The following is a 115,343-nucleotide window of genomic DNA, read 5'->3' as shown; positions in this document are numbered from 1 at the left end:
ACGAATCGGTTGTTCAAGTTGATCAACGATTGCTGAACATGATTGACGTGCACGACCATTGATAACCATTGAACAAGCACCACATACTTCTTCTAGACAGTTCATGTCCCAAGTTACTGGTGTTGTTTTTTCCCCTTTGTCATTGTATGGATTACGTTGAATTTCCATCAAACAAGCAATAACGTTCATGTTGTCACGGTACGGAATAACAAATGTTTCTTCGTACGGTTGTGACGTTTCATCTTTTTGACGTTTGATGATCAATTTCACCGTTCTATTTGCATTTTTGTTGGGTTGTTGTTCTGACACTTGCTCTTTAGTGCTAGGCATTATTTTTTACCCCCTTTTGACTTACTTGTGTAGTCACGTTTACGAGGTGGGATTAAGCTCACATCTACTGGTTTATACGTAAAGGCTGGAGCTTCATGTCGGCCTTTGTATTCTGCCAATGTGTGTTTTAACCACTCTTCATCGTTACGATTTGGGAATTCTGGTTTGTAGTGTGCACCACGTGATTCGTTACGGTTATATGCTCCAATCGTAATAACGCGTGCTAACACAAGCATATTCCACAATTGACGTGTGAAGAATACCGCTTGGTTACTCCATTTAGAAGTATCTTCCATATCGATATCTTCATAGCGTTGCATTAACTCAACGATCTTCTTATCAGTTTCTAATAAACGCTTGTTATCACGTACAACAGTTACGTTAGCTGTCATGATTTCACCGAGTTCACGGTGTAACTTATAAGCATTTTCAGTCCCTTTCATGTTCAGTAACTTATCGAAACGTTCTTGTTCTTCGTCAACACGTTGTTGATATAAGCTATCATCCATATCAACATATGATTTTCCAATGTTTTGAACGTACTTCACAGCATTAGGACCAGCTACTGTCCCACCGTAGATTGCTGATAACAATGAGTTCGCACCGAGACGGTTACCACCGTGTTGTGAGAAGTCACATTCACCCGCTGCAAATAAGCCATCGATGTTTGTCATTTGATCGTAGTCTACATACAAGCCACCCATTGAATAGTGAACTGCTGGGAAGATTTTCATTGGAACTTTACGTGGGTCATCCCCAGTAAACTTCTCATAAATTTCAATGATACCGCCGAGCTTAACATCTAGCTCATGTGGATCTTTGTGTGATAAGTCAAGGTATACCATGTTTTCACCATTGATACCTAACTTTTGGTTCACGCAGACATCAAAGATTTCACGTGTTGCGATATCACGTGGTACTAAGTTACCGTAATCCGGATATTTCTCTTCTAAGAAGTACCATGGTTTACCATCTTTATACGTCCAAATACGTCCACCTTCACCACGTGCTGATTCAGACATGAGACGTAACTTGTCGTCACCTGGAATCGCTGTTGGATGGATTTGGATAAATTCACCATTCGCATATTGTACACCTTGTTGGTATACGATAGATGCTGCTGAACCTGTGTTGATCATAGAGTTAGTTGTTTTACCGAAGATAATACCAGGACCACCCGTCGCCATGATAACGGCATCTGATCCGAATGATTTGATTTCAGATGTTGTGATGTTCTGAGCTACGATACCACGTGCTGCATTGTCGTCGTCTTTAACAACACCTAAAAATTCCCATCCTTCATATTTTGTCACAAGTCCATCGACTTCAAAACTACGCACTTGTTCATCAAGCGCATATAATAATTGTTGTCCAGTTGTCGCACCTGCGAATGCAGTTCTATGATGTAATGTACCGCCGAAACGACGGAAATCTAATAACCCTTCACTCGTTCTGTTGAACATAACACCCATACGATCTAGTAAATGAATGATCTTAGGTGCTGCTTCAGTCATTTTTTGTACAGGCGGTTGGTCTGCTAAGAAGTCCCCACCGTATACTGTGTCATCAAAGTGAATCCATGGTGAGTCACCTTCACCTTTTGTATTAACTGCCCCGTTGATACCGCCTTGCGCACATACTGAGTGAGAGCGTTTAACTGGAACAATTGAGAACAAGTCTACATGTGCACCTTGTTCTGCTGCTTTAATTGTTGACATGAGACCCGCTAGGCCACCACCGACAACAATAATTTTCTTCTCTGCCATAAAATAGTCACTCCCCTGAAATGATTAAACCGCTTATAAGAACGCTAAGATCGCACTTACACCGATGTATGATACTACTAAGAAAATTGCTAATGAAACCCATGTAAAAATACGTTGTGACTTAGGTGATTGCAAAATACCCCATGTCACTAAGAATGACCATAAGCCATTCGCAAAATGAAAGACTACTGCGATGATACAAACGATATAGAAAATCAACCATAATGGGTTCGTTACGATATCGTGGATCATATCGAAGTTTACTTCATGTCCAAATAATTTTTGGATACGTGTTTGCCACATATGCACCATTACGAAGATAAATGTTAATAAACCTGATAAGCGTTGGAATAAGAATAACCAGTTACGCGTATATGAGTAATGACCGATATTGTGACTTGCAGTAAATGCAATATGAATACCGTACACCGCATGGTATAAAATTGGAATGTAGATCATAATGATCTCTAAGGCGTACAAAAATGGTAATGAGTCCATAAAGCCTGCCGCTTTGTTAAATGCCTCTACCCCTTTAGTCGCTTGATGGTTCACCATTAAATGTACTAATAAGAAAGCACCTAATGGCACAACACCTAATAACGAGTGTAGACGTCTAAGGTAGAATTGGTTCTTTGATTGTGTCAAAGGAAGTCCCCCCTGCGATACTTTTTAGTTTTTGATTTCTTTAATATTTGCCCTATTTTAGAAAACGTTTGCATCAACGTTTAAAAAAAAGAAATCAATTCACTATTATTGTAACACTAATTGTGACAAATTTGGGTATGAGAATGATTCTCACACCAAATTTATCATGAAGACTCGTGAAGTGCTTGATATACGTTGTTTGCTGCCTGTTTTGGTAGACCTGCCGCTTGTATTTCTTCCACAGTTGCTTCTCGCATTTTTTTAATCGAACCGAATTTTTGTAGAAGATTGGCTTTGCGTTTCGGTCCAATACCTTCAACTTCATCGAGTACAGATTGTAAGCCAGTTTTACGTCTCGTTTGACGGTGGAATGTTATCGCAAATCGATGCACCTCATCTTGAATTCGATGCAGTAAATAGAAAGCTTGGCTGTTTTTTTTGAGTGGGATGACATTCGCTTCTTTACCATATAAAAGTTCTGCTGTTTGGTGCTTATCGTTTTTGGCAAGGCCTGCTACCGGGATATCCAATCCAAGTTCATTCTCTAACACATCGATAACCCCTGACATATGACCTTTGCCACCATCAACGATAATTAAATCAGGTAGTGGAAGTCCTTCACTCAACACACGTGTATATCGTCTACGCACAACTTCACGCATCGTTTTGTAATCATCAGGACCTTCTACCGTTTTCACCTTATATTTGCGATAACCTTTTTTATCAGGTTTACCGTCAACAAAGGTTATCATCGCTGAGACAGGGTCGACACCTTGAATGTTCGAGTTGTCAAAAGCTTCAATGCGAATGGGTGTTTGAATGCCCATTGCTTCACCGAGTTCATCAATTGCATGGATTGTTCTTGACTCATCTCGTGCAATCAGTTCAAACTTATTTTCTAATGAGATACGAGCGTTTTTATTCGCCAAATCGACCAATTGTTTCTTTTGACCACGCTGTGGCGTCAAAATCGTCGTATCGACAACCGACTGAATCATATCAATATCCAGACCTTTCGGCACATGTACTTCTTTTGGTAAAAAGTGCTGGTTCACTTGATAGAATTGACCGATGAACGTATAAAATTCTTCTTCCGGTGTTTGTTGTAGTGGGAACATCGTTGCTTCACGTTCAATAAGATTTCCTTGTCGAACGAAGAACACTTGGATACACATCCAACCTTTATCTACACTATAACCAAACACATCTCGAATTGTTTGATCTGTCGAAATGACCTTCTGTTTGTTCGTCAAGTTTTGAACGTGCTGAATCAAGTCACGATATTCTTTCGCTTGTTCAAATGCCATCTGTTCACTTGCTTCTAACATACGTGTTTCCAAATGTTTCAAGATTGTTTTATCTTCACCATTTAGAAAGTCTGAGATTTCACGAGACATGCGTTCATATTCCTCGTTCGCAACAGGATAGACACACGGCCCTAGACATTGACCGATATGATAATACAAACAGAGACGATTCGGCATTTTATCACATTTACGAAATGGATAAATGCGATCAAGTAACTTTTTCGTTTCATGTGCGGAATATGCATTGGGATATGGTCCGAAATATTTACCGCTTCCTTTGCGTACGGTACGTGTGACAATCAATTTCGGATGACGTTCTTTCGTTATTTTGATAAACGGATACGTTTTGCCATCTTTTAATAAAATATTGTATCTCGGTTGATATTTTTTTATTAAATTTAGTTCTAACAATAAAGACTCCGTCTCACTTGATGTAACGATATATTCAAAGTCTACAATCTCGCTGACGAGTCGAGTCGTCTTCGTATCATGTGAGCCGGTAAAATAAGATCTCACACGATTTCGTAGTCGCTTTGCCTTACCGACATAGATAACTTGATCTTGACGGTCTTTCATCAAATAACAACCTGGTTCGGTCGGTAAAACACTTAATTTCTGTTTAATCCTTGATCTAACATCTTTCAACTGAATTCACCTCGCTTGCCCCCACTTCACTATACCCAAGTCAAAACATTTCTTAATATTGTTATAGAAAATAATGCGTTGAAAAGCCTACTCGCAGAAATATACGAATAGGCTTTGTATGATTCATCTATATCACACAGATGATCGGATTTCTTATAAATGTTTATCTAAAACTTGTGCTAAGTTTTCTTTTGGTTGGAATCCAACAACTTTGTCAACAGGTTGACCGTCTTTGAAGACGATTAATGTTGGGATACTCATTACTTCAAATTTTGCAGCTGTTGCTTGGTTTTGGTCTACATCTAACTTTAAGATGTCTGCTTTACCTTCGTAGTCTGCTGCTAAGTCTTCTAATACTGGTGCAATCATTTTACAAGGTCCACACCAAGTTGCCCAGAAATCTACTAATTTAACGCCTTCTTCTATTTGTTGATCGAATTTTGCATCTGTTGCTTCAATAATAGCCATAAGTTATAGCCTCCTCGTTTTTAATGATGAACAAATTATAACAAATCCATTGTGGCCTTTCATTATTAATGCTCATTAGCGTAATGTTGCTACCGTCACACCGAATCCGCCTTCACTAGGCATGCCCATGCGGAAGTCAGCGACACTCTTATGACGTTTGAGATGTTGTTGTACACCTTTTTGCAATGCGCCTGTTCCTTTACCGTGAATAATATAGACATCTTCATAATTACTCAGTACAGCTTGATCCAAATATTGATCGAGTGCGACCATCGCTTCATCATATCGATAGCCACGTAGATCTAATTCCATTTTTACCGTTGAGCGATTCGTACGTGTCACCATCTTGCTCGGTTGTTGTTTCGTCTTTTCTTTCTTCTCCAAGTCTTTCAATGGTAACTTCATCTTGATAATACCCATTTGGACAACTGCTTCATCGTCATCAAGTAGTTCTAATACTTCACCTTTCTGGCCATATGATAAGACCTTCACTTCATCTCCCGCTTTAATCTCATCCCAACGCTGCTTCTTCACGTCCTGTTTGATTGACTTCGCTTCATATTGACTTTCGAGTTGTTTCTTCTTATCAATTAACTCATGCTCTTTAACTTCGGCACCTTTTTGATCACGCATGTCCCGTAACGACTTCACAATATCATCCGCTTCTTGTGTTGCTGCTTTCACATGCTGATTTGCCTTTTCCTTCGCTTCTTCCATTAAACGAGACTCAAAGTTTTGATACTTCTCGTATTGTTGTGTTAAATCACGATGAATTGTTTCTGCTTCACGCACGAGGCGTTCCCATTCAATACGCTGATCATCTACTCGTTTTGCATTGTGTTCTAACGAAGCAATCATTTCATTAATTTCTTGTTCATCTTGCCCAATCATCGTCTTCGCATGATTAATGATTTTCAAACCAAGTCCTAAGCGTTTTGAAATCTCAAAAGCATTTGAACGTCCTGGCACACCCATTAACAACTTATAGGTAGGGCTCAAAGTGTCTACGTTAAATTCAACACTTGCATTCATCACACCTTCACGATTGTAACTATATGCTTTTAACTCTGGATAGTGTGTTGTTGCCATCACTAATGAACCAAGCGATTGGACATGGTCTAAAATACTCATTGCTAATGCAGCACCCTCACTAGGGTCTGTGCCCGCACCTAACTCATCAAATAATATCAGACTATTCGCATTGGCTTCTTCCAAAATACCCACAATTGTCTTCATATGAGAAGAGAACGTCGATAATGATTGCTCAATCGATTGTTCATCACCAATATCGCAGAAGACATTATCAAATACACTCAGTTGACTGCCATCCAATGTTGGAATTAACAAACCTGACTGTGCCATTACAATAATCAAGCCAAGTGTTTTTAAGGTCACCGTTTTACCACCCGTGTTCGGTCCCGTAATAATGACTGTTTGAATATTATCTTCAAATTCAATCGTATTGGCGACAACCGTTTCTCTATCTAATAACGGGTGGAATGCTTTCGGTAAATACACTTTGCGTGTTTCTGAGAAAGTTGGTTTCGTTCCTTTAATTTTCGCAGCGTAACGCGCTTTCGCAATTAAGAAATCTAGATGTCCCATAATCTCTTCTGCAACGAAACATCCTTCTGCTTCCACTGCTACTTCAGCAGTCAACGCCATCAAAATACGATTGATTTCCGTTGCTTCTTCACTGCGCAAGCGAGACACTTGGTTGTTTAATTCTACTACCGACGACGGTTCAATATACAGTGTTTGACCAGATGCAGATTGATCATGGACAATCCCATTAAAATCCTGTCGATATTCTGCTTTTACTGGAATGACATGTCGTTCATTTCTCACCGTTACTATCGCATCAGACAGTTTCTTCTGGTTCCCTGTCGACTTAACAATGCGGTCCAACTGTGCTTTCACACGTTGATTCGTCTTCGAAATACGACTGCGAATTGATTGAAGTTCTGTACTCGCTGAATCAAAGAGATCATGTGTATCACACGTCTGATGAATCGACTGATAAAGCGGTGTCAAAATCGGAAGTCTCTGCATTTGCCCATCTAAAATCTCGTAATGAACACCTTCTTCATCTTCTACAAGTTGATTATAAAACGTCTTAAATTGATTTTGCACTTGAATCAATCGCTTAATTGCATTCAGTTCAAGCACATTTAACGTACCACCAATTTGTGCACGCTTCACATAGGCCGAAACACTAGATAAGCCACTCAAACTCGGTATGCGATATTGATTGTATATTTGTCCTACTTCATCCATTTCATCCATTTGAAACGTGACTGTATCAAAATCAGTCGCCGGCACAAGTGCCTGAACTTTTGCTCGTCCAAGATCACTGACCGCTTCTTGTTCGATTGTTTCTTTCACTTTATTAAACTCTAATATCTCTAAAGTTTTTGTTTTCATTAAAAACCCCTCAATCTCTAGTTACCCTGCTTAGGTTGTGTGACAAATGCCTTAAATGATTCACGTGTCATCGCATTCAATACATGTTCACGTTTGACCCATCCTTTTTGTGCCGTTGCAACACCATATTTCATAAAGTTTAAATGATTGATATGGTGGGCATCGGTATTGATTGTTACCATCAAGTCTGGGTGTTGACGTAGCACATCCGCACTCAAATCTAGACGTTTCGGGTTAGCATTGATTTCTAACACTGTCCCCGTTTCACGGCAGAGCGCAATGAGTTCGTCGATATTCGGTTCATAACCTTTACGCTTACCGATAATTCTACCTGTTGGATGTGCAATATGTCGAACATATGGATTTCGGCAAGCTGTCTCCATACGTTTCATAATCTCTGCTTCACTTTGATTAAAACTTTGATGAATCGCCGCAATCACATAGTCTAGTTGTGACAACACATCATCTTCATAATCCAATGAGCCATCTGGTAAAATGTCCATTTCTATACCTGAATAAATATCAATCTCATCATACTCTGCATTCAACGCACGAATTTCTTCATTTTGTTTTAATAAACGTTCAACAGACAAACCATTGGCCACACGTAAACTTTGAGAATGATCAGTAATGCACATGTAGTCATAACCTTTCGCAATATTCGCTTCAATCATTTCTCGCAAACCAAATGCGCCATCACTTGCAGTTGTATGCATATGAATATCTCCACGTATATCTTCCATCTGAATGATCCCTGTCAAATCTTTATCAAACTCAGAACCGTCTTCTCGTATACTTGGCATAATCCACGGTGTATTGAAATGTTCATAGATTGCTTCTTCACTGTCTAATTGCAATAAAGAACCATCTGCTTGTTCGATACCATACTCACTGACTTTTTCATCACGTGCTTTGGCAAGTTGACGAATGCGAATATTATGGTCTTTAGAACCTGTAAAATGCTGAAGTGTATGGTAAAAAGCGGCAGGTTCAATCATACGGAAGTCTACACCGATTGTTTCATCATCATAAGATAGTGTTACTGATACTTTCGTTTCACCTACCGCTACTTTTTCAACCAATTGTGGTATCGCCAATAGTTGTTCTTGTACTTTTAAAGGATTTTCCGTACTAATTATATAATCTAAGTCTTTACTCATTTCTTTCATTCGACGGAAGCTTCCTGCTACTTCAAAGCGCTCAATTTCTGGAATCTGACTCAAATAATCTGTAATCAACTGGTTCAAACCAATCATCTGATCGATTGGATAGCGGTCTTTCTTAGCACCTAATTCCTTCACTGCTGCTAAATACTTTTCTTCAGTCTTTTTACCGAAACCACTTAAAGCTGACACGTTACCTTCTTCACAAGCAGCTTGGAATGATTCCTTATCTGTAATATTCAATTCTTTATATAGACGAGCAATTCGCTTACTACCAAGTCCAGGGATTTTCAACAAAGGAATAAGACCATTCGGGACTTCTTCTTTCAACGCATCCAATACAGGCGTTTCCTGTGTTGTAATGTACGTATTAATCACTTCACCGACACCTTTGCCGATATTCTTTAACGTCGTCACATCATCAATTTGATCAAGTGGACGCTCATCCGTTTCTAAACTTTGTGCTGCTTTTCTATATGCCGAAATTTTGAATGCATTTTCCCCTTTTAATTCCATATATATCGCAATTTCTTCTAATAACCGTATAACATCTTTTTTCGTCAACACTTTTCCACCTCATTAAAAAGGAATGGGACAGACATCACCTTCATTAAAAGATGTCATCTCGTCCCACCCGAGCAATTATGACACGATGTATCTGTCATTGATCACTATTTCCATTATTAAAATCATTCAGCAACGAATGATTTATTTTTCAATATTTGCTGTTTATAAATGCAATGTCATTTGTGATAAAAATGGTACTTTCATTACAAACCAATAACCCATTTGTGTTTCTGCAACATGTGTTTGTAATTGTGTATCTGGAATTAACACGGCAATATATGTAACAAAGTGTAATAGGATAATCGCAGCGATTATGCTGATTCCAACACCTATCCCACGTGATACGATATTCGGTCGTTTTCCAGTGAGTAACACACCAAAACTGCTTATAACCATATATATCATCGTTTTGACGATGAGTAGTATAAAAATGAATCCACATACACGATCAAATCGCAATTCTGGTTGATGCAGCGTAAAGACGTAATGTGCATCATATGCCAATGTTTTTGGAAAGGGTAAAAACAAGCGCAAATAGTCACTGAATGGTTGATAATACTGCTTGGCAACCCATATTCCAAATAATGTACTACTAAGATGTAGCACACTTCCGATGAAACCACGATAAAAGCCGACCATCATAAAAATCAGACTCACAATACAAACAAAGAGAAGAAACATATTATTTACCTCGATGTTTTAATCGTTGAATTTCTTCTCTAAGACGTGCATTCTCCTCTTCTAACAACACTAACTCATGCATAACATTCACTGCTGTTAAAACTGACTTTCTCACTGAGTCTAGTCCCGCATTGCGACTACCCAGCTCTCGGATTTTACCATCTACCAGATCCGCAACATAGCGGATGTGTTCTGGATCATCTTCACCAACAATTGTATAGTGCTGGTCATTTATCGTTACATTGATTCGGTTTTTGAACTCACCCATCTACATTCACCTAGCCTATTGTCAATAAATTTAGTTATCACGGTACATTATACACGAGTTCATTTATTTTGTGTATGATTCCTTGTTAGTTCATTTAATTTCCTAATATATGTTACTATTTGTAAGGATACAACTAGAAAGCGGTGAAATCTATGTCAAATCTTGTAATGGAGCTATCCACAGAAGAAGTCATTTTTTTACGTGGGAAATTAAAAGCAGCTCGTGGCAACTATCCACCTGGTATGATTTTTCGTTCTAAATATCAAGGTGTAACCATTAGTATATATAATTCAAAAAAAGCGATGTTTCAAGGGGCCAATAATGAGAAAGTGGCTATGGAACTTCTAGGCAGAGTGACGCCATCACCATCTAAAAAGTCAAAAAATACATCTAGTCACAGTGCAAATATTAATTATAATACACATAGCTGTATTGGTAGTGATGAAGCAGGGAGTGGCGATTACTTTGGCCCACTCACAGTCTGCGCATGTTACGTTTCTAAAGAGCATGTCGAAGTTTTAAAAGCTTTAGGTGTAGATGATTCTAAAAAGCTTACAGACACTAAAATTGTGGAACTGGCTGAACAACTTGTGACGTTTCTCCCCCACTCATTGCTCGTATTAGATAATCCAAAATACAATGAACGCAAAGCGATGAATTGGTCGCAAGTAAAAATGAAAGCTGTTTTACATAATGAATGTATTAAAAATGTATTACAAAAAATTGATGCAAAAGCGTTAGACTATATCGTCATTGATCAATTTACACCGAGACCAACATATGAACGTTACGCAATAGGTGATGTTCCCTTGAAAAATAAAACATGTTATGAAACAAAAGGTGAATCTAAGTCCCTTGCTATTGCTGCTGCAAGTATTATTTCTCGATATGCATTTGTCAAACATATGGATGCCCTTTCCAAGCAGTATCGTACAACTATTCTAAAAGGTGCTGGCCCCAAAGTAGATGTCGCTGCCGCAAAACTCATGGCTAAACATGGTATTGATGAAGTGGACAGTATTACCAAAAAAGACTTTAAAAATCGGGAGAAGGCTTTAAAGATATTGGAAAAACGATATAAAGATAGATAGGAAAATATAATTACAATCAAAATTTAATTATGATAGAATGTTAAAGGAGCAAGTTGGATAGATGGTGGCTAATCTCTTGAAAAAGGGGTGATGCCTATGGTTATAGTTGTTACTCCCAGAAAGGAATAACATTGACTGATTATGAAATGCTGATGGTTGTATTAACAATCATTGGACTAGTAATATTGACTCAAAACAGCCATAAAAAATAATCATCTAACATATACTTTAGCGAGTAATTAGATGGTTTAATATAATCTAAAGAAAGCTACCGTCTTTTTAACGGGCTCTGAGAGACATGCTACAACATGTCTCTCTTTTTTTATAATATAACATACTCATGCAGCCTATTCAATATTGTAAGCATAAAGAGCCGTTTGATAAACACTTGGGTATGTGTCTGCTGAACAGGGCTTTCATATATTTTAGTACCCTATCGTCTTAATGAGTTTGACCCGATGAATTAAATCAACTTAGTCATCTCACCTAACAAAACTGCGTAAAATATAATTAAAATCAAAACTTAATTGTGGTAGAATACTAACTGAGCAAGTTGGATAGATGGTGGCTAACTCTTTTAAAAGGGGTGATGCCTATGATTATAGTTGTAACACCCAGAAAGGAACAACATGACTGATTACGAAATGCTAATGGTTGTATTAACAATCATTGGCATTGTAGTCGTTTCAATTAATAGTCAAAAAAAATAACCATTCCCAACTTTTGACAAAGTAGGTGAAATGGTTATTACCATCAAATTGAAAAGTCACCGTCTTTTTAACGGGCTCTGAGAGACATGTTGCAGCATGTCTCTCTTTTTTTATAATATAACATACTCATTAAGTCTATTCAATGTTGTAAGCATAAAAAGCCCATTCAATAAACACTTGAGTCAGTGTCTAATGAACGGGCTTTTCTAATTTATCCTCTTAATGTTGCACCTTTTGCTTCAAGTGCAGATAAGATTTTACTGTGAACTTCTGTAACTTGTTCTTCAGTTAACGTTTGTTCTTTATCTAAATATGCTAAACGGATGGCTACTGATTTTTTGCCTGCTTCCATATGCTCACCTTCATACACATCGAATACTTTGGCATCTTGTAGTAATTTACCACCATTTTCACGAATTGTGGAAACTAATTCAGCTGCTTGTACTTCTGAATTTACTACGAGAGCGATATCACGTGTCACACCAGGGAAACGTGGAATTGGCTGATAGTTAATATAACCAACTGCTTGTTTCATGATATGGTCATAGTTTAATTCAAATACATAAGTACGTCCAAGGTCATATTCTTTCGCAACGCTTGGGTGTAGTTCACCGATAAAGCCAATACGTTCACTATTTAATGAAACAAAAGCTGTACGTCCAGGGTGTAATCCATCTACTTGCCCTACTTCATAATCAAATGAAAGTGCTAATTTATCGGCAACACGATCTACAATTCCTTTTGCAAGATAGAAATCAACATCCTCTTTTTTACCTTGCCACGCATTCGCCGTATATTCACCTGTCATAATACCACTTAAATATTCTACTTCATCAGGCATAGCGCTATCTTCTTTTCCGAAGAACACATTACCAATTTCATAAAGCGCAATATCATTATTTTTACGAGCAACGTTGTATTGTGTCGCGTCAATTAAATGTGGAATCAAGCTTTGACGTAATGTTCCATAGCTTTCACTCATTGGCATTAATAATGAAATCGTATCACGTTGTTCAGTTGTGAATGCTGTTGCACGCGCTTGATCAACGAGTGAGTATGTGATTGCTTGCGAAAGTCCTGCACCTTCTAGTGTATGACGAACGACACGTGTTTTACGTTGACGATCTGTAAGCGCACCACTTGTCACTTCTTCAAATACTGGTAACGAAGAAGGAATAATGTCATAGCCGTAAATACGTGCCACTTCTTCCACTAAGTCCGCTTCAATCGTAATATCTCGACGGCGTGATGGTACACGTACTGTTAATGTGTCACCATTTTCTTTTGTTTCAAAGCCTAATTGTTCAAAGATGGCAACAATCTCTGCTTTTGGTAAGTCAAAGCCAATTGTTTGGTTAATACGGTCTACTGTAATATTGATTTCTGTTACAAATTCACCTAAGTCGCCACTTGCAACACGACCTGCTAGTGTTTTACCTTCTGCAAGTGTTTCTAATAAATAGCATGCACGATCCACAGCTTCATCTACAAACTCTGTCGCAATCCCTTTTTCAAAGCGACTTGATGCTTCACTGCGTAGGTTCAAACGACGTGATGTATGACGAATTGAGGCTGAATCAAAAATGGCACCTTCTACAACGACATTTTGTGTCTTGTCAGTGACCTCAGAGAAGTCTCCGCCCATCACACCACCTAATGCAATTGGTGCTTGTCCATTTGTAATGACGATATCTGAAGCAAGCAATATACGTTCTTGATCGTCAAGTGTCGTCATCTTCTCATCCGCTTGTGCTTGACGTACTAAAATTTCTTTTGAACCGATTTGCTCTTGGTCAAACATATGCAATGGTTGACCATATTCTAATAAGATATAATTTGAAATATCCACGACATTGTTAATTGGACGAATGCCAGCTTTCATTAAACGTGCTTGCATCCATTCAGGAGATGGTGCAATTTTTACATTTTTAACAATACGCGCACTGTAATATGGTACTTTATCTTCATTTTCAACTGTAACTGCTAACTCATCACTTGCTTGAGTTGATTGTTCTGTTGGTGTTGCTGTTGGACGTTGAACTGGTAAGTTATACAATGCCCCTACCTCATAGGCTGTACCAATCATACTTAATGCATCTGCACGGTTCGGCGTCAGATCAAATGACATTAACTGATCTTCTAAATGCAATGCTTCAAGTGCGTTTGTACCTGGCTCAACAGCCGTTGCAAAGTTATAAATGCCTGCTTCATATTCTTTTGGTGCCACATTACCTGATAAACCAATTTCTTGTAATGAACAAATCATACCTTCTGATACTTGGCCACGTAGTTTGGCACGTTTAATCTTAATACCACCTGGTAAACGTCCGCCGACTTTTGCAACGATAACTGTTTGACCTTGATCAACATTTGGTGCACCACATACGATTTGTACAGGCGCTTCTTCTCCAATATTCACTTGGCAAATATTTAATTTATCTGCATCTGGATGTTTCTCGATACTTTCAACATAACCGACAACAAGGTTTTTAATACCTTCTGTTAGATCGATCACTTCATCGACTTCAATCCCTGTGCGTGTAATTCTCTCTGCCAATGCATCGATTGGTGCATCAATTGTCACATAATCTTGTAACCATTCTTTAGAAATTAACATGTTGTTTCACCTCGATCTTCTACACCTTTAAATTGATTTAAGAATCTCACATCATTTGTATAGAAATGACGAATATCTTCAATACCGTATTTCAACATCGCAATACGATCAGGTCCCATACCAAATGCGAATCCTGAGTATTTCTTAGAGTCGAATCCTGCCATTTCTAAGACGTTTGGATGTACCATACCAGCGCCTAAAATCTCAATCCAACCCGTTTGTTTGCAGACGTTACAGCCTTTACCTTTACATTTGAAGCAAGAGACATCGACTTCAACAGATGGTTCTGTAAATGGAAAGTAGCTTGGACGTAGACGGATTTCACGGTCTGCACCGAAAAGTGACTTCGCAAGCAATTCAAGTGTCCCTTTTAAGTCACTCATTTTAATGTTTTCATCGACAACAAGTCCTTCAATTTGCGTGAATTGGTGACTGTGTGTCGCATCATCTGAGTCACGGCGATATACTTTACCTGGACAGATGATTTTGACTGGTCCTTTACCATTACGTTGTTCCAAAGTGCGTGCTTGAACTGGAGAGGTATGTGTACGCATTAAAATATCTTCAGTGATATAGAAGCTATCTTGCATATCACGTGCTGGATGTGATTTTGGTAGGTTTAATGCTTCAAAGTTATAATAATCTTGTTCCACTTCATAACCTGTCACAATCTCATAACCCAAACCTAAGAATAAGTCTTCAATTTCCTCAATTGTTCTTGTAAGTGGATGTGCTGCACCATTCGCAACTGCTCGTCCTGGTAATGTGACATCAATTGATTCTTGTGCCAATTGTTCATTTAAAGCTGCTTCGTTTAAAGTCACCTGACGTGTTTCAATCGCCGCTTCAATCGCTTGTCTCACTTCATTCACTTTTTGACCGTACGCTGGTTTTTCTTCTTTCGGTAAATCTTTCATATGTTTCATTAATCCAGTAACAAGTCCTTTTTTCCCTAAGTACTGTACTTTCACTGCTTGTAACGCTTGTGCATCTTGTGCTTTTTCAACTGCTTCCAATGCATCCTGTTTGATCGTTGTCATTTCATCTGTTTGCACCATTACAATGCCTCCTTATATCCATTCATTCCATGTTGCTTTAGACCCATTACATATCTTTTACGAAAAAAAGACTCCGCCCCTCAAATATGGGACGAAGCCTTGCCGTGGTACCACCCAGTTTTATGCATAAAAACATGCATACACTCTGAAGATATGTTGATAACGGATCATAACACCCGACTTAAATCTCTTTAAGTAACCAAAAAGGTGAACAAAACTATGTAAGTTGAGGACAACTCTCAGTCATAATCATCCTTCCCTGAACAAACTCCAATAATAGTTTTCGTCTTTTTATTAGCACATGTTTAATTATTAACAAATCTATTATATACATCTCAAATGTATGGGTCAACCTTTTAAATGGAACATGAGTATCCCTGCTGCAATCGCTACATTTAAACTTTCTGCCTGTCCATAGATTGGAATTGTCACATTTTGAGATGTTGCAGCAAGTAGCTGTTCAGACATACCTTGTCCTTCATTGCCTAACACAAGCGCAAATGATTCTTGTTTTGATGGCACATTGTGATAAGAAACTGCGTCTTCTAATGCAGTGCCATAGACTGGACCTGAAAAGTTTTGAACATACTCAACAACATCTTCCACTTCTATCGTTGGAATGTGAAAGACGCTTCCTTGACTCGCACGTAATACTTTTTCTTGATAGACATCTGCTGTTCCTTTAGCTAACACAACTAAATCTAATCCTGCTGCATCAGCAGTACGCATGAGCGTCCCCAGATTCCCAGGATCTTGGATACGATCCAAAATAAGTACTTGTTTCGCTTGTTCAGCCGTTGCGGTCCCTTTCTGAATCACAGCAAAAATCCCTTGTGGTGTCACCGTTCCAGATAACGCTTCTGCGACTTTTTGATTGATGACGTAACATTCTTTCGCAGCACTTTGTAAATCTTCAGAAACACGTGAAGGATCCATCATAAATAACTGTTCTACGACGATACCACTCGCAACTGCTTCTTCAATTAGATGAAATCCCTCTATAATGGCAAGGCCTTGTTTATCACGTTCTTTTTTCTTTTTTAACTTATTATAATTTTTAATTTTTGCATTCTGTATCGATGTAATTTCTTCCATAATCGACCTCTCCCAATAACAGTATAAAGATGTTTTTAGATAAGCATATAACTTAACTGTACTATACTGTCATTTTTATCCATATAATAAAAGACCCAAAGTCACCATGTAAACATGTATGATTTGAGTCTTAAACACAAAACAGCTATTCAAATATCGAAAAGTGTTTTCTATTATTTAGAAACGACTTCTTCGCCTTTGTAAGAACCGCAGCTTGGGCATACGCGGTGAGCTAATTTTAATTCACCACAGCTTGGGCATTCTTGCATACCTGGTACTGCTAATTTGAAGTGTGTACGACGTTTGTTTTTTCTTGTTTTAGAAGTTCTTCTTTTTGGTACTGCCATGATTAATCCTCCCTTTTATTCGATTCCTTATGACGCATTACTGCAAAAGCTAGTGTGCGTTATCATTTTTCATCGTATAATTGTTGTAATTTTTGAAGCCTCGGATCGACTTGCACCTTTGAGTCATCTTGAGATAGGTCATTATCCAAATCATCTTCGTCAATAACTTCCCAACCTCGACCACCAGTCAGCATCTCATCGCTATTCTCAGCGACAACACGCATTGGTTTTTCAAGCATAACGATCTCTTCCGCAATACTGCGTAAGTCAATCATGCCATCTGTGACAAGATGATAATGTTCATCGTCCTCATCTTCGTACAAACCATCTAAATCAAACACTTCTGTCGTTGTTGTGTCGAAAGGAACTTCAACCGGAACGAGCGTACGTGCACAAGGCATTGTGTACGTTCCGCGCAAGCGCATATCCGCTACAACTTCAGTTGATTTAACATTTAGTACACCATCAACTTGTACTTCTGACAAGTTAATAATATCTAGCTGACGTGCTAAATCATTAAATTCAATTGTTTGATCAAATTTAAAAGGTTGTCCTTGGTATTTTCTCAATTGTGTTATTGACCATTTCATATGGCTTCACCTCTAACAAGCACAAAATTTATTTTAACTTTTGCTGGGCAAGTTGTCAAGATTTTTTCTTAACATGCTCAAGTTTTGGTACAATACTCATAATGATATATGAGAGGACAGAATGCAAATGAAAAGTGTTGCTTTAATCACAGAATATAATCCATTTCACAACGGTCACTTATACCATGCTCAAACTGCAAAAAAAATGACACAAGCTGATATTACAATTGCAATAATGAGCGGTCATTTTGTCATGCGTGGCATGCCTGCAATGTTTAATAAGTTTCAACGTGCACGCATGGCACTTGCTGGGGTTGATCTCGTCATTGAACTTCCACTAATTGGCGCGCTTTCGTCCAGTGACTATTTTGCCAAAATGGGTGTTCTGATGGCTGAATATTTGTCGGCTGACGCATTATGTTTCGGTAGTGAAGATGGCAATATTGATCATTTGCAGCAAGCAGCAACGCAATTATTATCGTTTGAAAACACAGCTACTTATCATCAAGCGATTAAAGAAGGTAAAACATATGCTCGAATTGTAGCAGAATCATTAGAAAACAACATCATGCGTGAACCAAACAATATTTTAGGAATTGCTTATCTAAAACAACTACAAATATTAAACAGCTCGATTACTCCTTATACCATTCAACGTCAGCATACGCAACATCATCAACAAAATATTAATCATGAGACATTTGCAAGTGGGTCTGCAATTCGTGAATCCCTTATCAAGGGGAGCACGACATGGCACGATATGGTACCCGAAGTAAACCATCATCTTTTCAATATGCCCTTCTATGATCAACAACGGTTGTTCGACTTTTTGAAATTAACAATATCTCAACATGATGCTCGTTCTCTCAGCCGTATTTATACAATGAGTGAAGGTTTTGAACACCGTCTCATCAAATGTATACAAAGTGCAACGTCTTATGATAATTTGATGCAGCAATTAAAGACGAAGCGCTATACTTACACGCATATTCAACGTGTACTGATGAACGTTCTTTTAAATATTGTTAAAGATGATGTCACACATACGATCGATGCTGCACGGGTGCTTGCAATGTCGGCACAAGGTCAAGCATATCTCAAATGGCTGAAGCAGAATGCACCTGATCGCCAAATAATTACAAATATCAATCAAAGTAATGTCTCATTTTTTACAAATGAAATCAAAGCAACAAACATATACAATGTGTTAACCGGACAAACACAAACTGACTTTAATACACCTGTATTTATTGATAACTATAATAAAGTGTGATGTGATGATTGTATTTTCATCACATCACACTTTTAATCATTTTAAGATTGTTGGAACTTGGCAAGCAATGCCTTTTCTACATTTTTCGGTACAAATTCAGAAATATTAGCATCGTATTGCGCAACTTCTTTTACGACACTCGAGCTAATAAATGAATACTCTGTTGAACTCATCATATATAAGGTTTCAACACGACTATTTAACTTCTTGTTCATTGAAGTCAGTCGCAGTTCATATTCAAAGTCACTGACTGCTCTCAGTCCACGAATAATTGTAGTTGCGCCTATTTTGTCGCAAAAATCAACGAGTAGACCACTGAAGGAATGGACGTGAACGTTGGGTAAATGTGACACAGAATCTTGAATCATCTGAATGCGTTCTTCCACGCTGAATGTCCCGCTCTTCTTCATATTTCGCAAGACACAGACGTGAAGTTCATCGAATCGATCTGAACTTCTCTCAATAATATCAATATGACCGTACGTAATCGGGTCAAAACTTCCTGGGATGACCGCTTTTGTGTTAACCATGACTTTCCTCTTTTCGTAAGATACATGTATCAGTCAAACCATAGTGATAACGTTTCAGTTCTTTAAAAGGAGCTGTTTTAATATCTTCACGATGGCTAAACTCACACACGATGATACCATTGTTTTTCAATAAATCAAATGCATGAATTTGTTCAAGTGCTTTATCAATTAATCCTTTTTCATAGGGTGGATCAAGAAAGATGATATCGAATTGAATTTCACGTTTACTTAATGCTTTGAGCGCACGGTCTGCATTATTGCGATATACTTCGGCTTGTGATTCTAATCCGAGTCGTTGCAAATTATTATGGATGACCTTGACTGCACGACTATTTTGGTCGACAAAAATGACCTTTTCCATACCACGTGATAACGCTTCTATTCCAAGACTACCGCTTCCTCCAAACAAATCTAAGCCAAGTCCGTCAATATTTTGTAAGCTGTTAAAGATACCTTCTTTTACTTTATCCATCGTAGGACGTGTATTACGACCTTCGAGTGTTTCTAAAGATTTACTCTTATGCTTGCCTGCGATGACACGCATTCTCTGACACTTCCAATCTCATTTTATTTTTACTATACTCTAAAGTAAGGAGGCTGAACCATGCAACAATCTTTTATCGTATTAGGCAATGGTCTAACTGATTTGTATGAATTCCAAGCATTGATTGATTACAATCATGAACGCATTGCAAAACTTGTGTTTTTTCACACACCAAAATCTAAACAACAGCGCTCGTCGGTCGCCATCATTATGCAACCAACACCAAATCGAAAGTTTCAAGCGATTTATATCATGTTGGATGCAATGAACTATCCGTACCCTGATGGCAATAAAAAATATACAATGATTCAATCTTTCGCAACGCCGTATGATATTGAAATGGTTGGCATCGATGTGCACGCACCCAATGACTATCCAGAGTTGGATTTATATTTCAATTATCTAAAAAGCGTTTTACGATTGCAGCGCTGGATCCCCCCATTAGAATAGTTAATTAAGTTCTTCATGCTTTTCTTTATCATAAACTTTTTTCAAAGTTTTATATGGGGAGCCCACAATATTTGTCACATATTTTAATTTATTGAGCTTGTCTACAATTTCATCAACACGTTCAGTATCAACGTACATGTAGACATATTTTAGTTGTTTATTGCTGTATACAATATGGCCATATTTTCGAATATGACGTTCATGTTTCATGTTTTTTAAATAGACAATGAGTTTTTCTCGTTGTACGATTTCCAACTTTTTCACCTCGCACTCTATCTCTTATCGTACCATGAGTTCAAGTGTAGAGAAAAGCAGTAATATTTGTTTTATGACAGATTTTAGGGAGAGATTTTATGACGAAAACACAACGTATCTTAACAGGATCAATGATTGGTATCGCAAGTTTATTGAGTGGCGCCCTGTATATAACAAAAAAGAATAAAAGTAACGAAACACGTGATATAAAACCATTTTTCCAACGTAAAGCACCTTATATTTTTAGCCATCGAGGTGGAATGCAAGAACGCCCAGAATCAACTGAGCTTGCCTTTGATCACTCTGTCGCAATGGGATTAACAGGTTTTGAAACAGATATTCGACTGACAAAAGACGAACAAGTTGTTGTGTTTCATGATGCAACAGTTGATCGTACAACGAATGGTTCGGGACTCGTTGCGAATCATTCATTATCTGAACTACAACAATTGGATGCTGGCTACCATTTCATAGACATTAATGGATACAAGTCATACCAGAAGCACCCACAGGCAAAAATTATGACGATGGACGCCCTATTACAGCGCTATCCTGATCAACTCGTCAATATCGATATTAAAGACCATCCTGATAGCTATGAAGGTCAGATTGCAGCACAACGTTTATATGAAGTTATCAAGCGCAATCATGCAGAATCACGTGTACTTGTGACAAGTTTTTACAAAGAACAAATCGAACGTTTTCATGTGTTAGATGTTAAAGGTGAGATTGCGATTGGTGCAAGTCAACCAGAAGTCACTGAAGGAATATTGAAATGTTATAGTGGTTTAGGTCATCTCTATCAAGGCACAGCTGATACATTCCAAATGCCAACGTCCTATAAAGGAATACCTTTGACACAACGAAAACTCGTCTCATGGCTAAATCAACAAAATATTGCGCCTGGCTTTTATGGCGTCAATAATGTAGATCATATGGTGGACTTAGCTCATATGGGCGTCCATACATTAGTAACAGATCGTCCGACAATCGGTAGACAATTTTTAAGTTTTTATACGCAATAACCATCTATTGTATGATTTGGTAAAAAGAGAGGGCACTGAACACTATGTCTCAGTTCCCTCTCTTTGTAAGTGTATTAAATGTTTTTTTGTTACTTATATGATTAAGCATGACATTGGCAACCACCGCCTGAACCACATCCACAACTTGCCTGATTGAAGAGTGGCGTACCCGCATCTACTTTAACATGCTCAGAAACACTAGAGGCTAAAATAGTCACCACTTCATCCAACAACAACTGCAAATCGTGTTCGCATTGCTTAAATGTCACGACTGTCTCATGCGTATCATAAGCTCGTTTTTGACGTCTCGTTTTGAGCATCACTTCCTGATAGTCAGGATGATAACGACCGAAGCGTTGTACTTCTTCATAGCTTTCTTTCGTCTTCATGAATGCACGATAATAAGCGCTTGCAACTTCGTCTTGATCAAGTTGTCGTTTCGCTTCCAGATAGTTTTGAAAAACATCTGACTGACGAATCATGTCTGCTAATGCGTCTGTTTCATCTAAGACATTGACAACCGCTTCGTCAAACATCATTTTGATCGTCTCCTCGCTCTAAAAAGATTAGTAAAAAGTAATTGTCGTCTATTTTACCACCCATCTCATCGTATTTTCCACTAAGTAATCTTGATCGATGTGTATCCGAGTTCATCCAACTATTTACAAGTGTTGGGACATCGTTGAAGTTATAACCGACATTTTGTGAAATAGACTGATATGTGATCGGCGTTTCATTAATAAGACTGATCAAATTATTCTCCGTAAATTCTGCTGAACTATCATCAACAGATTGGAAGAGATTGACCGTCGCCACATTTTCAAGCGTTGTATTGACTTCCAATGCATCACGTTGATGCAATGCTCGCATTTCGTTTGTCACTTCATACAGTGTTAATAGTTGATTCGCATTTTGATCTGGACTTCTCTTTGCTGGCATTTCTTGTAGTGAGCTACTTCCTTCGTCCGATTCGTTATGGGAATATGGATTAATATCTACCAATGCTTCTTTGTCTAAATATCGAACACCCATGATTTTATTACTTTGTTGATCAATAAATACTTGTGCAAAAACCTGATCAAATTGGATAAGTGCCTGTGTCTTAACATCTATATCAGAGAGTTCAAAATGATAATGTCTATTGTTGAAATCAAATTGTGGTTCTGTTGTTAACGAATATGCATTGTACAAATTAGTCGCATTGTCACCAATCTTAATTGGACCACTTTGCGATTCTGTTTTCGCTCCTGTCATATAGGCTGATTTTACCGCATTGTCTTTAATTGTAATAAGCATATATGCATGATCTCTTTTAAATACATATGTACGGTAGCCATTGAGATAGTGATAGACACGGTCAGCTTGTCCATATTTCTTTGTAACATCTGACATCGGCTTACCGATAAGCAACCCCAACCCCTTCTCTAATTTTGGATTTTCCGAAACATTAGATTGTGTTGGTTGCTTAGCTTTTTCATATTGATGCTCAGCTTTTTTGTTCGGGTTTTCTAAGACGTCAAATTCCAAACGAGGCGCATAAAACAAATAAACTAAAAAGCCGATTAATATGAGTACACCTATTATTTTAATTAATAAACGTTTCATCGCACACTCCTTTGCAGAAACTGACTAGTTGAATCCTATTGTATCGCATTTTAGCTCAAATAGTAACGAGACAACTTTTATATTGTTCAGATAGCCATTTCGTAATATTTTTAAACGAAAAAAGCTGACTAATCACAATCAATGTGTTAGCCAGCTGCTGTGTTCGAACGATTATAAACCAAATGTCGCTTTGATTAATGATGTTGTTTCTCCACCTGGATATAGAACATACAACAGAACATACACTGCTACGCCTGTAATGGCTGTGAAGAACCAAATAACAGAGGCAATAGGGCCTGTTTTACGGTGAACTTCATATTTGTCTTTGATACCTGTAAAAATTTGGATCAAGCCAAATACTGCACCGATTGTTGCAAGTATAATGTGGAAAATCAAGAAAAATGTATAATAGATGCGTACGGAATCTGGACCACCGAATGCGGTATTACCGATGAAAATCGTACGGCTGGCATAAATTGCAAAAAATAGTACAGCGAAACCTGCTGCCCACAACATCACTTTTTTATGCTGTTCAAATTGACGTTTCCAAATAAGGCGCCAACCGATTGCTACAAGAATGGCACTTATCACGATGCAAGTTGTACTAATAGTAGGTAAAATAGGTAAGCTCATCTTCTCATCCTCGCTTATATGTCTTTTAAATCCATTTTATTAATGATATCACTACGACAAGTGCAAAAAATACAACAAGGTAGTTCAAGGAATAGACAAACATTTTCGTTGCCCACTTTGATTCATCCGTTGAAGTTTTAAAACTTGTCAACCCTAATCCAATCCATCCAAGGTTGAGTAAAGTCGCTAAAACAACAAACGTCGTACCGAGTTCTTGCATCACAAATGGTAGTGGTAAAAGTACGATCAACCATAAAAACATGCCGATTCGCGTTCTATTAAATCCTTTTACTGATGGTAGCATTGGGATGTTGGCAATACGATATTCGTCACTGCGCTTAATAGCAAGCGCATAGAAGTGAATGGGTTGCCATGCAAATACAACTGCAAATAATGCTAAAGCCATCACACTTAATTGGCCATCTATTGCAACCCAACCAATGAGTGGTGGCACGGCACCCGGAAAGCTACCTACAACGGTATTCCAAGTTGTATGTCTCTTAGACCATATCGAATAGAATGAAACGTATCCAACAATACCAGCTAAACCAATGACGCCAGCTGGGACATTAATCATAAATAAGAGCAATTCACCGAAAATCATCATGCCCATACTTAACATAATGAGATTGCGGTCTGATATGCGATCGTTCACCGTCGGTCGATTCTGTTTACTTGGCATTAACTGATCGATATCTTGATCATAATAGTTGTTAATGGCACAAGCACCACCCATCACAAGCGTAGATCCTATCATCATCACAATCAATTCTGGAATTGATGATAAAAACGATCGATTCGTCATCACAATTGCAAGCCAACCACCTGCAAATGCTGGAATTAAGTTACCTTGAACGAGTCCTAGCTTGACGATTGCTTTAAGCTCTTTATATGAAATTCGTCCAGTAGTTTCGGGAACTACTTCTGATTTCGACATTGATTTACCCCCCTTTTTTTGTCATATATACCAATGATATATGAAAGTCCTATAATTGACTAGCTTTATTCCGAATTTTTTGTGACACTTTATCGACATTCAAAAATTCATCATGAATTGTTTCGCAATAACAGAGTGCTTTTTGCTATAATATAGAAGAATTCTTAACAGGACGGTAAACTATTTTCATACAGCAATGCGTCCGGCCGCCGTCCTGTAAAATAAAAATATATCGAGGTGTTTAGCATTGTTTAAAAAGCGCAACCTAAAGTGGTTATCAGTATTAGCGACACTCATGATGATGTGGGTGCAGCTGGGTGGCGCACTCGTTACAAAAACAGGTTCAGAAGATGGTTGTGGATCAGACTGGCCGTTATGTCACGGTGCATTACTGCCTGAGAATCTTCCTATTGAAACAATCATCGAATTGAGTCATAGAGCTGTCTCTGGTTTGTCTCTCTTAATTGTAACTTGGCTCGTCATTACGGCGTGGAAGAATATCGGCCACATTCGTGAAGTCAAACCACTTTGTAAAATAAGTGTTGGTTTCTTATTAGTTCAAGCATTAGTAGGTGCTGCAGCTGTTATGTGGCAACAAAATGACTATGTTTTAGCATTACATTTTGGTATCTCACTCATCAGTTTCGCATCTGTATTTGTTTTAACACTCATTATTTTCGATCTTGATCAAAAATATGAAGCGAATGTCGTGCATATTAAGAAACCTTTACAAATTTATACATTCATTATGACTGGTATCGTATATGTCACAATTTATACTGGTGCACTCGTACGTCATACTGAGTCAAGTCTTGCTTACGGCGCTTGGCCATTGCCATTTGGTGACCTTGTCCCACACGGTGTTCATGACTGGGTACAACTCGCACACCGTATTATGGCGATACTTGCCTTCACAATTATTTTATTAACATATATTCACGCTGTAAAAAATTATCAAGATAATCGTACAATCCATTATGGTTATACAGCGAGCTTTATCTTGATTATTTTACAAGTTACGACTGGTGCTTTATCAATCATCACTGAAGTAAACCTTATCATTGCATTGTTACACGCATTGTTCATTACGTTACTCTTCGGATTGATCAGCTACTTCATCTTACTCATTTTAAGATCTAATCGTGGCGAACAATAATTTTAAAACCCGCTTGTCATGCACAACACCATGACAAGCGGGTTTCTTCTATCCTTCAAGCTTTTCTATTTCAATTAATAAATCTCCTGTTTCAATACTTTCATTATTTTGTACGTGTATTGCTTTAATCGTCCCTTTAAATGGCGCTTGGACAGTTGTCTCCATCTTCATGGCTTCAGTAATAATTAAAGATTGTCCTGCTTCCACTACATCTTGTTCTGTCACTTTTACATCAATAACCGTACCTGGCATTTGTGCACCGATATGGTTCGGATTATTTTTGTCTGCTTTCGGTTTAGCAAGGTGTACCGATTGAATATTCTCATCTTTCACTTGAATGCGTCGTGCCTGACCGTTCATTTCAAAAAAGACTGTACGCATACCATTATCATCTGGTTGTGTGATTGTTTGTAACGTAATGACTAATACTTTGCCTTTGTCTATTTCAATCTTAATTGTCTCATTTTCACGCATACCAAAGAAGAAGGTTGGCGTATCTAATAATGATACATCTCCGAATCGTTCAAACGTCTGCATATATTGCTCATAGACTTTCGGATAAAGTGCATAACTCACCACATCTTGTTCTGTCACTTCACGCTGTTGTTTTTCTTGAAGTTCTAATTTCAATTGGTCAAAATCAACAGGCACCAGATGTTCACCTGGACGTTCAGTGAGTGCCTTTTGGCCTTTCAAGATAACTTCTTGTAATTGTTTATTGAAACCATTCACCGGTTGACCGATTTCACCTTTGAAAAATGAAACAACTGAGTCAGGAAAGTCCAGCTTGTGTCCGTCAGTTAATACTTGTGTTTCATCCAAATCATTTTGCACCATATACAGTGCCATGTCTCCTACTACCTTTGATGATGGGGTTACTTTAACGATGTCACCAAATAATAAGTTGACACGTCTATACATATCTTTGACTTCACCGAATCGTTCGCCTAAGCCTAAGCTTTTTGCTTGTTGGCGTAAGTTAGAGTACTGCCCACCCGGCATCTCATGTTGATAGATTTCTGTATGCGGAGACTTCATATCACTTTCAAAGTCTTGATAGTATGGACGGATGGCATCCCAATAGTGTGATAAGCGTTCGTGCCCTTCAATATCCATACGAATATCACGTGAGAAACCACTCATCGCATAGTAAAGCGAGTTACTGCTTGGTTGACTTGTTAAACCTGACATTGCTGCCACAGCCGTATCAATCACATCTACACCAGCATTAATCGCTTGGTTATATGTCAAAATGCCGTTCCCACTCGTATCATGCGTATGCAAGTGGATTGGTAAGTCGACTGCTGCCTTTAACTCACCGATTAATTCGTATGCAGCTCGTGGTTTCAAGAGACCTGCCATATCTTTAATAGCTAGCATATGGAACCCTTCTCGTTCCAATGTTTTTGCCAAATCTACATAATATTCTAACGTATAGACATTCGAGCGTGTCGTATCTAAAATATCACCTGTATAACAAATTGTTCCTTCTGATATTTTGCCTGCTTCCTGTACCGCTTCGTTGGCTACTTTCATCTGCTCTACCCAGTTCAACGAATCAAAAATTCTGAATACATCTACGCCTGCTTTAGCACTTTCTGAGACAAACTTTTGAATCACATTATCTGGATAGTTTTTATAACCAACCGCATTCGATGCACGCAATAACATTTGGAATAATACATTCGGAATCGCTTTTCTTAATAATTTGAGGCGATCCCAAGGGTTTTCTTTTAAGAAATTGTATGCCACATCAAACGTAGCACCCCCCCATAACTCAAGAGAAAAGTTATTTTGCATGACATTTGCTGTTTCAGGCGCAATCTGTAACAAATCATGTGTCCGGACACGTGTTGCTAATAATGATTGATGCGCATCACGAAACGTCGTATCGGTAATCAACACTTCATCTTGGGCTTTCACCCATTGTGCCACAGCAGCAGGCCCTTGTTCATCTAACAACTGCTTCGTACCACGTAATTGTGCAATATCTTGCGCTTTCACCTTTGGTACATCTGCGGCTTCAAAATGTGGCTTCGGACGTTTCTCTACACTTGGAAAACCATTGATTGTCACATTGCCGATATATTCCAACGTCTTTGTTCCACGGTCTCTTGACGGCTGAATGACAAATAATTCAGGTGCTTCTTCTAAAAACTTCGTTGAATAGTCACCCGAAGCAAACTGTGCATGTTGAATCACATTATATAAAAATGGAATATTCGTTTTCACACCACGAATGCGCATTTCCTGAAGTGATCGTGCCATTTTTTCACGTGCTTCTTTATAACTGATAGCATGTGTTGAAATTTTCACTAATAACGAATCATAATATGGTGAAATTTCAGCACCTTGGAAAGCATCTCCTGCATCGAGACGTACACCGAAACCTCCGCTTGAACGGTAGGCAACAATGCGTCCTGTATCCGGCATGAAGTCCTGAGTTGGATCTTCTGTTGTAATACGACATTGAATCGCGTATCCCATTGACTGTATTTCGGCTTGGTGTGGTAATCCCACACGATCACCATGTAACAGTTCGCCATCAGCAATGAGTAATTGTGTTTTAACGATATCTACACCTGTAATCATCTCTGTAATCGTATGTTCAACTTGAATACGTGGGTTCACTTCGATGAAATAGTAATCATCACCAGACACTAAAAATTCAACTGTTCCTGCATTTACGTATTCTATTTGTTGCATCAAATCAACAGCTGCACGACAAATCTCTTCACGCATTGTTTTGGATAAACTAACAGATGGTGCCACTTCAACAACTTTTTGATGGCGTCGTTGAACAGAACAATCACGTTCATATAGGTGGATGATATTGCCTTCTTTGTCTCCTAACACTTGAACTTCGATATGTTTTGGCTCATCGATAAACTTCTCTATGTAAACCTCACTGCTACCAAAAGATTTCTCTGCTTCTGATTTTGCACGAGTAAAAGCTTCAGACAGCTCAGAAGCATCTCGAACGATACGCATCCCTTTACCGCCACCGCCACTCGTCGCTTTGATCATTAAAGGATAGCCTGCTGTCTCAGCAAAAGCTGTTGCTGCTTCGATATTGGCTACGGGTCCATCCGTCCCTGGTATAACTGGTAAGTTCGCACGTATCGCCGTTGTACGTGCTTTGACCTTATCACCAAACATATCAAGATGTTCAAGTTCTGGTCCAACAAAAATAATGCCCTCTTCTGCACAACGTTTCGCAAACTGCATATTTTCACTTAAAAAGCCGTAACCTGGATGAATGGCATCCACATTTGCTTCTTTCGCAATTTGAATAATACGTTCGATATTTAAATATGATTCAGCAGGTCCAAGATCTTCCCCTACTAAATAAGCTTCATCTGCTTTATAACGATGTAAAGCACGCATATCTTCTTTAGAATATATTGCGACAGTTTGAATCCCTAATTCTGTTGCTGCTCTGAAAATACGAATTGCAATTTCACCACGGTTAGCAACTAAGATTTTTTTAATATGTTGCATGCTATCAGCCCCCTATTTAAAGCGTTTTAAACACATCTTATCCAGTGTTGATTAAATATGATTATCTATTTGATAAGTTTTTGTTATCTTTATCAATAACATCAGGTAATCAATATCTATATTTTAAAACGCAACTGTGCTATTGTCAAAAAAATTTGACTATCATTCAATTGCTTGATCACTCAGCTTCTTATAAATTATCGTACACTAAAAAAGTAAGAAAAAACACGACATTACGAAAGTTTAACCTTTGTAATATCGTGTTAATCATTTATCTTAACGTCGCTTTTCATAGTAACGTTGTCGTGCTTCTTCATATTTAATTTGTTTACCGACAAGGAGTAGTAGCCCCATCGCCATACTTAAACTCATCATAGAAGATCCACCAAAACTAATGAATGGTAATGGCACACCTGTCAGTGGGATAAGTCCAGAAATACCACCTAAGTTGACGAAAGCTTGTATACCAATATAACTTGCAATCCCAACACAGACTAACTTATAGAAATAAGAATCTGTACGAGATGCCATCACAAGCGCACGATAAACAATCGAATATATAAGTATCAGTACGATTAATGCACCGATAAAGCCAAGCTCTTCACAAATAATCGCAAAAATAAAATCGGTATGGGGCTCTGGTAAGTAGCCAAGCTTCATCACACTATTGCCTAGTCCACGGCCAAACAATCCACCATTCCCAATTGCTAATAACGAATTGGCTAGGTGATAACCGATACCTGATTCATAATTGAACGGATTCTCTAACGCACTAAAGCGTGCCGTTAAATATGCGGGTAATATATTGATTCGAAAAACAACAATAATGATGATCCCTACGATCAAACCTAAAAAAGGTGCCGATAGTAATCTCAAAATATTTTTCATACCGATTCCAGTATAAATAAAAATACAAATTAATATGGCAGTGAGTAGCATCGTTTGTCCAACGTCTTTTTGGAATAACACGAGTACAATGATGAAGCCTACAAAGAACAGTGGCCCATAGACAACTTTAGGATTCTGTTGTATTTGTACCCACTTTCTATCAATGATATAGGGAACATATAGTATGATACCTACCTTGAGTAACTCAGATGCCTGTAAATTCATAAATCCTAAGTTCAACCAACTCTTAGAACCATTGATCTCACTACCGAAAACAAGCGTCGCAAATAATAAGAGTAGCAAGACGGCCATCATACCTTGTTGGACATTTCGGTTCTTTAAAATACGAATATCCATGATATACGCCATAAAAAATACAATACCAAACCCGACGATGACATAGATCAGCTGTCGCATATAAAAGTATGTACCCGATACGGCAATACCCCCAGTTAATGTCCCACGTGTAGCAGGCACCATACTCGCACTATATACCATCGTAAGTCCAATTAAACAGAGTGCGATATAAGTGAGTAATAACGGAAAATCGATATATTTAGAAGTACCCAAAATATATCGAAAAAAATTTTTTATTCGGTTCATAGATTTAAAACATCCAATTCATAGCATTTATACGACTCACATGATAATGGGACAATCGTCATTGAAATGAACCGCATTGTCCCAGTTACTTTATATACGTAAAAATGCTTCGTGTAATTTTGATAATTCTTTCTCAAGACGTAACATTAATGCCTTGCCGTCTTCTTGATCCACTAACCCTAGATTTACAGCAAAATTGACTTCCTTCTGTAAACCATACATCTGTGTATCCAATACTTCTTCGTATAATGGACACTGCGGTAACGTTAAATTATCTATTTGAACTTTGATAAGTTGTAAAATGCGCTCTGCATCTTGGTTCAATTGGTCATATGCAGCAGTTCTATAATCATGTTGCTTGCTCATGACAGACTCCCCCTATTGATTTATCTTCATGTAAAAAGTTTATCTTATCCCATAGTAAAAAGCAAGTAAATTCCAAAGCTCCCCACTTTCATATATGTTAAAATAGAACTAGTCAAAACAAGGGAGTGCATAAGCTATGATTCAAATTAAAGGTGCTGTTAAATTTCCAATTACACTTGATAGTACAACTTGGATATTTGATGACCGTAAAGTGACAATTGAAGATTTGGAGAAAGGTGTTTTTGAAGGTGAAAAGCCAATCAAGTTTGAAGACAATCGTGAGTGGAACAGAGCGATTCTTGAAGGGCAAACAAACCCACCGACACTTAACTCTGAAATTGAATACAAAAAACGTGCTGTCTTAAAAGAATCATTTGTAATTAACATGACGCCGTTTTTCAAAAATGCAGAACCACATGCGTCAGCGACTACAATTCGTTTATCAAATGCGTCAGAACATATCGATGTGCCGTTCACACTTTTACCGTATCTCTTCTTCCAATTCGCAAAAGATGGTAAACGCCTCTATGATGACGACGGTGTGGATAGCTTCATCTACACACAAGATGAAGGCTATCAATACGAATTCAAACACGTCACACATATCGAGGTGCTATAATTCATGCGAAAAGTGACATGTGTCATCTGCGACACTGAGGTATTACTAGACGAAAATACCTTGTTATCGAAACGCTTAAAAAATAACCCCATTCGTACTTTTATGTGTGATGAATGTAAGAGCCGCTTGGATACACCACGGCAACGACCTTCTCAATCATTGACTACTGAAAAAAGTCATGATGCGTAATATCGCATCATGACTTTTTTAGATTTAACGCTCGTTTTTCTTCGGTGATGCATAATGTTCTGTCACAAATGATTCCCATAATTCATCCGGAAGTGAGTGTTTATCTTCTCTTTCAGCGTCAAAGTAGTCAATAATTTCATCTTCTCGACCCGCTTCAATCTTTTGAACAAGCTGAGGATCAAATAATAAGCCACGTCCTATCGCAATCAATGGTACACCTGTTTCTTGAGCAGCTAGAACATCTTCTCCATTAAATATAGAGCCAACACCAATTAACGGCATACGCCCATCAATCCAATCAAGCAAGAGTGAAATACGTTTTTCCCCTGCATATTCACCTTCTCTTGTGCGTGATTGAATATCACCTAAAGATACATGTAAATAATCTAGTGGTTTTTCGATTAACGTATCCACTAAACATTTTGTACGTTCCATAGTGATACCTGGTGTTTCCGCTTCTTCTGGTGAGAAACGATATCCAACGATAAAGTTTTCAGGCCCTTCTTCTTCTGCAACACGTAACACTTCATCCACAACAGCTACTGGGAAACGTAATGGTTCACCCCACATATCATGTCGACGATTGTAATACGGTGAGAAGAATTGATGAATTAAATAATGATTGGCACCGTGAATTTCAACACCATCAAAACCTGCTTTAATCGCAAGAGATGTCGCACGTCCAAAGTCTTCAATTGCTTGATAGATTTCTTCCCCAGTCATCTCACGTGCACTGTGTGCAGTTTTTTCACCCCAACCGCTCGTTTCAATTTCACTTGGCCCTTTCACATCACCATTCGGCACCAATTGTGGCAACGACTTCACGCCACCGTGGTGGATTTGAACAATCGCTGTTGCGCCATTCTCTTTAATCGTCTCCGCAACACGACGCAAGCCTTCAATATCCGCTTCCTTCGAAATAGAAGGCTGACCTGGGAATGCTTTACCTTCTTCATTCGTATAACTCGCAGCCGTAATCGCAAGGCCCACACCTTTCGTACGAGACGACATATACGCCACTTCTCTTTCCGATACTGTGCCATCTTCATTTGATATCGTATGCGTTAATGGCGCAAGTACAAAACGATTTCCAATCTTTTTCCCATTAGGAAACGTCAATGATTGGAACAGTGGTGCAAATTTCTCATTCATACTAAACATCCTCCTATTTCTCTATCATACAATATGCAATATAGTAAATGAGACTTATCTCTAAATCAAGCTTTTAACTCAACTTGATTAAAATAAGTCTCATTCACTCTATCAATTATTTGTTAGATACGCTTATGCGTTCTCTTCCATCATTTGTTTGATGCGTTTTGCTTCTTTTTCACGTTGACCTTTATTCAAGATTTTCTTTCTTAAACGAACGTTTTCAGGTGTTACTTCTACAAGTTCGTCATCATTAATAAACTCAAGTGCTTCTTCAAGAGACAAAATACGTGGTTTTTTCATTGTTTCTGTTTGATCTTTAGTCGCAGAACGGACATTTGTTTGGTGTTTCACTTTCGTAATGTTAACTGTTAAGTCATTTTCACGATTGTTTTGTCCAACGATCATACCTTCGTACACTTCTGTACCCGGTTCCATAAAGTTGATACCACGATCTTCTAATCCTAAGATTGCATATTCACTTGCGCTGCCTTGGTCCATTGATACGAGTACACCGTTGCGACGGCCACCAAGACGTCCTTTGATACGTGGACGGAACTCATCAAATGTGTGGTTGATAATACCATAACCACGTGTCATTGACATAAATTCTGTTGTATAACCGATCAAGCCACGTGCTGGTACATTAAAGATTAAACGTGTTAATCCGTTATCAGTTGTTACCATGTCGACCATTTCACCTTTACGTTGTCCAAGTGATTCAATGATCGCACCTGCATATTCTTCAGGTACTTCAGCTTGAACACGTTCAAATGGTTCATGCAACTCTCCATCGATATCCTTCAAGATAACTTGTGGTTTTGATACTTGCAATTCAAAACCTTCACGACGCATATTCTCGATTAAGATCGATAGATGTAACTCACCACGACCTGCCACTGTCCATGCATCAGGGGAATCAGTTGGTGTAACTTTAAGTGAAACATCTGTTTCAAGTTGCATGTCTAAACGCTCTTGAATTTGACGTGCTGTCACGAACTGACCTTCACGACCTGCGAATGGAGAGTTATTGACACGGAATGTCATCTCTAAAGTTGGTTCATCGATACGCAATACAGGTAATGCTTCTTGGTTATCTTGCGGTGTAATTGTTTCACCCACGTTGATATCTTCCATACCTGATACAGCAATCAGGTCGCCCGCATATGCTTCTTGAATTTCTTCACGTTTTAAACCGAAGAAACCAAAAATTTTCGTTACACGGAAGTTTTTCACTGAACCGTCCAATTTCAATAATGATACGCTATCGCCAACCTTAATCGTTCCACGAAATACACGGCCAATACCGATACGGCCTACATAATCATTATAGTCTAACAATGCAGGTTGAAATTGTAATGGCTCGTCACGGTTATCGATTGGTGCCGGTACATACTCCATAATTGTTTCATACAAGCATTGCATATTTTCATCTTGTTTATCTGAATCAAGACTTGCTGTTCCATTAACCGCTGAAGCATACACAACAGGGAATTCTAACTGTTCATCATTTGCATCAAGTTCGATAAATAAGTCTAACACTTCATCAACAACGCCTTCTGGACGTGCAGATGGCTTGTCAATTTTATTCACAACAACAACTGGTTTTAAGTTTTGTTCCAATGCCTTTTTCAATACGAAACGTGTTTGTGGCATTGTGCCTTCATACGCATCAACAACAAGGACAACCCCGTCTACCATTTTCATAATACGTTCTACTTCTCCACCAAAGTCAGCGTGACCTGGTGTATCTAGAATGTTAATGCGTGTTCCTTTATAATCGATCGCAGTATTTTTCGCTAAAATTGTAATACCACGTTCTCTTTCAATATCATTCGAGTCCATTGCACGTTCTTCAACATGCTCGTTCTCACGGAAAATACCTGATTGTTTTAATAATTCATCGACCAATGTTGTTTTCCCATGGTCTACGTGAGCAATAATCGCAATGTTGCGCACATCTTCTCTTCTACTTGTCATACTGTAATTCCTTTCATGAGTAAATTGCCACTTTCTTTTGTAACTTGTTTATTATATCATAGAAATGCACAGATGAAACTATGAGGTGGGGTTAAGAATGCAAAAATCTAAAACTATTTTTCTTGTTTTGGCGATTATTGCCGTTTTCTTTCTAACAATGTTTAGTTTTGCCATTGCTGCTGGCAGCTTATTATGGATGGTTATTACATTTGCATTGATGATGGCAACATTCGGCTATGGCTTTACATTAAAAAAGAAATATCGTGAGAACGACTGGTTATAACATCTTCAACGCACCACATCAAATACTAAGAGGGATATGATACGTCATATCCCTCTTCTCTATCTTTTCTAACTACGATAATTTGTATGCCATGGCGCTAAAAAGTCATGATGCGGTTGCATATACTGCTTCATAATTGTTTTATGAACGGCTTGATTCCCCACAACGACAGAGTCAGGGTGTGTGATTGTGAGCGGATCTCCCATAAAGTTCGTCGCTACACCCCCCACTTCATGTAAGATAATCATACCACCAGCAAAGTCCCATGGCTGTAATCTCGGCGTGATGTAAGCAGCAAGTTGACCTGTTGCTACATAAACAATTTCTAGTGCCGCCGAGCCATATGCACGTGCCGTTCTTGATTCACTAACAATCGGTGCTAATACAGGTGTGATTTTTTTCGCAGCTAACCAATTGGGATTCATCCCTATGACACTTTGTGCTAATTGTGTATCTTTAATCGGTTCTAATAAACGTTCATTTTTATATGCCCCAAAGCCTGCTTTAGCATGATATAACGTATCTGCCATGACGTCATAGACGAATCCCGCATATGGTTTTCCATCTTTAAAAATACCAATTGAGATCGCAAAGTTTTCACTTTGATGCACAAAATTCAGCGTCCCATCAATTGGGTCAATCACCCATACGGTCCCTTTCAAATCATGCACATCGTGTCCGTGTCCTTCTTCTCCAATGATTTGATGATTAGGATACGTTGTTTTTATCTCATCAAACAGGAATTGTTCTACCGCTTTATCAACATTTGTTACGAGATCGTTAGGATTTGATTTCGTCTCTATATCTATCGCTTCACTCATCATCTTGCGCAAATGATTGCCTGCTTCTAACACAAGCTGCTTTGCATAATCATATAAATGCATATATCTCACTCCTAATGGTTCTATTATACATGAAATTGGTTTAATTTAAATGTGACACGATTTGAGATGTGCTACAATAAAGTCATTATAATGCGATTTAGGAGGTATCTTATGGTACGTTATACATTCAAACAAGAAGATTTTAAAGTTTTTGAAGTTGAAGGATTAGCTGAACGCATGTCAGCACTTGATGCCCACATTCGACCACAACTTCGTGCATTGGGTGATTATTTTGCTGAATACCTTGAAAGTGTGACAGGAGAAACTTTTTACCCACACGTTGCCAAACATGCACGCCGTACGGTCAACCCTCCTAAAGATACATGGGTTGCCATTGCGACGAATCCACGTGGATACAAGATGTTACCCCATTTTCAAATTGGTTTATTTGAAGACCACCTTTTCGTGATGTATGGCATGATGCACGAGAATCCAAACAAAGCGAATGATGTTCAAGTATTTGAAAAAAATTGGGAAACATTAATCACTTTACCGCCTGACTTCCAAATATCACTTGATCATACAAAACCGGATAAGTCTAAAATCAGCCATTTATCTGAAACAGAAGTTGAAAAAGGCATTCAACGTGCTAAAAATGTTAAGAAAGGCGAATTTTTTGTCGCTCGTTCATTGACACCTAATGCACCTGAACTTGCAGATGATGATAAATTTATCGCTTTTCTTGAAGAAACTTTTGACTACCTACTTAAATTTTACCGTTAAAAAAAGACGATACACATTTCGACGTGTATCGTCTTTTTTTCATCTTTTAAATTGTATGACGTTCATCATTAGACACGACATATTTCGGGTCTTTTGGCTTGCGAACAAATAACATGATTGCTGCCACAAACCATAATAATGCAGCGATAAAGCTACCGCTCATCACGACACCTAATACAGCTGCCAAAATGAGTAAAATACCTGCTAATACAGACTTTTTGAATAAAAAGACTGCGATTAAAGCTAAAATAAACGGAATGACCGTCATCACAATCGCAAAAATAATCATTGATGTGGGGTCAACGTTATTAAATAACTCTGGATCATAACCTTCTTCAATCATTGCTTTACGTAACTCAGGGCTTCCTGATTGGATTTTTGGTATCATTGATACACCAAATGCAATTAACAAGCCCCAAATAAGATGTAATACTAATCCAACCCATGTTAATACTTTCTCAACTGTTCTTTTGAACGGTTTGTTCGGTGGAATGGGTTGCGTCTCTTGTGTTCGTTGTTGTTCAGGTGTTTCATATGACTGATATGTATAGTTATCTGACATACTGATTCCTCCTTCAAAGTATCTTTAGTTATGTTTACCCGAAAAAACAAGCTGAAAACCTCGTGAAATAAATTCTTGAGATTTTCAGCTTATTGGTTTAACACTATTCTTTATTCGCTCCATCTTGTTCCGTACGTTCTTGTTGCTTCTTCATACGGTCTTCATAATTTTGACGTCGCTGTGATGAAGCACTCGGTCTATTTTGACGTTGCTCTTTCGCATAAGCTTTTTTCGCCTTACGCGCTGCTTTACGTTCTGCTTTCAACTGAGCTTTTTCTTCCTTCTTCTGTTGCTTCAATTCCTCTTTCGTCAACGGCACTGTATCTTCAAATGATTGATACGTATACGGCGCACCATTACTTTGTGATGATTCGTTAATCTCTTTATCCGAAGCATCAACTGTTTGCATGTCTTCAACAATCGTATCGTCTAAATGGGCATCGTCTTCAGGTGACGATGTTGCGTCCGATTGTTTATGATGATATTTTGCTGTTCGTGACATAATAGAAACATCTTCGGGCTGTTCTGTCACATCATCATGCATATTATGATATTCTCTTTCTCGTTGTGGCGGTACAGGATCTCTTTGTGGTTCAGCGTAAACAGGTCTCTGCGGCTCAAATTCATATGCATCGTACATTGGTACAGATTCAATGCGTTCTTTACGACCAAACATCATTAACGCAACGATGAAAAAGAAGATTGGAACGAGCATCACAATCAATGGCAACGTAATGAAAGAGACAAGTAAAAATAGAATACCTGATAGAATACGATGGTTCATCGAAATCAATGCTAAAAATGAAATCAATAAACAGACTATCAAATAAACAATAAATGCCCATACCCCATTTTGTAATTGAATAACTAATTCTGTTGTTGTTAAATTATAGTTTGCTAAAATCTCCTGTACTGTTGGATTATTTGCAAGTTCATATTCTAAACTCTGAATGGAGTTCTCATTACTGAATAAGACAAGTCCAAAGAACATGGCTATGACAGTTGCTCCTAATATTAATAACCAACTTAACCAGCCTAATATTTTTTCGGCCAGCCGATTCACAGGTCGTCTAATTTGTGTATATACTTCACCTGTCATAATGTCACTCCTCATTTTTTCCTTATATCATTATATCCTATTATATTAAATTATAAAGCCATCTTAAAATTCAAGAAACGCTCATTATATTCACTCAATACATCTGTACCGAGATCTTTATACACCTCTAAACGCTGTTGCGTCTCTTCAGTTGGATAGACACGTTCATCATTCTTTATCTCTTCAGGCAACATATTTCTCGCTGTTTTATTTGGTGTCGCATACGCAACCCATTCTGCATTTTGACGATTCACCTCTGGATCATGCAAAAAGTTAATAAACTTGTGTGCACCATCAACATTTTGTGCTGTTTTCGGAATGACCATATTATCAAACCATAAGTTCGAACCTTCTTTCGGCACGACATAATTGAATCGGTCATCTTCTTGGAATAATGGTGCAGCAGAGCCACTCCACATAACAGCCACGCTTGCTTCATGTTGTTCAAGCATCATCGTTACTTCGTCTCCCACAACACCACGAATATTGGGTGCATACGTTTTAAGATGCGCTTCTGCTTCATCTAGATGTTTGGCATCCGCATCATTCAAACTATACCCGAGACTGTTCAAACCTAACCCTATCACTTCACGTGCACCATCGACAAAAATCACATCATTGGCTAAACGCGGGTCCTTCAAGTCAGACCAATGCTCAAACTTCATATCCGGATATTTCTCTTGATCATAAAGAATGCCAACTGTTCCAAAAAAGTATGGGATTGAATACACATTCTTTCTATCAAAAGGCTGATCCATATAATGCGCATCTAAATGTTTCATATTCGGAATTTGTTCGTGATTGAGCGGTATCAACAAGTTTGACTGCTTCATCTTCTCTATCGTATAGTCACTTGGAAATGCGACATCATAATGCGTCCCGCCATTTCTAATTTTGGCTTCCATTGCTTCATTGGAATCAAATGTTTCATATATGACTTTAATCCCTGTCTGTTTTTCAAACTTTTGAAGCAATGCAGGATCGATATATTCACCCCAGTTATAGACGTATAACTCTTCTTGCTCTTCCTTAACATTATCGTGACTGATCCAATAACCAATCGCAAGACTTAAAATACCAAATAGGAGTGCGCCACCTATCAATTGTACAAATTGTTTCATTGCGCCACACCTCGTCTCTTTAATTGTTGTTTACGCTGTTGTCTTTGTATGAGTTGATAACCGATTAGACCAATCATAATCACCACGAACAATAAGGTTGATATCGCATTGATTTCCATGCTCACCCCACGTCGAGCCATTGAATACACTTCAACAGATAGCACACTAAAGCCATTCCCTGTGACAAAGAAACTAACAGTAAAGTCATCAAGTGAATAGGTGAGTGCCATAAAAAATCCACCGATAATGCCAGGCATCAATTGCGGAATTAATATTTTCGTAAATAATTGCCATTCCGTTGCACCTAAATCTCTCCCTGCGTTAATAATCGAGTGATTCATTTCATAAAGCTTTGGCAAGATGACAATGACGACAATGGGTATACAAAATGCGATATGTGAGATTAAGACAGATGTGAAACCTAAGCTAAACCCTGTATAGTGACCGATTGCTGTAAACATAATTAAAAATGAAGCACCAATCACAACATCAGATGACACCATGAGTACATTGTTCAATGTCAACAATGATACTTTAAGCATCTGTTGACGTATGTGATACAAAGCGAGTGCACCAAACAAGCCAATGATTGTAGATATCGCTGCAGCAATCAATGCCACTGCAATCGTATTAAACACAACTTGGAGTAGTCGTTTGTTCGCAAATAACGTTTCATAGTGTTCTAACGTAAACTTTTCAAAATGAATCATATTTCCCGCACTGTTAAAGGAGTACAACATCAAGAAAAAGATTGGCAAATACAATATAACGAGTAGGACATATAAATATGTTTTACCATACCATTTCATCGTGACATCCCTCCTTGACCTTTTGATCGCGTGAAAATTAACGTGATCATCATGAATAATACAAGGAATAAAGCAATCGTTGCACCCATTCCATAGTTTTGAATCACTAAGAACTGCTCTTCAATGGCTGTGCCGATATTAATGACCTTGTTTCCAGCAATTAATCGTGTAATCATAAATAATGATAACGCTGGAATAAAGGTTACTTGGATACCCGTTTTCACTCCTTCAATTGATAACGGAAAGAGCACTTTTCGTACGATAGTGATTGGACTGGCTCCTAAATCTTGCGCAGCATAAAACAACTGATCAGGGATATCTTTCATACTGTTATAAATAGGAAGTAGCATAAATGGTAAATAAATATATGCTGCCACTAAAACGAATGCTGGCGCCGTAAATAAAATCGTCTGCGTCGGTATATGCAAAAACCTCAACAATTGGTTGATAACTCCATCATGACTGAAAATGCCAATAAATGCATATGTCTTTAGTAGTAGATTCATCCAAGTAGGAATAATCATGACTAATAACCAACTCGCCGCATGCTTTGATTGACGAATAAAGTAAGCTGCTGGATAACTAAACAGTAAACATATCAAAGTAATCATTGCAGCGTATATAATCGATTCTAGCAACATACGCATATAACGCCATGATAAAAATTGTGCATAATTCGTTAAAGAAAAATGTCCTTGAATATCAATAAAAGAAAAATATATCAACATTGCGACCGGCACAATAATAAACCCAATCATCCACAGCCAATAAGGAATGGCTAACCATCGATTAAGATGTTTCATCGTTACCATCTCCATATCCTTCTATACGCGCATCAAACTCTTCTTCTGTTTCACCCGGAACCATGATATGAATCGCTTCCGGTTCAAAGTCGAGGCCGACACGTGAACCAATCTCTGCATTTTTCGTAGATTGAATCGTCCATTCGTAACCTTTATGGTCTTCACATATTATTTCATAATGTACACCCCGAAACAGTGTTGATGTAACCGTTGCTTGAAATAAACCTTGTGCTTCTGGTACGAGCGAAATATCCTCTGGTCTGATTACGACATCCACCGCTGTATTTGATGGAATATCTTGGTCTACACAATCAAAATCTTGTCCATAAATATTAACGACGAAGTCCTCGATCATCGTTCCTTCAATAATATTTGACTCCCCGATGAAGTCTGCAACATAACGATTCACTGGCTCATCATAAATATCTGTTGGTGTTCCAAATTGCTCGACTTTACCTTTGCGCATAACAAAAATATAATCACTCAGTGCTAATGCTTCTTCCTGATCATGTGTAACAAACACAAATGTGATCCCAAGACGGGATTGAATTTCTCTGAGTTCATATTGCATCTCAGTGCGTAATTTGAGATCCAATGCAGACAATGATTCATCTAACAATAGAATTTCTGGTTCATTCACAATCGCACGTGCAATCGCAATACGTTGTTTTTGTCCACCACTCAAAGCTTGTATCGAACTATTAATATAAGATTCTAGTTTCACAAGTTTTAAAGCATCTTTCACTTTAATATCAATTGTCTTTTTATTTAATTTTTTAAGCTTGAGTCCAAATGCGACATTATCATACACGTTCAAGTGTGGAAATAATGCGTAGTCTTGGAAAACTGTATTGACTTGACGTTTGTTGGCAGGAAGTTCATTGATTGTTTTACCGAGATAAACAATCTTTCCAGCATCCGGTGACTCAAATCCTGCAATGAGTTTGAGCATTGTCGTTTTACCACATCCAGAAGGACCTAGTATTGTATAAAAATAGCCCGATTCTATTTCAATATCGATACCGTCTAAAATGGTTGAACCATCATACACTTTGGTAACCTGTTCAAATGTTAATAAAGGTGCCACGTGCGTTTCCTCCTATAAGTAAGATGATGTTGCAACAAGTAGTAGACGTGCTTCAACATCTCCATGATTCGATAATTTATGTGCATGAGTTGCTTTAAAATAAAGTGCATCACCTTGTTGTGCATCAAAGAATTCATCCCCCAATGTCAAAGTCACTGTGCCTTCTAAGCAATAAATAAACGTATCTGACATTGAAGCTTCAAATGTCTTATATGATGCTTGTGGTTGTAACTTTAAAATGAGCGGTTCCATTTCGAATTCGTTGGATGTTTTTACTGGCCATTGCAGAAAATATCCTTTGTCACTCTCATCATAAGTGAGTTGTTCATGCTTTGGGTAATGCACCTTTGTTATTTCTTGTTGCTCAAAAAAGTCACGTGGTGTGGTACCTAGCACCTCAAGGATATTGAGAAATGTCTCCATGCTTGGAGATGTTTTATTGCTCTCTATTTGTGAAATATATCCTTTAGACAAATCAGTCCGTTCACCTAATTCTTCCTGCGTCAAATTTTTAAGATGTCGCAAATTCCTTATCTTTTGACCAATTTCCACGACTTCACCTACTCGTCTTTATAAATACATATACAAAAAAAGCTGTATTAAGTTTACTTTTACTAAACATTTTGTTTAACGCTTAATAAAAATAACAAAATACAGCTTGAATTACAACCATTTTTTAGCGATTATGCAAAGTTTTCTGTTCAGTTTCATTCTTCGCTTTTTTCATTACGAGATAGCTGTCATAACCACTGCTCGCTTTGAATTCTGAGAAAATATTTTTCTCATCTGCTTTACCTGGAACTACCTTCTTAAAAGCACGATAACGTTCTATCAACGTCTCACGCTCGACTGAAGATTCATAGTATGATTCTATCGCATTGAAAAATGAAATCACATCGACCATTTCTTCTTGCGTCCAATCAACATCAATTGGATATTGGTATTCCATGTCACAGACCCTCCTTCAAACAGAAAAAGAGACTGAGCATGAGAGCTCAGCCTCCTTTTGATATATCAACACAAAATGATTACATTGTGTGGATTGGTAAACCGATTGCTTTTTCAGCAGCTTCCATGCTCATTTCACCTAAAGTTGGGTGAGCGTGAACTGTTAATGCGATATCTTCTGCATTCATACCTGCTTCAATAGCAAGACCTAATTCAGAGATAACGTCAGAAGCACTTGTACCAACTACTTGAGCACCGATTAATGTGTCGTCTTCTTTAAGTGTAATCAACTTAACGAAACCGTCTGTATCATTTAATGATAACGCACGACCATTTGCTTGGTAAGGGAATTTAGAAGCTTTGTAAGCAATACCTTCTTCTTTTGCTTGTGCTTCTGTGTAACCTACTTGTGCAAGTTCAGGCTCAGTGAAGCATACAGCAGGCATACCAATGTAGTCTACTTCTGCATTTTGTCCTGCAATTGCTTCTGCAGCTACTTTTGCTTCGTAGCTTGCTTTATGTGCTAATGGAAGACCCGGAACAATGTCACCAATTGCAAAGATACTGTTTACTGAAGAACGGCCTTGTTTGTCAACTTCAACTAAACCACGGTCTGTAAGTTTAACACCCGCTTCTTCTAAGCCTAGTTCATCAGTGTTTGGACGACGACCAACAGTAACTAATACGTAGTCAGCTTCGATTGTTTTCTCTTCGCCTTTTACTTCATAAGTTACTTTTACGCCGTTGTCAGTTTCTTCAGCTGATTTTGCTAAAGCTTCTGTTTCAATTGTCATACCTTTAGCTTTCATTTTCTTCTTAACTGGTGCAACCATTTGTTTCTCGAATCCACCAAGGATTTCTTTCGCACCTTCAAGAATTGTTACTTCAGTACCGAAGTTAGCATATGCTGTACCTAACTCAGAACCGATGTAACCGCCACCGACTACAACTAATTTTTTAGGTACTTCTTGTAAGTTTAATGCACCTGTTGAATCTAATACACGGCCACCAAATTTGAAGTTAGGAATTTCAATTGGGCGTGAACCAGTTGCAATAATCGCGTTTTTGAAGTTGTAAGTTTGTGCACTTGACTCGTCCATAACACGTAAGCTGTTACCGTCAACGAAGTAAGCTTCACCTTTAACGATTTCAACTTTGTTACCTTTAAGTAACCCTTCAACACCGCCTGTTAATTTGTTTACAACAGAACCTTTGAACTCTTGAACTTTACCAAAGTCTAAAGTTACGTTTTCAGCTGTAATACCTAACTCTTCACCGTGTTGTGCGTGATCATAACGGTGAGAAGCATTTAAAAGTGCTTTTGATGGGATACACCCAACGTTAAGACAAACACCACCAAGGTTGCCTTTCTCAACGATTGTTACTTTTTGTCCTAATTGCGCTGCACGAATTGCTGCAACGTATCCACCAGGACCTGCTCCGATGACAATAGTATCTGTTTCAATTGGAAAATCTCCGACTACCATGTTTTACCCCTCCATTAATAATAGTTCTGGATTGTTTAATAAACGCTTGATGTGGTTCATTGCGTTTTGACCTGTTGCACCATCAATTTGTCTGTGGTCAAAGCTTAATGACAATGATAATACTGGTGCTGCAACAATTTCACCATCTTTAACGATAGGTTTTTGTGCGATACGACCAATACCTAAGATTGCAACTTCTGGGTGATTGATAACTGGTGTGAACCATTGTCCACCAGCAGAACCAATGTTACTGATTGTGCATGTAGCACCTTTCATTTCGTCAGAAGTTAATTTACCATCACGTGCTTTAACAGCAAGTTCGTTGATTTCATCAGAAATTTGGAACATTGATTTACGATCAGCATGCTTAACAACTGGTACTAATAAACCTCTTTCAGTGTCAGCTGCGATACCGATATTCCAGTAATGTTTATGAACAACTACGCCTTCTTCTTCATTGAATGAAGTATTAAGCGCTGGATATTTTTTCAATGCTGAAACTAATGCTTTTACAACGTATGGTAAGAATGTAAGCTTCGTACCTTGCTCAGCAGCAACTTCTTTGAATTTTTTACGGTGATCCCATAATGCTTGAACATCGATTTCATCCATTAATGTTACGTGAGGCGCAGTGTGTTTAGAGTTAACCATTGCTTTTGCAATCGCCTTACGCATTGCAGGGATTTTTTCTGTTGTTTCTGGGAATTCACCTTCAGCTGATGCTGCTGGTGCTGCAGACGCTGCTGGTGCGCTTGCTTCTGTTGATTCAGCTGATGCTGTTTCAGTTGCAGCCGCTTGGCCACCGCCGTTTAAGTATGCATCAACATCCTCTTTTGTAATTCTACCATTTTTACCGCTACCATTAACAGCCTTAATGTTCACATTGTTGTCACGTGCATATTTACGCACTGAAGGCATTGCTTTGATCATGCGGTTTTCGTCAACTTCTACATCTGCTTGAGGGGCTGCAGCAGGTGCTTCTTTTGTTTCTTCTTTTACTTCTTCTTTTGGCGCTTCTTCTTGAGGTTCTTCATCATGTCCACCTTTGAACTGGATGTCACCTGCATCTGGAGCGTCGATTTTTACAATTGTGTCACCAACGACTGCAACTGTACCTTCTTCTACAACTACTTCTTCAATTGTTCCTGTTACAGGAGATGGAATTTCAACAACTGATTTGTCGTTTTGTACTTCACATAGAATATCATCTTCTTCAATTGTATCTCCAGCTTTAATAAACCATTTTACAATTTCACCTTCGTGGATACCTTCACCAATATCTGGTAATTTAAATTCAAATGCCACGTTGTTTCCTCCTATTTTTACATCAATTTTTTGTCTGTTTAAAGACGTTGATTTTATATCTCAAAAGCAGCTCGCCAAATGCAAATCACTCAACATCAGTGAATGTTTTTACAAAGCGAGCTTACTTTTATGCATCATTGCTCAAAAGAGACAACTCACCTAACAATTTAACTGTTATTAGAATTCTAATGTTTCTTTTACTTTTTCAATGATATCATTTTTATTTGGTAACCATACATTCTCAGCTTGTGTGAATGGATAGATTGTGTCTGGTGCTGCTACACGTCCGATAGGTGCTTCTAATGAAAGAATTGCACGCTCTGATAATTCAGAAACGACGTTAGCGCCTACACCAGCTTGTTTTTGTGCTTCTTGAACAACTACAACACGTCCAGTTTTTTCTGTTGAAGCAACTAATGTATCAACATCTAATGGTTGAACTGTACGTAAGTCAATCACTTCGATTGAATGTCCTTCTTTTTCAAGTTCTTCAGCAGCTTTCATTGACTCTTGAACCATTGCACCATAAGTGATGATTGTTAAATCTGTACCTTCACGTTTAACGTTGGCTTTACCAAGTTCGATTGTGTACTCTTCTTCAGGTACTTCTTCACGGAATGAACGGTATAACTTCATGTGCTCAAGGTATGCAACAGGGTCGTTGCTACGGATACTTTCGATAAGTAAACCTTTCGCATCATAAGGGCCTGAAGGGATAACTACTTTAAGACCTGGTGATTGAGCAAGAATACCTTCTAGGTTATCTGCGTGAAGTTCAGGTGTGTGCACCCCACCACCAAATGGTGTACGGATTGTTACTGGTGCAACCTTTGAGTTACCGCTACGGAAACGGTGACGTGCAATTTGTCCAGCTACTGAGTCGAATACTTCGAATATGAAACCTAAGAACTGGACTTCCATGATTGGACGGTAACCTTGAGTCGATAGACCTAAGGCTAAACCACCAATACCTGATTCAGCTAAAGGTGTGTCGAATACACGGTCTTCACCGAATTCTTTTTGTAAACCTTCAGTTACACGGAATACACCACCGTTAACACCAACGTCTTCACCAAAGATCAAAGTGTTTTCGTCGTTTTTAAGTTCAGTTGCTAGCGCGTTGTTAATCGCTTGAACCATTGTCATTTGTGCCATGGCTTACTTCGACTCCTTCTCTTTGTAAATTTCATATTGTTCAGCAAGGTTTTGAGGCATATCTTCATACATGATTTCCATCAATGAAGTCACTGATTGTTTAGCAGTGTTATCTGCTTCTTTAATTGCTTTTTTGATTTCGTCTTTAGCTTGTTCGATTACTTCGTTTTCTTTTTCTTCAGACCATAAGCCTTTGTTTTCTAAGAATTTTCTGAAGCGAACAAGTGGGTCTTTTTTCTCCCATTCAGCATCTTCATCTGAAGTTCTGTAACGTGTTGGGTCGTCACCAGCCATTGTATGTGGACCATAACGATAAGTCATTGTTTCGATTAACGTTGGACCTTCACCAGCAACCGCACGATCACGTGCTTCTTTTGTTGCTTGATATACAGCTAATGCATCCATACCATCAACTTGGATACCAGGGATACCTACTGCAACTGCTTTTTGAGCTAATGTTTCAGCAGCAGTTTGTTTTGAACGTGGTGTTGAAATCGCGTAGTTGTTGTTTTGAATTACAAAGATAGCTGGTACTTTGTAAGCTGACGCGAAGTTAATACCTTCATAGAAGTCACCTTGTGAAGAACCACCGTCACCAGTGTAAGTAATTGCAACAGCTTGTTTACCACGTTTTTTAAGACCGAATGCGACACCCGCAGTTTGGATATATTGTGCACCGATAATGATTTGTGGGCTTAATGCATTTACATCTTCCATTTGGTTACCTACGAAGTGTCCACGTGAGAATAAGAACGCTTTCGTTAATGGTAAACCGTGCCAGATTAATTGTGGTACGTCACGGTATCCTGGAAGAATGAAGTCTTCTTTCTCTAATGCAAATTGTGAAGCAAGTTGTGATGCTTCTTGACCAGCAGTAGGTGCGTAGAAACCTAAACGTCCTTGTCTGTTTAATGAAATAGAACGTTGGTCTAAAATACGTGTCCATACCATTCTTCTCATTAATTCAACTAATTCTTCATCTGATAAATCTGGAAGCAAATCTTCGTTAGTTACATTACCATCTGCATCTAGGATTTGAACCATTTCAAACTTCGATTCAGTATCTTTCAATACTTGTTCTGCATCGAATTGGGCTTTTAACTTAGCAGCCATGCAATTCACCATACCTTTCCCGTTTATATATATTTCATCTTCATACATAGTAACATAAAACTGTGTAACTTTTAAGTAGTTTGATGCAAGTTCTGTAATAGTTGATAACATTACAGTTTCAGAAACTGTTATAGTCATTACAATAAACTGTTATAGTCTAATTATTGATTACTTCTTCTACGTCGCGTCTCTCTGATTGCATCTTACGAATTGATTTTGAATACGCTTTAACTGTATCATTCATTTCTTTTTGTGCAGATTGTATTGCCTTCGAGCGTTCATCGACACCTTCTTGTGTACCAGATTCATCTTGGAAATATCCGAATAAATCTTTCTCTTTATTGATTAAGTTTTTGTACCCGTTGATAAATGCTTCATGCTTTTTGTACTTATCTGCTACCGCATCATTAAATTCACTAAGTTCTTTCTTATCTGCTTCGTCTTCAATTTTATTTGTTGTTTTCTTCATCTTTTCGAAAACTTTTTTAGACTCGTTCATTGCCGCTTCTTCTTTTTTTAGCTGCTCTTGACGTTTATCTGCATTATCTAAAAATGTTGACACTTTGTCCTGAACTTGTGAAATATCTTTTCCAGTGATTTCTTTAGAGATTTTTTCTTTTTCTTTCTCTAACTTGTTCATTTCATTATTAACCTTCTGAATAGGTGCTTCTACTCTTTGAAGATTACTCAAATGTTCATTATAATTATCTATCTGTTCTCCATCTTTGTTACATCCTACTAATAATACTGTCGCTGCTAATGCGATTCCGGCTGTTTTTTTCATTTTCATTAGCCATTAAACCTCCTTCACTGTCACTCGTCATTTTAGATAAAACATAGAGATAAAGCAAACAATAATAAGGAAGTTCAATGAATCGAAATCATAATAGCAAAATTAAATAATGCAAACACACACAGATTTTTGATATATTGTTACATAAGGAAGGTGTCAATATGTTAACAATGAAAGATATTATACGTGATGGACATCCAACGCTTCGTCAAAAAGCAGAAGCACTTACATTTCCACTCACAGAAGAAGAAAGACAAACACTTTTAGATATGCAAGAATTCTTGCATAACAGTCAAGACCCTGAAATGATTGAAAAATATCAATTGCGCAGTGGCGTCGGTCTTGCTGCACCGCAAATCAATGTGCCAAAACGCATGTTTGCCGTTTATCTCCCAGATGATGGCAATGGCAAATCTTATGATCTTGGCATCGTAAATCCAAAAATTGTCAGCCATAGTGTTCAAGATGCCTACTTACCAACAGGTGAAGGTTGTTTAAGCGTAGATGAAGATGTTCCAGGTCTCGTACATCGTCATCATCGCATTACATTAAAAGGCTTTGATATTGACGGCAATGAAGTCAGTTACCGTCTAAGTGGTTATGCAGCTATTGTTTTCCAACATGAGCTCGACCACTTGAACGGCGTGATGTTTTATGATCATATCGATAAAGAAAACCCACTCACACCTCGTGAAGGTGCCATTGAAGTATAAGCGTTGTCCCGATTACTAGGATAACAACGCTCTGGATTTGAGCAGAACTGAATGATAAGCAAAATGATTTCTCACATTTTGTTGAAATCGTATTGGTTCTGCCAAAATCCATCTTTTGATGATATCTCATCCTACTTCTTATATACCCTATTTTTGTATAAATACAACGTAATATTTCATATAATCATATACGCTCCCTTTCCTATCTATTCCCTTTTCTCACATTCTGCTTTATTTATTAGCTAAGTTCATGTAAAATAAAACTAACTGGGTCGAGGTTTAGTACTAAAGTATTAGTCATCTAACTCTCGCACATCAAGTACGGAATTGAATGATCGACAGCATACGACAACGGTATGATCGTAAACCATGAATTGAATTCTGTTAAACAGAGGTTTGACATTCATTCGATTCATATTTTTTATTTATACTTACATTCTTCACAGAACGTATCTGATACGAGTTATCGTATGGTTGTCACAAATATAAACAAAGTAGTATCTAGGAGGCATTTATTAATGGCAATTTTTAAAGTATTTTATCAACATAACCGCGATGAAGTCATTGTTCGTGAAAACACACAATCAACTTATGTTGAAGCACAAACTGAAGAACAAGTACGTCGCTTCTTGAAAGAGCGTAATTATAACATTGAATTCATAACTAAATTAGAGGGCGCACATTTAGAATATGAACAGCAATCAGAACACTTTAATGTGGAGCGCGCAGAATAATGAAACAACTTCAAAAAAATGAGGTTGGCGTATATGCCCTTGGCGGTTTAGGTGAGGTTGGTAAGAACACTTATGCCGTAGAATATAAGGATGAAATCTTAATCATTGATGCAGGTATTAAGTTCCCTGACGATAATCTACTAGGGATTGACTATGTCATTCCTGATTACACGTATCTTGAACAAAATCAAGATAAAATTGTGGGACTCGTTATCACGCATGGTCACGAAGACCATATCGGTGGTGTGCCCTACCTGTTAAAAAAAATCAATGTACCTATTTATAGTGGTCCACTTGCATTAGGTTTGATTCGCAACAAGTTGGAAGAACATAAATTATTGCGCACTGCTTCTTTAAATGAAATTACAGAAGATAGTGTTATAGAATCTAAGCACTTTAAAGTCAGCTTTTATCTAACGACACATAGTATCCCAGAAGCATACGGTGTTATTGTTGACACTCCTGAAGGTAAAATCGTGCACACAGGTGACTTTAAGTTCGACTTTACACCCGTTGGCGCACCTGCCAATATGGCTAAGATGGCGCAACTTGGTGATGAAGGTGTCCTTTGTCTACTATCTGACTCTACTAACTCTCTCGTTCCAGACTTTACACTCAGTGAACGTGAAGTGGGTCAAAATGTAGATAAGATATTCCGAAACTGTACAGGACGTATTATCTTCGCAACGTTTGCATCGAATATTTATCGTGTGCAACAAGCAGTTGAAGCTGCGGTGAAGTACAACCGGAAAATTGTGACGTTTGGTCGTTCGATGGAAAACAACATTAAGATTGGGACTGAACTCGGTTATATTAAAGCACCCCCTGAGACGTTTGTAGAACCAAGCAAAATCAACAGTATTCCAAAACATGAATTATTGATTTTATGTACGGGTTCTCAAGGTGAACCGATGGCAGCACTGTCACGTATTGCGAATGGTACACATAAACAAATCAAAATCATCCCTGAAGATACAGTTGTGTTTAGTTCATCACCTATTCCAGGTAATACGAAGAGCATCAACCGCACAATCAATGCACTATACCAAGCGGGTGCTGAAGTCATTCACAGTAAGATTTCTAACATCCATACATCAGGTCACGGCTCTCAAGGCGACCAACAATTGATGTTACGCCTTATTCGTCCGAAATACTTCTTACCGATTCACGGTGAGTATCGTATGCTCGTGGCACATGGTCAAACAGGTGTGGATTGTGGCGTGAAAGAAGAAAATGTATTTATTCATGACATTGGTGATGTGCTTGCACTCACGCGTGATTCTGCACGTACAGCAGGCCGCATTCCTTCTGGTAACGTTCTCGTTGATGGTAGTGGCATCGGGGATATCGGCAATGTCGTTATTCGCGACCGTAAACTACTCTCTGAAGAAGGACTTGTCATCGTAGTTGTCAGCATTGACTTCAATACGAACAAGTTATTATCAGGTCCAGACATTATTTCACGTGGCTTCGTCTACATGCGTGAATCTGGACAGTTGATTTATGATGCTCAGAAGAAAATCAAACAAGAAGTGATTCAAAAGTTAAATCAACAACCTGATATTCAATGGCATCAAGTGAAGTCTTCAATTATTGAAACTTTACAACCATATCTCTATGAACAAACAGCACGTAAACCAATGATTTTACCAGTCATTATGAAGGTTAATGAAACAAAATAGATAAACGTAAAGAGGTCATCCCCTATCAATATGGGAATGACCTTTTTTATATATCTTAATGTGCAATTTTCTTTTCGTAACGTGTCAAATCATTATCATGTCCAATCATAATCAAGATATCATCAAATTCCAATGCCATATCTGGATCTGGTGACACAATAATTTCTTTACGTCGTTTAATCGCAATGATGTTAATCCCATATTGTGCACGAATGTCTAAGTCAATCAAAGTCTTGCCAGCCATTGATTCTGTCGCCTTCATCTCAACGATTGAATGTTCATCTGATAGTTCGAGGTAATCCAATACGGTTGCACTTGCTACATTATGCGCTATACGGCGCCCCATATCACGCTCTGGGTGTACGACTGTATCTGCACCGATCTTATTGAGAATCTTCGCATGATAGTCATTTTGTGCTTTTGCTGTCACTTTTTTAACACCAAGTTCTTTCAATATAAGTGTTGTCAACGTACTCGCTTGTATGTTTTCACCGATAGACACAATGACATGATCGAAGTTACGAATACCTAAGCTTCTCATCACTGCCTCATCTGTTGTATCTGCAACGACTGCATGTGTTGCAATATCACTATATTCATCAACGCGGTGCTCGTCTTTGTCAATTGCCATAACATCCATATCTAATGCATTCAATTCACGAACGATACTTCCACCGAAACGACCTAAACCAATTACTACATATTCTTTATCCATGATAGAACCTCCATCATTTTATGCAATTTCTAAACAGTTTTGTTTAAGATTATTTAATTTCTGATTTCATCTATGAACATATTTATTTTCCACCCTTCGTTTCATCTTGTCAAATGTAACTGACACCTTTAATCTAAAAGTCTACACCAATATCTCACTATTTTAAAAAATGCTATGTATCATTAGTCCAAAAAAACAGCTAAGTAACATCTATTGACCGCTGCAGATCAACTATGTTAAGTTAACGTTGATTTATCATTATCTTTTATATTTTGAGGTGTCGAATGACGAACGTAATTATTTATACACAAAATGATTGTCCACCTTGTACATTTGTAAAAAATTACTTAACAGAACATCAAGTGACATTTGAAGAACGTAATATTGCAGATTCAACATATCGCAATGAAATGATTGAGCATGATGCATTTGCCACACCGTTTATCTTACTTGATGATGAACCCATGTACCAAGTGGATATGGACAAGCTTAATCAAAAATTAGGCCTTTAAAATAAACATAAAAAACCTGAGATGATTATTCATCTCAGGTTTTTACTTTATTTTGAAGTCGCATCGTTTACAAGTGTGATAACTTCATCAACTGTCGCACAGTTCATTGCACGATCAGCTAATTGTGTCATCTCAGTTGTGCTTAAACCTTTAATTTGACGACGTGCTTTTAAGATTGACGTTGCACTCATTGAGAACTCATCTAATCCTAAACCAAGCAATAATGGAATTGCTGTTTCATCGCCAGCCATTTCCCCACACATTCCTGTCCATTTACCTTCTTTGTGAGACGCGTCGATAACTTGTTTCACTAAACGTAAAATTGATGGGTTGTATGGTTGATATAGATATGATACACGTTCAGACATACGATCAGCTGCCATTGTGTATTGGATTAAGTCATTTGTACCGATGCTGAAGAAATCAACTTCTTTTGCGAAAATATCAGCTAAAGCAGCTGTTGATGGAATCTCTACCATGATACCTAATTCGATATCATCGCTTACTTCCACACCTTCACGCTTCAAGTTTTCTTTTTCTTCCAGTAACAATGCTTTTGCATCACGGAACTCTTGAACTGTCGCAACCATTGGGAACATGATGTTCAATTTACCGTAAACAGATGCACGTAATAACGCACGCAATTGTGGACGGAAAATTTCAGGTTGATCTAAACATAAACGAATCGCACGGTATCCTAAGAATGGGTTCATTTCTTCAGGAAGATTTAAGTATGGTAACTCTTTATCTCCACCGATATCAAGCGTACGAACAACGACACGCTTACCATCCATTTCTTCTAATACCTTTTTGTATGCTTCGAATTGTTCATCTTCTGATGGCATGTTGTCACGACCCATGTACAAGAATTCTGTACGGTATAGGCCAATACCTTCTGCACCATTGTTTTTAACACCTTCTAAGTCGTTTGGTGTACCAATGTTTGCAGCTAACTCAACATGTTTACCATCGATTGTCGTTGATGGTTCGTCACGAAGTTGTTTCAATGCTTCACGATCTTCAAAGTACATATCACGTTTTTGTTGGTATGCACGCACTTCATCTTGTGAAGGGTTCACGATGACGTCACCTGTTAAACCATCGACAATCACCATGTCGCCTTGTTTTACAGATTCAGTAATTGATTTTGTACCAACAACTGCTGGAATTTCTAATGAACGGCTCATAATCGCTGAATGCGATGTACGACCACCGATATTCGTCACAAACCCTTGCACATATTGTTTGTTCAATTGTGCGGTATCAGAAGGTGTCAAATCATGAGCAACGATAACAACACTCTCGTCAATGATACTTGGGTTTGGTAACTCAACACCTAAAATATGTGCAAGTACACGTTTTGATACGTCACGGATATCCGCAGCACGTTCTTTCATGTACTCGTTATCCATTGATTCAAAGATTGTGATGAAATTTTGTGTCACTGTTGTTAAAGCATGTGGTGCACTTGCTTTATCATCTTTAATCATTGTCTCAATAGGATTGATTAATTCGGGATCGTCTAATACTAATAAATGCGCATCGAAAATAGCAGCCTTATCTGGCCCTAATTGTTCTTCGGCATTATTTCTAATCTTTGTTAATTCAATTTTGGCATTGTTCAATGCGTTATTGAATTTTTGAACCTCACCAGATGGATCTTCTGTTGTCTCTTGACTATAACTTAAATCGGGTTCTACGAGCATATACGCTTTGGCAATAGCAACACCCTCAGAAGCTGCAATTCCCTTATTTAATGTTGACATTATTTTGTTAAACCTTCTTTTGATAAAACTTCAGTAATTGCTGCGATTGCTTCTTTTTCGTCGCTACCATCTGCGTAGATTGTAATTTCAGCGTCTTTACCAACACCTAAGCTCATAACACCCATAATTGATTTCAAGTTTACTTTTTTTGCATTGTATTCTAATTGTACATCTGATTCGAATTTTGAAGCAGTTTGTACTAGCATAGTCGCTGGACGTGCGTGAATTCCTGTTTCGTCAATAATTACATATGATTGTTGTTCCATCTTACATCTTACTCCTTCTATTTCTTTTATTTTTAGCATAAGCTATTTAACTTCGCTACATGCCTTAACATTACCAAAATTAACAATTAAATTCAATTGTGAAACCACTATCATGTCGCGACTCCACCGTTTTTTTACAAATTATCGAACAATTTATAAAAGTGACTTGACAACATTCTCACATTTCTGAATATGTTCTTTTCCTACCTTATTCATAAAGTAATAACTGAGTGATGCAGAGAAAGCTTGTCCAACAACTGGGAACCATCTTGTTTGTTTTGCAGCTGTTCGCTTTGCCACATCTCGAATTAAAATTTTCATCAAGCCATCCGAAATTTTTTTCCCAATCAGTTGACTTCCTTGTATACCGGCTGCCATGACAATACGATCTTTCATATCATCGCTCATTCTGTTCACTTGTTTATGATCTAAACCATACAATTTGTTGATATCTTCAATGACATCTTTCATCAACTTCATATCCACACCAAAGTCAAATCCTGGAATTGGTACAATCGTTGCTCCTGACGATAACATCGCTTTCTTTTTAACGATATTTTCTGCTTGCTTACGGCGTGCTGCCACTTCTTCTTGACTTTGTGGTAAAACATCTTTATTCTCTATCTTTTCAATTTTTAACACTTTATTTCCAACTATTTCTGTAATTTTATTTGTAATTCTCATCATTCATCCACCTTTCTTGTATAAGACGTTATCTTATACCCTTTTATTCGGCGTTTAATCCATTAATGTGACAAAAACTACTTTTAAATACTTAGATGGCTTATAGTGTGGATGTGTCTTAAAGTCTTTCGGTAATCCCATCACTTCATCAATTTGATAGTTGATTCCCTTATTAGACAATGTTTTTTTGATCATGTTTTTGAAGGCTTTTAATGTGTACATACTGTGATTCGTACTTAAAACAAGCGTACCACGTTCTTTTAATATCGGTAATGCGCCTTCAATCAATTTGTCATAATCTTTCACGACTGAGAATGTTTTCTTTTTATTTCTTGCAAAGCTTGGTGGATCAATCACAATGGTGTCATATGACAAGTTGTGGCGCTCTGCATACTTAAAGTAATCAAACGTGTCCATCACATATAAAGATTGTGATTTCGGATCGATACCATTCAAGCCAAAATTCTCTTCAGTCATTGGACGTGAACGATTCGCCAAGTCCACACTGGTCGTTTGTGTCGCTTGTGCAGCTGCAATGACTGAAAACGCACCAGTATAACTGAATAAGTTCAACACATGTCGTTCTGCACTGTAATAGTCACGAATCTTTTTACGTACTTCTTTTTGGTCCAAGAAAATTCCCGTCATCGGCCCATCATCTAAATGGACGTTATAAAAAGTGAAGTTTTCTTCAATGACGATAGGAAATTCAGGTGCCTCCCCCATCACAAAGCCACCTTGAATATCTGCATCTTTAAAGCGTGTTTTTTCATAAATAGATGTGTATTCAAACACTTGTGTCATAGCAGCAATAATATCCTCACGAAACGCATAGATACCTTGTGAATACCATTGGATTAACAGATGACCGTTATAGTGATCAATTGTTAAACCACCGACACCGTCTCCTTCTCCGTTAAATAAACGAAATGCATTCGTTCCATCAATGTGATAATAATAGTCACGTTCTTGTTTTGCCGCTTCAAATAATCGTTCAAAAAAGGATTGATTAATCTCTTCATCTGCATCATATGATAGCACCCAACCTAGTCCTTTATGCTGACGACCGACATAACCTGTCGCAATATACATACCTTTGTCCGTTGTCAAATGGAACAAGTCGCCACTATTCAGTGCACTCTGTTGATAGATATCTTCTTCTTCAATCAATGGATAACCATTGAAATATTTCGTTTCTTTCCCACTATTTAAAATTGCTGTTTTCATTTTATCTGCCTTTCCTTGATTAGTTCTTTTCCATCTTAACACGAGAGTTTGACAGAAATCGATTTTGGGATCATTTCATCATATTTCCTATAACTAAAAAGAGTGAGAGACAATGCTCTCACTCTGAGTATTCCTATTCTTTTATAGCTGGTTGACGTAATTGTAGTACAAATGCAACGATAGCTGGGATGAGCATCAATACTAAGATTGGTGTAATAAATATCGACAATAACAAACCATGAAATAGAATAACAACATACTCTGTCATCAACTTAAAGAACAGAATGCTAATCATAAACAGTTGAATATAGTAGTGCTTCCCTCTTAACATGAATGTAATTGTTGTTACGATATACGCAATTGCAATAAACAGCAATAGTAATAAGCTAATCCATTCATAGACGTACTGCGTTTGTGATAATTGCCAATCTCCAGAAGCAAACAATGCATTACGATTGTTAAATTCTAGTAGTATGAAGAACAACAGAATCACGCCACATGCTATATTCACATGTGCACGTTTAAACCATTTTGGACGTTTGCGTAAAAACGATGGAATATCATCTTCTTCTAACTTCGCCCAACCAAACCATTTTTCTTTGATATAATCACGTTTCTTACGTATCTTTTCAATATTAATGCTGCGTCGTGTACGATGTGTAATATCATGTGTCAGTTCAGATGTACGGCTCTGAATATCTTTAAACTGCACTTTCGATTGATCGCTGTATTGATACTTTTTACTTCTTAAATACTGACTGGCAGCTTCGTCTAATTCCTCATGAAAAACAGGTAATGAACGACGTAAAAATAAGAAGTTCCAGATTGCCATCTGACCGAGTAACCACAGCACTACAAAAAATGTATTGATACTCAATACATCGATTGGCGCTACCTCACGTGCTTCAAGTCTTGAATAGAGTGCTAATTGTGTAAATAAATAACTCACCCCATACCCAAAAATCAACCATAGATAGTGCTGCTTGCGATGTAACGGATTCAGTTCATCTTTAAACGTAATATAACCAATATGCATTAAGAATGGAATAACGAAAATAAACGCCAAAATTCCATATACTTGTGACATAAAAATCAATGTTAGCACAAAGAAAATGATACCGATTAATAAAAAGAACATAGAGATATCATAGTCAAAGCGAGTTGTATTGGTTAGTACACGTGCAATGACAATCAGCAGAACACCGAATGCCAAAATGATGAGTCCGCTAATGAGCGGGAAATCTCCGATGTACTTACTCATCACACGAATAATCTCATTAAAAAACGCCATGATAAAATCCCATACATTGTGGATTTGTGGCACATGGTGTTTGCCTGATTTGAGTTGTTCAATGAGCGGAATATTGATAAAAATAACGATACTCAACAATATCGCAACCGCACCTATAATATAGGAATAAATAACTTCGGTGTACTTATTAAAAAAGGACATCCTCTCACCTCACAATTATTATATATGAACAATTGTCCTATGTCTTGATAATTGATTAATTTCAGTCTCTAGTATGAAATATTTAAAGCTGTTAGACAATACGCTCTATCATATGTCATATGTTTACCCCTTTCCAAGATTTTATATCATCTTTATAAATCTTTTTTTAAAATGATGTTTAACAAAATATAGAACGGATATAGAAGAGTAACAACATAAATGAAGGAGTGTTTTATGATGTCAGAAAAAGATTTAAAACAAGCTGCAGAGCAAGCAAAAGAAAAAGAAGAAGCGTTAAAAGATAAAGCGCAAGAAGCTAAAGACGGTATCGACAAAACAAAAGATGATATCCAAAGCACTTTAGATTAATCAACACAAATCAAGTCAAGGGGCGATTCGTCCCTTGACTTTTTACTGTAAGACATGTACATTGTGTATATCAATTGAATACGCACGCACTAGGGGTGTGAGAACTGAGATGAGGAATATCCTCAAACCCTTTGTACCTGATCTAGGTGATACTAGCGGAGGAAAGTGTACGACGTTTATACGTGATATTTGCGGCAATGAATCGCACGCTTATTTTGAGTTGCTTACATAATAAACATGAGCGCTTCGTTCATATATCGACGCACATCCCTATTTCAAGGATGTGCGTCTTTTATTATTAGGAGGTCCTTTATTATGAAAAAAGGCTTAACATTGTCAGACATACTCGTGACAGTCTTAGTTTCTGTCATCTTCGGTGTAGTTTATAACATATGGTGGGTTGTTACGAAGACAATCCAACCACTCGGTTTACAAATCGATCAACTTTTATATGGTATGTGGTTTGCAGCAGCAGTTGTTGCATATCTCATCATTCCTAAAATGGGCATTGCTTTACTTGCAGAATTTGCGGCAGGTGCAGGTGAAACGATTATGATGGGACGCTTTGATATTCCAACGATTATCTATGCACTCTTACAAGGCCTTGCTTGTGAACTTGTATTTGCATTATTCCGCTATCGTTCTCGTGCATTTATGGTTGCGCTGTTAGCAGGTCTCGCAGCTGCGCTCATCAGCTTACCTATCGACTGGTACTATGGTTACTTAGGTGAAGTTGCAGAATGGAATCTTATATTATATGTCGTATTTCGCATCATTAGTGGTGTCGTATTAGCTGGTGCTTTCCCATATTATCTGGTCAAAGCATTGGATCAAACAGGTGTGACGAAGCTATTTAGACCTGCATCAAAAGACGACTATGATTCACTATAAGGAGAGAACTTACATTGCTTAAAGCAAAAAACCTACGCTTAAAGTATCCAAGTACAGACCATAAAATATTTGATGGTCTTGATATTGAAATTAAAGATAAAGAAAAGGTACTTTTACTCGGCCCATCAGGGTCTGGTAAAAGCACCCTATTGAACGTCTTGAGTGGTATCGTTCCTGATCTCATTGATCTGCCGATGAAATATGACGAATTAGAAGTTGCACGTCATGCTGGCGTCATCTTCCAAGATCCCGATTCACAATTCTGTATGCCACAAGTCAATGAAGAACTTGCATTTATACTTGAGAATCAACAAGTGCCACAAGATGAGATGGATCATCGTATTCAAGCTGCACTTAACAAAGTACAGCTCGATGTAAATCCAAAACAAGCAATTAACAAATTGAGCGGTGGGATGAAACAAAAACTGGCGATTGCAGGTACCTTACTCATGGAAGCTGATACATTATTTTTAGATGAACCGACTGCAATGCTCGACATCGAAGCAACACAAAACTTGTGGGACTTGCTCAAAGATTTATGGGCAGATCAAACGGTACTCATTGTCGAGCATAAGGTGGCTCATGTTTGGGATTATGTCGACCGAGTTATTCTTATGAATCATGAAGGTCAAATCATACAACAAGGGTCTCCGGATAAGATATTAGCCAATTATGAAGAGACATTGACTGAATATGGCGTTTGGCATCCGAATGCTTGGACAGCCGCTCCCCTTCCAAATCAAACACCTAATATTTCATCTCAAAGTTTTCGTTTTAATTATCAAGATGGCGCTATCCAAAGAGGACGTCGTACACTGTATCAAGTACCTGATTTAACAATATCACCAGGTCAATGGCTAACAATTACTGGAAAAAATGGGTCTGGCAAAACGACTTTGTTTGAGTCGATGATGCAACTCATCCCCTATCAAGGCACGATGCAATGGAATGAACAAAAACTAAAAAAAGTACGTGATGCAGCCAGTCATATGTACCTAGTCTATCAAAATCCGGAACTGCAATTTATTCAAAATAGTGTTTATGATGAAATTTTTGTGAACTATGAATATATGAATCCACAACATGCTGATGAACAGACGACAGCTATGTTGGCGTTGCTCGACTTAGCACATGTGTCTAAACAACACCCTTTCGAACTTTCGATGGGTCAGAAAAGACGTTTAAGTGTTGCAACGGCATTAAGTACAAATGCTAATATCATCTTACTCGATGAACCAACATTCGGGTTAGACAGCCATAATACATTTAAACTTATTACGTTATTCCAAGAACGCATCGCAAAAGGACAAACGATTGTCATGATTACACATGACCCACATATTATCGAACGCTATCCATCCCGCCATTTTGAAGTCTTAAATGGCATTTTACATGAAGTGGAGGTGCCAGCAAATGATTGAATCATGGAAAACGCATCGAACATTCATGGATCAAGTTAATATTGTAACGAAGCTGTTCCTTGCAGTTGCACTATTCTTTTTCATTATCTTCATCCATAACTTCGATATCATGTTATATTTGGCATTTTTCATGTTCGCATTTTTACTGTGTGTAGCAGGTACCAAATGGAAAGTTGTTGCTTCATTCGTTGTAATGGCTACTTTTTTCGCACTCACCTCTTCACTATTTATGATTTTTTATGGGAATGGAACACATATTTTATTAGAATTTGGCTTTGTAAAAATCAGTGTTGAAAGTCTTGTGAGAGGTTTACACCTATCTTTAAGAACAATTGTCATTAGTTACTTTGGACTATCAATTGCGTTTACTTCACAGGTCATTATGATTTTTTATAGCTTGATGCAGCATTTGAAGGTACCACCCAAAGTAGCTTATGCCTTTATGGCTGCATTTCGAATGATTCCATTGATGATTGAATCTGTCTTTCAATTGCGTAATTCACTTAAAATGCGCTACCAAATGATTAGCAATAAAAATTACAGTGGTTTCAAACGATTCAAACATCTTTTAATCCCACTGCTCAGTCAAAATATCCGAAAAGCACATCGCCTATCTGTTGCGATGGAGAAAAAAGGCTTCCACGATGGTAAACGCACATATTATTACCATGTTCCTTTCAGTTACCGTGATATTTTGTTAGTCGTCATCATCATCGTGCTCATTGCTCTTGCATTTACGTGTGCCAATTACTTACCAATCACAGGTATTTCAGACGCACGTTAAACGATGTATGTATTGCGTTTTCATGATCTCGATGATATGAAAAGGCATGCATACTTTCCCGTTTATGTATGCTATGGACGTAAAAAGATGATTCGGAAACTTACCACTTCCGAATCATCTTTTCTATTATAATGCTTTATTCGCAATGTCTTTACGATAAAATAGACCATCACTCTCTATTTGATCAACACGTCGATATGCTTCACGCTGTGCTTCTGCAATCGAAGTACCTTCTCCAATGGCTAATATAACACGTCCACCCGCATTGATATATCGAGTACCATCATACTTTAAGCCACTAACGAAATAATGATCTAAGTCTCGTTCAAAACCTGTCACGGATACTCCTTTTTCATATGCATTTGGGTATCCTTTGGAAGCTAACATGACACCAACCACCGCTTCATCTTTCCATCGCATATCAATCGGCTCTCGTGCTTCCAATTGTAAAATGTGCGCCATCAAATCGCTCTCCATACGTGTTAATAAAACTTGTGCTTCAGGATCACCAAAGCGTGCATTAAACTCAATCACTTTCGGTCCTTCATCAGTTAAAATTGCACCGATATACAACAAACCGAAGAAATCATAGCCTTCTTTTTTCATCGCACGTGCAATCGGCTGTGCAATACGTTCATTCGTTACATCCAGTACATCTTGACCGATATGTGGTACAGGACAATACGCACCCATACCTCCTGTATTCGGTCCTTCATCATGATCATAGGCACGTTTGTGATCTTGTGCAATCGTATCAAAAGGTACAGCATAATCTCCATTTACGAAGGTCATTAAAGAAAACTCTTCACCTTGTAAAAATTGCTCAAATACTACTTTGCTCTCTTCTTCAGGATAAAGTGTCTCAACTGCTGCTTGTGCTGCTTCTCGTGTATCGGCAATAATGACACCTTTACCTGCTGCTAAGCCATCTTTTTTCAACACAACTGGCAAATCACATTGTTCAATATATGCAAGTGCTTCTGTTTTTGTATCAATTTCTTGATAATCAGCAGTTGGAATGTCATATTTTGCCATCAATTGTTTGGCAAATGACTTCGACCCTTCAATTTGTGCCGCTGCTTTATTTGGGCCAAAAACTTTGATTCCCGCTTCACGTAATTGATTTGCAAGTCCTTCTGTTAAAGGTTGTTCTGGACCGATCACAACCCACTCGACGTGATGGTCTTTTGCAAACAGAACAATTTTATCATGTTCATTTTCGGCAATTTCTGCATGAACTTCAGCAACATGAGCCATCGCATCATTACCAGGAATAGCATATACACATTCAACAAGTGGTGATTGGTTTAACTTTTTTGCAAGGACATGTTCTCGTCCACCGCCACCGATAACTAAAATATTCATATGCACGGCCTCCTTAATGTTTGAAGTGACGCATGCCTGTCGTCACCATTGCGATACCATATTTATTCGCCATATCGATTGAATCTTGGTCTTTAATAGAGCCACCCGGTTGAATAATCGCTTTAACCCCTGCTTTTGCCGCTGTCTCTACCGTATCATCCATTGGGAAGAATCCATCTGATGCAAGCACAACGTTGTCATTCATCTCAATTGCTCGTTCAATCGCAATTTCAGCTGACCCGACACGATTCATTTGTCCTGCACCAACGCCCACTGTTTGCTTACGGTTTGCTAACACAATTGCGTTACTCTTCACTGCTTTTACGACTTTCCAACCAAGAAGAAGTGCTTCCCATTGTTCATCTGTCGGTGCGACATCAGTAACAACCTTCATTTCAGATTTTGGTACATCAAATGTATCTTTATCTTGTACAAGATAGCCACCTGATACAGAGACAAATTCTTGTTCAGATGGGTCACTTGTCATTTCTACTTCTAACAAACGGATATTTTTCTTTTGTTGTAAGACAGCTAAAGCCGCTTCATCAAAGCTTGGCGCAATGACTACTTCTAAGAAAATACTGTGTAGTGACTCAGCTAATTCTTTAGTCACTGGACGGTTCAGCGCCACAATACCACCAAAAATAGATTGACTATCCGCCTCATAGGCATTTAAATAAGCCTCATGAATCGTTTCTCCAATACCTACACCACATGGATTCATATGTTTCACCGCAACAGCTGCAGGACTTTCAAACTGTTTCACTAATGTTAACGCCGCATCTGCATCTTTAATATTGTTATAACTCAACTGCTTGCCGTGATGTTGTATCGCGCCTGCAAGCGTATTAGGTGCCGTAGATGTACGAACAAATGTCGCTGCTTGTTGTGGGTTTTCACCGTAACGCAATACTTCTTCATTGTTACTAAAATAATTCGTAATTGCCTGATCATACTCAAAAGTATGTTTAAAAACTTTAATCATCAATGATTTGCGATACGCTTCATACAAAGTATCCGCTTGTAATCTTGAAATAACTTCATCATAATCATCAGGATTTACAATTGTTACAACATGTTTGAAATTCTTAGCAGCTGCACGCAACATCGTTGGTCCACCAATATCAATATTTTCAATCGCATCCATCTCAGTCACATTCGGATTTTTAATTGTTTCTTGAAATGGATATAAGTTCACAACGACCATATCAATTAAATCAATGTTTTGTGCTGCTAACTGTTCAAGATGCTCAGGTTTATCACGATCTGCCAAAATACCACCGTGTACTGCTGGATGTAATGTTTTTACACGCCCATCCATAATTTCATCAAATTGTGTCAGTTCTGATACTGATGCTACTGGCACACCTGCCTCTTCAATCGCACGGTATGTACCACCTGTTGAATACAACTCAAAACCTTCTGCTACAAGTTTTTTCGCAAATGTTGCAATACCAGTTTTATTAGAAACGCTCAATATCGCTTTTTTCATCCTATTTCAAGCTCCTTATCGAATAATCTGTTGTATGACTTCTGGATATAATTCATATTCCAAACTTTTAATGCGGTCTTCTAATGCTGCTTTCGTATCGTCCTGATATATCGGACATTTTCGTTGTGCAATAATTTGTCCTGTATCCATACCTGCATCGACATAATGAACGGTTGTTCCCGTTTCAAGTTCCCCATTATTTAGCGCCTTACCAATTGCGTCGATACCTTTGTATTTCGGTAAAAGTGAAGGATGAATATTTAAAATTTTCCCTTCATATGCATCGAGTAATGTATTACCGATTAAACGCATATAACCTGCCAACACAATCCATTCTACTTGTTCTGCTTCTAACTGTTTCAACACGTCTTGCTCGTACGCTAGTTTATCAACATATGATTTAGGTCTATAAGTATGAACCGGTAACCCATGTTGTTGTCCTAGTTGTACGCATGCCGCTGTCGGCTGATCTGTATACAATGCCGTCACTTCAATATTGCGTAATACCCCTTTTTTTACACGTTGCATAATGTTATCAAAGTTCGTTCCAGATCCTGATGCAAAAATTGCAATTTTAACCACTGTTACGCCTCCACTAAACGAATGGCTTCTGCTTCTTCAGTAACTGTTCCAATTGAATAAGCTGCAACATTCATCGTTTTTAAAATTTCATGAACACGATCTTCATCTTCTGCATCGACTACTAATGTATATCCAATACCCATATTAAAAATATGATACATTTCATCTAAATCGATACGTCCTACTTCTTGAAGCCAGTCGAACACTTTAGGTGTTGGGAATGCTGACGTATTAATTACCGCTGTTTTTCCTTCTGGTAAGGCACGTGGAATATTTTCGTAAAAACCACCGCCGGTAATATGCGTCATCGCTTTAATACGCACTTGCTCTTTAACAGCTAACACCGGTTTTACATAAAGTGCTGTCGGCGTGAGAAATGTTTCAAGATATGAACGTTCACCGTCGAATTTTTCATGGACATCAATGCCTGACTGTTCGATTAATCGTCGTACTAAGCTGAAGCCATTTGAGTGAATACCGTGAGAAGCCAATCCAATGATCACATCGCCAGCTTTAACTTCTGATCCATCAATATAGTCTTCTTTTTCGACAGCTCCAACGGCAAACCCTGCTACATCGTATTCACCTTCGTGATACATTTCGCCCATTTCAGCTGTTTCTCCACCGATGAGTGCCGTATTTGTTTCGACACAACCATCACTGATTCCTTTAACAATTTGTGCAATCACTTCTGGTACAACTTTGTTTGTTGCAATATAATCTAAGAAATAAAGCGGCTCTGCACCTGTTGTCAAAATATCGTTGACGCACATTGCCACAGCATCTATTCCAATCGTGTCATGTTTATTGTGATCAATGGCTAGTTTTAATTTCGTTCCAACACCATCTGTTCCTGATACGAGCACTGGTGCTTTCATGTTCAATTGTGAAAGATCAAAAGTAGCACCAAATCCTCCGAGCCCTCCTAAAACTTCTCGACGCATCGTACGTTCGACATGACTTGACATTTGCTTCACTGCTTCATATCCTGCTTCAATATCAACACCGGCTTGTTTGTATGACTCAGCCATTGACTACACTCCTCTTCTTTTCAATTCTTTAACTTCTGGTAATAGATTATCAACAATTTCAATCGGGTAATTCCCTGTAAAGCAAGCATTGCACTCCCCTTTAGAGCCATACTGTTTGAAGACTTCATGCATTCCTTCAACAGAGAGATACGTTAATGAATCTGCACCAATCATCTCTTTAATTGTTTCTACTGAATATTGCGCAGCCATTAGCTCTGCATGTGTTGACACATCAATACCGTAATAACAAGGATTTTTTAAAGGTGGTGATGAAATACCCATATGCACTTCACGTGCACCTGCAGATTTTAATGCTTTAACAATGTATTTACTTGTGGTCCCACGTACAATAGAATCATCAATGACGACGATGCTTTTGCCTTCTACAACATCACGAATCGGTGAATGTTTCATACGTACTTGTCTTTCACGTACACTTTGATCAGGTGTGATGAACGTTCTACCGATATATCTATTTTTTAATAGCCCTTGCTCATTCGGGATACCTGTCTCTTCTGAAAATCCTTTTGCAGCTTGTAAAGATGAGTCAGGAACTCCAATCACGATATCTGCTTCGATACCCATTTCTTTTGCTAATTGACGTCCTAATGCTTTGCGCACTTGGTAGATAGAATGCTTTTGAAATTCAGAGTCAGGTCGTGCAAAGTAGATGTACTCCATCGAACACATATGTTGATGAGTGTCAGGCGTGTAAGAGTCATAATCTACGTCATTGTCGCCAGAGAACGTAATTAACTCTCCCGGTTCAATATCGCGAATATATTCTGCACCAATCGCCGTAAAGGCACATGTTTCACTGGCAACACAGTATGCGCCATCTACTTTTCCTAGCATTAACGGACGGACACCACAGTTATCACGTGTAGCTGTTAATTGCTTTTCGTTTAATATGACACAGCTAAATGCACCTTTCACTTGGTTTAACGCCGCTTTTTGATTTGTTTTAATATGTTTTGACTTTCCTTTGATTAATAAATGAGCTAGTACTTCTGAGTCACTTGTCGTTTGAAAAATACCGCCCTCTGATTCAATTGCACGACGTATTTGATGTGCATTCGTCAGGTTACCATTATGTGCCAATCCTAAATCACCTTTCGAATGCTTGAATAAGAATGGCTGTACATTCGAAATTTCACTAGCACCTGTCGTTGCATAGCGGACATGACCGATGGCACTCTGATATCCTTCCAATGACTTGAGTTGCTCATCTGAAATCGCTTCAGTAAGCAATCCCATGCCACGTGCACCGAATAATTGTTCACCGTTGGAGCATACGATACCAGCACCTTCTTGCCCGCGATGTTGAAGACTGTGTAGTGCCAGATACGTTAAATGGGCAGCGTAAGGATGATTCCATATGCCGAATACACCACATTCTTCATTTAATCCACGGATGTCATACATGCTTCGATTGCCCCTTCCCATGCTTCTTTCAATTCAGATGTACGACGGTGTAATGTTTTGTGTTGTGCTGCTACTTTAAAGTCATCATTGTCAGTGAGTGTACCAATTTCAACAGCATTGTCATGCGCAAATGTTTGCCCTGCTTTCACAACAACGACGTAACGACCTTGTGTCTCACTAAATAGCTGTGCATTGCTCAAATCAACAGTTGCATCTAACCCTAAATTGTAGAATGCACTCATACGTGCCAATATGATGAGTAATCCACCTTTTCCGACTGTTTGAACATGTGAAAGCACACCTTCTCGAACCGCTTTTCGAATTGCTTCACCTTTTGTTGCTTCTTCTGTTAAGTCAACTGTTTCTGTTTCATGATTCACATCACCGTATAATAACTTTTCAACTTGACTACCACCATAATTATCTGTTGTTTCGCCAACCACGTACACTTTATCACCAGCAGAAGGTGTAAAATCACGAAGGTAATCGATATCTTCAATGAGACCTACCATCCCTACAACAGGCGTTGGGAAAATAGACGACGTACGTGTTTCGTTATAAAGTGACACGTTACCTGAAACAACTGGTGTCTCTAACACATCACATGCCTCTGCCATACCACGAGTTGAGTCAATCAGTTGTTGATAAATATGTTTCTTTTCAGGTGAGCCATAATTCAAGCAGTCCGTCATCGCTAAAGGTTTTGCTCCAACTGCGATTAGATTACGATACGCTTCTGCTACAACCATTTTGCCGCCTTCATATGGATCGTTAAACACATAGCGTGCCTCACCATCAATTGTCGACGCAACCGCTTTATTCGTACCTTCTACACGTACAACAGACGCTTGTAAACCTGGTTTAACAATTGTATTCGCCCCAACTTGTTGATCATATTGACGATACAAATATTGTTTTGAAGCAATTGTTGGATGTGTTAACAATCGATCAAACACATCTTCAACATCAATTCCACTATAATCATTCGCTGGCTTATCATGCTTTAATGGTTCTCCCTCTAACACATAAACAGGCGCTTCATGATCCAAAGGTTTAACAGGAATGTCTGCAAATACTTCGCCTTCATAAGTTAAGACAAAGCGATCTGTGTCTGTAACTTCACCGATAACAGCACTGTCCAGTTCATGTTTCTCAAATAAATCTAAAAACTTTTGTTCTGTTCCTTTTTTAACAACTAATAACATACGCTCTTGTGTTTCAGACAACATCATTTCATAAGGTGAGATACCCATTTCACGTACAGGTACTTTTTCAAGTTGTAAGTGAATGCCACTGCCACCTTTAGCTGCCATTTCAGATGATGATGACGTTAAACCAGCTGCCCCCATATCTTGAATACCAACAAGTTCTGGGTATGTGATCGCTTCAAGAGTTGCTTCCATCAACTTTTTACCAACAAACGGATCGCCGATTTGAACAGATGGGCGTTTGCTTTCACTTTCTTCAGTCAACTCTTCTGATGCAAACGTTGCACCGTGAATACCGTCACGTCCAGTTTTTAATCCAACATAAATCACTGAATTACCAACGCCTTGTGCTAACCCTTTTTGAATCATATCGTGATCAATCACACCAACACACATCGCATTAACAAGTGGATTACCGTCATATCGATCATCAAACTCAATTTCACCAGCAGTGGTTGGAATACCGATACAGTTACCATAACCACCGATACCAGCAACAACACCACGTAATAAGCGACGATTCGTTTTCTCAGTCAGTTCACCGAAACGCAAACTATTCAATAAATTAATCGGACGTGCACCGATTGATACGATGTCGCGGATAATACCACCTACACCTGTTGCCGCACCTTGATACGGCTCAATCGCTGAAGGGTGGTTGTGCGACTCAACTTTAAATACAACTGCTTGATTATCACCAATATCAACGACACCTGCACCTTCACCAGGTCCCATTAAGACATGTTCACCTGTTGTTGGGAATTGCTTTAAAAATGGTTTGGAATGCTTGTAAGAACAATGTTCACTCCACATCACGGAAAAAATACCTGTTTCTGTATAGTTTGGCTTTCTTCCCAAAATCGTTTCGACTTTATCAAATTCTGCATCACTGAGACCCATTTCACGGTATATTTTTTGTGTTTTGATCTCTTCGGCAGTTGGTTCTAAAAATTTAGGCATGTTGTTCCCTCCAGCTTTTCACCATAGATTCAAATAATTTTACACCACTGTCTGTTCCTAAAATTTGTTCTAGTGCACGTTCTGGGTGTGGCATCATACCACATACATTACCTCGTTCATTGATAATTCCTGCAATATCATCATGTGACCCATTCGGATTATCTTGATATTTCAAAACAATTTGATTGTTATGAACCAATTGTTCATAAATCTCGTCTGTACAGTAGTAATGCCCTTCTCCATGCGCAACTGGGTAAACGACTGTTTCACCTTTATCATAAAGCGATGTGAATGGCGTTTGATTATTTACAATTGTAAGTGGTTCGTTACGACTCACGAATAGATGCGAATCGTTGTGTAATAATGCACCTGGTAATAAACCAATTTCTGTTAAAATTTGAAATCCATTACAAACACCAAGTACGGGTTTTCCTTCATCTGCCAAACGTTTCACTTCTTCAATGACAGGTGCAACAGCTGCAACGGCACCTGATCTTAAATAGTCGCCGAATGAAAAACCACCCGGAATTAAAACACCATCAAATCCATCTAATGACTTTTCTCGATAATCAACATATTCTGCATCTACTCCCGCTTTGATCGCTGCATTATACATATCTCTATCACAGTTAGATCCCGGGAATCTTAGGACGGCGAATTTCATATTATGCATTCTCCTTTTCATCCAAAACATGATAACTATATTCTTCAATCACTGTATTCGCAAATAACTTCTCACTAAGTGTTGTTACAATATTGTGTACTGCTTCGTCGGATGCTTCATCAACTGTAAGATACAATACTTTTCCGACACGAATGTCATTCACTTGCTCATAACCTAAGTCATGTACAGCACGTGTTAATGCTTGTCCTTGCGTGTCTAAAACTTGTGGTTGTAATGTGATGTGTAACTCGATCGTTTTCATAATTTATAATGCCTCCAATTTTGTTAAAAATGCTTGATACGTATCAATAAGTGATCCTGTGTCTTCACGATAAACATCTTTATCGAAATTTTCTTTTGTTTCCTTATCCCATATGCGACATGTATCTGGTGAAATTTCATCAGCTAAAAGAATCGTCCCCGTTGAATCTTTGCCAAACTCAATTTTGAAATCAACGAGTGATAATCCCATTTGATCCATGAGTTGAACTAAAGCTTTATTCACTTGTAATGCTTGTTGTTTCAATTGTTGAATTTCATCTATCGTTGCAATCTGCAGAAGTTGGATTTGGTCATCTGTAATTAGTGGGTCATTCAAGTCGTCATTTTTATAGAAGAACTCAACAAGCGGTTGATCAAACAAATGCCCTTTCTCGAATCCGAGTCTCTTTGTAATAGATCCTGCCGCAATGTTACGCACAACGACTTCTAGAGGGATAATATCAACTGTTTTAACCAGTTGTTCTGTTTCTGAAAATTGGCGTATAAAGTGACTCTCAATGCCTTGTGCACTTAAATGTTCAAAGATACGTGCAGTAATTTGGTTGTTCAAACGCCCTTTACCTGTCATTTTATCTTTTTTTGCACCGTTACCTGCCGTCACTTCATCCTTATACTCAACTCTCACAACATTCGTCTCGTCTGTATCATATATACGTTTCGCTTTACCTTCGTATAAAAGACTCATCTTAGTCGTTTCTCCCTTCAAATAATGTCAACATCGCTTGCTCTGTTTCTGTCGTATCATCTGTTAATATCGTCATATGTCCCATCTTACGTGCAGGTTTACGTGTTTCCTTGCCATAGATATGAACATGCCACTCTGGATGTGCATCAAACTGTGACTCTAATGCGTCGAGATCCCTTCCAAGTAAGTTCATCATCACAGCTGGTTTTAATAACTCAATTCTTTTTGGCAAATCATGTCCTGCCACCGCCAAGATATGTGTATCGAACTGTGAATAGTCACACGCTTCAATTGAATAATGTCCTGAATTATGTGGTCTTGGTGCAATTTCATTCACGTACAATTCACCCATCTTATCAATAAAAAATTCGACTGTGAATGTGCCAACAAAATGAATGGTTTGTGTTATCTTTTCCACTTCTTTTCGTGCTGCCATCGCTTGATCTACTCGAGACGGCACAATTGTTTTGAACAGAATTTGATCTCGGTGTTCATTTTCTTGAAGTGGAAAATACACGATTTGGTCGTTATTTCCAGCTGTTGCTGTCAATGAAACTTCACGTTCTAAAGTTAAAAATTGTTCTGCTACACATTCCTGTTTTTTGACTAATGAGTAGGCTTCGTCTAAATCTGCGTTTGAACGTAATAGCAGTTGCCCTTTTCCGTCATATCCTCCAAAACGCGTTTTCAAAATAAATGGATATCCAAGTGATGCAACAACATCATTCAGTGCTTCAACATTTGGAACATGTTTGAACGGAACAACTTTCACACCTGCATCTCTTAAAGATGTCTTCTCTGTTAAACGATCTTGCAATAGCGTAATAGCTTGATCACCTTGTGGTACATGATACGAATGTGTCAAAATCTTTAATTGTTGTGCATCAATATTTTCAAATTCATACGTTATGACATCTGACATCTGACCTAGTCGTTCCAACGCTTCCATGTCATCATATGCAGCATGTATAAATTGATGTGCCACATATTGGCAAGGACATGTTTCATCAGGATCTAATACAACGACACGAAATCCCATTTTTTGTGCTGATTGTGCCATCATCTTCCCAAGCTGTCCACCACCGATAATGCCAATCGTTTGACCTATTTTTAACTTATTGAAGGTCATCTTGCATCGCCTCGACTTTCTCAATCAATGATACTTCATAAACTTCAAGCTTCTTCATTACTCGTTGCTCTGTCATTCCTATCATACGTGCCGCTAATATTCCGGCATTTTTTGCACCAGCTTTGCCAATTGCTGTTGTTGCCACTGGAATACCGCCTGGCATTTGAACAATCGATAATAAAGAGTCAAGACCTTTCAAACTTTTAGATTCAATCGGAACGCCAATCACTGGCAATGTTGTCATTGAGGCAACCATGCCTGGTAAGTGTGCTGCACCTCCTGCACCAGCAATAATTACTGAGTAGCCATTTTCACGTGCTTTCGTCGCAAATTCGACCATCATGTGTGGCGTACGATGTGCAGAAACAACCTTCTTATCGTACGGAATGTCAAATACGGTTAACATATCACATGCTTCACGCATGATGTCCCAATCCGAAGAACTTCCCATTATGACAGCAACTTTCAATATGAACACCCTTTCAAAAATTTGAAATCAGAATCGTTTTAGTTGTATATTACAGGTATAGCATAACAATAGTACATGCAGATTTCAACGCAAAAATCGAACTTTATCGTTAAAATTACAAATAATTTACGTGTTTTGTTCGTTTTTCGCTGGAATATAGACTTTTATTTAGTTTTAAAGTTCGAATTAATCGAAGGAGGATTTTTGTTATGAGTGCAAAAATTTTAGATGGGAAACAAATTGCGAAATATTATCGACAAGGATTACAAGATGAAGTTGAGTCATTAAAACAACAAGGCTTCACACCGAAGTTATCTGTAATTTTAGTTGGTAATGATGGAGCGAGTCAGAGTTATGTTCGATCCAAAAAGAAAGCAGCTGAAAAAATTGGCATGATTTCAGAAGTTATTCATTTAGCTGAAGAAACATCAGAAGAAGATGTATTAAAAGAACTCGATCGTCTTAACAATGATGAATCGGTGAGTGGTATTTTAGTTCAAGTCCCCCTACCGAAACAAGTCGATGAACAAAAGGTATTAGATGCAATCGACCCGGCCAAAGATGTCGATGGTTTTCACCCAATCAATATTGGACGTTTATACCTTGATGATGCAAAGTTAATTCCTTGTACCCCACTTGGCGTAATGGAATTACTAAAACATGCTGATATTGATTTAGAAGGCAAAAATGCAGTAGTTATTGGTCGCAGTCACATTGTCGGTCAGCCTGTTGCTAAACTTCTCACACAACAAAATGCGACAGTAACCGTTTTGCATTCGCGCAGTAAAAATATCCATGATCATCTCATCAATGCAGATGTTATTGTCAGTGCAGTTGGACGTCCATGTATGGTAACAAAAGCCGACGTGAAAGAAGGGGCTGTTGTGATTGATGTCGGAAACACACCTGATGAAAACGGTAAGCTAAAAGGTGACGTAGACTATGATGCCGTTAAAGATGTCGCAGGTGCGATTACGCCTGTACCTGGAGGCGTTGGTCCTATGACGATCACAATGGTATTAAATAATACACTTATTGCTGAAAAAATACGTCGTGGTTTAGAATAGAATTGCTATAACAAAAGCGTGCAATCTTATTGGTTGCACGCTTTTGTTGGATAACAGTATAAGTGTTAGAAACCTTTCTTAACTATACGTATCTTCATATGTTCTATTTTACATTGCCATGACTAAAAAGGTGGCCAGACCCATAAGATTCAGCCACACTTAATTGAAAATAAGAAAAGCACATACGCCGCGCGTATGTGCTTTCTCTTTGGCACCACCTTATAAGTGATGACCGTGAGCACCTTGCATAACCCAGTATGAACCGATAACTGTAACAAGTGTGATAATAATGGCGAAAATAACTTTTGCAAGTTGTAGTCGACCATCTTTACCTTCAGTTAAGTGCATGAACATAAGGAGTTGTAAGAATGCTTGAACAAATGCAAAACCGAAAATAATTGTGATTTTAGCATTTAAAGCTAATGATGTGTAAAGTGTTACAAAAACTGCTAATAACGTTAAGATAATTGAGGCGATAAAGCCTATTGTATGTTTTACTAAAGTACTCATCCGCTAAACACCATCCCTATCATATACACGGCAGTGAAGATGAAGATCCAAACAACATCTAGGAAATGCCAGTATAAACTTGAAATAAATAACTTCGGCGCATTGTACTTATTCAATCCACGTTTTACAACTTGGATCAGTAATCCTGTAATCCACACGATACCTAAAGATACGTGAAGACCATGTGTACCAAGTAAGATAAAGAAACTTGACCAGTAAGAACCAACTTGTGGCGTAGCACCTTCATGTGCATAGTGTGCGAACTCGTAGATCTCGAATCCAACGAATCCAACACCTAACAATACAGTGATTGCCATCCAAATTAGAAGTAAATTTTTCTTTTCTTGGCGCATGTAGTAGATTGCAATACCACAAGTATAAGAACTTGCTAAAAGTAAGAATGTCATGATTAATACGAGCGGAAGTTCAAACAATTCTGTTGTCATCATACCGCCGTAACTACCACCATGTTGCAAGATTAACAATGTCGCGAAAAGCGTACCAAAAAGTGCAAACTCAGCAGTAAGGAAGATCCAGAAGCCTAGCTTGTTTAAATTTCCCTCATGCGTACGTGAATCAATTGTAGTGACATTATTATTACTCATGACTCATAGCCTCCCTTTCTTCCTGACGTGCTTTTCTTAAACGTGCTTCTGTTTCAGCAACTTCGCTGGCAGGAATATGGTAACCATGATCTTCTTGGAAACTTCTCCAAATCATTAATCCACAGATTCCAACTAATGATAGGATTGCTGGAAGTAATGTTTCGAATATTAAGAAGAAACCTCCGATTGTGAAGAATACACCCATCCAGAAACCAATATGTGTGTTGTTTGGCATATGAATGTCAGTGTAATTATGGTCATCTAAATAATGTTTACCATGTTGTTTCATTTCAACGAATGTATCGATGTCATCCCATTCAGGAGTGATAGCGAAGTTATATTTTGGTGGGATTGCAGATGCCGTAGACCATTCTAAGCCACGACCTAAGCCGCCCCAGTTGTCGCCAGTTGCTTCACGTGGTGCTTTAAGATGACTGTAAACAATGTTTCCTACGAAGATAAGGAATGCTACTGACATCATACCTGCACCAATTGTAGAAATAAGGTTCAATAAGAACCAACCTTCTTCTGGACCATAAGTGTATAGACGACGTGGCATACCATCAAGACCTAAGATGAATTGTGGTAAGAATGTCACGTTGAAACCAATCATGAAAATCCAGAAGAACCATACGTTTGGTTTTTCAAATAACTTGTATCCCATTGCTTTCGGATACCAGAAAATCATGGCAGCGAAACAAGCGAATACAACACCCGCTACGATTGTGTAGTGGAAGTGTGCTACTAAGAAATATGAGTTATGGTATTGGAAGTCCGCAGACGCCATTGATAACATAACCCCTGTTACCCCACCGATTACGAAGTTCGGAATGAACGCAAGTGAGAATAACATTGGTGATTCGAATGTAATTCGACCTTTGTGAAGTGTGAATAACCAGTTAAACATCTTCACACCTGTTGGTACAGAGATTAACGCTGTACTGATTGAGAAGAATGAGTTAACTAATGCACCATTACCCATTGTGAAGAAATGGTGAACCCATACTAAGAAACTTAAGAATGCGATACCGCCTGTCGCCCATACCATGCTTTGGTGACCGAATAGACGTTTACGTGCAAATGTTGGAATAATTTCTGAGTAGATACCGAATGCTGGAAGAACAAGAATGTATACCTCAGGGTGCCCCCATACCCAGAAGAAGTTTGCCCATAGCATTGGCATACCACCATTGGCTACTGTAAAGAATGCTGTATCGAAAATTCTATCAGTTGTCATTAATGCAAGTGCTACTGTAAGTGGTGGGAATGCTAATAAGATAATTAACATTGTGATAAATGTTGTCACAACAAACATTGGCATTTGCATAAATTTCATACTTGGAGATTTACATCTCATAATTGTAACAAAGAAGTTAATACCTGTAATAAGTGTACCTAAACCAGAGATTTGGATTGCGATTAGGTAATAGTTTACACCAGGTCCTGGACTAAACTCACCAGCTAATGGTGCATAGTTTGTCCAACCTGCAGCAGGTGATCCACCAACAATAAATGAAAGGTTGAATAATAGCATACCTGCTACAAATAACCAGAAACTAATGTTGTTAAGTACTGGGAATGCAACGTCACGTGCACCAATTTGTAATGGAATGATGATGTTCATTAAACCAATTACAAGTGGCATCGCCATGAAAATAATCATGATTACACCGTGCGTTGAAAAGATTTCGTTATAGTGATTTGAATCTAAGAATGGGTTGTCCGGAATTGTTAATTGGATACGTAGTAGGATCGCATCAATACCACCACGAACAAACATTAACACGGCACAGATTAGGTACATTAAACCAATCTTCTTGTGGTCGACTGACATGAACCATTCCTTGTATAAATATCCCCAAAGCTTAAAGTACGTAATTGCGGCAATGACACCAATCACTAAGAATGGTGCACTAATTTGAGCCATGGTAATCATCCAGTTACCACGTACGAGAAGCTCATCCCATGGAAAGTTCATCATTAATGTCCACCTCCACTTTTATGATCTTTGTGTGCCTTAGCATCTTTGGCACCTTTTTGAATTGATTCCATTTCATCCATTGTATGTTCTTCATCCTTCTTGAACTCATTGTCATATTTTTCATCGTTCTTAAGGATAGCAGGTTCCATACCATGGCGTGGGTAGTTTTCATTCGTAACCGTCACTTCACGTGCTGGTTTGTTTGGTTCGCTTAAAACACCTGTTGTTTGATCATGTGTGAAGTTTAAGTCCTTCTGAACAAAGTTAAAGCGTTTATATGCATGGAAGATGTATTCCGGATCTGCAGCCGGATCAACGAATGCCATGTGCGTACCGCTGAATGTTAACTGTTCATTTTTTGTGATAGGTAAAAGTTGTTTGTCGAAAGTATCTTGATCGATGACTTTCTGTGATTGCGCTTTTTTCACCCATTCATCATATTTTTCTTGACTTACTGCATTAACTTGGAAAGTATGACGTGAGAAACCTTCACCATTGAAGTTTGAGTTACGTCCACGATAAGTACCTTCCTCATCTGCTTGCATTGTCCATTCCATTGTCATTCCAGTCATCGCATATTTTTGACCGTGAAGTTGTGGAATCCAGAAACTTGTCATTGTGTCCATCGCTTGAAGCTTGAACGTAATTGGACGATTTGTTGGAATTGTTAAATGGTTCACTGTTTCAATTTTTTCATCAGGATATGCGAAGAACCATTTGTAACCGCCACTGACTGCGTAGACAACGATTGGGTCGTCTTCAGCTTTAGGCGGCTCCTCAAAATCGTAAAGTGATTTAACAGTAGGAATCATTAATGCAATTAAAATAAACACAGGAATGATAAACCAAACTGTTTCAAGAATTGCGTTGTGGTGTACTTTACCTGATTCTGTTGTTTTCGTATAACGGTATTTCCAAGTGAAAACAGCAAAAAGGATACATACAACCGCAACAATGCCAACCATGAAGATAATTGAGTAGATAATCAAAAATCTCAATTCACTTGCTTGTGGCCCTTTTGGGTTTAAGACTTCCATATTAGAACAACCTGTTAATAAAAACAGTGTTCCAAACGTTAGAAGCAAAGACTTTAATTTTGACACTTTTTTAACCTCCTAATTGTACTATTGTAGGGCTTATACCAATTTTAAAATAATATGTAATATTTACAAGAGGCTTTTTGTTATTTTGGCAAATAAAAAAACGTGATAACCTTGCCAATCTAGGCGTGGCACGGGATGAGAGCACCTCAAAAAATATGTGTACATTTTGTGAAATGGCTTAAAACGTAGAAAATCAATTGAAATGTGAGTAGATATAAGCGGGGCAAGGTTTGGAAACGCTTTCTAAATGTTTGTAATTGAAAATGTTTATCATTAAAAGAAGGGTATTTGTCATATAGATATAGGGAATTTGCTAATAGCTTACATTTTCTCTCATTTGTAAAATGAACATGTGCTATCAAGTGAGATATTATAAAAAGAAAAAGACTTGTCGATGTAAGCGCTTATATTACGCTGACGACGACTAGCCTTTTCATCTCACCTATTGCGGTGCATCAACAACTTGTATGACACGAGAAGATGTTTCAATGGCACCATCAGAGTCAATGACTTGGTACTCCAGTTGGTACGTCCCTGCTTTTGACGTATCAAAATGACCATTGACCTTGATTTTATCAGTCAAATCACCGTCTTCTTTATCGTATGCAGTTACACCAGCTAATGGGTTGTATGTTTTACCCACTTCAACAATAGCATCTTCTGTTCCTTTAATAGAAGGGATGGTGTTAGAAGTTGCTTCTACGCTGAGATTAGGTGTGACTAGTGTTGCTGAAACACCAATAGCTGATAACGATTGAAGTAATTTGTTCATATTTGGTGTGGTCCTCCATTCTGTATGTACTGTCACAGACTATTATACATTTTTTTGGACAAGATGGAATCCTACTATGGACTTACATGTTTTATTTTTGTGAACACTTGTTATCTCACTCGCTATTGCATGCGTTTTTATTTACGCATACAGATAGTTAGTGAATAATATAAAGAGTAAATACCTTTAAGGAGTGATTGTTGTGTTAACACAAGAAGAAAAAGGGATTATTTTAGAAACAGTTCCCGTATTAAAAGAAAAAGGTACGGAAATCACATCACGATTCTACAATAGAATGTTCAGTCAACATCCTGAACTACGCAATATGTTTAACCAAACAAACCAGAAAAAAGGTTTTCAATCAACAGCTTTAGCGCAATCTGTACTTGCTGCTGCAATGAATATTGAAGACTTTACACCAATTGTGCCAATCGTCAAAGAAATTGGATACAAACACTGCGCATTAGATGTACGCGAAGAACACTACCCTATCGTTGGTGAAAACCTATTAGCTGCAATCCAAGACGTAGTTGGTGTGGATGAAAACCACCCAATCATCAAAACTTGGGCAAAAGCATACGGTGTGATCGCAGACGCATTTATTTCAATTGAAAAAGACATCTATGCAGGAATGGCTTGGGAAGGTTTCAAACCTTTCAAAATCGAAAAAATTGAAGAAGTCACACACAACATCAAAGCTTTCACTGTTGTATCAAGTGATCAAGACTTAAGCCAATTTGTCCCTGGTCAATATATTACAGTTGATGTTGAAAGCGAAAAGTTACCTTACCGTGCAAAACGTCACTACTCAATCGTTGACGGTGGTAAAGACTTCATTACATTCGGTGTACGCCGTGAAGTGAGTGAAGGTCATGAAGGTGAAGTTTCTACAATTTTACATGACGAGTTCAAAGAAGGCGACATGATTAACTTATCTGCACCTGTGGGTGGTTTCCAAGTACACAACGCAGAAAAACCACAATTATTCTTAGGTTCTGGCGTTGGGGTAACACCATTAGTATCTATGTACCGTCATGCTGCACAACAAGGTGCAAATGCAAAATTCATCAATGTTGCTGGTTCAGAACAAGACGTTGCGTTCAAAGCTGAGCTTGATAAGATTACTGAAGAAGCAAAAGATGCGAAGTTACACACACACTTACGTGATCAAGAAGGTTACTTAAAAGCTGCAGAGCTTAAAGATTATTTAACAGATGATACAGAAGTATACATCTGTGGTGGTACGCCATTCTTACAATCTATGATTCAAGAGTTACAAGAATTAGGTGTAGATGAAAACAGAATCCACTTCGAAACATTTGTACCACGTTTAAGTGTTGCTATTTAATATTTGTACAAAAATGGTTGCGATCATATCGCAACCATTTTTTTGATTTGATATAAAAAAGGATGTCCATCTTTTGTGGTGGGCAGATAATTAAAAGTAACTAATTTTATATTTAACTTAATCATAACACGTAGTAATCACTACATTCATTTAAGCGTACAGTTATTCATTAATTGTACGCTTTTTGAGTACTATCATTTCTTTAATACTCACTTGCCAAGGCGCCTCACTTCAACTAATTTTGGCTTTATTGAATAAGTGAAGCCAAAATGGATTTTCAGTTCGGCTTGTTGCCTTAGGCGTCTCGTATTAGAAATGATTTTACACCATACAGTTATATGAGCGTTTGTGACATGTTAAGTTACGAGGTAATCTTTATGCAACACAGCTTAATAGCTCTTGCTTTTTAGAACGTTGATACAGCTTAAAAATGATGAGTATTCTCGCTTTAAAGTTATTAAAGTTGCGATAGCCATATGATACACGTTTAATAAGCTTAATTTTATTATTGATACCTTCAATCGCTCCATTGTTAAACTTCGGGTACTTGATTGTTGAGTAAAGGACATACTCGTATTTCTTATAGAATCGAATGATACGCCAAACACCACGTGATACATGCTTCTTTTCGACACCCATTAAAGTTTCTTTGAAACGTAACCAGTCACATTGTTTCAATGCTTCACGAAGTTGATGAACTAACATATAAGTGTCATAGAGCTGCTGATCAAGACTTAGTAGATATGTTAAAACATCTCTTGATGTTGTGTACGTTTTGAAAGACTTCGACCAAAAGTATTCATAACTATTAATATCCTGCCTGTCAGAAAGAAAGAGTTTCCAGTGCTTTTTCATTTTCGTGTAATCTGTTGATGATCGATAGCGATAAGCATTCATTACAGAAATACGTTGCTTATTTAATTCACGATTAAGGTGCTGAACAATGTGAAAGCGATCAAAGATCAAAATCGCATTTGGAAATACTTCATGAATGAAGTTGATGTATGGTTCATACATATCAGCAGTTACAGTTTTAACAGCTAATCGTTCACGTCGATCAAAGCGATAGAAGTACTCTTTGAGTTTATGAATACGTCTATCTTCTAAGATATCAATAATCTGATTCGTTTCATTATCTATAAACAAAAAACTCATCGCTGTTGTCACGTTCTTAACGCTTTTAAACTCATCTATGGAGATATGTTTTGGCAATCCAGATGAAGGTTTGACTATTAATGATTGTGAGAGTTGATGAATACATCTTTTAACTGTACTCGGTGAAACACTACAATCATGAGCGATATCTATCTCACACTGTACACGTGTGAGTTTATCCTGAATCGCTAATTTCACACGGTTGGTAATAAAGCAGTTACTATCAACAATGTTTGTTTGAGCCGTAAAAGTCTTTAAACAATGTAGACACTTAAAGCGTTCTTTCGCTAAATTAAGATAAACATTGGATTCTTGAGATTTTAATAGTGTTAAACGCGAAACGCGTTTACCATGCTTATGGATTTGCCCATCATTGACACAACCACACTTCATACAAGCTTTGGGTGTATAAGAAAGTGTTCCATAAACAACCGTAGAAAGCCGACCACGCACTTCTACATCTTCTTCCACCTTAAGAACTTGAATATTTTCATCTTTTATTTTTAGTAGTTTTAATATATCATTACACATAGGCGCATCATGTCTCCTCTTTATTTTTTTGTTTAGTCACTTAAAATTATAGAGGCGTGAGCGCTTTTTTGTATCCAAATGATTTAAAACATAAAAAAGGCGGGATAGCATTTCATGCCATCCCACCACAAAAGATTAAGACCCATAAAAAACGCGAGACAACATCTGTTGCCCCGCTTCGGTGATTATTATTTATCTTCACCGATTAATTTACCTGATTTTGCATCAATTAAATACTCTCTATCATTATTTTGATCTGCAATTTTAACTTCATACACCAATTGACCGTCATCTTCATTTAACTTCCATTGTTTCAAGTCACCTTTTGTTTCTTTTTGTGCTGTTTTTACAGCTTGATCATAAGAAACCATCTCTTTGTAATCGATTGTTTTGTTATCTTGGTTGTCATTTTCTGTTTCTTCTTCAGTTTTAATGGCTTTATTGTCTTTATCAGATACTTTGACTTCAGCTTCCTTATTTCCATTCACTAAGTCAATTTTATAAATCCATTCACCATTATCTTGCTTATATTCAATTTTTTTCATTTTACCATCGAATGCTTTTTGTGCTGTTTTAATTGCTTCTTCTGGTTCGGTTTGAATATCTTTTAATTGGACTGTTTGATCATTCATTTTATCAGACTGTTGATCATTACTCTCATTTTGGTCGTCCATATCATCTTGATCGTCCATATCATTCTGATCTTTATCCATCTTATCATTTGATGATTGTGTCGTTTGTTGATTGTCTTCTTTTTTATCCATGTTGTCGTCATTATCATTGCCACAAGCAGCTAAAACAATACCTGCCGATAATAGTAATGTTAAAATTTTAAATTTCATTTGTTTCCCTCCACAATTTATATGTTTGTTACATTATATGTAGTACCCTTTTATTAGAATCAATATGCACCTTTTTTTATATTTCAGCCTAAAGTATGAGAAAATCGTTATAACTATGAATATATTTGCTTCATTTATCATATATTTTGTGTCACATGAATAAATTTCAATATATCACGCATAAGTTTAGTCACAAATCATTGAAACTAGCCAGTAAAATACATTACAATAAAGTATGATTTGTAATTCAACACTTTTTTAGGAGCAATAACCTATGAATAAAGGACTAAAAATATTATTAACCGTATTAGCATTAATGCTCATCGTTGTTCCTACTATATTTGGTTTCATGTTATTACATTCATCAAAAGGGGCGTTTAATGATTCCTTTTCAAAATCAAATGAACGACAATCCAATCTAAGAGATACACCTGTAAAGGCAGCTTCAGATCCAGTTACAATTCTATTTCTGGGGATTGATGACAGTAGTTCTAGACGTGAAAATGGCCAAAGTACTGAACAATCAAGAACAGATGCAATGATACTTACAACACTTAATCCAGAAACTAAAGATATTCGTTTATTAAGTATTCCGCGTGACACACTAAGCTATATTCCAGAAGTCGGCTATTTCGACAAAATAACACACGCACATGCTTATGGCGGTCCTCAAGCTTCGATGGATGCACTTGAATCGACACTTAATGTACCTGTCGATTATTATATCCGTATTAATATGGAAGCTTTTGTCAAAACGGTAGACGAACTTGGCGGCATTGAATATGATGTTCCTTATGATATCGATGAACCGAATACGACGGACCAAGGACGTATCAAAATTAAAAAAGGAAAACAATTGCTGAACGGTGATCAAGCGTTAGCGATTACACGTACACGAAAACAGGATTCTGACTTGAAACGTGGTGAGCGTCAGATGGAAGTATTAAAACTGCTTTTTAAGAAGGCGCAAGATACACAGTCATTACGAAAGTTAGATGATATTATTGAAATTGTCGGGAAAAATGCAAACCATAACTTATCTTATGAAGAGGTGCGCTCGCTCGCTTCTACTTATTTAACAGGTAATACAAAGATCAAATCTCAACAATTAAAAGGTGAGAATGAGATATTGAATGGTTTATATTACATTCTTCCCGATGAAGATGACCTTGTTAAAACGAGTAATATATTAAGAAAAGACTTAGGTTTAGCACCGAATAAAGATGATGACTTCTTAATGAATCGTGTCATCTCGTTTTACGGTGGTATTCCACCTTTGACTGAAATTGATCAAAGTTTAGTTGATGAAGCTTTTCAATCTTCCGAGAATGAAGGAACATCATCCGATGAACAAAACCAAGAATATGAACAGAGTGAAGTCCCTTCATATGATCAAGGAGAACCCGATCCATATGCGACTCAAGATCCATATGCCGAGTCATCCACAGCAGACGGTACACAATTTGATCCTAACACATACTACTAATGGCAATAGGAGGTCATTACATGACACGCCATACACATGAAAAAATAAATCAAATTAACGGTATGTTCAACATGCTTGAGCAACAGATTATTCATAGTAAAGACCTTGCACATTTTCGCAATCAATTATTTTATGTCAATCATGCACATAGAGAGAATTACGAAGCGCTGTTACTTTATTACAGTGAAAGTGAGAGCAACCCAATTATCGATGGTGCGTGTTATATCGTTGCACTTCCAGAAATATTTGATGCAATCGATGTCTTCAATGCCCCACTTCCGTTCTCTTGGGTCTATAACGAAGAAGGCTTAACGCCTGAAATGACAAACTTAAGTGTACCTATTCAATATCTTGTTGCTGCAGCATTAGAAGTAACGGACGTACACATCTTCAAGCCTTCTGGGTACACGATGGGATTGAATAACTGGAATCTCGTACAGATGCGTATTTTTTGGCAGTATACAGCACTTGTTAGAAGAAATGCCGCGTAACCGAATAAAACTACAAAGTGAGATTGTACATTTACAGATGTGCATCTCACTTTTTTGATTCAACACTAACTTCTATTTGCACTGCGCTCCCATCTTCTATACGATAGAATTATTCCATCAATCAAGGAGTGACGATATGTTTAAACAAGTAAATAATGATTTAGATTATCAACATGTACGTGCAATACGTGAAACTGTATTCGTGAAAGAACAAGGTGTTTCTCCCTCTGAAGAATATGATGAACATGAATTAACTGCGCAATACGTTATCGGATATGATGCATCCGGAGATCCTATCGCTACTGCACGTTATCGTGGTATTGGAGACACTGCAAAAATTGAACGTGTTGCAGTTTTGAAAAACAATAGAGGACAAGGCATCGGAAAGAAATTGATTCAATATATCGAAAAAATCGCTTCCGAACAAGGGTATCAACACTTTAAACTCGGTGCACAAACCCATGCTATCCCCTTTTATGAGGCGTTAGGATACGTCGCATATGGTGATGTTTTTATGGATGCGAATATCCCCCACCGATATATGAAAAAAACTATTAATTAGCTATCTTTCTACTTATTATTCAAATTCAATCCCTGTATGAACTTTCATCACAATTTTTATAATTCAAAGATATGTTTGAAAACAGCACCTTTTTAATATATATGACTAACAATATTAAAGTTAAATTACAATCTAATTAAAAAACACCATTTGCGTTTTTAAAGGCATATAATAATAGTAATCAACTTATATTTAAAGTTTTACAAGGTCAAAGGAGAAATGAAATGGTTAAAAAATTTGGGTATAAAACACCATCAATGATTGCATTAACACTCGCTGGAACTGCACTCACTGCACAACATGTTGATGCAGCAGAAACATCACAAAAATCCGAAGTCGTCAATGTATTAAACGACGAAACTGCTAAGCAACAAGGGGAAGTTGCTAAACAGCAAACAACTGAAAGCCAACACGAGATTGCTGGCACACAAACATACCAAGATCCAGCACAAGTAACACTTGATTCAGAAGCAAATAAAACTGCTGAACAATCAGTAACTTCAACAACTCTACAAGAAAACCAAACTGATCAAACAGTTGAAGCAACAAAGAACGCAGAGACAGAAACAACACAACCTAATGAAGAAAACGCAACACTTACTAAAGAAGAAGCACCAATTCCTGAAAGTGATATTGACTTGCATAGTGAAGCAGAAAATACGCAACCTGCCGCTCAAACAGCATCCATTGCAAACACAACAGAAGACACAACGTCTAGAGTGGCTAACAATGAGATTGCTCCTGCACCTGCCAACCAAACAGCTAGCAACGAGAAGACACCTGCACCTGTCAATCAAACAGCTAGCAACGAGAAGACACCTGCACCTGTCAATCAAACAGCAATCAAGGCACCAACAGTGGACGCAAATGCACCTACTCCACCACGTATCGGTGGTAAAGGCGGGCCTGCAACACCTGCTGAAACAACAACATTTTTCCGCTCTGCAACTGCAGCACCAAAAATGTCAGCACCTGCTTACAAACCAAAAGTCAACTCATCAATTAATACGTATATTCGCAATAAAAACTTTAAAGTCCCAAAATATGAAGAAGACTACTCTCGCCACATTCCTAGATACGGCTATCGTGGTGGTGTCGGTAAACCTGAAGGAATTGTTATCCACGATACAGCAAATGATTCATCAACAATAGATGGCGAAATTGCTTACATGAAACGCAATGCCCACAATGCATTCGTACATGGCTTTATCGATGGAAGACGCATCGTTGAAACACAACCGACAGATTACCTTGCATATGGTGCAGGATATGCAGCAAACCAACGTTTCATTCATATGGAACTCGTACACGTTCATGATTACGATTCATTCGCACGTCAAATGAATAATATGGCAGACTATGTTGCAACAAACCTGCAATATTACGGTTTGCAACCAGATAGCGCTGAATATGACGGTAGAGGAACAGTATGGACACATCTTGCTGTAACAAGACACTTGGGCGGAACAGATCACGTTGACCCACATGGTTATTTACGTGCGCACAATTACAGCTACAATGAGTTGTACGATCTCATCCAAGAGAAATATCAAACGAAGATGGGTATTACAACACCAGCTGTAAGCAAAACTACGACAAAACCTGTTGCGAAAAAGCCAACTGTCACTAAAAAACCTGCGGCCAAACCAACAACAACTGCTACAAATAGTCCATTAAAAGTTTCAAATGATATGGGATATGGACGTATTAATACAACAAACAAAGGTCTATATACAACTGTTTATGACCAAAAAGGTATTAAGACAAATAAAACAAATCAAACATTGAAAGTAACGAAAAATGCAAGTTTGAATGGTAAAAATTTCTACTTAGTTACTGATTCAAAAACAAATGCATTGATCGGTTGGGTCAATAAAAGTGATGTTCAGTATCAAAAAGCACAAGCTGTACAATCAGTGCGTAAAAATGTCACGTTGAAACCCGGAACAACTGTGTATGATGTACCTTGGGGCACAAAAACACAAGTTAAAGGCCACTCTTCAAAAACTGCAAAGCAAACATTTGCAGCACAAAAACAACAAAAAATTGGTTCTACACAATGGCTCTATGGAACAGTCAATAAGTTAACTGGTTGGGTCAACTCAAACAGTATTGTTACAACACCAGTTGCGAAACCAGCTGTTAAAAAGCCTGCTGCTAAACCTGTTGTGAAGAAACCAGCTGTTAAAAAGCCTGTGGCTAAACCTGTTGTGAAGAAACCGGCCGTTAAAAAGCCTGTGGCTAAACCTGCTGTTAAGAAACCAGCTGTTAAAAAGCCTGTGGCTAAGCCTGCTGTTAAGAAACCGGCTATTAAAAAGCCTGCTGTTAAAAAACCAACATCTAAAGTTGTTGTTAAAAAACCAGTGGCTAAGAAGTTAACTAAAACACCTGTAAAAGCTACAGCAGTTTCACCATTAAAAGTAGCAAATGATACAGGCATGGGACGTATCAATACAAAGAATAATGGCTTACGTGCAACTGTTTATGATAAAAAAGGTGTAAAAACAGCTGCGACAGAACGTTCAATGCGCGTATCGAAAAAAGCTTCTTTAAATGGTCAAGATTACTATTTAGTCACTGACTATTTATCTGGTACACATATTGGTTGGGTGAAAAAACAAGATGTAAACTACCGTAAAAGTGAATATGCACAAGTTATCAACAAAAACTTTACGATTAATGCCGGTACAAAGTTATACGCTGCTCCATGGGGTTCAAGCCACCAAGTAGTCGGAACGGTAACAGGCAAAAATGCACAACCATTCAAAGCAATCAGACAGCAAAAGGTTGCTAACACTGTGTATGTATACGGTACAACAAACAACTTAGCTGGTTGGGTGAGCCAAAGTGCCTTATCACTTCCTAAGGCTGTTGCAAATGTAACAACAAATGTTTCACGTATCGGTCGCCTAAGTGCAAATAACTCAGGCTTAAAAGCATCTGTTTATGATAAAACGAGCAAAAATGCAACACAGTTTGCTGATAGAACTTATAAAATCACTAAAACTGCGACAGCTAACAATCAAAACTATGTATTGTTACAAAATACAAACGGCAAAACACCACTTGGTTGGGTAAATGCAAAAGATGTTTTCAGTCAGTCACTCGGTGCAACAAAAGCGACTAAAGCAACATATACTGTTAATAAAAATACGTCTGGTTTATATGCGATGCCTTGGGGTACTGCAAAACAACGTATCGATACATTAAAACATTTGGCAAACCGCACATTTAATGCAACCAAATCAGTAGCAGTCGGTAAAGACACTTTCCTATATGGTAATGTCAACCGCAAAACAGGATGGATTAACAAAAATGATTTAACAGCATTGAAAGTGGCACCTAAAACAAGCTCAACAAAAGCAGTGGCGCCTAAGAAAGCAGCGGTATCAAGACCTGTAACATCACAAACGCTAAATCATTCAAATCATTACTTTGTTTATAACAACAACGGTTACTACTATAACCATGCAGGTGACAAAACTGCTGCTGGACAATTGAAACGCTATTACGAAAAAGTGTTTAAAGTTAATAAATCAACAATTGTAAATGGCATTACTTGGCACTACGGTTCATTCAAAGATGGTAAAAAAGGATGGGTGAAAGCTTCAGACCTTCGTTCACAATTAACGAAACAATACCAATCAGCTTATACACTCGATCAAGCAGCACGTAAGCAATATGCTTTGACGCATAAACCACAAGTGCAACATATCCCTGGTAAATGGCAAAACGCCACGTTTGCTGAAGTACGTAGAGCAATGGATACAGAACGTATTGCTAAAGATCCACGTCAAAAATATCAATTCTTAAAACTAAACCAATATCAAGGTTTAGAAGCGAGTGACTTAGATAAGTTATTGAAAAATAAAGGTATTTTGAGCGGTCAAGGACAAGCTTTTAAAGAAGCGGCTATTACACATAACATCAATGAAATTTATTTAATCTCACATGCCCTATTAGAAACAGGTCATGGTACATCTCAACTTTCAAACGGTGGTTATGTCAATCGTCAAAATCAAATTGTGAAAAATCCAAGCAAGAAATATTACAATATGTTTGGTATTGGGGCATATGATCACGATGCCGTACGTAGCGGCTTTAAAACAGCGCAAAACTACGGTTGGGATTCAGTTAGAAAATCAATCGTTGGTGGTGCAAAATTTATTAAAGAGCGATACATTGGCTCTGGTCAAAATACACTCTACCGTATGCGTTGGAACCCACATAATCCAGCTGTTCATCAATATGCAACAGACATTACTTGGGCAAGTCACAATGCAAATCGCATGAAAAACTTCTATGATCAAATTGGTGAATCTGGTAAATACTTCGACGTAGATAAATACAAAACTAAATAAGACACATTCAAAAAACAGTTGCAGCTTAGTTTGCAACTGTTTTTTATATTCCTAATAAAAAGACATGGTAATGATACGCAATTTACGTATGACTACCATGTCTTATATGCTTATGATTTTGATTGATTTTCTTTAATATGCTTGTCCAATTCTTCTACAAGCCTTTGAATACCTGGATGTTCCAAATGAATACCGTCATAAGCAAAGTATTCTGTATGACCGACACCAACAGAATACCAATCCACCAATGTGACGTGTTTGTATTTCTTTGCTGTCTCTTCGAGTAAATTATTTACATGGCTACGATAATCTCTCGGGACTGTCGTATTCACGAGATAGACATCTGCCTTATCGTAAGCTTTCACCAGTGCTTCAATTTGTTCCTTATTAAAGTCACCGTTTGTTCCAATTTGTATAACTACTACTTGGCCTTCCCTATTATATGACGCATAGTTTGGTGCTACATTCAACGCATCACTAATCGAACGTCCGACTTGCGCATCAATCGTTGGTGTTTCATAATGTTCATCTAAATAATATCCCATACCGACTGTTAGTGAATCACCAATAAATAATGGCGATAATTTTGATGGATCGAAAGCCTCTTCCTTCTCTTGTGGTTTCTCCACAGGGGGTTTTTCTTCTTTTTGAGTCTCTTTCTTTTCAGTTTTATATTCAGTCATTTTTTGTTCTTGTTTTGCAAAATAATCTAACTTACCAGCCAAAACCAATCCAACTATCACAACCGCTACCAAAATAAGTACCGTTCTAACAAGCGATAGCAAGCGTGCTTCTTTCATATAAAATGCGCGCATACCATATCTTCTAAATGGCGTTTCGATATAGCGATATGATATTTCTGCCATTATCATTGTCAGTACGACATCTATGATATAGACATAATATGGATACTGACCAGCTACGAAGTTTTTATGAACAAATGTAATAATTACAAAGTGCCATAAATACAAGCTATATGACCGCTTCCCAATATATAAAAAGAACGGATTCCCCATCGCTTTTGCAACAAGACCTTTTGGTTGAACAACACTTGCAATAATGATTAAAGTGAGCAACGAAATCGCATAAAAGCCACCTTGATACAGCCAAAACTGCTGCTCATTCACAGTGACAAACAACGTAAGTAGCGCTACTAATGCAATCATTCCCAATGTATCAATAAACATTCTACTTGTTTTAGCTGGATTTGCTTTCAACTTAAAAGCAGGCCAAATAAATGCAAAGATGACACCTAGCAATAGTGTTTGCAAACGAGTATCTGTACCAAAATAAGTTCTTGAATTATTTGCATCTGGCATAGACAGATAAAACATCCAAAGTGCTGAAAAGATAGAAATCACAAAAAATGTAATAAGGACCCATTTCTTGTTCTTGAAAATTTTTAAAAATGCCCACAGAACGAGTGGATAAAAAATATAAAATTGTTCTTCTACTGCTAATGACCATAGATGCTTAAGTGGCATGGGTTTAAATTGATCAAAATAGTCAATATCTTGAAAAATGTACCACCAGTTCGAAATATATATTAGCGCTGCAACGGCATCGCCTTTAATTTCTTTTAATATTTCTGTTTCAAACATTACGACATAAATCACTGAAAATAAAACAACAAACAACATAGCCGGAATTAAACGTTTAAAACGCTTAAGCCAAAAACTGATTAAGTCAATGCGTCCATAGTTTTCATATTCAAATAGCAATAGCGATGTGATCAAATATCCTGAGATAACAAAAAATGTATCAACACCTAAAAAACCACCCGATAACCATTGGACATTAAGATGATAAATAATAATACCCATCACTGAAATGGCACGTAAACCATCTAATCCTGGCAAATATCTAGGTGGATGTTTTAAGCGTTCTAGCTCTGAGAAATTCGTATTAGTCATAGCTATGTATCCTCTACTCTTCTTTTAATTTGATATTTTAAAAAAGGGTCTGTGTATTTTTCCAATTTATCATATCTACCGTTAAAAGAAAACAATTTATATGTTACGACTTTTCCAATAAAATCAAGAATGATGCACAATCCAAGTATGATAAATATCACTTTTTAATTGCATTCATCACATTATTTATACTACATTAAATATGATATTTAATAAAGGAGCACATAATAATGGCTAACTTTCAAGGAAGAGATGCATTTTTTGATAATGCACGTGCAGCATTGATTTTTTTAGTGGTATTTGGTCACTTGATACACCCTTATACTTCTGAGCAACCATTTTTAACAGCAATCTATCTATTAATTTATAGTTTTCATATGCCTGCTTTTTTATTTATTTCCGGTTATTTCGCAAAAAATGTTGGTAGAGAAGGCTATATTGAGAAAGTTGGTAAAAAACTATTAGGACCTTATCTCATTTTTTATGCATTCTTCTCTGTTTACTATTTTTTAACTGGTAAAAATAGTTCCGTAGATTTAGATGTGTTTTCACCGGTGTTCGCCTTATGGTTTTTGTTAACATTATTTTCTTTCAATGTCATTTTATTGGTCGTTCGTCAATTTAAACCTAAATATGTTTTACCGATTGCAATATTAGTAGCCATTTTATCTGGATTTTCAACTAATATTGACGGCTATTTAAGCTGGTCACGTACACTTGTCTTTTTCCCGGTATTTTATATTGGCTACTTACTGAACAATAACTTTATCTACACCATCCGCCAAAAGAAATACATGCCATTATCCCTTATCGTCATGGTGAGTTTTCTCATCTTCTATTATTTCCATCCAATTGATTCAAGTTGGTTACTTGCAAGCTCTCCATACGTAGAAATGGCAGGATTTGATATCGTTTTAAGTCCGTTAAAGCGCTTATTATTTTACGGTATCATTTTTACAGCAATGATGGCTTTTCTTAATTTAACACCTGAAAAACATTACTGGTTTACATATATTGGATCACGTACAATGTATGTCTATCTCCTACATGGAATTTTTATCGGTTTAATTCGTGGCCAAAATATCTATCCATTTATCGATGCACATCCAGCACTCGGATTCATCTATAACTTTTTACTATCGTGCTTTATCGTGTGGATATGGTCAACTGACATTGTTGCCAAGTGGACAAGTCCGTTCGTACAATTGAAATCCCCTGCTTCGTTCACTTCCTATAAAAAATAAGATATATAGCGTAAGTAATGAATTTTTATTAAAATCAATACATACTTACGCTATTTTTTTATGACTTTCTGTACAATATGGTATCATTAAAGACAATTCTTTCTTTATATAGGACGTGATTTTATGAAACTTGAACTTAACGAAAATAGTAAATATTTAAAAGCGCCTAGCATTCGACAATTTTCTAGTAAAATCAATCAAATGACTGACGTTATTAATCTCACGGTGGGGCAACCAGATTTTCCAATGCCTGAAATTGTTAAGGAAGCGTATCAAATGGCAATTACGAATAACCAAACGACATATTCGCATAACAAAGGCTTACTCGAAACACGCCAAGGTGTTTCAGATTACTATAAAACACGCTTTGACATTTCATATGATCCAGAGTCTATTATCATCACAAATGGTGCTTCAGAAGCATTAGATACCGCACTCCGTTGTATTATCAACCAGGGTGATGAAATTCTATTGCCAGGACCGGTCTATGCGGGATATATACCACTGATTCAATCTCTCGGTGGCATTCCAATTTTTATTGATACACGTGATACCGATTTGAAGGTAACGCCAGAATTAATTAAACAACATGTGACCGACCGAACACGCGCTATTATTTTAAACTATCCATCCAATCCAACAGGCATGACACTTGTTGAAGGTGAAGTTGCAGCACTTGTTGATTTATTAAAAACTTTACCCATTTTTGTTATCAGTGATGAAATTTATGCAGAGAATACGTTCAATACAGCACATACGTCATTCGCACGTTTCCCAGCTATTCACGACCAGTTGTTGCTGATCAATGGTCTGAGTAAGTCTCATTCAGCGACGGGTATTCGAATTGGTTTCCTATCTGGGCCACAATATTTAATCGAGAAGTTGACGTTTATGCACGCTTACAACTGTATTTGTGCCAATGTACCATCACAAGTAGCAACAATTACTGCATTGAATGAAGCAATAGATGCACCGAAAGAAATGAACAGAGCTTACATTGAACGGCGTGATTATTTAGTATCAGAGTTAACAGATATGGGCTTTTCACTAGCTGCCGTACCACAAGGGGCATTTTATATATTTCCTAACATTCAACAATATACAGATGATGATATGCAATTTTGTGTCGATGTCTTAGAGAAAGCACATGTTGCCATGGTTCCTGGCTCTGCTTTTACTGATTGTGGACACGGGCATATTCGTATCTCTTACGCATATGATATGGCACAGCTTCAAGAAGGCATGGCTCGACTGCGCAAATATTTATCAGAAACATATCCTGACAAAATATAAAATGAAACGGACGCTTATGTGTACATTTTGCACACGTAAGCGTCCGTTTTTCTTATCTGAACTTATGGGAATTTAGGGAATTGATCGAAGTCTGGATCACGTTTTTCTTTAAACGCATCACGTCCTTCTTTCGCTTCATCTGTTGTATAGTAAAGCAATGTCGCATCTCCAGCAAACTGTTGTAAACCAGCTAAACCGTCTGTGTCAGCGTTCATTGCTGCTTTTAAGAAACGTAAAGCAGTTGGTGAGTGACGTAAAATCTCTTTACACCATTGCACTGTTTCATCTTCTACTTTATCGAGTGGTACTACTGTGTTCGCCATGCCCATCTCTAATGCTTGTTGTGCATCATATTGACGGCATAAGTACCAAATTTCACGCGCTTTTTTATGGCCAACAATACGCGCTAAATAACCTGAACCGTAACCCGCATCAAATGATCCTACTTTCGGACCTGTTTGACCGAATTTCGCATTATCTGCTGCAATTGTAAGGTCACATACGACCTGTAATACGTTACCGCCACCAATTGCATAGCCTTTAACCATTGCAATAACTGGTTTTGGAATGACACGAATTAAACGTTGTAAGTCTAATACATTTAGACGTGGGATTTGATCGTCACCAACATAACCGCCATGACCACGTACTTTTTGGTCTCCACCTGAACAGAATGCTTGGTCGCCTTCACCTGTTAAGATGATCACGCCAACTCGTTCATCATCTCTTGCACGTGAAAACGCATCAATCATTTCTTGCACTGTGTTCGGTGTGAATGCATTGTGAACGTGCGGGCGATTGATTGTTACTTTCGCAATTCCTTCAAAAAATTCATATTTAATCTCTTTATATTCTTTTAGTGTTTCCCATTGTCTCAACTGGGTCAACCTCCTCTAGTTAGCTAATATAAACGCTAGTATTATTGTATCAAATTTTTCATATTCTTCCACATGAACTGTATGTCCAACTTCTGGAACAATCTGAATATCTGCATATTTAAATTGTTGTGCCATCTTATGTGCAATTCCTACAAACTTTTCATCCCACTCTCCAACTATGAGTTGTACAGGACATTGGATATCTGCTAATCGCGGCCATAGATTCGGCATATTGCCTGTACCATAATCCACCAACGCTTTCGCCAGTCGTTCAGGTCGTTGTGATAAACGCATTTGTCTAATACGCTGTTGTTCTTCTGCTGATAAAAATTGTTGTGACTGAAATAACGGTAATCGCTCCCAATCATTGACAAACACTTCTATGTTTGCCACTTGCAATACACGAGCACGCGCTTGATCGACCTGTTGGCGTTCAATACGGGCCATCTCATCTTGAATACCAGGTGAACCACTCTCTAACACCAATCCTGAAAGCATCTCACTATGTTTTGTTGCATAGCCAAGCGCAACTCGTGCTCCCATAGAATAGCCGTGCAAGTATAAGTCATATTCACTATATCGTGACAATAATTCATGGAGTTGCGTGATAATCCATTCAAAATCCCATAACACTGTCATTGGTGATGTATCATCTCCATGACCTGGCAAGTCCACGAGCAATAAATTGACAGTTTTAGTTAATGATTCAATATGCCCTTGAAACGTAGAATGATCACTAATAAAACCATGCAACATCACGACTGTTTTCTTTGTCTCTTGTTGTGATGTATACCAATTATAATGTAACATTAGCTACCTCTCCCAAACATTGATACAGTCGTTGATGCATTTCATGATTTTTCTCTCGATCTGTCTTTATTTCCATCAAATGTGATGCCATTTTAGGCAACTTCGTATAAGACATCGTATCCAAGTCCATTATCTGTTGATATCCAAAACCATATAGCACAGCAACATGTTCGAAATCCAAATGCATCGGCGTTCCAAACAATCGTTCAAAATGTTCAGGTGCCTGCTGTTTTTGTGGTAAATATGAGAAAATACCCCCACCATTATTATTTAATAAAATAATGTTCATTTGAATATCATTCAGCTTTGACATGAGTAAACCATTCATATCATGGTAAAGTGCCAAGTCACCAATCAATAATGTCACAGAACGATGAACTGCCATACCTAGCGCCGTCGATACAATACCATCAATACCATTGGCCCCACGGTTAGCATAAATACGTGCCTCATTGTCAAAATACAGGTTGTCTACATCACGAATCGGCATACTGTTGCTGACAAATAAACAATCATCTTTGCCAAACTTTTCCAAAAGACGGCTGACATAGGCCGCTTCACCTGTCGCATTGTTTTGTAATGCAGTCACTTCAGCACGGGCTTGTTGTTCTAATGTTTGCCAATCGTTCAACCACTTTTTACGATACGCAATAGGTACAGTTTCTAACGATCTAAAAAAGTCATTCGCTGACATCTCAAAAAAGTAGTCGGGCTTTTTCGGGAAAGCATCTCTGTCCGCACTGTTTTGTACAAGAATTTGTTCTGCTGACGTTTGTTTGAGCCACTGATTCAGCTTCTTAGAAATAACAGGTTTACCGACACGAATAACAAAATCAGCCTCTAATGACATACCTGATCGTAACAATAAATCATACGTCGCAATTACGTTAGGATGCTTTGTGCTACGTATACTATTCAAAGGATCTGCTAAAATCGGCAAGTCATATACTGTTGAAAACGTCAAAATCTGGGAAATATCTTGATGTTGCATATCTCCCACAACAATTAACCCTTTAGGTTGCCGTAACGTCTTCTCTAAAACGGTTGGATCCATCGTTTTTTGATAATGCGTGGGTGTATATGTGTGTGTCGTCAACAAATCTTTACGTGACAAGTCAGGTGTCAATGGCTCTGCGAATGGCAAGTTAAAATGAACTGGGCCTTGCTGTGGGCCATCAAAATATTGACTCGCACGTTCTAACTGATATTGGTTCGTTTCAATACAACCGATTGTGCCGTCGGCGAGTGGCATATCAAATTGATATCGGACATAATTTTCAAACATATTAACTTGATTAATCGCTTGTGGCGCACCGATACCACGTAACTCATGCGGACGATCACTTGTTAAGACAACGAGTGGCAAGCGACTGATGTCACTTTCTGCAACTGCTGGAACATAGTTAGCACTTGCTGTTCCTGATGTGCAGAGTAACGCAACTGGTCTTTCACTCCCCTTAATCAAACCAAGCGCAAAGAATGCAGCGCTACGTTCATCTGGATGTACCCAAGTTTTGATTTCTGGGTGACATTCAAAAGCGATTGCTAATGGTGTAGAGCGTGATCCCGGACTAATGACGACTTCACGAATGCCATATGCATACAATTCAGAAGCAAAATGAAAGACTTGTTCTGTGAGGTTTTGTTGGTGCTTATCCAATATCTGTCACTCCTAACGCGTCCATCATCGGACTGAATTTCAAAGCTGTTTCCGCAACTTCAGCAGCTGGATCTGACGCTTTAACAATACCCGCACCAGCATAAAGTATTGCTTCGTCTACCTTCAATAACATAGAACGAATTGCAACGATAAATTCACAATCATCATACGCATCAATCATCCCAACTGGTGCACCGTACAAACCACGTGCGGCATATTCATATTTATCGATATAAGCCATTGCCATTGACTTTGGATACCCTCCTAATGCAGGTGTTGGGTGTAATCCGTCAACTAACAACATATGTGAATGCCCTTCGAGTGGCCCTCCTATCTCAGTGTATAGATGATAAAGATGATCATTTTTTAAAATTTTAGGTGCTGCATCGTATGTTGCTTTTTTAACAAAAGGCTGGAGGTCTTCAAGGATACTATTGACAACAATTTGATGTTCTCCTAAATTTTTCTCATCTTGCAAAAATGCTTGCAGACGTTTGTCATCTTCTACACTGTCTTGCGTGCGATGAAGCGTTCCTGCAACTGCCTTTGTTGATAACATTCCGTCTTGCACACGAAAGAGTTGTTCTGGCGTTTGTGAAATAAATGTATCCGTTCCAGACTCAATCACAAATAAATAACTATTTTTCTCATTGCGCAGTGCATTTTGTAAAATCGTATCGATATGTATTTGTGACGAAAACTTTATTTTTCTTTGGCGTGATAACACAATCTTCTCATCATTTGCTAACTGTTCAACTGTGCGTTCAACTAAATTTTGCCATTCTTGTTGCTGAACATTTTCAATATGCAATACTTCCGGCATGTCATTCGTTTCTGCTAGTGGCGTTATCTCTTCGAATTGCTTGATTAAGTGCAGAAACATATCCATCGAAAATGCATTACGCTCTACTGTATAGGTTAAAAATGTTTCACCATCTACTTGTGAAATGAGCACTTCCGGCAAAATAAAATGATGCTGGTCAAATGCTTGCCACACATCGTCTGTTCGGTGATCTGAAAATTGAAAACCACCGCAAAGTCTCAAATGATGTCTATCACTTTCGGAGTTTACAAATAATATATTTTGTCTAAGTATTTGCCATTGCTTAAAAATCGCCTGCTTATTCTCTTGTTTATTTTTAATTTGGGTTGCAATACGATACCCAAAAAATGCAGTTTTATTATCATTTAAACGAAAATAAAATCGACTTCCTGCTGCTTCTTTCGTCGCATCAAACAATGTTATCGGATCAATGACATGTGATAATTTAACTTCCACAGAAACCCATTGTTCTGTCGCTTGCTTGATAGCTTCTTTGATTGCCTGTTCACGTGCGTCAACAGTCATCTCTTTCTCACTTCTTTCGTTATAATCATCTAATTTTTTTCATCATTTTATTTTAACATTTTTATGACGTGTTGTGTGCTTAAGAACTTGAAACATTAAAGTTTGCATTGATTTAAAATGTAATCTTTTCTATACTAATCCTATATCATAAATATTAATAATCGAGGTTTTAATCTATATGGGTACGCAATTTAAGCAACATTCATCTTTACACAAATATTGGTTATTAATGCGTCCACACACACTAACAGCCTCTGTTGTTCCTGTATTAGTCGGAACAGCTACTGCTAAGCTGTTTATGTTGGGAAGTGAGGATCATCTCTCACTCTTGCGCTTAATCGCTATGTTATTGGCTTGTCTACTCATTCAAGCCGCAACAAATATGTTCAATGAGTATTATGATTATCAAAAAGGATTGGATGATCATGAATCAGTCGGTATTGGAGGCGCTATCGTACGTCACGGTATGACACCGCAGTCTGTCTTCAACTTGGCAATCGCCTTTTACGTTATCGCAGCTTTACTCGGGTTGCTACTGGCAGCTCAAACATCATTCTGGCTCATTCCAGTAGGTTTACTTTGTATGGCTGTTGGTTACCTTTATACAGGTGGTCCTTTCCCGATTTCATGGACACCTTTTGGCGAGTTGTTCTCAGGTATTTTTATGGGAATGTTCATCATTTTAATCGCCTTCTTCATTCAAACAGGTAACATCCAAGGTTATGCCGTATGGATTAGTATTCCAATTGTCATTACCATTGGACTGATCAACATGGCAAACAATATTCGTGATAGAGTCAAAGACCAACAAAGTGGTAGACGTACTTTGCCTATACTTTTAGGAAAGCAAGGTTCACTTTACTTTTTAGCGGCTTGTTACGTATTTGCTTATTTGTTTGTTATTTTTACAGTATTCTTCAAAGATGGCGGCTCACTTTTCTATTTATTAGTCCTTTTGAGCTTCCCAATGCCGGTCAAAGTATATCGTCGTTTCAGCAAAAATGATACACCACAAACGATGATGCCAGCAATGGCGGCTGCAGGTAAGACCAATACATTTTTCGGTCTGTTATATGCGCTTGGTATTTATATTAGTGCGTTACTTGGTGGTATTTAAGCACTCCAATTTAAAAGAGACACACCCTATTCTCATCATAATAGGATGTGTCTCTTTTTATAATTCTTTGTTTATTTGTATCAATTGATGACGATGATTGAAAAACTGACGATAACTCAAATATGTACTCACAAATGCCGAAATAATCGTCGCTGTTGTATGAATAAATACAACCATCAGTTGGAATTTGATTGCTTCTAACGGTGGCACACCTGCAATAATCAATCCGGTCATCATTCCTGGAATGGACACGAGACCATAAGTTTTGACTGAATCTATCGTTGGCACAATTGCTACTTTAATACTTTCACGAATGGCATCTTTCGCTGCAAGAATTGGTTCTGCACCTAATGATAACTTTGCTTCAATGGCCGGAGTCTCTTTCGTAAAAATGCGATCTAAGTTTTGATAACTTAAATTGATTGCAATCATTCCATTACTTCCAACCATACCTGCAATCGGAATGAGTTCATTGGGTTTCATACTGATAGCACCCGTTAACAGAACACCACCTAACGAAATCATTGCCCCTGACATAATCGCAGCAAATGAAATCCAGAAAACATGCTTCATAATAGATGACGCACGTTTAATCGTATTCGCCGCTGCATTAATCATAATGACAAGAATTAATCCCAACACTATCCAAGTTGTTTCCAGTTTAAATACAAACTCTAACATATAACCGATAATGACAAGTTGGATGACTGCACGAACAGCCGCAACGATCAAGTCTTTCGCAATGTACAATCGTTCTTTATAAGAAATCATAATCGGCACTAACAATAACAGCGCTGTTAATACAAGCGAAGTCGTACTCATCATGTGAGCGCCACCTCCTTATGCAATATCCCATCTTTTATGACGACTTGACGATCAAAATGGCGATGACTCTGTTCATCATCATGTGTGATCCACAGAACAGTAGTCCCTTTTGCAACGAAATCAAAGATAAGTTGTTCAACACGCATACTATTTTGATGATCCAATGCACTTGTTGCTTCATCTAATAATAAAACATCAGGTTGATACATGAGCTGTCGTGCAATAGTGACACGCTGCTTTTCACCACCTGACATGCGCTGTACATGATCTGACAATTGATAATGACCTAAGCCTACCGCTTCCAAAAGCTCTTGTGCACGTTGCTTATCAAAATGATCTTTTCGCACAGTAGATGGAAAACTCAAATTATCAGCAATCGTCTCACCAAATAATGCAATACTTTGCGATAAATAACTCACTCGAGTTCTTAATTCTTCTGGTGTATATACATCATAAGGCTGACGATCAAAATACAATGCCCCTTTCGTCGGACTAATCAGGTCAGCTATGAGTCGTAATAAAGTGCTTTTTCCACTACCAGACGGTCCAGTGACAGCAATAGCTTCTCCCTTTTGTACTGTCATCGATAAGTCTCGAATAATTGGATGTTTATCAATTTCATAACTTATATTTTTAAGTTCTAACATTCCACTATGCCTCACTTACATATGTCATATAATAATAATGATGATTATAAAGCTTCTTTTCAGACTTTACTTCAAAGCCTAACTTTTTATATAGAGAGAATGCGCCTTTATTATCATAATCACAATTTAAACTCCATATCGTTCCTGGCTCACTTTGCATCAAATGATTAAGAAGCTTACTGGCGACACCACGTCCACGAAATTGCGGGAATGTTGCTACTGATTCTATATAAGTATCTGTCATATCCGCTTCCATAATCGGTAATGGTGTTGTCGTTGATAACGGGATTTTTTGCGCAGCTTCTAGTGTTTCCCAAGCGGCTTCATAAGTTTGTTCATCACGACCAGGATATGCAATAATCATGCCTGCTACTTCACCTTCTATTTCATAAACAGACACATGACTGAAATGATTGCGATAATGCGCGTTAACTGTACTATCTTCAATTGCCGCAATCACTTGTTCTTCTGAGTAACGTGTCACAATTTCTAACTCCATATCTTTCCAAATCATATATGTCAACTTTGCAATGGCATGTCGGTCTTTTTCTTCTGCCAATCGAATCATTTATCTACACTCCTTTTCTAATTAACAATACGTCTTTATTGTAGCCTAATTCCTTCAATTTTTTAAAATAATTGTTTCAATACGAAACGAATGTACGTTCTTACTCTTCACAAAATAAGAACACATGTTCTATAATAACAATTGAGGTGCAGCTATGAAAGATAAATCTTTACCCCAACATTATCAATATGAGACAGACTATCGTAAAATACCAAGAGAATATTTGAAAACGAATATCCCTAAAGGACGTGGTATCGTCAAATGGGCGCCTTTTGCTACCTTACCCGAACAATTCGAACACTTGAAAAAGGTGGAACAATCACAGCACAAACAATCCCAACCTATTCTAAGTGAAGACCAGTTGTATGAATTGAATTACATGTTACATCTCAAGTTATCTACCCATACATCTGGTGTTTTTCAGTACTGGTCAGATGGTGCTATACATGCGATTGAAGGGTCTATTCTATATATTCATTCACAAAATCAAACTTTGACAATCACGGACACACATACACATCAGCCCGTGACACTTTCCTTTCAACAACTCTGTCATATTGATTGAAAAAAAACATAAAAATACGGATTTTGAACACCTTCATTGGGTTCAAAAATCCGTATTTATAAATTAAGATAAAGTAAATGGTTGGCATACGCCCGATTAACCATGAAATATTAATAAAATAACGACCGCTACAATTTGCGCAACCGTTGTTGTTGCAATACGTCTTGTGTAAGTATAACTCACACCCAATACGAGTTGACATACAAAAATAAAGGCAACAATCCACCAACGGTCTAAGTAGATAAAGAATGTACTAGATACAATTGCACAAATTAAAATGCTAATCCATGCATGATGGAATCTTCGGTCTAACTCTTTATGAAGGATTGAGCGAAGATACAGTTCGTGACATGGCATGACAAATAGCAAAGTCACTAACATTTGCCATTTAAAGTACACGCCCGTACGCGACAACTGTTTGATTAACGATAAATACGTTAAATCTTTCGTCATGAGAGAGAATACGACTTGGATGAGTACGAGTATCACACCTGTCACTAAGCCTATTGCAATCGACGTAAGAAGTCTTTTTGAAGTAATATCACGCTGATAGAACACATAACTTATACCTGCAATGAGCATGATGCCTGTGTACAATTGCCAGTAGACGTTATGTTGTCCCCACATAACCATTAATATGATGTGAAAAGCAATAAAACTTGAAATAAACCATAGTAGCGGCTTGTTAATTGTTTTCATAATACCTTATCCTTTTTGTTCTACAATTTTATATCGTTTGTGATTGATGACTGTTTTTTCAGGTAAGTCAAGTGTCGCAAAGTTATCCATAATTGTTAAATCAACAATGACAGAGTTATCATTAATCTTTTCGACTTTCCCTTTCAGACCATCATGAAATTCTACAATGTCGCCTACTTCTGCTATTGTCATCACATTCGCCCCCTTAGAAATTAACTAGACTATATTGTACTAAAGTTTACATCTTAAATAAACTATTTCTGTCATTTTTTATGATTTAGCCATAATATCACACCATCAAAGTTCAATTATTGGAAAAAAATTGGAAAATGGTGCATAACTATATTTAAGGGCATATTGGGAATAAAGGAGAGGTAAAATAATGAAATTTATCAGCAACAATAACAATACAGATCCCACGCTAAATCTTGCTATGGAAGAATACGTACTGAAAAATGTACCTATGGATAATGATGAAAGTTATTTTTTATTTTATATTAACAGACCATCCATCATTGTCGGAAAAAACCAAAATACAATTGAAGAAGTACACCAATCTTATATTGATGAAAATAATATCGATGTTGTACGCCGTATATCTGGAGGCGGTGCCGTATACCATGATTTCGGCAACTTAAACTTCAGCTTTATTACAAAAGATGACGGTCAAAGCTTCCATAACTTCAAAAAATTCACGCAACCAATTGTTGATGCATTAAATAAAATGGGTGTTCAAGCGGAAATGACAGGGCGCAATGACATCCAAGTCGGACAAGCAAAAATTTCCGGTAATGCAATGGTAAAAGTAAAAGATCGTATGTTTAGTCATGGAACGTTGATGTTAAACAGCGAGCTAGACGAAGTACAAAACGCCTTAAAAGTAAATCCTGCCAAAATACAATCAAAAGGTGTTAAATCTGTACGTAAACGTGTCGCAAATATCGTTGAATTTTTAGATGAACCGATCGATATTGATACATTTAAAGAAATTATTTTAAAACAACTATTTGGTGACTCAGACGTTGAAACATATCCTTTAAGTGACGAAGATTGGAAAAATATCGAGCAATTGGCTAACGAAAAATATCGTACGTGGGATTGGAATTACGGCAAAAATCCAAAATATAACTTTGAACGTGAACATAAATTCGAAAAAGGATTTGTTCAAATTAAATTAGATGTTAAAAAAGGACAAATCGAACACGCTAAAATTTTCGGAGATTTCTTTGGAGAAGGAAATATTGAAGAATTAGAACGTGCACTTGAAGGTGTTACACATCAAAAACAAGCGATTCATGAAGCTTTAAAAGATTATGATATCCATCATTATTTTGGTGCGATTCCAAAAGATGAACTCATTGATTTAATGGTATAAAAATAACAGGACAATTCATCAATAATACGGTGAATGGTCCTGTTTATTCTTTCATGGAATGACTCGAGGAATTAGACAATGTTTTGCGCCTCCAACTCATTAAATTCGTTTGTATACATCATAAAATCTGCTTCGTTCTTGTTTAATAAAGCCTGATCAATCAACTGCTCTAATTCTGCCTTTCTGTGCTGTCTAAGTGCTGCCTCAATTACAAGTTCTGCACCTAATCTGTTAACTGCTTGCATCGGGTTGACGGGTACTTGTTGCTTCACATCAATCTTATGTTTCATGATGTTTCCTCCTCATAGTGTTGTTTTGTTTTTGATAATAAACAGTATACCGAAAGCAAATTCAAAATGCAATAAGTTTTCTGAATTTTTTCAAGTTTAGAAACAATAAAAATAAAATATTCTTATTTAAAATTTTCTGACTCCTTCGTTGACAAACTTCCTTTACGTTTTATAATTAATTTTATAAAGAGAGACTAAAAATATGAAAGGATGATACCTTATGAGTCAACAAAATCAAATAAGCCATGTCATTGATCCAAACGTTATGGTTATCAAACCGATTAGTGGGTCGGAAGGAATGTTCACACGAACCGAACTCCTATATAGCAATGGCAAGCGAAAAACTAAAAATATGCGCCCACTACGTTTAATAGAATTGGCATGTCGCTACCGTTACAACACTTATCCACATATCAAAGCCGAAGTTAAGACACTGACTGGCATTTCAAGCAAACCCCCTTTCTTTCTCCCAGAAGCCAAAACCGCTACTTTTTTCTCCACACACTCTGACCGTGTTCAGCAAAGCTGTTGGTTTAACGTCGAGTATGTTCGTCGAATTGAACACTATAAAACAGGTAAATCAAAAGTTTATCTACATGGTGGTCATACACTTATTGTGAATGTCTCTCAATACACCCTTCTCCATCAATATCAAAATGGTATACATCTTGCATATACTTTATTACGCCAAGAGATTGAAGCAGGCGAACTTGTTAAAAAATACACTGAAACACAGCATGAAGAATTGATAAATATTGTGAGAGAATTTGTTAAAACACTTAAAGACATACGACTTGCACTCAATGCTGAACAACGTTATTATCACCAAAAGATTGCAGAAGCCCCCCCTTTTAAAAGCTATTAGCCATCTTATGCTCTTTTTTCATCTTCACTCAAACTTCCTACAAAACTTCTTATTTCTATTTTTCTAAACATTATTTTTCATAAGCGCATTATGTCTCCAGTTTGTTTTGATTTAGTATTTCAAACGATAGAGACAGATGCGCTTTTTGCAATTGAAAAAGGTGAGACAACATATTATGCTATCCCACCTTAAAAATGGTTTTCCAAAATACAACAAAACACCATTATATTATGTAATATAATGGTGTTTTTCTTTACGGAAACGGAGGGATTTGAACCCTCGCGCCGCTCTCGCGACCTACACCCTTAGCAGGGGCGCCTCTTCAGCCAACTTGAGTACGTTTCCATGGCTCCACAGGTAGGACTCGAACCTACGACCGATCGGTTAACAGCCGATAGCTCTACCACTGAGCTACTGTGGATTAATATGAAGTTTTCTTAACACAAATATTATTATAACAATATCATGATAGAAATCAAGAGATAAACAAAAAAAGTTATTAGAACATTTACACCTTGAAAGTATATGTGCTGTTAACGTAACTGTTTTGTGTCGTATGTGTCTTATTTTCATTATACAAAATGGGAGTGGGACAGAAATCTTTATTACTATAAAAGATTTCGTCGTCCCACCCCGGCAAGGGTGACTAGAAGTGAAAAAAGTTTTCAAAAACGCATTTTCACTTCAGACACTTACTGCCACTATACTTATATCTATACTCAAAAGGAAGGAACCGAGCACTATGTCTCAGCCTCTTTAGTACAAAATACTATTTACGAATTTTTCATAGATATATATACTGAGTATATGACTATATTATTAAAGGAGTGAATTACTTTGGGAGGTAAATATATTAAACGTTCGAGTATTGTAGCAGGTGTGGTTGCAACAACTCTCTTATTCACAGCGTGCAGTAATAATGATAATCCGAATGAAAAGACCGAACAAGCTGACAAAACACAGCATGCGATGACAAAGCAGGAATTCAAAGAACTTCCATATAGTGAGTTTTACAAAATGGAAGATCTCTCTGAACAAAGCTTGGAGAACTATGAAAAAGGAAATAGCGTTAATTTAAAAGATAAAGATACAGTCATAAAGGCGCTTGAATCAGCCAATCATAGTGGATCACACAAATTTAAAAAAACTTACGATGATAAAAATGATAAATACTTACCACAGTACACTAACGAAAATGATCCTGATGATGAAAACATCAAAAGGCATTATGCATTCAATGTAGAAAATATCAAAATTGGGGAAACATATAAGAATCCCAATTTAGAAATTGGCGTCAAATCTGCTAAGAAATACTCTGCAGAAGATATTGAGAAAAAGGCAGTTAGTGGTTTAGAGTATCAAGTGGAGACCTTTGACTTTGATGGTATAAAGAGCGTTGGCATAACCAAAACTGATAGAAATGGTCAAAAATTATCTTTAGGAAGCTATCGAACTGGTGTTTCACCAGAAGGTAAAAAAGTGGATGATGGTATTCTTAAATTAACCATCCGCTATAAAAATAATTCCTCTATATCTAAACAAGCACCGTTCAGTAGAGATTTAGAGTCAATTATTCGGAAAAAGCCAACTACTGATAGTGGTTACAGTTCAGATATGAACATTTTAGATATAAACAACGTTAAAAAAGATGGCAAAAAAATATCAGAAAGCTATGAGAACAATCCATTAGGCGTGTTAGAAACAAAACCAGGAGAAACAATTGAGTTCGATGCGTATGTAAGCGTATTAGATATACATGATGATTTACTTTATGTGTTTGAGTGGAAATATGAAAATCCATTAAATTGGGATTGGGTTGCTGCACCACCTTTTAAAGGGGCAATCGATTTGAATAAATAATTGAATAACGAGTGATTTTATTTTAATTGAAAACTTAATGTTTTTGGATATTTTTATTTTTGTTCTTTAATAGTGGATTCTCCAAATAAATAACCATGTACTATCCGTTCCATTGACAGATATTACATGGTTATTTTTTGTCATCTAATTTAACAATTGCAATGACTAAACCGATGAACGTAACGATAAAAGTACCAAAACCTAACATCAAGTTTAGCACATCTACAATTTACACTACAAAAGCTTCTCTGTTCTACATCTATTCATATACAGGTCTGAAATCGTTTAATCGATATACCCTTTCTTTATAAAAATCAAATAGTTGCGGAATGGGATGATCCTCTATAAAACGAACCTTTTATTGCTTCTTTGCGTGTAACTTTTCTTACTTTAACAGATATTTTCATCTTCAGTTACACTTTCTTATTCATATCCAATAATAGATACATTATTTTCTTCTACTTGCAAAGATGTACTTTTACATAAGATTTCATAAATAAGTTCGGGCATTGTCATCGTTGCGCTCTGATGAATGGTAACACCTTTCAGCTGCTGACGATAGTGACGATAACAATAATCAGTCATCGTCACACGATATGAATGCGTTTCGTTCAAACCAAATGCCACTACTCTTTGATGTTTTGGTCGTGACATATCAATTGTATAATCAAAACCAGTCCAAAATTGATAAAGTGTTGGATCTTGTTGTGCGTCTATGGTCACTTGTTGGTGGTCGACAATCAATTTTGCTGCTGAATATTCTATCAGTTTTTTAATATCTGCTCCTGACAACGCAATGTCTAATGGCTTATCAGGGTGTGGATACGTGTGGTAAATATCTTGATGTGCCACGTTACCTTCTAAATCTACCGATGTTGGTAATGGCACATGAACACATGTGATGTCATTGGGAATAGCATATTGGATTGCATCGCTCAGTAACTGTATAAAAGGATGGCGTTCTTGTAACAATACAGAAAATGATGGATAGGAAAATTGAAAGTTTTTCGATTCAATCGCTTCATTACTCCATTTTCGAATTGCTTTACGATCATAATGTGTCATTTTCAAAAGATCCTGACTTTCTTCATATGATTCTAGCTCTACAATTTTTGGTGTGATGGTTAGCAACTCATTCGTGTTACGTCGTTTACGAAACTTCACATCTATATGGATAAGTTGTTCTGAGTTTTGCCCAGCTTGAACAAATGCTGTTCGACCTTCATAATCTGACATTGTTTCATATTGATGTCCAGTAATTATCAAATCGATAATACCTGCTTCCTTCACAATCGCTTGTGCTTGATTCTCAACGTCCCCTTCAACTGTATGTCGTTCCCTCGTACGATCTCCGTGATATAACACGATTAAAAAGTCTGGCTCTGCCACTTCGTGAATGTAACGAATCCATCGCTTAGATGCTGTCACTGCATGCTCCACAGCAATATCTTGTTCCATCTCAATGTTCTCATGACGTACCATTTTATCCGATGTAAGACCCACGACTGCCACTCGAACCCCATCAAATGTCTTTACTAAGTATGGCGTTGAAAAATAGGGCTCTTTCGTCATCGCATACGTTATATTAGCGGATAACCATGGGAAACGTGATAATGCAACAGATCGATTTAAGAAGTCTAATCCGAATTTAAAGTCGTTTGCACTGATACCACTTGCATCATAGTTTAGCGCATTCATCAATTTAATCATTGCATGACGCTTGTAAGGGGCAATAATCGCATAGTAAAAAGAAACAATACTCCCTGCTAAACTCCCACCATTATCTAATAGCAATACATTTTGGTAGTGTGTACGCACATCGTTAATATATGTACCTGCTCGATAAATATAAGCACCTTCTTCGCCTTCTAATATACGACTGTGCATATCAGATGTTGCTAATATTTGAATTCGTACTTCATCATTTTGACGCATTACGCAACACGCACCTTTTTCTAATATCTTATCATCCGTTTCATGATTGATTTCATTTTACCACAAGCATTTCAACTGAACACATATTGATTATAAAAAGAGTCGTACCCTTGTTAACGTAAGCATGATCGCTTCGTGTAGCAAGTGCACAACTCTCTGTATATTTTTATGTTTATCCGATTTGTATGTGTTCTTTCGGATAATGGTATTTTGTCACTTCCCGATTACCACTAATCATAATGATAAATGAAATCAAGCCAACACGACCGACAAACATCAGTATCATTAATACGACTTTAGAAATATTGCCTAGTTCGGAAGTAATGCCCGTTGACAACCCACATGTTCCAAAGGCTGACATGATTTCAAAATAAATTTGAATGAACTGAATATGTCCACCTTCATTCAACATAATCGTGAATATCCCAATAAATGTGAAGAACACCGCAAGAATAAGCACTGCAAATGATCGGTGAATATCTTGTACATGTATTTCTCTATTAAAAACTTTAATCGCAGAGCGTTCGGCATTCGGCTTATAATTCAAAATGAACAACACTAAAATAGCGAATGTTGTCGTACGAATCCCACCACCGACTGAACTTGGTGATGAACCGATAAACATCAGTCCACCCATTAACAAGTTCGTTGCATCGGAAAATTGTGCAACGTCTACTGTTTGTAAGCCTGCACTTCTTGTTGTGACGGACTGGAATAGCGCATAAAAGAATGTTTTATGCCACGATTCACCTTTGAATACCCCATTTGTTTCGATTAACAAAATACCGAGTGTGCCTAGGATGAGAATACCGAGATATGTCACTGTTGTCACTTTTGTAAAGAGTGAAAATCGAAAGTTTGGAATTCTATTTTTAATATACGCTTTAATCTCCAATAATACTGGAAATCCGATAGACCCTAAAATAATGAGAAACATAACGATTGTTTGAACGAAATAATCATTGGCATATGGGATAAGTGAGTCCCCAGTGATGTCTAGACCACCATTCGTTGTCGCTGAAATGGAGACAAAGACTCCTTGTAAGATTGCTTCTTGTAAGTTATTTAAATCTCGATAGAAATAAAATGTCAGTAGTAGTGCTCCGACAAATTCTATCACCAAGATTGCTCGGATAATATCAAAAATTAATCGAACTGTCCCACTCATTGAGTCTTTATTGTTATCTAACATAATCAACTGGCGCTCACGGATACCGATATGTTTCCCTAAAACTACCCAAAGTAACGTACCAATTGCCATGACACCAATACCGCCTGTATTCAAAATAAACAATATGACGATGTATCCAAAGGCTGAATACGTCTCAGAGATATTAACAGGTGTCAAACCTGTCACACTTACCCCTGATACAGCGACAAATAACGTATCGATAGGTGCAACATGAACACCTGGTTTGTGGACGCCTGGCAAGTTCAATAATAAGAATGCAACAACAATTGCAAAAAGATAATACATTACAATCCCCTGTTGTGGACTGGATTTTTTGAACAATTGATTAATAATTGACATTGTCATTCACTCCAACATTTTACAGATCAAATGAGATTTGTTTATCTTCACCATCACGTATTACTTTTAATTTTACTGGTTTATCTTTAACGACATGTTGATATAACTTCTGACGATAAACAAGTCTATCTTTCGTTGGTTTACCATCCAGTGCGACAATCACATCTCCTGTTTTCAATCCAGATTGACGGGCTGGGCTGTCTTTGGCTATGTCTTGCACAACAACACCTTCTTTCACTTTGTCGTCAATTTGATATGATGCGCGTTCTCCTTGTGAGAGTGTTGAAATATCTTTTAAGCTAATTTTCGAATTCGGATAATCTATTTTACCATCTTTTTCGAGTTTGTCTGCAATTCTTACTGCATCATTGATTGGGATAGCGAATGCCATTCCTTCAACATTAGGCATTGATATTTTTAATGAAGCAATTCCGATTAACTTGCCATCTTGATCAATAACGGCACCGCCCGAGTCACCCGGATTTACTGGTGCATCCACTTGAAATGCGTGAACGAGCATGTCGTATTCATTATCTTTATCTATATCTATTGGTACATTACGGTCTAAGCCTGAAACAATTCCTTGACCTACTGTATTTCTAAAGTCGAGACCTAACGGGTTACCAACGACAAGCACAGACTCACCCAATACAAGCTTCTCTGCATTTCCTCGCTTAATTGGTTGAAGTTGTTTTTCATCCACTTTGGACGCTTTTACAGTCATCACAGCGATATCCGACCATTTATCTTTACCAATCACAGTCCCTTTTACCGTCTTGTCATCACCATATGTCAAAGTGTGATCCTTTTTATCTCCAACAACATGTGCATTCGTTAAAATATAAAGTAAGCCGTCTACTTTTTTGTAGACGACACCTGAACCACTTTCATTTTGGACTTGCGCTTGTTGTTCTGCATCTTGGACTGTTTCCGGTGTTACTTCTTGATTGTTTTCAACTGCTACAACAGACTTAGTAGCATCATTTGCGTGTTTCATCGCTCCAACAAATTGTTTATGTGAAGCTGATTGTGGTTCTTCCATCGCACCTGTCGAATGATTGCCATTGCTGTTCACAATGTTGAAAATAGAAAATAATAAAATCAAAATGAGCAGTGCACCTAGAACGACTAAGATTTTTGCCCATTCACGTGATACGAATTGAATCAGCTTCTCAGGCCAGCCATCCTTTTCAGTCGATGCACGTTGTGATGTTTCCGAATCTGTTACAGTCGTCGCATCTAGTGTTGTTTCTTTTGTATCTTTTTCTTGTTGTTCTTGTTTTTCACGTTGAATATCATTCGCTTGTTGCTTATACAAGTCTTGTTGGATGCGCAACTGTTCATTGGACGGTTGTTTTTCTTCTGCAACTTGTTGTTGATCCGAATCAGCATTGACTGATTCTGTTGATTTACTTGTTGAATTGACCTTGTAAATCTTTTTACTCGTCTTTTTCTCGTCATGTGTCAGCTTTTCAATACGGGCTTTCCGTAAGTTATCTTTCACACGTTCTTCATTATTTTTGGCTTGCGCTTTTTCTTTCTCGGCTCTCAGCGCATCTGCCTGTTGTTGTTCTTTAATTCTCGCTTCACGCTCTTCATTATGGAAAAATTCACGACGTTTTCGTCTATAAGATCGTCGCGGGATCACCTGCTTTTTTTCTTGATCCATTGCGCGCCCTCCTTTAATACCTTTGTTACTATTATGCCACATACACCTTTAAAATTCCGTAATATTTCCTTATCTCTCATAAAAACTTAACATAAAAAGGCCTGATATTGAATTATTTTTTAATCTGATCACTAAGATTTAAAAAATGCACTTTTAAACTAAAAAACACACGCATCTATTTAGGATACGTGTGTTAAAATCTCATGCTTAATTTGCTTTTTTATTCTTCACAACTGATGTGAACCAACCTAGAACAACAAGTCCAATCATAACAACCCAGAAAATGATTTGCCATGTTGCTGAGTGTGGGAAGTCATGTGGAATGAGTGCAATATCTTCGTGTGCGAGTACAAGAATCACTAATTTGATGCCGACCCAACCAACAATGGCGAAAGCTGCACCTTCTAATCCTGGATATTTATTCAAGAATTCAACGAAGAATGTCGCAGCAAAACGCATCAAGATAACACCAATTAAGCCACCTGTCAGCATGACACCAAATTGACCTGCATCCATACCGCCAAAGTGGATACCAATTTTAGGCAATGTCACTGCGATTGCAAGTGCAGCAAGCATTGAATCAATTGCAAAGGCAATATCCGCAAATTCAACTTTTGCTACTGTGCCCCAGAATTCTTTCGGGCTAACTTCTTTATCAAAATTAAAGGCGTCATCACTTATATCATCACCCGAATGATCGGCGCCTTTTTTGCTAAAGAATTGATATAGGTTCTTGGCTGACATGAATAATAGGTATGCTGCTCCTAGCGCTTGGATCCACCAGAAATTTGCTAAAATACTGATGAGGAACAGTGCCAGAAAACGAAATACAAAGGCACCTAATAAGCCATAAAACAATGCTTTTTTACGTTGCTTCGGCGGTAAATGTCTTACCATCACTGCCATTACAATGGCGTTATCCGCTGCGAGTAGACCTTCTAAGAAGACTAACACGAGGACAACCCAACCATAGGATAAAATTAAACTTGGATCCATCAAAGATCCCTCCTCTTTTTATATCGACATATAGACGTCATTTTTTACAAAATTAAAGAGACCTATGCTAAATAAATAGCAAAGGTCTCACTTAGCATGTATCATGCCCACTTTACCGGAAGTTATCCTTCGTAATGACGATAAAGTGCTGTTAACGTATCATAACGTTAACCAAGTTACTCCCCTCTGACATCGGCTGTCATAGGTATTTAATTTATGCTTAAGTATTATAACAGACTTGTTCAACAAATCCTAGTTAAAAGTTTTGTGCAATACAAATCT

At 37.7% G+C, this 115,343-nt stretch carries 110 protein-coding genes, 2 tRNA genes and 2 riboswitches (1 of these 114 running past the window's edge); of the genes, 30 read left to right on the top strand and 82 right to left on the bottom strand.

Annotation, left to right across the window (positions count from 1 at the left end):
* From sdhB to zapA, 9 genes are all read right to left on the bottom strand, one after another.
* On the bottom strand, positions 1-330 hold the beginning of the coding sequence (gene sdhB / locus C7J88_RS00565; protein ID WP_095116188.1) for a succinate dehydrogenase iron-sulfur subunit. 480 nt of this gene lie to the left of the window's left edge; the window shows 330 of its 810 coding nt (coding positions 1-330); its start codon is at positions 328-330; the stop codon falls past the left edge of the window.
* Positions 330-2,096, bottom strand: a complete 1,767-nt coding sequence (gene sdhA, locus C7J88_RS00560; protein WP_095116186.1) for a succinate dehydrogenase flavoprotein subunit — start codon at positions 2,094-2,096, stop codon at positions 330-332. Before sdhA ends, sdhB begins: the two co-directional genes overlap by 1 nt.
* Before the next feature lie 33 nt (positions 2,097-2,129).
* Complete coding sequence (locus tag C7J88_RS00555) at positions 2,130-2,741, bottom strand: succinate dehydrogenase cytochrome b558 subunit (RefSeq protein ID WP_095116184.1); 612 nt, start codon at positions 2,739-2,741, stop codon at positions 2,130-2,132.
* 164 nt (positions 2,742-2,905) lie between these two features.
* Positions 2,906-4,693, bottom strand: coding sequence for an excinuclease ABC subunit UvrC (uvrC, locus tag C7J88_RS00550; protein WP_095116182.1), 1,788 nt, complete (start codon positions 4,691-4,693; stop codon positions 2,906-2,908).
* Positions 4,694-4,846: 153 nt separating this feature from the next.
* On the bottom strand, positions 4,847-5,161 hold the full coding sequence (trxA, locus tag C7J88_RS00545; protein ID WP_095116180.1) for a thioredoxin: 315 nt from the start codon (positions 5,159-5,161) through the stop codon (positions 4,847-4,849).
* Between the two features lie 75 nt (positions 5,162-5,236).
* Positions 5,237-7,585, bottom strand: a complete 2,349-nt coding sequence (locus tag C7J88_RS00540; protein WP_095116178.1) for an endonuclease MutS2 — start codon at positions 7,583-7,585, stop codon at positions 5,237-5,239.
* 17 nt (positions 7,586-7,602) lie between these two features.
* Entirely contained in the window at positions 7,603-9,312 is a 1,710-nt protein-coding gene (polX, locus tag C7J88_RS00535) for a DNA polymerase/3'-5' exonuclease PolX (protein WP_095116176.1), read from the bottom strand.
* Positions 9,313-9,477: 165 nt separating this feature from the next.
* Positions 9,478-9,996 (bottom strand): CvpA family protein, encoded by a 519-nt coding sequence (locus C7J88_RS00530; RefSeq protein ID WP_095116174.1) that lies wholly within the window; start codon positions 9,994-9,996, stop codon positions 9,478-9,480.
* A gap of 1 nt (position 9,997) precedes the next feature.
* A complete protein-coding gene (gene zapA, locus C7J88_RS00525) occupies positions 9,998-10,264 on the bottom strand; it encodes a cell division protein ZapA (protein ID WP_095116172.1) in 267 nt (88 codons plus the stop codon).
* 152 nt (positions 10,265-10,416) lie between these two features.
* On the opposite strand from zapA, the gene rnhC reads away from it, so the two are divergent.
* On the top strand, positions 10,417-11,355 hold the full coding sequence (rnhC, locus tag C7J88_RS00520; protein ID WP_095116170.1) for a ribonuclease HIII: 939 nt from the start codon (positions 10,417-10,419) through the stop codon (positions 11,353-11,355).
* 921 nt (positions 11,356-12,276) lie between these two features.
* Here rnhC and pheT read toward each other — a convergent pair.
* The 5 genes from pheT to C7J88_RS00490 all read right to left on the bottom strand — a co-directional run bounded on the left by pheT (position 12,277) and on the right by C7J88_RS00490 (position 17,772).
* Entirely contained in the window at positions 12,277-14,682 is a 2,406-nt protein-coding gene (pheT, locus tag C7J88_RS00515) for a phenylalanine--tRNA ligase subunit beta (protein WP_095116168.1), read from the bottom strand.
* Entirely contained in the window at positions 14,676-15,740 is a 1,065-nt protein-coding gene (pheS, locus tag C7J88_RS00510; protein ID WP_095116166.1) for a phenylalanine--tRNA ligase subunit alpha, read from the bottom strand. The genes pheT and pheS overlap by 7 nt, the downstream gene beginning before the upstream one ends.
* Positions 15,741-16,088: 348 nt before the next feature.
* Entirely contained in the window at positions 16,089-16,835 is a 747-nt protein-coding gene (locus C7J88_RS00505; protein WP_095116164.1) for a TrmH family RNA methyltransferase, read from the bottom strand.
* A gap of 173 nt (positions 16,836-17,008) precedes the next feature.
* Positions 17,009-17,182, bottom strand: a complete 174-nt coding sequence (rpmF, locus tag C7J88_RS00500; RefSeq protein ID WP_044359826.1) for a 50S ribosomal protein L32 — start codon at positions 17,180-17,182, stop codon at positions 17,009-17,011.
* A gap of 62 nt (positions 17,183-17,244) precedes the next feature.
* Entirely contained in the window at positions 17,245-17,772 is a 528-nt protein-coding gene (locus C7J88_RS00490) for a YceD family protein (protein ID WP_095116162.1), read from the bottom strand.
* Between the two features lie 127 nt (positions 17,773-17,899).
* On the opposite strand from C7J88_RS00490, the gene C7J88_RS00485 reads away from it, so the two are divergent.
* Positions 17,900-19,045 (top strand): nucleotidyltransferase, encoded by a 1,146-nt coding sequence (locus tag C7J88_RS00485; RefSeq protein ID WP_095118121.1) that lies wholly within the window; start codon positions 17,900-17,902, stop codon positions 19,043-19,045.
* 41 nt (positions 19,046-19,086) lie between these two features.
* Here the strand turns inward: C7J88_RS00485 and coaD are convergent, their stop codons facing one another.
* Together coaD and rsmD are read right to left on the bottom strand one after the other, a co-directional pair.
* Positions 19,087-19,575: a pantetheine-phosphate adenylyltransferase gene (coaD, locus tag C7J88_RS00480; protein ID WP_095116160.1), complete on the bottom strand. Its 489-nt coding sequence runs from the start codon at positions 19,573-19,575 to the stop codon at positions 19,087-19,089.
* Positions 19,568-20,119, bottom strand: a complete 552-nt coding sequence (gene rsmD / locus C7J88_RS00475) for a 16S rRNA (guanine(966)-N(2))-methyltransferase RsmD (RefSeq protein WP_095116158.1) — start codon at positions 20,117-20,119, stop codon at positions 19,568-19,570. Before rsmD ends, coaD begins: the two co-directional genes overlap by 8 nt.
* 60 nt (positions 20,120-20,179) lie before the next feature.
* On the opposite strand from rsmD, the gene C7J88_RS00470 reads away from it, so the two are divergent.
* Complete coding sequence (locus tag C7J88_RS00470; RefSeq protein WP_095116156.1) at positions 20,180-20,569, top strand: DUF7147 family protein; 390 nt, start codon at positions 20,180-20,182, stop codon at positions 20,567-20,569.
* Here the strand turns inward: C7J88_RS00470 and C7J88_RS00465 are convergent, their stop codons facing one another.
* On the bottom strand, positions 20,570-20,824 hold the full coding sequence (locus C7J88_RS00465) for a DUF2129 domain-containing protein (protein ID WP_095116154.1): 255 nt from the start codon (positions 20,822-20,824) through the stop codon (positions 20,570-20,572).
* 98 nt (positions 20,825-20,922) lie between these two features.
* Here C7J88_RS00465 and C7J88_RS00460 point away from each other — a divergent pair, with 98 nt between their 5' ends.
* Positions 20,923-21,849 carry a lysophosphatidylglycerol phospholipase D gene (locus C7J88_RS00460; protein ID WP_095116152.1) on the top strand — a complete coding sequence of 309 codons (927 nt, stop codon included), beginning with the start codon at positions 20,923-20,925 and terminating at the stop codon, positions 21,847-21,849.
* Positions 21,850-21,950: 101 nt separating this feature from the next.
* Here C7J88_RS00460 and C7J88_RS00455 read toward each other — a convergent pair whose 3' ends face one another.
* The 4 genes from C7J88_RS00455 to cyoE all read right to left on the bottom strand — a co-directional run bounded on the left by C7J88_RS00455 (position 21,951) and on the right by cyoE (position 25,024).
* Positions 21,951-22,388 carry a YlbF/YmcA family competence regulator gene (locus C7J88_RS00455; RefSeq protein ID WP_269457242.1) on the bottom strand — a complete coding sequence of 146 codons (438 nt, stop codon included), beginning with the start codon at positions 22,386-22,388 and terminating at the stop codon, positions 21,951-21,953.
* A complete protein-coding gene (locus C7J88_RS00450) occupies positions 22,378-23,454 on the bottom strand; it encodes a CAP domain-containing protein (RefSeq protein WP_095116150.1) in 1,077 nt (358 codons plus the stop codon). The genes C7J88_RS00455 and C7J88_RS00450 overlap by 11 nt, the downstream gene beginning before the upstream one ends.
* Before the next feature lie 171 nt (positions 23,455-23,625).
* The gene (locus C7J88_RS00445) at positions 23,626-24,087 is read right to left on the bottom strand and encodes a DUF420 domain-containing protein (RefSeq protein ID WP_095116148.1); all 462 of its coding nucleotides are present in this window, start codon (positions 24,085-24,087) and stop codon (positions 23,626-23,628) included.
* A gap of 25 nt (positions 24,088-24,112) precedes the next feature.
* Positions 24,113-25,024, bottom strand: coding sequence for a heme o synthase (gene cyoE, locus C7J88_RS00440; RefSeq protein ID WP_095116146.1), 912 nt, complete (start codon positions 25,022-25,024; stop codon positions 24,113-24,115).
* 247 nt (positions 25,025-25,271) lie between these two features.
* Between cyoE and C7J88_RS00435 the strand changes: the two genes are divergently transcribed.
* The gene (locus tag C7J88_RS00435) at positions 25,272-26,180 is read left to right on the top strand and encodes a COX15/CtaA family protein (protein WP_095116145.1); all 909 of its coding nucleotides are present in this window, start codon (positions 25,272-25,274) and stop codon (positions 26,178-26,180) included.
* 48 nt (positions 26,181-26,228) lie between these two features.
* On the opposite strand, the gene C7J88_RS00430 is transcribed toward C7J88_RS00435, so the two are convergent.
* From C7J88_RS00430 to C7J88_RS00420, 3 genes are all read right to left on the bottom strand, one after another.
* Entirely contained in the window at positions 26,229-29,681 is a 3,453-nt protein-coding gene (locus C7J88_RS00430) for a pyruvate carboxylase (protein WP_095116144.1), read from the bottom strand.
* A 276-nt stretch (positions 29,682-29,957) separates the two neighbouring features.
* Entirely contained in the window at positions 29,958-31,172 is a 1,215-nt protein-coding gene (locus C7J88_RS00425) for an FtsW/RodA/SpoVE family cell cycle protein (protein WP_095116142.1), read from the bottom strand.
* 90 nt (positions 31,173-31,262) lie between these two features.
* On the bottom strand, positions 31,263-31,538 hold the full coding sequence (locus C7J88_RS00420; RefSeq protein WP_095116140.1) for an Fpa/YlaN family protein: 276 nt from the start codon (positions 31,536-31,538) through the stop codon (positions 31,263-31,265).
* Positions 31,539-31,674: 136 nt separating this feature from the next.
* Between C7J88_RS00420 and C7J88_RS00415 the strand changes: the two genes are divergently transcribed.
* Both C7J88_RS00415 and C7J88_RS00410 read left to right on the top strand, forming a co-directional pair.
* Positions 31,675-32,157 carry a hypothetical protein gene (locus C7J88_RS00415; protein WP_095116138.1) on the top strand — a complete coding sequence of 161 codons (483 nt, stop codon included), beginning with the start codon at positions 31,675-31,677 and terminating at the stop codon, positions 32,155-32,157.
* A gap of 3 nt (positions 32,158-32,160) precedes the next feature.
* On the top strand, positions 32,161-32,346 hold the full coding sequence (locus C7J88_RS00410; RefSeq protein ID WP_095116136.1) for a DUF2197 domain-containing protein: 186 nt from the start codon (positions 32,161-32,163) through the stop codon (positions 32,344-32,346).
* Positions 32,347-32,370: 24 nt separating this feature from the next.
* Here C7J88_RS00410 and C7J88_RS00405 read toward each other — a convergent pair whose 3' ends face one another.
* Together C7J88_RS00405 and typA are read right to left on the bottom strand one after the other, a co-directional pair.
* Complete coding sequence (locus C7J88_RS00405) at positions 32,371-33,498, bottom strand: NADH-dependent flavin oxidoreductase (protein WP_095116134.1); 1,128 nt, start codon at positions 33,496-33,498, stop codon at positions 32,371-32,373.
* Between the two features lie 132 nt (positions 33,499-33,630).
* Positions 33,631-35,478: a translational GTPase TypA gene (typA, locus tag C7J88_RS00400; protein ID WP_095116132.1), complete on the bottom strand. Its 1,848-nt coding sequence runs from the start codon at positions 35,476-35,478 to the stop codon at positions 33,631-33,633.
* Between the two features lie 97 nt (positions 35,479-35,575).
* Here typA and C7J88_RS00395 point away from each other — a divergent pair, with 97 nt between their 5' ends.
* The gene (locus C7J88_RS00395; protein ID WP_095116130.1) at positions 35,576-35,761 is read left to right on the top strand and encodes a DUF5325 family protein; all 186 of its coding nucleotides are present in this window, start codon (positions 35,576-35,578) and stop codon (positions 35,759-35,761) included.
* A gap of 68 nt (positions 35,762-35,829) precedes the next feature.
* Here C7J88_RS00395 and C7J88_RS00390 read toward each other — a convergent pair whose 3' ends face one another.
* A complete protein-coding gene (locus C7J88_RS00390; protein WP_095116128.1) occupies positions 35,830-36,645 on the bottom strand; it encodes an inositol monophosphatase family protein in 816 nt (271 codons plus the stop codon).
* Positions 36,646-36,756: 111 nt separating this feature from the next.
* Here C7J88_RS00390 and C7J88_RS00385 point away from each other — a divergent pair, with 111 nt between their 5' ends.
* Entirely contained in the window at positions 36,757-37,368 is a 612-nt protein-coding gene (locus tag C7J88_RS00385) for a YktB family protein (protein ID WP_095116126.1), read from the top strand.
* Positions 37,369-37,414: 46 nt separating this feature from the next.
* Here C7J88_RS00385 and C7J88_RS00380 read toward each other — a convergent pair whose 3' ends face one another.
* The 13 genes from C7J88_RS00380 to C7J88_RS00320 form a co-directional block, all read right to left on the bottom strand.
* Complete coding sequence (locus C7J88_RS00380; protein WP_095116124.1) at positions 37,415-37,930, bottom strand: DUF4064 domain-containing protein; 516 nt, start codon at positions 37,928-37,930, stop codon at positions 37,415-37,417.
* Positions 37,931-38,033: 103 nt separating this feature from the next.
* The gene (gene auxB, locus C7J88_RS00375) at positions 38,034-39,029 is read right to left on the bottom strand and encodes a lipoteichoic acid stability factor AuxB (protein ID WP_095116121.1); all 996 of its coding nucleotides are present in this window, start codon (positions 39,027-39,029) and stop codon (positions 38,034-38,036) included.
* A 50-nt stretch (positions 39,030-39,079) separates the two neighbouring features.
* Positions 39,080-40,150, bottom strand: coding sequence for an ABC transporter substrate-binding protein (locus tag C7J88_RS00370; RefSeq protein ID WP_095116119.1), 1,071 nt, complete (start codon positions 40,148-40,150; stop codon positions 39,080-39,082).
* Positions 40,147-40,959 carry an ABC transporter permease gene (locus C7J88_RS00365; RefSeq protein ID WP_095116118.1) on the bottom strand — a complete coding sequence of 271 codons (813 nt, stop codon included), beginning with the start codon at positions 40,957-40,959 and terminating at the stop codon, positions 40,147-40,149. Before C7J88_RS00365 ends, C7J88_RS00370 begins: the two co-directional genes overlap by 4 nt.
* Positions 40,956-41,762: an ABC transporter permease gene (locus C7J88_RS00360; protein ID WP_095116117.1), complete on the bottom strand. Its 807-nt coding sequence runs from the start codon at positions 41,760-41,762 to the stop codon at positions 40,956-40,958. The genes C7J88_RS00365 and C7J88_RS00360 overlap by 4 nt, the downstream gene beginning before the upstream one ends.
* Positions 41,749-42,849 (bottom strand): ABC transporter ATP-binding protein, encoded by a 1,101-nt coding sequence (locus C7J88_RS00355; RefSeq protein WP_095116115.1) that lies wholly within the window; start codon positions 42,847-42,849, stop codon positions 41,749-41,751. Before C7J88_RS00355 ends, C7J88_RS00360 begins: the two co-directional genes overlap by 14 nt.
* Positions 42,850-42,861: 12 nt before the next feature.
* Positions 42,862-43,401, bottom strand: coding sequence for a helix-turn-helix domain-containing protein (locus C7J88_RS00350; protein WP_095116113.1), 540 nt, complete (start codon positions 43,399-43,401; stop codon positions 42,862-42,864).
* A gap of 124 nt (positions 43,402-43,525) precedes the next feature.
* Positions 43,526-43,798, bottom strand: coding sequence for a UPF0223 family protein (locus C7J88_RS00345; RefSeq protein ID WP_095116112.1), 273 nt, complete (start codon positions 43,796-43,798; stop codon positions 43,526-43,528).
* Between the two features lie 79 nt (positions 43,799-43,877).
* Complete coding sequence (gene lpdA, locus C7J88_RS00340) at positions 43,878-45,284, bottom strand: dihydrolipoyl dehydrogenase (RefSeq protein WP_095116110.1); 1,407 nt, start codon at positions 45,282-45,284, stop codon at positions 43,878-43,880.
* A 3-nt stretch (positions 45,285-45,287) separates the two neighbouring features.
* Positions 45,288-46,589, bottom strand: coding sequence for a dihydrolipoamide acetyltransferase family protein (locus tag C7J88_RS00335; RefSeq protein WP_095116109.1), 1,302 nt, complete (start codon positions 46,587-46,589; stop codon positions 45,288-45,290).
* Between the two features lie 177 nt (positions 46,590-46,766).
* Positions 46,767-47,744, bottom strand: coding sequence for an alpha-ketoacid dehydrogenase subunit beta (locus tag C7J88_RS00330; RefSeq protein ID WP_095116108.1), 978 nt, complete (start codon positions 47,742-47,744; stop codon positions 46,767-46,769).
* Positions 47,745-47,747: 3 nt separating this feature from the next.
* The gene (pdhA, locus tag C7J88_RS00325) at positions 47,748-48,857 is read right to left on the bottom strand and encodes a pyruvate dehydrogenase (acetyl-transferring) E1 component subunit alpha (RefSeq protein ID WP_095118119.1); all 1,110 of its coding nucleotides are present in this window, start codon (positions 48,855-48,857) and stop codon (positions 47,748-47,750) included.
* A 157-nt stretch (positions 48,858-49,014) separates the two neighbouring features.
* A complete protein-coding gene (locus C7J88_RS00320) occupies positions 49,015-49,647 on the bottom strand; it encodes a YkyA family protein (RefSeq protein ID WP_095116106.1) in 633 nt (210 codons plus the stop codon).
* A 164-nt stretch (positions 49,648-49,811) separates the two neighbouring features.
* Here C7J88_RS00320 and def point away from each other — a divergent pair, with 164 nt between their 5' ends.
* The 3 genes from def to rnjA all read left to right on the top strand — a co-directional run bounded on the left by def (position 49,812) and on the right by rnjA (position 52,779).
* The gene (gene def / locus C7J88_RS00315) at positions 49,812-50,363 is read left to right on the top strand and encodes a peptide deformylase (RefSeq protein WP_095116105.1); all 552 of its coding nucleotides are present in this window, start codon (positions 49,812-49,814) and stop codon (positions 50,361-50,363) included.
* A 518-nt stretch (positions 50,364-50,881) separates the two neighbouring features.
* Entirely contained in the window at positions 50,882-51,097 is a 216-nt protein-coding gene (locus tag C7J88_RS00310) for a DNA-dependent RNA polymerase subunit epsilon (RefSeq protein ID WP_095116104.1), read from the top strand.
* A complete protein-coding gene (gene rnjA / locus C7J88_RS00305; protein WP_095116102.1) occupies positions 51,097-52,779 on the top strand; it encodes a ribonuclease J1 in 1,683 nt (560 codons plus the stop codon). Before C7J88_RS00310 ends, rnjA begins: the two co-directional genes overlap by 1 nt.
* 55 nt (positions 52,780-52,834) lie before the next feature.
* On the opposite strand, the gene C7J88_RS00300 is transcribed toward rnjA, so the two are convergent.
* Positions 52,835-53,494, bottom strand: coding sequence for a potassium channel family protein (locus tag C7J88_RS00300; RefSeq protein ID WP_095116100.1), 660 nt, complete (start codon positions 53,492-53,494; stop codon positions 52,835-52,837).
* 284 nt (positions 53,495-53,778) lie between these two features.
* Between C7J88_RS00300 and C7J88_RS00295 the strand changes: the two genes are divergently transcribed.
* Positions 53,779-54,006, top strand: a complete 228-nt coding sequence (locus tag C7J88_RS00295) for a glutaredoxin family protein (protein ID WP_095116099.1) — start codon at positions 53,779-53,781, stop codon at positions 54,004-54,006.
* 47 nt (positions 54,007-54,053) lie between these two features.
* On the opposite strand, the gene ptsP is transcribed toward C7J88_RS00295, so the two are convergent.
* The 5 genes from ptsP to auxA all read right to left on the bottom strand — a co-directional run bounded on the left by ptsP (position 54,054) and on the right by auxA (position 59,402).
* Positions 54,054-55,772, bottom strand: a complete 1,719-nt coding sequence (ptsP, locus tag C7J88_RS00290) for a phosphoenolpyruvate--protein phosphotransferase (protein ID WP_095116097.1) — start codon at positions 55,770-55,772, stop codon at positions 54,054-54,056.
* On the bottom strand, positions 55,772-56,038 hold the full coding sequence (locus C7J88_RS00285; protein ID WP_095116095.1) for a phosphocarrier protein HPr: 267 nt from the start codon (positions 56,036-56,038) through the stop codon (positions 55,772-55,774). Before C7J88_RS00285 ends, ptsP begins: the two co-directional genes overlap by 1 nt.
* Positions 56,039-56,191: 153 nt before the next feature.
* Positions 56,192-56,722, bottom strand: a complete 531-nt coding sequence (locus C7J88_RS00280) for a DUF697 domain-containing protein (protein ID WP_095116093.1) — start codon at positions 56,720-56,722, stop codon at positions 56,192-56,194.
* A gap of 54 nt (positions 56,723-56,776) precedes the next feature.
* Entirely contained in the window at positions 56,777-57,949 is a 1,173-nt protein-coding gene (locus C7J88_RS00275; RefSeq protein ID WP_095116091.1) for a class I SAM-dependent rRNA methyltransferase, read from the bottom strand.
* A 133-nt stretch (positions 57,950-58,082) separates the two neighbouring features.
* Entirely contained in the window at positions 58,083-59,402 is a 1,320-nt protein-coding gene (gene auxA / locus C7J88_RS00270) for a lipoteichoic acid stability factor AuxA (RefSeq protein ID WP_095116090.1), read from the bottom strand.
* A 237-nt stretch (positions 59,403-59,639) separates the two neighbouring features.
* Between auxA and graF the strand changes: the two genes are divergently transcribed.
* From graF to C7J88_RS00255, 4 genes are all read left to right on the top strand, one after another.
* On the top strand, positions 59,640-59,771 hold the full coding sequence (gene graF / locus C7J88_RS10565) for a glycopeptide resistance-associated protein GraF (RefSeq protein WP_194434689.1): 132 nt from the start codon (positions 59,640-59,642) through the stop codon (positions 59,769-59,771).
* 81 nt (positions 59,772-59,852) lie between these two features.
* Positions 59,853-59,952: riboswitch (TPP riboswitch) on the top strand.
* Positions 59,953-60,086: 134 nt separating this feature from the next.
* Positions 60,087-60,662 (top strand): ECF transporter S component, encoded by a 576-nt coding sequence (locus C7J88_RS00265; protein WP_095116088.1) that lies wholly within the window; start codon positions 60,087-60,089, stop codon positions 60,660-60,662.
* A 14-nt stretch (positions 60,663-60,676) separates the two neighbouring features.
* Positions 60,677-62,083 carry an ABC transporter ATP-binding protein gene (locus C7J88_RS00260; protein WP_095116086.1) on the top strand — a complete coding sequence of 469 codons (1,407 nt, stop codon included), beginning with the start codon at positions 60,677-60,679 and terminating at the stop codon, positions 62,081-62,083.
* Positions 62,076-62,867, top strand: a complete 792-nt coding sequence (locus C7J88_RS00255; RefSeq protein ID WP_095116085.1) for an energy-coupling factor transporter transmembrane component T family protein — start codon at positions 62,076-62,078, stop codon at positions 62,865-62,867. Before C7J88_RS00260 ends, C7J88_RS00255 begins: the two co-directional genes overlap by 8 nt.
* A gap of 126 nt (positions 62,868-62,993) precedes the next feature.
* Here the strand turns inward: C7J88_RS00255 and purD are convergent, their stop codons facing one another.
* From purD to purE, 11 genes are read right to left on the bottom strand one after another with little or no spacing between them, the layout of a single operon-like run.
* Positions 62,994-64,232, bottom strand: a complete 1,239-nt coding sequence (gene purD / locus C7J88_RS00250; RefSeq protein WP_095116083.1) for a phosphoribosylamine--glycine ligase — start codon at positions 64,230-64,232, stop codon at positions 62,994-62,996.
* Positions 64,233-64,245: 13 nt separating this feature from the next.
* A complete protein-coding gene (gene purH / locus C7J88_RS00245) occupies positions 64,246-65,724 on the bottom strand; it encodes a bifunctional phosphoribosylaminoimidazolecarboxamide formyltransferase/IMP cyclohydrolase (RefSeq protein ID WP_095116081.1) in 1,479 nt (492 codons plus the stop codon).
* A gap of 15 nt (positions 65,725-65,739) precedes the next feature.
* Positions 65,740-66,306 (bottom strand): phosphoribosylglycinamide formyltransferase, encoded by a 567-nt coding sequence (purN, locus tag C7J88_RS00240; RefSeq protein WP_095116079.1) that lies wholly within the window; start codon positions 66,304-66,306, stop codon positions 65,740-65,742.
* Between the two features lie 2 nt (positions 66,307-66,308).
* Positions 66,309-67,337, bottom strand: coding sequence for a phosphoribosylformylglycinamidine cyclo-ligase (gene purM / locus C7J88_RS00235; RefSeq protein WP_095116077.1), 1,029 nt, complete (start codon positions 67,335-67,337; stop codon positions 66,309-66,311).
* Between the two features lie 3 nt (positions 67,338-67,340).
* Complete coding sequence (gene purF / locus C7J88_RS00230; protein ID WP_095116076.1) at positions 67,341-68,762, bottom strand: amidophosphoribosyltransferase; 1,422 nt, start codon at positions 68,760-68,762, stop codon at positions 67,341-67,343.
* Positions 68,741-70,930: a phosphoribosylformylglycinamidine synthase subunit PurL gene (purL, locus tag C7J88_RS00225; RefSeq protein WP_095116075.1), complete on the bottom strand. Its 2,190-nt coding sequence runs from the start codon at positions 70,928-70,930 to the stop codon at positions 68,741-68,743. Before purL ends, purF begins: the two co-directional genes overlap by 22 nt.
* Entirely contained in the window at positions 70,923-71,594 is a 672-nt protein-coding gene (gene purQ, locus C7J88_RS00220; protein WP_095116073.1) for a phosphoribosylformylglycinamidine synthase I, read from the bottom strand. Before purQ ends, purL begins: the two co-directional genes overlap by 8 nt.
* 1 nt (position 71,595) lies before the next feature.
* Entirely contained in the window at positions 71,596-71,856 is a 261-nt protein-coding gene (gene purS, locus C7J88_RS00215; protein WP_095116072.1) for a phosphoribosylformylglycinamidine synthase subunit PurS, read from the bottom strand.
* Positions 71,857-71,859: 3 nt separating this feature from the next.
* On the bottom strand, positions 71,860-72,561 hold the full coding sequence (purC, locus tag C7J88_RS00210) for a phosphoribosylaminoimidazolesuccinocarboxamide synthase (protein WP_095116070.1): 702 nt from the start codon (positions 72,559-72,561) through the stop codon (positions 71,860-71,862).
* Position 72,562: 1 nt separating this feature from the next.
* Positions 72,563-73,690 (bottom strand): 5-(carboxyamino)imidazole ribonucleotide synthase, encoded by a 1,128-nt coding sequence (purK, locus tag C7J88_RS00205; protein ID WP_095116069.1) that lies wholly within the window; start codon positions 73,688-73,690, stop codon positions 72,563-72,565.
* Entirely contained in the window at positions 73,677-74,159 is a 483-nt protein-coding gene (gene purE, locus C7J88_RS00200; protein ID WP_095116068.1) for a 5-(carboxyamino)imidazole ribonucleotide mutase, read from the bottom strand. Before purE ends, purK begins: the two co-directional genes overlap by 14 nt.
* Positions 74,160-74,368: 209 nt before the next feature.
* Between purE and folD the strand changes: the two genes are divergently transcribed.
* Positions 74,369-75,226, top strand: coding sequence for a bifunctional methylenetetrahydrofolate dehydrogenase/methenyltetrahydrofolate cyclohydrolase FolD (gene folD / locus C7J88_RS00195; RefSeq protein ID WP_095116066.1), 858 nt, complete (start codon positions 74,369-74,371; stop codon positions 75,224-75,226).
* 219 nt (positions 75,227-75,445) lie between these two features.
* On the opposite strand, the gene qoxD is transcribed toward folD, so the two are convergent.
* The 5 genes from qoxD to C7J88_RS00170 form a co-directional block, all read right to left on the bottom strand.
* The gene (qoxD, locus tag C7J88_RS00190; RefSeq protein ID WP_095116065.1) at positions 75,446-75,736 is read right to left on the bottom strand and encodes a cytochrome aa3 quinol oxidase subunit IV; all 291 of its coding nucleotides are present in this window, start codon (positions 75,734-75,736) and stop codon (positions 75,446-75,448) included.
* Complete coding sequence (gene qoxC, locus C7J88_RS00185; RefSeq protein WP_095116063.1) at positions 75,733-76,341, bottom strand: cytochrome aa3 quinol oxidase subunit III; 609 nt, start codon at positions 76,339-76,341, stop codon at positions 75,733-75,735. The genes qoxD and qoxC overlap by 4 nt, the downstream gene beginning before the upstream one ends.
* Entirely contained in the window at positions 76,334-78,319 is a 1,986-nt protein-coding gene (qoxB, locus tag C7J88_RS00180) for a cytochrome aa3 quinol oxidase subunit I (RefSeq protein WP_095118118.1), read from the bottom strand. Before qoxB ends, qoxC begins: the two co-directional genes overlap by 8 nt.
* A 2-nt stretch (positions 78,320-78,321) precedes the next feature.
* Positions 78,322-79,425, bottom strand: coding sequence for a cytochrome aa3 quinol oxidase subunit II (qoxA, locus tag C7J88_RS00175; RefSeq protein ID WP_095116061.1), 1,104 nt, complete (start codon positions 79,423-79,425; stop codon positions 78,322-78,324).
* A gap of 442 nt (positions 79,426-79,867) precedes the next feature.
* A complete protein-coding gene (locus C7J88_RS00170; protein ID WP_095116059.1) occupies positions 79,868-80,197 on the bottom strand; it encodes an immunoglobulin-like domain-containing protein in 330 nt (109 codons plus the stop codon).
* Positions 80,198-80,399: 202 nt separating this feature from the next.
* Between C7J88_RS00170 and C7J88_RS00165 the strand changes: the two genes are divergently transcribed.
* Positions 80,400-81,545, top strand: coding sequence for a globin domain-containing protein (locus C7J88_RS00165; protein WP_095116056.1), 1,146 nt, complete (start codon positions 80,400-80,402; stop codon positions 81,543-81,545).
* A 375-nt stretch (positions 81,546-81,920) separates the two neighbouring features.
* Here the strand turns inward: C7J88_RS00165 and C7J88_RS00160 are convergent, their stop codons facing one another.
* Positions 81,921-83,231, bottom strand: a complete 1,311-nt coding sequence (locus C7J88_RS00160) for an ISL3 family transposase (protein WP_059108181.1) — start codon at positions 83,229-83,231, stop codon at positions 81,921-81,923.
* Positions 83,232-83,419: 188 nt separating this feature from the next.
* Entirely contained in the window at positions 83,420-84,073 is a 654-nt protein-coding gene (locus C7J88_RS00155; protein WP_095116054.1) for a PepSY domain-containing protein, read from the bottom strand.
* A 274-nt stretch (positions 84,074-84,347) separates the two neighbouring features.
* Here C7J88_RS00155 and C7J88_RS00150 point away from each other — a divergent pair, with 274 nt between their 5' ends.
* The 4 genes from C7J88_RS00150 (at position 84,348) to C7J88_RS00135 (ending at position 90,973) form a co-directional block, all read left to right on the top strand.
* On the top strand, positions 84,348-85,559 hold the full coding sequence (locus C7J88_RS00150; protein WP_095116051.1) for an LCP family protein: 1,212 nt from the start codon (positions 84,348-84,350) through the stop codon (positions 85,557-85,559).
* A gap of 20 nt (positions 85,560-85,579) precedes the next feature.
* Positions 85,580-86,050, top strand: coding sequence for a DUF2538 family protein (locus C7J88_RS00145; protein ID WP_095116049.1), 471 nt, complete (start codon positions 85,580-85,582; stop codon positions 86,048-86,050).
* A gap of 136 nt (positions 86,051-86,186) precedes the next feature.
* Entirely contained in the window at positions 86,187-86,612 is a 426-nt protein-coding gene (locus C7J88_RS00140) for a GNAT family N-acetyltransferase (RefSeq protein WP_095116047.1), read from the top strand.
* Between the two features lie 224 nt (positions 86,613-86,836).
* Positions 86,837-90,973 carry a GW dipeptide domain-containing protein gene (locus C7J88_RS00135; RefSeq protein WP_095116045.1) on the top strand — a complete coding sequence of 1,379 codons (4,137 nt, stop codon included), beginning with the start codon at positions 86,837-86,839 and terminating at the stop codon, positions 90,971-90,973.
* 110 nt (positions 90,974-91,083) lie between these two features.
* Here C7J88_RS00135 and C7J88_RS00130 read toward each other — a convergent pair whose 3' ends face one another.
* Entirely contained in the window at positions 91,084-92,886 is a 1,803-nt protein-coding gene (locus C7J88_RS00130) for an acyltransferase family protein (protein ID WP_095116043.1), read from the bottom strand.
* Positions 92,887-93,116: 230 nt separating this feature from the next.
* Between C7J88_RS00130 and C7J88_RS00125 the strand changes: the two genes are divergently transcribed.
* Positions 93,117-94,130: an acyltransferase family protein gene (locus C7J88_RS00125; RefSeq protein ID WP_095116041.1), complete on the top strand. Its 1,014-nt coding sequence runs from the start codon at positions 93,117-93,119 to the stop codon at positions 94,128-94,130.
* A gap of 123 nt (positions 94,131-94,253) precedes the next feature.
* Positions 94,254-95,423: an aminotransferase class I/II-fold pyridoxal phosphate-dependent enzyme gene (locus C7J88_RS00120; RefSeq protein WP_095116039.1), complete on the top strand. Its 1,170-nt coding sequence runs from the start codon at positions 94,254-94,256 to the stop codon at positions 95,421-95,423.
* Positions 95,424-95,485: 62 nt separating this feature from the next.
* Here the strand turns inward: C7J88_RS00120 and menB are convergent, their stop codons facing one another.
* Genes menB through C7J88_RS00100 form a run of 4 tightly spaced genes read right to left on the bottom strand, consistent with a single transcriptional unit; the run spans position 95,486 to position 100,119 of the window.
* Positions 95,486-96,301 carry a 1,4-dihydroxy-2-naphthoyl-CoA synthase gene (menB, locus tag C7J88_RS00115; protein WP_371866989.1) on the bottom strand — a complete coding sequence of 272 codons (816 nt, stop codon included), beginning with the start codon at positions 96,299-96,301 and terminating at the stop codon, positions 95,486-95,488.
* Positions 96,302-96,316: 15 nt separating this feature from the next.
* Entirely contained in the window at positions 96,317-97,111 is a 795-nt protein-coding gene (gene menH, locus C7J88_RS00110) for a 2-succinyl-6-hydroxy-2,4-cyclohexadiene-1-carboxylate synthase (protein WP_095116035.1), read from the bottom strand.
* Complete coding sequence (gene menD / locus C7J88_RS00105) at positions 97,098-98,771, bottom strand: 2-succinyl-5-enolpyruvyl-6-hydroxy-3-cyclohexene-1-carboxylic-acid synthase (RefSeq protein WP_095116032.1); 1,674 nt, start codon at positions 98,769-98,771, stop codon at positions 97,098-97,100. The genes menH and menD overlap by 14 nt, the downstream gene beginning before the upstream one ends.
* Positions 98,764-100,119, bottom strand: a complete 1,356-nt coding sequence (locus C7J88_RS00100) for an isochorismate synthase (RefSeq protein ID WP_095116030.1) — start codon at positions 100,117-100,119, stop codon at positions 98,764-98,766. The genes menD and C7J88_RS00100 overlap by 8 nt, the downstream gene beginning before the upstream one ends.
* 178 nt (positions 100,120-100,297) lie before the next feature.
* Between C7J88_RS00100 and C7J88_RS00095 the strand changes: the two genes are divergently transcribed.
* Positions 100,298-101,236 carry a 1,4-dihydroxy-2-naphthoate polyprenyltransferase gene (locus tag C7J88_RS00095; RefSeq protein WP_095116028.1) on the top strand — a complete coding sequence of 313 codons (939 nt, stop codon included), beginning with the start codon at positions 100,298-100,300 and terminating at the stop codon, positions 101,234-101,236.
* 57 nt (positions 101,237-101,293) lie between these two features.
* Here C7J88_RS00095 and C7J88_RS00090 read toward each other — a convergent pair whose 3' ends face one another.
* Genes C7J88_RS00090 through C7J88_RS00080 form a run of 3 tightly spaced genes read right to left on the bottom strand, consistent with a single transcriptional unit; the run spans position 101,294 to position 103,276 of the window.
* Positions 101,294-102,061: an ABC transporter permease gene (locus C7J88_RS00090; protein WP_095116026.1), complete on the bottom strand. Its 768-nt coding sequence runs from the start codon at positions 102,059-102,061 to the stop codon at positions 101,294-101,296.
* Positions 102,058-102,708 carry an ABC transporter ATP-binding protein gene (locus tag C7J88_RS00085; protein ID WP_095116023.1) on the bottom strand — a complete coding sequence of 217 codons (651 nt, stop codon included), beginning with the start codon at positions 102,706-102,708 and terminating at the stop codon, positions 102,058-102,060. The genes C7J88_RS00090 and C7J88_RS00085 overlap by 4 nt, the downstream gene beginning before the upstream one ends.
* 4 nt (positions 102,709-102,712) lie before the next feature.
* Positions 102,713-103,276: a GNAT family N-acetyltransferase gene (locus C7J88_RS00080; protein WP_095116021.1), complete on the bottom strand. Its 564-nt coding sequence runs from the start codon at positions 103,274-103,276 to the stop codon at positions 102,713-102,715.
* Between the two features lie 154 nt (positions 103,277-103,430).
* Between C7J88_RS00080 and C7J88_RS00075 the strand changes: the two genes are divergently transcribed.
* Entirely contained in the window at positions 103,431-103,841 is a 411-nt protein-coding gene (locus C7J88_RS00075) for a YolD-like family protein (protein ID WP_095116019.1), read from the top strand.
* Between the two features lie 96 nt (positions 103,842-103,937).
* Here the strand turns inward: C7J88_RS00075 and C7J88_RS00070 are convergent, their stop codons facing one another.
* Positions 103,938-104,540 carry a CPBP family glutamic-type intramembrane protease gene (locus C7J88_RS00070; RefSeq protein WP_095116017.1) on the bottom strand — a complete coding sequence of 201 codons (603 nt, stop codon included), beginning with the start codon at positions 104,538-104,540 and terminating at the stop codon, positions 103,938-103,940.
* Positions 104,541-104,546: 6 nt separating this feature from the next.
* Positions 104,547-104,732, bottom strand: coding sequence for a YkvS family protein (locus C7J88_RS00065; RefSeq protein ID WP_095116015.1), 186 nt, complete (start codon positions 104,730-104,732; stop codon positions 104,547-104,549).
* A 190-nt stretch (positions 104,733-104,922) separates the two neighbouring features.
* Here C7J88_RS00065 and lplA point away from each other — a divergent pair, with 190 nt between their 5' ends.
* The gene (gene lplA, locus C7J88_RS00060) at positions 104,923-105,915 is read left to right on the top strand and encodes a lipoate--protein ligase (RefSeq protein ID WP_095116013.1); all 993 of its coding nucleotides are present in this window, start codon (positions 104,923-104,925) and stop codon (positions 105,913-105,915) included.
* Positions 105,916-105,986: 71 nt separating this feature from the next.
* Here lplA and C7J88_RS00055 read toward each other — a convergent pair whose 3' ends face one another.
* Positions 105,987-106,205: an IDEAL domain-containing protein gene (locus tag C7J88_RS00055; RefSeq protein ID WP_095116011.1), complete on the bottom strand. Its 219-nt coding sequence runs from the start codon at positions 106,203-106,205 to the stop codon at positions 105,987-105,989.
* Positions 106,206-106,425: 220 nt separating this feature from the next.
* Here C7J88_RS00055 and C7J88_RS00050 point away from each other — a divergent pair, with 220 nt between their 5' ends.
* Entirely contained in the window at positions 106,426-107,070 is a 645-nt protein-coding gene (locus C7J88_RS00050; protein WP_095116009.1) for a competence protein ComK, read from the top strand.
* Between the two features lie 256 nt (positions 107,071-107,326).
* Here the strand turns inward: C7J88_RS00050 and C7J88_RS00045 are convergent.
* Positions 107,327-107,415 (bottom strand) — tRNA-Ser (locus C7J88_RS00045).
* A 1-nt stretch (position 107,416) separates the two neighbouring features.
* Positions 107,417-107,491, bottom strand: a tRNA-Asn gene (locus C7J88_RS00040).
* A 416-nt stretch (positions 107,492-107,907) separates the two neighbouring features.
* Here C7J88_RS00040 and C7J88_RS00030 point away from each other — a divergent pair.
* Positions 107,908-108,930 (top strand): hypothetical protein, encoded by a 1,023-nt coding sequence (locus C7J88_RS00030; RefSeq protein ID WP_095116007.1) that lies wholly within the window; start codon positions 107,908-107,910, stop codon positions 108,928-108,930.
* A gap of 130 nt (positions 108,931-109,060) precedes the next feature.
* Here the strand turns inward: C7J88_RS00030 and C7J88_RS00025 are convergent, their stop codons facing one another.
* The 5 genes from C7J88_RS00025 to C7J88_RS00005 all read right to left on the bottom strand — a co-directional run bounded on the left by C7J88_RS00025 (position 109,061) and on the right by C7J88_RS00005 (position 115,061).
* A complete protein-coding gene (locus C7J88_RS00025; RefSeq protein ID WP_268233739.1) occupies positions 109,061-109,150 on the bottom strand; it encodes a putative holin-like toxin in 90 nt (29 codons plus the stop codon).
* Between the two features lie 203 nt (positions 109,151-109,353).
* Complete coding sequence (locus C7J88_RS00020; RefSeq protein WP_095116005.1) at positions 109,354-110,865, bottom strand: bifunctional metallophosphatase/5'-nucleotidase; 1,512 nt, start codon at positions 110,863-110,865, stop codon at positions 109,354-109,356.
* Positions 110,866-111,037: 172 nt separating this feature from the next.
* A complete protein-coding gene (locus tag C7J88_RS00015; protein WP_095116003.1) occupies positions 111,038-112,396 on the bottom strand; it encodes a TrkH family potassium uptake protein in 1,359 nt (452 codons plus the stop codon).
* 19 nt (positions 112,397-112,415) lie between these two features.
* Complete coding sequence (locus tag C7J88_RS00010; protein WP_095116001.1) at positions 112,416-114,065, bottom strand: S1C family serine protease; 1,650 nt, start codon at positions 114,063-114,065, stop codon at positions 112,416-112,418.
* A 207-nt stretch (positions 114,066-114,272) separates the two neighbouring features.
* Positions 114,273-115,061, bottom strand: coding sequence for a TerC family protein (locus C7J88_RS00005; protein ID WP_095115999.1), 789 nt, complete (start codon positions 115,059-115,061; stop codon positions 114,273-114,275).
* Between the two features lie 93 nt (positions 115,062-115,154).
* Positions 115,155-115,258: riboswitch (yybP-ykoY riboswitch) on the bottom strand.
* Positions 115,259-115,343: the final 85 nt, after the last annotated feature.

The organism is Staphylococcus muscae (assembly GCF_003019275.1).
In the GTDB taxonomy this organism is placed as follows: Bacteria; Bacillota; Bacilli; order Staphylococcales; family Staphylococcaceae; genus Staphylococcus; species Staphylococcus muscae.
The sequence above is the reverse complement of the archived record's forward strand: the minus strand, read 5'-3'. Positions and strand labels throughout refer to the sequence as shown.

Excerpts from the sequence above, each read along its gene's own strand:
- sdhA (WP_095116186.1), bottom strand. The coding sequence starts at position 2,096 with ATGGCAGAGAAGAAAATTATTGTTGTCGGTGGTGGCCTAGCGGGTCTC.
- trxA (WP_095116180.1), bottom strand. The coding sequence starts at position 5,161 with ATGGCTATTATTGAAGCAACAGATGCAAAATTCGATCAACAAATAGAA.
- C7J88_RS00540 (WP_095116178.1), bottom strand. The coding sequence starts at position 7,585 with ATGAAAACAAAAACTTTAGAGATATTAGAGTTTAATAAAGTGAAAGAA.
- C7J88_RS00530 (WP_095116174.1), bottom strand. The coding sequence starts at position 9,996 with ATGTTTCTTCTCTTTGTTTGTATTGTGAGTCTGATTTTTATGATGGTC.
- zapA (WP_095116172.1), bottom strand. The coding sequence starts at position 10,264 with ATGGGTGAGTTCAAAAACCGAATCAATGTAACGATAAATGACCAGCAC.
- rnhC (WP_095116170.1), top strand. The coding sequence starts at position 10,417 with ATGTCAAATCTTGTAATGGAGCTATCCACAGAAGAAGTCATTTTTTTA.
- pheT (WP_095116168.1), bottom strand. The coding sequence starts at position 14,682 with ATGTTAATTTCTAAAGAATGGTTACAAGATTATGTGACAATTGATGCA.
- pheS (WP_095116166.1), bottom strand. The coding sequence starts at position 15,740 with ATGGTGCAAACAGATGAAATGACAACGATCAAACAGGATGCATTGGAA.
- C7J88_RS00505 (WP_095116164.1), bottom strand. The coding sequence starts at position 16,835 with ATGGAAGAAATTACATCGATACAGAATGCAAAAATTAAAAATTATAAT.
- rpmF (WP_044359826.1), bottom strand. The coding sequence starts at position 17,182 with ATGGCAGTACCAAAAAGAAGAACTTCTAAAACAAGAAAAAACAAACGT.
- C7J88_RS00490 (WP_095116162.1), bottom strand. The coding sequence starts at position 17,772 with ATGAAATGGTCAATAACACAATTGAGAAAATACCAAGGACAACCTTTT.
- C7J88_RS00485 (WP_095118121.1), top strand. The coding sequence starts at position 17,900 with ATGAAAAGTGTTGCTTTAATCACAGAATATAATCCATTTCACAACGGT.
- coaD (WP_095116160.1), bottom strand. The coding sequence starts at position 19,575 with ATGGTTAACACAAAAGCGGTCATCCCAGGAAGTTTTGACCCGATTACG.
- rsmD (WP_095116158.1), bottom strand. The coding sequence starts at position 20,119 with ATGCGTGTCATCGCAGGCAAGCATAAGAGTAAATCTTTAGAAACACTC.
- C7J88_RS00470 (WP_095116156.1), top strand. The coding sequence starts at position 20,180 with ATGCAACAATCTTTTATCGTATTAGGCAATGGTCTAACTGATTTGTAT.
- C7J88_RS00460 (WP_095116152.1), top strand. The coding sequence starts at position 20,923 with ATGACGAAAACACAACGTATCTTAACAGGATCAATGATTGGTATCGCA.
- C7J88_RS00455 (WP_269457242.1), bottom strand. The coding sequence starts at position 22,388 with ATGATGTTTGACGAAGCGGTTGTCAATGTCTTAGATGAAACAGACGCA.
- C7J88_RS00450 (WP_095116150.1), bottom strand. The coding sequence starts at position 23,454 with ATGAAACGTTTATTAATTAAAATAATAGGTGTACTCATATTAATCGGC.
- C7J88_RS00445 (WP_095116148.1), bottom strand. The coding sequence starts at position 24,087 with ATGAGCTTACCTATTTTACCTACTATTAGTACAACTTGCATCGTGATA.
- cyoE (WP_095116146.1), bottom strand. The coding sequence starts at position 25,024 with ATGTCGAAATCAGAAGTAGTTCCCGAAACTACTGGACGAATTTCATAT.
- C7J88_RS00430 (WP_095116144.1), bottom strand. The coding sequence starts at position 29,681 with ATGCAACATATTAAAAAAATCTTAGTTGCTAACCGTGGTGAAATTGCA.
- C7J88_RS00425 (WP_095116142.1), bottom strand. The coding sequence starts at position 31,172 with ATGAACCGAATAAAAAATTTTTTTCGATATATTTTGGGTACTTCTAAA.
- C7J88_RS00420 (WP_095116140.1), bottom strand. The coding sequence starts at position 31,538 with ATGAGCAAGCAACATGATTATAGAACTGCTGCATATGACCAATTGAAC.
- C7J88_RS00415 (WP_095116138.1), top strand. The coding sequence starts at position 31,675 with ATGATTCAAATTAAAGGTGCTGTTAAATTTCCAATTACACTTGATAGT.
- C7J88_RS00410 (WP_095116136.1), top strand. The coding sequence starts at position 32,161 with ATGCGAAAAGTGACATGTGTCATCTGCGACACTGAGGTATTACTAGAC.
- C7J88_RS00405 (WP_095116134.1), bottom strand. The coding sequence starts at position 33,498 with ATGAATGAGAAATTTGCACCACTGTTCCAATCATTGACGTTTCCTAAT.
- typA (WP_095116132.1), bottom strand. The coding sequence starts at position 35,478 with ATGACAAGTAGAAGAGAAGATGTGCGCAACATTGCGATTATTGCTCAC.
- C7J88_RS00395 (WP_095116130.1), top strand. The coding sequence starts at position 35,576 with ATGCAAAAATCTAAAACTATTTTTCTTGTTTTGGCGATTATTGCCGTT.
- C7J88_RS00390 (WP_095116128.1), bottom strand. The coding sequence starts at position 36,645 with ATGCATTTATATGATTATGCAAAGCAGCTTGTGTTAGAAGCAGGCAAT.
- C7J88_RS00385 (WP_095116126.1), top strand. The coding sequence starts at position 36,757 with ATGGTACGTTATACATTCAAACAAGAAGATTTTAAAGTTTTTGAAGTT.
- C7J88_RS00380 (WP_095116124.1), bottom strand. The coding sequence starts at position 37,930 with ATGTCAGATAACTATACATATCAGTCATATGAAACACCTGAACAACAA.
- auxB (WP_095116121.1), bottom strand. The coding sequence starts at position 39,029 with ATGACAGGTGAAGTATATACACAAATTAGACGACCTGTGAATCGGCTG.
- C7J88_RS00370 (WP_095116119.1), bottom strand. The coding sequence starts at position 40,150 with ATGAAACAATTTGTACAATTGATAGGTGGCGCACTCCTATTTGGTATT.
- C7J88_RS00365 (WP_095116118.1), bottom strand. The coding sequence starts at position 40,959 with ATGAAATGGTATGGTAAAACATATTTATATGTCCTACTCGTTATATTG.
- C7J88_RS00360 (WP_095116117.1), bottom strand. The coding sequence starts at position 41,762 with ATGAAACATCTTAATCGATGGTTAGCCATTCCTTATTGGCTGTGGATG.
- C7J88_RS00345 (WP_095116112.1), bottom strand. The coding sequence starts at position 43,798 with ATGGAATACCAATATCCAATTGATGTTGATTGGACGCAAGAAGAAATG.
- lpdA (WP_095116110.1), bottom strand. The coding sequence starts at position 45,284 with ATGGTAGTCGGAGATTTTCCAATTGAAACAGATACTATTGTCATCGGA.
- C7J88_RS00330 (WP_095116108.1), bottom strand. The coding sequence starts at position 47,744 with ATGGCACAAATGACAATGGTTCAAGCGATTAACAACGCGCTAGCAACT.
- pdhA (WP_095118119.1), bottom strand. The coding sequence starts at position 48,857 with ATGGCTGCTAAGTTAAAAGCCCAATTCGATGCAGAACAAGTATTGAAA.
- C7J88_RS00320 (WP_095116106.1), bottom strand. The coding sequence starts at position 49,647 with ATGAAAATGAAAAAAACAGCCGGAATCGCATTAGCAGCGACAGTATTA.
- def (WP_095116105.1), top strand. The coding sequence starts at position 49,812 with ATGTTAACAATGAAAGATATTATACGTGATGGACATCCAACGCTTCGT.
- C7J88_RS00310 (WP_095116104.1), top strand. The coding sequence starts at position 50,882 with ATGGCAATTTTTAAAGTATTTTATCAACATAACCGCGATGAAGTCATT.
- rnjA (WP_095116102.1), top strand. The coding sequence starts at position 51,097 with ATGAAACAACTTCAAAAAAATGAGGTTGGCGTATATGCCCTTGGCGGT.
- C7J88_RS00300 (WP_095116100.1), bottom strand. The coding sequence starts at position 53,494 with ATGGATAAAGAATATGTAGTAATTGGTTTAGGTCGTTTCGGTGGAAGT.
- C7J88_RS00295 (WP_095116099.1), top strand. The coding sequence starts at position 53,779 with ATGACGAACGTAATTATTTATACACAAAATGATTGTCCACCTTGTACA.
- ptsP (WP_095116097.1), bottom strand. The coding sequence starts at position 55,772 with ATGTCAACATTAAATAAGGGAATTGCAGCTTCTGAGGGTGTTGCTATT.
- C7J88_RS00285 (WP_095116095.1), bottom strand. The coding sequence starts at position 56,038 with ATGGAACAACAATCATATGTAATTATTGACGAAACAGGAATTCACGCA.
- C7J88_RS00280 (WP_095116093.1), bottom strand. The coding sequence starts at position 56,722 with ATGAGAATTACAAATAAAATTACAGAAATAGTTGGAAATAAAGTGTTA.
- C7J88_RS00275 (WP_095116091.1), bottom strand. The coding sequence starts at position 57,949 with ATGAAAACAGCAATTTTAAATAGTGGGAAAGAAACGAAATATTTCAAT.
- auxA (WP_095116090.1), bottom strand. The coding sequence starts at position 59,402 with ATGTCCTTTTTTAATAAGTACACCGAAGTTATTTATTCCTATATTATA.
- graF (WP_194434689.1), top strand. The coding sequence starts at position 59,640 with ATGTCAGAAAAAGATTTAAAACAAGCTGCAGAGCAAGCAAAAGAAAAA.
- C7J88_RS00265 (WP_095116088.1), top strand. The coding sequence starts at position 60,087 with ATGAAAAAAGGCTTAACATTGTCAGACATACTCGTGACAGTCTTAGTT.
- C7J88_RS00255 (WP_095116085.1), top strand. The coding sequence starts at position 62,076 with ATGATTGAATCATGGAAAACGCATCGAACATTCATGGATCAAGTTAAT.
- purD (WP_095116083.1), bottom strand. The coding sequence starts at position 64,232 with ATGAATATTTTAGTTATCGGTGGCGGTGGACGAGAACATGTCCTTGCA.
- purH (WP_095116081.1), bottom strand. The coding sequence starts at position 65,724 with ATGAAAAAAGCGATATTGAGCGTTTCTAATAAAACTGGTATTGCAACA.
- purM (WP_095116077.1), bottom strand. The coding sequence starts at position 67,337 with ATGGCTGAGTCATACAAACAAGCCGGTGTTGATATTGAAGCAGGATAT.
- purF (WP_095116076.1), bottom strand. The coding sequence starts at position 68,762 with ATGTATGACATCCGTGGATTAAATGAAGAATGTGGTGTATTCGGCATA.
- purL (WP_095116075.1), bottom strand. The coding sequence starts at position 70,930 with ATGCCTAAATTTTTAGAACCAACTGCCGAAGAGATCAAAACACAAAAA.
- purQ (WP_095116073.1), bottom strand. The coding sequence starts at position 71,594 with ATGAAATTCGCCGTCCTAAGATTCCCGGGATCTAACTGTGATAGAGAT.
- purS (WP_095116072.1), bottom strand. The coding sequence starts at position 71,856 with ATGAAAACGATCGAGTTACACATCACATTACAACCACAAGTTTTAGAC.
- purC (WP_095116070.1), bottom strand. The coding sequence starts at position 72,561 with ATGAGTCTTTTATACGAAGGTAAAGCGAAACGTATATATGATACAGAC.
- purK (WP_095116069.1), bottom strand. The coding sequence starts at position 73,690 with ATGACCTTCAATAAGTTAAAAATAGGTCAAACGATTGGCATTATCGGT.
- folD (WP_095116066.1), top strand. The coding sequence starts at position 74,369 with ATGAGTGCAAAAATTTTAGATGGGAAACAAATTGCGAAATATTATCGA.
- qoxD (WP_095116065.1), bottom strand. The coding sequence starts at position 75,736 with ATGAGTACTTTAGTAAAACATACAATAGGCTTTATCGCCTCAATTATC.
- qoxC (WP_095116063.1), bottom strand. The coding sequence starts at position 76,341 with ATGAGTAATAATAATGTCACTACAATTGATTCACGTACGCATGAGGGA.
- qoxB (WP_095118118.1), bottom strand. The coding sequence starts at position 78,319 with ATGAACTTTCCATGGGATGAGCTTCTCGTACGTGGTAACTGGATGATT.
- C7J88_RS00170 (WP_095116059.1), bottom strand. The coding sequence starts at position 80,197 with ATGAACAAATTACTTCAATCGTTATCAGCTATTGGTGTTTCAGCAACA.
- C7J88_RS00160 (WP_059108181.1), bottom strand. The coding sequence starts at position 83,231 with ATGTGTAATGATATATTAAAACTACTAAAAATAAAAGATGAAAATATT.
- C7J88_RS00155 (WP_095116054.1), bottom strand. The coding sequence starts at position 84,073 with ATGAAATTTAAAATTTTAACATTACTATTATCGGCAGGTATTGTTTTA.
- C7J88_RS00150 (WP_095116051.1), top strand. The coding sequence starts at position 84,348 with ATGAATAAAGGACTAAAAATATTATTAACCGTATTAGCATTAATGCTC.
- C7J88_RS00145 (WP_095116049.1), top strand. The coding sequence starts at position 85,580 with ATGACACGCCATACACATGAAAAAATAAATCAAATTAACGGTATGTTC.
- C7J88_RS00140 (WP_095116047.1), top strand. The coding sequence starts at position 86,187 with ATGTTTAAACAAGTAAATAATGATTTAGATTATCAACATGTACGTGCA.
- C7J88_RS00135 (WP_095116045.1), top strand. The coding sequence starts at position 86,837 with ATGGTTAAAAAATTTGGGTATAAAACACCATCAATGATTGCATTAACA.
- C7J88_RS00130 (WP_095116043.1), bottom strand. The coding sequence starts at position 92,886 with ATGACTAATACGAATTTCTCAGAGCTAGAACGCTTAAAACATCCACCT.
- C7J88_RS00125 (WP_095116041.1), top strand. The coding sequence starts at position 93,117 with ATGGCTAACTTTCAAGGAAGAGATGCATTTTTTGATAATGCACGTGCA.
- C7J88_RS00120 (WP_095116039.1), top strand. The coding sequence starts at position 94,254 with ATGAAACTTGAACTTAACGAAAATAGTAAATATTTAAAAGCGCCTAGC.
- menH (WP_095116035.1), bottom strand. The coding sequence starts at position 97,111 with ATGTTACATTATAATTGGTATACATCACAACAAGAGACAAAGAAAACA.
- C7J88_RS00100 (WP_095116030.1), bottom strand. The coding sequence starts at position 100,119 with ATGACTGTTGACGCACGTGAACAGGCAATCAAAGAAGCTATCAAGCAA.
- C7J88_RS00095 (WP_095116028.1), top strand. The coding sequence starts at position 100,298 with ATGGGTACGCAATTTAAGCAACATTCATCTTTACACAAATATTGGTTA.
- C7J88_RS00090 (WP_095116026.1), bottom strand. The coding sequence starts at position 102,061 with ATGATGAGTACGACTTCGCTTGTATTAACAGCGCTGTTATTGTTAGTG.
- C7J88_RS00085 (WP_095116023.1), bottom strand. The coding sequence starts at position 102,708 with ATGTTAGAACTTAAAAATATAAGTTATGAAATTGATAAACATCCAATT.
- C7J88_RS00080 (WP_095116021.1), bottom strand. The coding sequence starts at position 103,276 with ATGATTCGATTGGCAGAAGAAAAAGACCGACATGCCATTGCAAAGTTG.
- C7J88_RS00075 (WP_095116019.1), top strand. The coding sequence starts at position 103,431 with ATGAAAGATAAATCTTTACCCCAACATTATCAATATGAGACAGACTAT.
- C7J88_RS00070 (WP_095116017.1), bottom strand. The coding sequence starts at position 104,540 with ATGAAAACAATTAACAAGCCGCTACTATGGTTTATTTCAAGTTTTATT.
- C7J88_RS00065 (WP_095116015.1), bottom strand. The coding sequence starts at position 104,732 with ATGACAATAGCAGAAGTAGGCGACATTGTAGAATTTCATGATGGTCTG.
- lplA (WP_095116013.1), top strand. The coding sequence starts at position 104,923 with ATGAAATTTATCAGCAACAATAACAATACAGATCCCACGCTAAATCTT.
- C7J88_RS00055 (WP_095116011.1), bottom strand. The coding sequence starts at position 106,205 with ATGAAACATAAGATTGATGTGAAGCAACAAGTACCCGTCAACCCGATG.
- C7J88_RS00050 (WP_095116009.1), top strand. The coding sequence starts at position 106,426 with ATGAGTCAACAAAATCAAATAAGCCATGTCATTGATCCAAACGTTATG.
- C7J88_RS00020 (WP_095116005.1), bottom strand. The coding sequence starts at position 110,865 with ATGCGTCAAAATGATGAAGTACGAATTCAAATATTAGCAACATCTGAT.
- C7J88_RS00015 (WP_095116003.1), bottom strand. The coding sequence starts at position 112,396 with ATGTCAATTATTAATCAATTGTTCAAAAAATCCAGTCCACAACAGGGG.
- C7J88_RS00010 (WP_095116001.1), bottom strand. The coding sequence starts at position 114,065 with ATGGATCAAGAAAAAAAGCAGGTGATCCCGCGACGATCTTATAGACGA.
- C7J88_RS00005 (WP_095115999.1), bottom strand. The coding sequence starts at position 115,061 with ATGGATCCAAGTTTAATTTTATCCTATGGTTGGGTTGTCCTCGTGTTA.